Origin of the sequence: Streptomyces sp. NPDC020731, from assembly GCF_044334705.1 — a bacterium.
Taxonomy (GTDB): Bacteria; Actinomycetota; Actinomycetes; order Streptomycetales; family Streptomycetaceae; genus Streptomyces.
In genome coordinates, this window is record NZ_JBIRTN010000007.1 from 57,672 (window position 1) to 173,014 (window position 115,343).

A 115,343-nucleotide genomic window follows, 5' to 3' on the forward strand; every position below is an offset into this window, starting at 1 on the left:
TTCGCGACCCTGCCGGACGGGAAGTTCGTCCACCGCCTCTACACGGACTCGCGGGGGCGGCGCGGGACGTGGGTGGAGCACCGGCCGGAACCCACCGGCGCCCTGCTCGACGACCGCGCCCGCGCGGCGGGCCTGCACACCGACCCCGGGCAGCCGGTCACGGACGCCACCCGCGAACGGACCTTGCGGCTGGTCCGCGCGCTGCGGCTGACCTTCGGTGCGGCGATCGAGGACGACAGCCGGTACGGCGACCTCCTCGCCGGCATCGGGGCGCTGGAGACCATGCGCGCCGCCGATCCGTCGCTGCGCGACCTCGGACCGTTCTCCATGGACCTGTTCGAACGCGCGGCCCATGCCGGCCGGCAGGGTTCCCCCGGCCCCGACACCTACCGTGACCTGCTCACCCGGGCCACCGACGCCGTACGCCGGCAGCCGAGCACCGTACTGTCCGACTTCGTCGCCCTGCCCCACGTCACCGCGGCGGCGCGGCGGCTGGGCGGTCTCACCCCCTCGGACCTGGACACCGAGGCCGCCCGCGTCCTGCGCCTCGACGGCGGCCCGGCGGCCGTCGGGGACCCCGAGCGGGCCCGGTCGTTCTGGGCGACGGTGAAGGCCCTGGAGTGGGAGAGCCGGGTCCCCGACCCGGACGCCCTCACCGGCGGGATCCTGCACCTGGAACAGCCGGACCCGTCCCGGCGCCCCGACCTGCTGCACCTGGTCGCCCAGGCGGCGGCCGTCGGCGTCGACGTGGACAACCCGACCGAACTGGGCGCCTTCCACCTGGAGACGCTCGGCGCCCTCTCGACCGAGACCCGGCTCCGTGACGCCGACGGCGCGCCGGCCGGCCGGCATTGGGCGCAGGCCCCGCCGAACGTGACCATGGTGACCGACCGCGTCGTCGTCGCCGCCCCGAAGCCGGGTGGCGGCTTCTGGCCCGTGAGCCAGGAGCGACCGCCGTGGAGCGCGCCGGGCGGCCCCTCGGCCTACACGGTGTGGGCCGGAGGCGGCCGGGACCACCTGCTCATGAACCTGCCCGGCGGACTTCGTGTCCGGGTGCCGTACGAGGAGGTCGCCGAGCTGCTGGCGCGGGACCCGGTGCTGAACACCCGCCCGGCGGACGGCACGGACATCGTCCTGGCGGTCTCGAAGGCGGCGCCGACCGCCGGACCGTCCACCGCGCCGACCGCCGGACCGTCCACCGCGCCGACCGCCGGACCGTCCACCGCGCCGACCACCGACGCCACCCCGGACACTGACCCGCGAGCCGTCATCAGCGCCGGGACCGGCCGCGCCGTATGGGCATCGCAGGGCAGTGTCGGCCTGGCCGCCACCGGGGTGTCGCGGCCGTACGTCCCCACCCTGCTCCCCGGCGTGCCGGGCCGTCCGGCGGCCGCAGACTGGACGGCCGTCCGCCCCGGCGACCCCACCGCGCCGGGCACGCGTGTGCCGGCCGGCGGCGGCACCGGAGTGGACGACGTCACGTTCGCGGACCGGGACGGGGACGCAGCCACGAACCGACGTGATCCGGGAACGGCCGGGAGCGCCGACCTGCCCCTGCCGGACCACCTCGACGACGACGTGTTCGGGGACACCGTCGAGGCCGCCCCGGTGCCGACCCCCGAGAAGATCCGGCACCGGGAACTGCTGACGGACGTCTACGGCCCCGACATCCCGTCGAGCCCTCTGTACCCCGACCTCCGCGACGCGATCGAGCGCCTCGACCGGCTCCGCCGGGACGACCCCCTGCTGAACCACGGCCCGCTCGACCTGGACGCCGTGACCCGCGGCGTGCTGCTCCTGGACTTCACCGCCCCGGTGACCGACGCGCAGCGCGGCCGGGTGCTGGGGCTGGCCTCGGCGGAGGCGGCGCGGTCGGCGGGCAGCCTGGCCGCCCTCGCCGCGCTCCATCTCCGGCGCCAAGGCGTGCTGTCACCCACCCACGCCATGACCACCGGCCTCGACGGGCGCCCCCGCGGCCGGGACTGGACCACCGCTCACGTCCCCGGCCTGGATCTCACGGACACCGGGAGGACGGCACTCCGGTCCGACGGCAGCCTGTACCGCGCCGATGTGAACACCGCGCCCTGGCACCGTCCCGGTGAGCCGGAGCCGTACGTCGTGAGGGCGGACGGCGATCACGAACACATCGTCGTACGCGGCTACGACGGCGCCCCGCGCCAGGTGCCGATCGATGTGTTCGCCGAACTGCTGGCCCTCGACCCGGAGCTGGCCGGGCTCCCGGCCGACGTTCCCGTGGTGCTGCTCGTCCCCCATGCCGGTGCCCGCGGTCTTGAACTGCCGCGCCGGGCGGCGGACCGGGTCGGCAGGGACGTCTGGTCGGCGAACGGCGGCGTGGACGTGACCCCGCGGCAGGACCCGTCACAGCCGTACGCCGTCTCCCTGCGCGGCGGCCGGGGCGATCACCGGGCCGACTGGATCCGCAGCACCCCCGGTCAGGTTCTGGACCCCGCGGAGTCCGCGAACGCCCCCTACTGGGAGAGCGAGATGCTGTCCCACACCATCGTCACCGACCAGGGGCCGATCGGCCGGGGCGTCTTCGGCGGCACCGAACCCCCGCAGACGCTCGCGGACCTGCGGTACGCGACGACGGCGACGGATCTCTATCACTACAACAAGGTCACCGACGAGTGGACCAAGGACGACGACCCCGTTCCGTTCGCCGGCAAGCCGGTGTACGTCTTCGCCGCCCACGCCCGGCCGGGTGAGACCCGGGTGCCGACCCGGTCCAACCCGAACCACGGCACCCGGCAGGAGCGGACCGGCGGGATGCTCAAGCGGCGTCCGAGCCTGGCGCGGCTCCCCGAGGACCACGCCGTCCTGATGGAGGCGTGCTCCAGCGCGGCACCGCCGAGTGTGATCCGCAGACGCCGGGGCGTCGACGACACGTTCGTCCCCGACCCGCTGGGCGCCGTCAGCGAGAGCCAGCACGTCGCCAACGAGACCGGGCGCACCGTGTACGGCGGCACCCGCACGGTCGGCATCGCCTGGCGGGACGGCGGGCCCGTCCACTTCCTCCACACGGACTCGCGGGGGCGGCGCGGCCAGTGGGTGGAGCACCGGCCGGAACCCACCGGTGACCTGCTCGACGACCGCGCCCGCGCGGCCGGCCTGCACACCGACCCGGTGGGGCCGGCTTCGGAGGAGACCCGTGAGCGGACGTTGCGGCTGGTGCGCGCGCTGCGTCTGACGTTCGGGGTGACGATCGAGGACGACAGCCGCTACGGCGAACTCCTCGCGGACGCAGGCGCGTTGGAGGCCATGCGGCACGCCGACCCGGTGCTGCGCGACGCCGTTCCGTTCAGTCTGGACCTGTTCGAGCGCGCGGCCCGCGAGATCCGCGCGACGGAACACGGCGACCCGGCAGGTGAGTTGGGGCCCGACGCCTACCGGGACCTGCTGGCCAGGGCCGCCGACACGGTGCGCCTGAATCCCGGCGCGGTGCTCACCGACTTCGTGACCCTGCCGCACGTGACGACCGTGGCCGAAGGGATGGACGGTCTCACGGACCAGGAGGTCGACGACGAGGCCGCCCATGTCCTGGGGCTGGACCCGGACACGTCGGCCATCGGGCGGCCCGAGCGGTCCGAGCTGTTCTGGGCGATGGTGAAGACCCTGGAATGGGAGAGCAGGACCCCGGACCCGGACGCCCTCACGGGCCGACTGCTCCACCTGGACCGGCCGGACCCGGCCCGGCGGAGCGACCTGCTCGACCTGGTCGCCCGGGCGGCGGCGGCCGGCGTCGACGTGGACGACCCGACCGAACTGGGCGCCTTCCACCTGGAGTCGCTGGGCGCGCTCTCCCCGGACACCATGCTGTTCGACGACAAGGGCGCGCCGGCCGGCCGCCATTGGGCGCAGGGCTCGTCCGCCGTCAAGGTGGACGTCGACAGCGCCCTCGTCATGGCGGCGACACCGGACGGCGGCCATCGTCCCCTGCGTCGGGCGAAGATGCCGTGGACCACCGACGTCACCAGGCCCGCGCCGTACTTGGTGTGGGGCGAGAGCGGGCCGGACCATCTGACCATGAACCTGCCCGGCGGACTTCGTGTCCGGGTGCCGTATGAGGAGGTCGCCGAGCTGCTGGCGCGGGATCCGGGGCTGAACGCCCGCCCGGGGGCCGCCGATGTCGTCCTCGCCGCCTCGCACCCGACGCCCGGGGTGCGGCCGACACCGCAGGCCATGAGCGTCATCAGCGGTGGGACCGGTCGCGGCGTGTGGACGTCACCGGGTGCGGTGGGCCTGCTCGCACAGAGCGACCCGTCGAGCCCGTACGTCCTCTCCCTGCTCCCCATGGCGGACGGCCGGCGTCAGCGGGCCGACGACTGGTCGGCCGTCCGGCCGGGCTCCAAGCCCTCGACGGCCCCCGGCACCACGTTCGCGGTCGGCGCTTCGTCCGAGGAGCCGGACCTGACGGTGGCCCTTGTCACGAAGCCCCCCGAGCCGGATCCGCCCTCTTTGGACCGCCCGCGCCTCGACCTCGTCATGGCACCGCCCGCACGGACACGCCGTACCCCGGCCCGGTTCACGGACGGCAGGAGGATGCCCGGGTACGTCGACGACCTCCAGTCGTTGCTGCCGACCGGACTGACCGCCACCGAGCTCGAACAACTCCTCGCCAATCCGAGTACCTTCGGCCAGAGCACGGTCGTCCTGCGCGGCATTGAAGAGGTACTGGACGCCATCGACCGCGAACTGGGGAGGAGACCGGACGCCCGGCCCGCGGGCGGCACACAACTGCTGGACGACATCCGGCAGACGCTCCGGGACAAGCCGAAGACGCTGGCGGACGGCGAGGGGCGCCCGTTCCCGTACGTCAACGCGGACGGAAAGGTCCGCGTCCTGTGGGTCAGAGCGCGTCACCACGGCAACTGGGCCCCGTTCGACGACGGCATCGGTGACTCGACGAAGATCGACAGCATGCACCGGGCAGCCGCGACCTTCGGGCTGACCAAGAACATGCAGACCAACTCCCAGTACGGTCTCGGCGGCCCGATCGGCCCGGCGGGCGCGGCGGCGTTCGGCGGCTTCGGCCGTCTCGCCCTGCGGTTCGGCTTCATCGACAAGGTCGGCTACACGCTGACCGACCAGCGCATGAACCAGATGGAGACCCGGACGCTGGACAAGTCCCGGCCGTACCTGGACGACATCCACTACGAGATACGCGTCACCGACCCCGCCGGACGGGTCGTCACGGGCATCGACCCCGAACCCGGTACCGACCCCGACCCCGAGACCGACCCGGCCGTGCCCGCCCGCTTCGACTTCGGCGTCCGCAAGGGCCTCCTGGTCCGCCTCCCCGACAGCGTGACGAAGATTCCGAAGCCGGGCCGGATCCCCCGGTCGATCGACCTGGACCGCAACTCCCAGTACCGCTTCGTCCGCATCGAGGGGTTCGGACCGGTCGCGGGGATCCGCGACTGGGCGGCCGGACAGATCGGAGCCCTGCCCGGCAGCTCCGCCTACACCGAGCTGGACATCTTCTTCTCGGGCGACAGCTTCCAGCGGCACGGCGGCACGATGGCGCGCGGCCGCATCACCACCCCGCCGCTGTTCGCCGACGACAAGAAGAAGTCACCACTGGGCGTCTTCGTGGTGGAGGAGCTGATTCCGCAGACGGCGGTGCTCGTCGGCGAGACCGACCAGGCCGAGATGCGGGACATCAACACCTCGACGGTCCGCAGCGAACGGAGCCGGGCCCAGGGCAGAAGCCTGCTGCTGCAAGCCGTCGCCGGCCCCGCCTTCAACTTCTTCGACCCCGGCACGGCCCCCTTCGACCTGCGGCTCCAGTTCGGGCCGACCGCCCAGTACTCGTACGCGAAGACCTGGTCGGTCGGACTCGGCGCGGCCGGCACCCTCAAGTCGGCCGGACAGGTGAAGGGCCCCAGGACCGCGCTCTACCTGGTCGTGAAGTCGGTGCGGGTGCGGCGGGCCGGCGACGACGCGCCGCCGACGCGCTTCCTCACCTGGAGCCTGGACCGGATGACCAGCTCCGAGGCACGGCGGCTGGCCGGATGGGACGACGGGACCACACTCGCCCTGCGCAACGGCGTCGCTCCGCCGTTCGTCCCGGCCTATCTGACCGTGGACCGGCCGCGCACCCTGGGCATGCACCGGGTGAAGGAGTTCACCTTCGACGACGGCCTGCGCACCCGTGTCACCCCGGACGCGGCGGACGGCGTCGGCCGCACCCTGCTGGACGCGTTCGCCGACGGCGTGGTCGGGGCCATCGGAAATCTGAACCAGGGGCTCGTCGTTCCCCTCGACCAGCTGCTGCCGCCGAACCTGCCGAAGGGCTGGCGCACCCGCTTCAACGACCTGCTCGGACGCAAACCGGACCAGGTGCTCCGGGCGGCTCGGAGCCTGCCCGTGCCACCCCAGTGGAAAGACCCCGTCAAGTACCGGATCGCGCTCCAGAACACCCTGCAGGTCCTCGGCGTGCTGTCCCAGCAGAACGTCACCGCGAACCTGGAGGCGCTGACCACGATCGGCCTGCCGATCCGGCTCACGGACCCCGACTCCGTCGGACAGACCTACTACACCCTCCGGGTGCACGGGGCGCTGACCGGACGGCGGTACGAGGGCAAGGACGTCGACGAGGGAATGCGCTTCAGCGCCCAGGGCGTCGACCGGCTCGACGGCCAGACAAGCGCGAAACGAGGCCTGGACCTGGGCTTCGAGGGCACGTTCTCGGGCCGCGACAACAACGTCGACGACATCGCGGGTCTGCCCCGGAACACGCTCGGGCTGACCCTGGGCGCCCGCCGGGGATGGCAGTGGGAGGCGGAGACCGGCTTCGGCTCGACGGTCACCAACGAGCCGATGTCGGTGAGCAACCAACCCACCCACCTGTACCGCTACGACCTCTCCCTCACCGCGACCATGGGCGGCTACTGGCGGCCCCGCGGCCTGATCCGCGGCCTCGGCCTCGGACTGCCGGGACTGCTGGTCCTGGACGAGCCGGTCAACGTGCTCTTCGGCCGGACGCCGCTGGGCCACCTGCGGGGCGGCGGCCCGATGACCGGACAGGTGCTCCTCGGCGTCCCCGTCCAGCACACCCCCGACGCGGACCCGCACGCGGACGGGGCGCTCAACCCCTATCTGTCCGACGAGCCCGCACCCACGCCCATGCCCACCGAGCGGGCCCTCGCGCTGGCGAAGGGCGACCTCGTGCTGCCCGCCGGCACCGGCACGGGGCAGCCCGCCGGACGGCTCGCCGACCGCGGGACACCGCAGTTCAAGGAGTTCCGGCAGCACCCGTTCGTCATCGTGAACATGGTGCTGTCACCCACGCTGACCGCGGAGGTGAACCGGGTCCTGCGGACGGCGTCGGGCAGCGCCTGGCAACTGGTGAAGGAGGGCGCTCCCACCCGGGACGCGATCGTCCGCACCTTCACCCCCCAGCACCTGGCGTCGAGCTTCGACCAGAGCTCGGGGCCGCTGGGCCTGGTGGGCAGCGGCCTGCTGGGCAAGGGGCCGTACGGCGAGCTGTGGGGAACCTTCAGATACGCGACGACGGTCGGGAACCTGCGCGTCCTCACACCGCCGATGTCCATGGACACCGAGATGACGCTCGGCGGCACCCGCCAGGCGGCCGGCAAGATCAGCAGCAGCACCGGCTTCGTCTTCGGCGGCCAGCTGGTCTACTCCGTGGCCCGGAATCCGGGACACGGCCTCATGGGCGCGTACGGAATCGTCGCCAACCCACTCTCGACGTCCGGCGCGCACAGCCTCAGCGTCGTACGCACGGTCGTCGCGGACATGAACCGCAAGGGCTTCACCCACCAGGTGCTGGTGGCCGGCGACGTGCAGCACTGGTTCGCGCTGAACACCAGCCGACTGGGGACGGGCCGGATCGGGACGGCCGCGGCGGCCAGTGCCCTCGTGCCGCGCTCCCTCGCCGGAGCGGCGGGGACGGCACTGACCAGCCCGGGCGGTCTGCTGGGGCATCTGCCGGAGAAGAGCGCCCACCGGATGGGGCTGATCGACGACGGCATGGGCGACGTCCCCCGCTACACGAGTCAGGTCTGGACACCGCAGCCTTGGATGCGCGGCGTCGCCTTCGGCACGTACGCGGTGAACGCGCTGGACCCCACGGACGTGCTGCTCGCGTTCGACCGGCGGATCAAGCGGCTGGGGCTCGACGACGAGAGCCGGGAGCGGATCCGGCAGCTGGTGACGGGCCGCGCCACACGGGCGCTGAAGGGGGAGATGACGACCACCGGTCCGTCGACCCTGGTCAAGGCCGGCGGCTGGGGCTGGGACAGCGTCCGGATCGGCAGCCGGCGGGTGCGGGCACGCGTCGAACTGATCCCCGGGACACCCGTCTTCGACGGACTCGACCACAGCGCGGAACTGGAGGAGAACCGGCGGGCCATCGAGACCGCCCAGCGGAACTCGGAGTCCTCGGCCGGGGCGGACGTGGGCCTCCTGACCGGCCAGATGGTGTACACCGGCGACCCCCACGTCCCGGCCGCCGGACCCACGTACACCGAGAGCGGCTCGAACCGGAAGACGGTCGCGTCCAGTCACACGGTCACCACCGTCACCATCTACCGGGCGGCGTCCACCGAACCGCACGCGGAGATCGTCACCCCGTACCGGATGCGCATCACCCTGGAGGCCGACGACACCCCCAACACCGGCGCGCCGGCCGACACGGGACCGGAGGAGGCGACGTCCACGGCCCTCGACCGCTTCCGGGGCCGGCTGAGCATCGTCGAGGAGGAGGACGTCGGCGAGCTGCGCGAGCACGTGCCGCTCAGCCTGATGGAGCCGGCGCCGTCACCGACGGGGGCGGACGGGACCGGCACCTCCGGGGCCGCCCGGCTGCTGCCCGCGCCCGATCCGGCGGCCGACCCCGCCCTGGCCGGCGCGCCCCGCCCGGTACCTCTTCCCAAGGCGGGAGAGGCACTGACGGTCCGGGACGGGGACGGCGTCACGCGGCCGTTCACCTTCCCCGAGAACGGTATGCACCCCCGCGGGATCATCGGCATCGAGAACATCCGGATGGCCGGTGACCTCCTCCTCACGAAGGCGTACGACCTCGGCTTCTCCCTCCGGGCCCTGGAGGCCGAGGGCGGTCCCGACGACGACACCCTCACCGAACTCCTCCGCAGGACCAGGGACACCGGCCTGACCCGCCTCGGCACCGGCTCGGCGCAGGCGCTGGAGGACGGCACCAGCTCCACGGCGGTCACGGCGTTCTTCCCGCGCACCACCGAACCGGACGGCTACCAGGTGGCGGGGCTGACCGAGAAGTCCCTCGTGGGCACCGACACCGGACAACTGACGTTGCGCTCGGCGCCCGACTTCAGCCGCGCGCTGCTGCTGACGGTCGCCGACGGCAAGAAGCTGGAGGTGCTCAGACGGTACGGGGAGAACGCCGGCACGTCGTCGTCCGTCGAGCACAGCCAGTCCGCGAGCCTCGGCGGCGCCTTCCTGTACGACTCTCCCAACAACGCGGGCCTCAACCAGATCGGAGTCTTCGGTCCCGGCCCCAACGACCTGGACGGCGACGGCATGCCGGTCGGGGACGACCACCTGACCTCGCGCAACCTCAAGCCCAAGACGGGCCGGTCCTTCCTGTTCGCCGTCCCGGCCACCTGGACCGGCGTCGGCGACGTGCACCGGAGCATCGTGGATTCGAAGCTCGCGAACCGGATCCGCGGCGGGACCTTCGCCAAGGCCCGATCGGGTCCGCAGGCGATGGAGTCCGAGGCGTACGTCGTCACCTGGGTCCGGGAGGACGTCGCCCGCGAGCTGCGGATCATCACGGACGCGAACTTCCCCGAGAGCGTCTCGAAGGCGTGGGACGCGGTCGGCAGCGCGAGCAAGGCGTGGGTCGACGCGGACAAGGCCTACTGGAAGAAGCGGCGTGCCTCCGGCGGGCTGCGCGCGGACCTCGACGCCGCGCAGGCCGCCCTCGACGAGGCCGCCAGGATCGCCCGCGCGGTGGCACGCCCGGTCGACCTCGCCCGGACGGGCGTCGAGGACGCGGACCTCGCCCTGACACGGGCCGAGGCGGACGCGCGCCGCGACCACGGCCTCGCGGACGCGAACGTGGCCGCCGCGCAGGCCGAAGCCGACGCCTTCGCCGAGGACGAGTACGCCCAACCCGAGCACGACGGCTGGGCGGAGTTCCTGCGGGACGAGCAGGACGCCGCCCTGGCCCGCCTGGCCGCCGCGGAAGAGGCCGCCGGGAAACTGCGGAAGGCGGCCGATCTGCGGCTGGAGACCGCGCGCACTGAGAAGGCGTTGGCCGACGGGCGGCTCGACGCGGCCCTGCTGTCCGCGCGAGCGCCCGGCCGGGCCCTCGACGAGGCCACCGCCCGCCGGGACACGGCACGCGACGCCTTCGAGACCCGGCGCGCAGGGCTGGACGAACTCAGGGACACGGCGGACAGGGCCGCGGCGGAGTACCACCGGGTACGGTCCGGGGCGGACCAGCTCACCCGCTGGCACCGGCTCGCGGCCACCGCAAAGGGCCGGGCGGAACTGGACGGTCTCGCCGAGCCGCCCGCGGTGACGTATCAGGCCCCGCCCAAGGCGCCCGAGCCCAAGTCCCCGGCTCCGCCCCGCTACACCAGGACCGGTACGGCACCGGACACCGTGCTCACGTCCCCCATGAGCGAGACGTACACGCTCCAGGACGTGCCGAGGGACGGGGAGGCCTTCTTCCGCGCGTTCGCCCAGGGCCTCGAACGCGCCGCTCCGGGACTGCTGGCCGCGCAGGGCATCGACCTCGACGACCCACGGGCGATGTCCGACCTGCGCCGAAGGATGGCCTCCTGGCTCACCGACCACGCCGACGAGGACCTGCTGGCCGCCGTCGCCCCCGACCACACCGACGCCTTCAGCGCGGAGGAGATCGCCGCGGCGGGCCTGGACCTCGGCACGGACACCCCCGGCCGCCGTGAGTTCGACGCCCTCGGCGGTCTCCTCCCGCACGCCGCCGTCCTGACCCCCGAGGTACGGGCCGAACTGGCGATCACCCAACTCCTCCGACCGGGCGACGCGGCGTCCGAGGCCGGCTGGGACCACGCCGCCTCGGACCTGCTCCCGCTGCTCGCCGCACGCACCTTCGGTGTGCGCGTCACGGTGGTCGGGAGCGACGGCGCCTTCCAGGACTTCGCTCCCGAGGACCCGACGGGAACCCCGGCCCTCAGCGCGCTCGTCGGGCCGTCCCCGCACTCGGGCGCACATGTGGTCCTGAGCCTCGACGACCGCCACTACCAACTGGCACTGCCGACCGAACCGACACCACCGAAGGGCACGGACCCGCTGCCGAAGGGCATGGACCCGGCACCGAAGGGAACGGACCCGGCACCGAAGGGAACGGACCCGGCACCGAAGAGTGCTGGACCGGACCCTTCGCCGAAGGCCGCCGACCCCCTGCCGAAGGGGGCCGAGCCCCCGCCGAAGAGCACGGAACCGCCGGCGCCGGTCACGCACCCCCCGGCCCCGAAGGCGAAAGCAGCGGGACCGGAGGTTCCGGGGCCGAAGGACGGCAGGAAGGGCTCCGAGCCGGGGAGCGACAGCGGCCCGGCGAGGGGCCGCCGCGTACGGGTGCCCGGCACGGGCGAGTGTCTCCTCTACTCCTTCATGGCCGGCGACCCCGCGCACATCCGAACCCGGCTGCCCGGACTCGCCGCCACCGACCGCGCCGCGTACGACTGGCTCGGGAACCCCGACGCGGTGCGCGGCGAACTGCGCCGGCAGGCCGCGTTCGGCACCGGGCCCGGACCTTCGCGGGGCGCGCTGAGGGCCATGCGGTCCTATGTCGAGGACTATGTGGGCCGCAGCGGGGGGCGGCTGCATCCGCAGATCGTCGGTCAGTTCCGGCAGACGGTCGCCGACGCCTTCGCCGCACGCGTCCGGGGAATGGACCGGGCCGGGATGCTCGCCCTCCTCGACCACCACGGCGTCCGGCACATCCCCGTAGCGGAGGCCCTCGATCCCACCGACCTGCTGACGCGGTACGTCGACGCCCGCATGGCGTCGCGGCCCGCCGACCCGGAGCTCTCCCCGGAGGACGCCCGGGCCGTACTGCGGGCGGACGCCGAGAACCTGAGCCCGCGCCAGATGTTCGAACACCTCGCGCGGCACGACCTGCTGCCGGCGCCCGGCGATCTCGACGACCGCGCACTGGCCCGCCTGCTCGGCACCGCCTACACACAGAGCGCCGCACCGCTGGACGGCACGGAACTGCCCAGGCTCATGGACGCCGTCGTCCACTGGGAGCGCCGCTGGGGGACACCGGAGGGAGAGATCTTCCTGCCCCTTCTCGCGCACGCGTTCGAGCTGCGGGTCGACGTGGTGCAGTCCTTCCCGTCGGGTGCCCGACGGGTCAGCGGTGCCGGGCCCGACAACGCCACGCGGCAGACGGAGGTCTACTACAACGGCGTCAACCACTACGACGGCAGCGACGCCGCACCCCGCGACCGGTTCGGCGGCCCGGTCCTCCCGAAGCGGATCAAGGACGAGGAACGCGACCAGGACGGCGACGTACGGCTGAACCCGCTGTGGACCCCGCTGGACGAGGTGGACCCGGACCTGCTGATCACCGGGAACCGGGACGCGGTCTGGCTGTACACGGTCACCGATGACGGGCGGGTGATCCTGGGCACGGAGGACCTGAGCGGGATCATCACGCCGGAGCAGTTCGACGCGCTGCTGGCGGGGATGCGGGAGAAGGATCCCGATCTGACGGCCGAGTCGCTGCGCAAGGCGCTGGACGGGCTGGGCCACACCGGCATCGCCGCCGGTCACGTCGCCGCAGGCGAGGAGAACGCCGGCCGGACGCTGCCGGGCCGCAGCCGGGTGTCCGGGGAGTTCCGCTGGAGCGAGAAGCTGCGCTCCTGGGTGGTGAACGACAAGTCGGGCCGCTACATGAGCGAGACGGTCCGCCCGGATCTGGACGCCGCGGAAGCCGCCGACTGGCTGACCAACGTGGCGGCCCTGTTCAGCGACCGGCTGGGCGTCGTGGTCCGGACCGACCAGGTGAAGACCGCCGCGACCGTCCCCGCACCGCCTCCGGCCCCGCCGACGGCCCCCTCGCTGCTCACGCAGCCCGCCCCCCCGCCTCCGCCGTCGGCCCCCACCGCCACCCCGGCCGGCCGCGGCGTCCCGGATTCCCTGGAGGGGGCCGGGGCGGACAAGCAGGGCACGCCGTCCGGCGACGGCACCGGCAAGCTGGACGTCGCGCGCCGGGTCGGTGCCGTGCTGCACGGCCTCGGCCACCCGGTGGTGCTGTCCGGAGCCGCCCGCGCCCGGGTGCAGTTCGGCCGGTCCCGGCCGCTGGGCGCCGTGGAGTTCCAGCTGTCCGCGACCGCCCCGCCCACCGCCGCCGGGATACGCGCGGCGCTGGAACGGGAGCTGCCCGGGGCGTCGGTGCGGGTTTGGCCCGGCCCGGGCGGCGGCCGCGTCCTCGATTTGTCGGTGAACGGCGTCGACATCACGGTCACGACGGTGGACCGGCCGGCCTCCGGCACGGTCACGGTCGACGGTTTCACCGTGCCGGCACCCGCGGACTCCCTGGCCGACGCCGCCTTCGCCCTGGCCACCGGGACCGACCCGGAGCTGCGCGGACGCGACCTCCTCGACCTGCTGTGGGCGCTGCGCCACACCCCCGCCGAGGGCCCCCGTACGGTCACGCCGGCTCTCGCGCGCGAGGACGCCTACCGTTCCGCGCGGCCCGTCGGCGCCGCCCCCTCCCTCGCCGTACGGCTCAGCGAACTGCTCGACTCCGCCGCCCTGGACCCCGACGCCCTCGCCCGCCACGAAGAGACCTGGCGCACCCTCGGCGTCACCGACTCCGACCTGCCCGCGCTGCGCGCCGAACTGACCGCGCTGGCCGACGGGCTGCGGGTCCGTCCGGAGGTGACCGCGGACCCGGTCCGGGCGCTCGCCGCGCGGCTGCCCGGTCTGTCCACCGCCGACCGTGACGCGGCGCTGGCGTCGCTGCCGCCCGCGGACCGTGAGCGGCTGGCCGCCGATCCCGTGCTCGTGGACGCCCTGCGCGCCGGGCTCGCCCCGGCCGAGTTCGCCGCGGTCGCGGCGCGCCTCATGACGCAGGTGCCCGACGGCGTCGAACAGCCCGTCTCCGCCGGTGACCGGGCCCGTACCCAGATCGCCCGGCTGCTGCAGGACCCCGACGTCACGGCGCGGCTGCTCAAGGGCGGTTCGCGGGTCGTGGTGGTGCCCAAGGGCGAGGCAATGACGTCCCTGGACGCCTTCCGCTTCCTGCGGGGCGCCGTCACCGGCGACGGCCGCCCCTGGGACGACGTCCGCGGTGTCGGCACGCGCACCGCGGCCGTCACCGAGGAGAACCTGCTCGGCGAGCGCACCACCGTCAGCACCGGCCTGTCCGCCTATCCCGACGGCTACTCGACCACCCTGCACGAATTCGCCCACACCATCCACCTGCACGGCCTGGACGCCGTCGACCGGCAGCGCATCACCAACACCTTCCGCACCACCACACGGGCCGGCGAGGCGGGCAACTGGCCCGACGGCCCCCTCTACGGCCACGACGCCGACGGCCGCCGCAGCGCCCCCAACTACAGCAGCTGTGACGAGCTCGAGTTCTTCGCCCAGCTCACCAACGTCTACCTCACGGCCAACGGTGGCAACGACCCCTACACCGGGCTGCCCCGCAACAACGCAGGACCGGAGTGGGTGCGCACCCGCCAGCCCGCCCTGTACCCCCTGCTGCGCCGGCTGTACGGCGAGGGCCCCCGGCCCCGGCCCCGTCATCCGCGCGGCGTCGAACCGGCCCGTCCCCGCGGGGCACGTCCCGCGGACGTCAACCCCGTCGAGGCCACCGACGTCGAGAACGAGGCGCTGGCCCGTGCCCGTGCGCTGTGGGACGTCGCCGAGGGCGGCCGGGGCGAGGCCGGTGACTCGTACATGGCCGTCCGTGCCCTGTGGGACGGCACCACCGGCGCACACGCGCCGCAGCCGCACACCCCCGCGCCGTTGCCGCTGCCGCACCCCACTCCGGTGCCGGCAGTGGGGTCCGCCGCCGCACCGCCGCCCGCCGACGACGCGGTCCAGCGACGTCTTCAGGAACTGTGGGCGGTCGTCGACGCCGCCTTCGGCTCCCAGCCGCTCTCGCAGGAGCTGCGCAACGGGCTGTTCAACTCGCTGCGCGTGATCGAAGCGGCGCGCGCCGGGCACCCCCGCTTCGGCGCCGGCCCGGACCTTGACGGCATCACCCGGATGCTGTTGCACCTGGCGCCGGACGCGCAGGTGGACGCGGCCCGGCACTATGACGCCCTCACCCTCGTGAGCAGTGCCCACCGCCGGGGCAGGGGCGGCACCCTGGACGCCATCGCCGCCTACGGGCTGACCCGGCAGGGTTACGCGCAGCAGTCCGTGCTCAGCGGGGACGACGGCGCGCCGTACGGCAGGAACTGGACCGGACGTCCCGGTGTCCATCTGCACATGGACGTGGTCGCCGATCCCCGGGGCGTTCACCCCGCGCCCTGGGGGCCCGCCGCCTACGCGGTGGTGGCCGGCCGGAACGCCGGGGGAGCGGTGCTGGCGGACGGGAGACCGGTGTCGGACGAGGAGTTCGCCGAACTGGTGCTGCACGACCCGCAACGACAGCCGGACGTGCCCGTGGTGATCCTGATCGAGGAGGAGGGCGGCCGCAACGAGGCCCTCGCCCGGGTGATCGCCGACCGCACCGGCAGCCGCGTCTGGTTCACCTACGGCGACCTGCGGCTCGAAACGGCTCCGACCGGCCGCCGGGTGCCGGTCCTGGCCGCGCCGGCCGCCGGGAGCGATCCGGCGGGGACCTGGATCCCCGCCGACCCGGGACTGGTCCCGGACGACCCGGCGGCCACCGTCAGGGCCGCGAACAACACCGTCTTCCCCGACGCCGACATCCACTCGTATCCGCTGGTCACGGTCGACGGGCAGGCACTGACCGGGCGGGCGTTCCTCGACGCGCACGACATGGCGATGCGGGAGGAGGCCCTGCGGGTGGTGTCCGCCGTCCAGCACTACACCAATGAAGTGGAAGGGCTGCCAGGGGTGTACGCCGGGCGGCAGGGCGGCCTGCTGCCCCTGCCGCGGGGCCTGACCGACTCCTACGTCTTCGTCGGCCACGGCGACAGCGGACGCACCACCGTGCCCCGGCGCAGCACCCGCGCCAACCAGGCGGTCCACCCCCGGCAGCTGGGCCGGATGCTGGCGCGGCGCAGGAGCCTGCGGGCGCTGCCTCCCGAGGCGCCGGTGTGGTTGCTGATCTGCGAGATGTCCATGACGCGCGCCGACCAGGACCTGCTCACCCATCCCTCCTCCGCCCAGTACGTCGCCAACGAGACCCGCCGCACCGTCTTCACCGTGGACCGGCAGATCTCGCCGAGCGAGGCCGAGGGCGGCCTGCCGCCGCGCCTGGTCCTGGACGACGACCCCGACAACCCCGTGGGTCACATCGGGGAGTTCCCTCCCGAGCCCAGGACCGTCGCCCTCGACGCGCTCGCCGACCTGGGCGGACTGCCCGCCCAGGTGCCGGGGCGCACCGACCGGGCCCGGCACTGGGTGCGGGCCCTGCGGCAGACCCACGGCGTGCGCATCGACTCCGACCCGGCCCGTGAGGAGGAGTTCCACGAGCTGATCGAGGGCTTCGGCGCCCTCGAAGGACTGCGGTTCCAGGCGGCCGGCAACACCGACCCCGGCCTGCTCACCTGGGGCGGGCTCCGGCACATCGTCGGCCGGTACGCCGCCCGACAGGGCTGGGACCGGTCGCTGACCGCCGGCTCCCTGGCACACCTGCTGCGCGCCGCACGCGCCGGCCGGCTGCGGCCCTCCGACGCCGTGGAACCCACCGCCGCCGCCGCGCCGCCGGTTGCCACCGACACCGCCGCCGCGCCGCCGGTTGCCACCGACACCGCCGCCGCGCCGCCGGTTGCCACCGACACCGCCGCCGCGCCGCCGGCCGACACCGCCGCCGCGCCGCCGGCCGACACCGCCGCCGCGCCGCCGGCCGACACCGCCGCCGCGCCGCCGGCCGACACCGCCGCCGCGCCGTCGGCCGACACCGACACCGCCGCCGCGCCGCCGGTTGCCACCGACACCCCGGCCCCGACGGACACGGTGTCGCGGCCGGCCGGTCGGGGGGCCGTGTCGGCCATCGACGGGCGCGGGACCGTTCCCGGCGGCGCGGAGTCCGCCCCGGCGCTTGCCCCGTCCCGGTCCAGGGCCGCCTTCGAGCATCGCCACCGGGACATCACCGATCCGGACCAGCGCCGGCAACTCGCCGACCTGGCCGAGGCGGTCGCCGCCCGGACGGGGGCCGCCCGGACGGTGTGGCTGCCGACGGGGCCGTTCCGGCTCCTCGACCGGCGGCCGGCGGTGAACGAGAGCCTCCTCGTGCCGACCTCGACCCGGGACGACACGGCGGCGCACTGGTCGCAGACGTCTCCGCCCGAGTTGGCGGCCCAGCCCTCCGGACCCGCCCCCGACGTCATCACGGCCGGCGACGACATCCCGCTCCAGGCGCCGCCGCCCGAGGACGCCCGGCGCCAGTGGATCGCCGGCCGGGTGAGCGGGGAGGACCTGCCAGGCAACCCGCCGGGGTTCACCGGCGCCGAGATCGTCACCCTGGCCGAACTGAGGGACGCGGGCATCGGGATCACTCCCGGAATGGACGTCGAGGCACAACTCGGCGGCGGCGTGCGCGGCAGCGGACTGGCACCGCTCGACCAGGTGCGGCTGCTGCTGGCCCGCCCCGGCCCGTGGCCGGACGCCCTCGACGCCGTCGCGGCCACCGTTTCGCGCCGGATCTGGCGCTCGGCGTTCACGGACTTCGAGAGCGCGACCCCGGCCCCGAACGCCGTCCGGGCGTGGGACACGGCCCTCGGGCTGCTCCTGCCGGGCGAACCGGACTCCGTACTCGCGGACTGGCGGTACGCCGCGGAGGCGTACCGCGACGCGGTGCGCCGGCTCGCCGGACTCCTGGCGGCGGAAGGAACGGACCCCCGGACGGTTGCGCGCCACGCCGCCCGGTTCCGGGAGGTTCTCGGCTTGCCGCCCCTCGGGAAAGAGAACATGGGTGAATGAGATGAGTGAGCGGAGCGCGGCAGCGATGCCCACGCCCCCCGACGACATCGTCAAGGCTGCACGGCTCGCGCCGGAGCACTGGATCGGCATGACCGGCCCCGGCTGGCACGGCGAGGGCGTGCCGCCCGCCCGGGTCGTGGTCGGCCGCCGGCGCACGGGGGCGACCGGCGAGATCGAGGAGTGGGAGGACAACGAGGCGTACCGCCCCTCCCCGGAAGCGCTCGGCCGGCCCGAGCCCACCGACGACGTCGACGCGGCCCTCCAGCTCGCCGTCACCGGTTACGGACCGGCCGAGGACGTCCTGCGCGCCCTGGCCACCGCCGAGGTGGCGGTGCTGACCCTGCCGGACGGATCCCCGGTGACCGCCGCCGTGGAGGACGGCGGACTCGTGGTCCCGGTCTTCACCGCCCCGCCCCACCTCGACGCCGTGGGCGGCTTCGCCTTCGAACACGTCACCGTCCCGGCCCTCCTGGACCGCCTGCCCCCCGGCCACGCGCTCTACATCAACCCGGCCGGTCCCGCGGGCAGCGTGCTGGAGTCCGATCAGCTCGCGGAGACGATCGTGACCGGACCGAGCACCACCTGATTCCCGGCGCGCTCCGCCCCGCTCGACGCGCGCCCGGTCCATGGCGCAGACCCACCGCCGCGACCCGGCTGTCCCCTGCGCGCGGACCGGCCCCGTCGACTCCTGTTCGTCAGGCCCCGCGGCACCTGCGTGAAGTGGCAGAACCGCCGTGCGCCTCCTGACGCCGTCCCGCCGCACATAAGGTGGAGCCCATGACGTCAGCGCAGGAGAAGCCGCCGCGCGCGCTGCTCGCGGGGGCTTCGCGTCAGTGGGTACGGCTGCTGCCGTGGGGCGTGGCGTTCGTGCTGTGCGTCGCCCTGCTGCCCACCACCATCCAGGTGCTGACCGCCGACTACGGCCTGAACGGCGGCATCGCGAGCGCGCTGGCCGTCGCACAGTCGGCACCGCTGCTGCTCGCCGTCGTCCGCCCGCTGCGGGCCTGGTGCGTGATCTTCGTCGCGGACGTGGCCGGGGCGCTCGCCCTGCGCACCGTCGACTTCGAGGAGCGGCTCCTGTGGCCGTTCCCGCCCATGGAGATCGTCGGGTACGTCGGCCTCTGCCTCGCCCTCGGCCTGCGCGCGCGGCGCCGGACGCTGCTGCTGGTGTGGCTGGCGACGGCGGGCGCGGGCATCGGTCTGGGGTTTGTCGTCCCCGACGGTATGAGCAGCAACAGCACAGTGCTCATGATGCTCAGCGGCGTCACGCTCCTGCTTGCCGGTGCGCTCCGCGAGCGGCACGAGGCACAGCGCAGGCTGGCCGAGCAGGAGACCATCAGCGAGGCCGAGCGTGACCGGCGAACACTGCTGGAGGAGCGCGCCCGCATCGCCCGCGAGCTGCACGACGTGGTGGCGCACCACATGTCCATCATCACGGTGCAGGCGGACACCGCTGCGTACCGCCTCGACAGGCTGCCGCCGGACGCGCAGGAGGAGTTCACGTCCATCGCGGCGACCGCGCGCGAGTCACTCGGCGAGATGCGACGGCTCCTCGGCGTGCTGCGGAACGAGGAGGCGCACGGCGAGCTCGCGCCCCAGCCGGGCCTGACGCGGATCGGGCAGCTGGTGGAGGCGACGGTCAGGGCGGGCATGCCGGTGGAGTTCACCCCCTGCGACGCCGAGGTGCCCGAGACGGTGGGCCTGTCCGCGTACCGCATCGTCCAGGAGGCCCTGGCGAACGTCGTGCGGCACGCGCCGGGTGCTCCGACGCGGGTGTCGGTGTCGGTGCCCGTTTCGGAGTCCGTCACGGAGGACGGCGCGTGGCTCACCGTCCTCGTCGTCAACGGACCGCCGGCGGAGCCGCCCGCCGCGCCGCTCGAGGTGGGCGGCACCGGACACGGCCTCGTCGGCATGCGCGAGCGGGTACGGATCATCGGCGGCACCCTCGACGTGGGGCCGCTGCCGGACGGCGGCTTCCGAGTGGCCGCCCGACTCCCCCTGACCGAAGAGGACTTCACGTGACGACGCGCGTCATCATCGTCGACGACCAGGCCATGGTGCGGGCCGGCTTCGCCGCCCTGCTGGCCGCCCAGAGCGACATCGACGTGGTGGGCGAGGCCCCCGACGGCGCGCAGGGCGTCGAGCTGAGCCGACGCACCCGTCCCGACGTCGTGCTGATGGACGTCCGCATGCCCGAGATGGACGGCCTCGAGGCCGCGCGCCGCATCCTCGCGCCCCCACGGGGGGTGACGCACCGGCCGCGCGTCCTGATGCTCACCACGTTCGACGTCGACGACTACGTCTACGAGGCGCTGCGGGCGGGCGCGAGCGGCTTCCTGCTGAAGGACGCGCCGCCGGCCGACCTCATCGCGGCGGTACGCGTCGTGGCCTCGGGCGACGCGCTGCTCGCCCCCTCCGTGACGCGCCGCCTCATCGCGGACTTCGCCCGGCAACGTCCCGCCGCCCGGGGCAAGCCCGCGCTGCGGCTCAAGGCCCTGACGCAACGCGAGACCGAGGTCCTCACCCTGGTGGCCCGCGGCCGGTCCAACACGGAGATCGCGTCGACGCTGGTGCTGGCCGAGCAGACGGTGAAGACGCACGTGAGCCGCGTCCTCACCAAGCTCGACCTGCGCGACCGTGCCCAGGCGGTGGTCATCGCGTACGAGTCGGGGCTGGTGACCCCGGGCGAGTAGGACGGCGCGGGCGGCAGCCCGCCACTCCTCCACCCCCTACCGGGGTAGCACCTGCACATTGGCTCCCGGGTATGACGCCCGGCGCGCAACCGTCCCCGCACTCTTCACCCCGTCGGAAAGAAGAGATCGCGAGAGGGCGGAACATGAGGCTACGCAGCGGCAAGCGCCAGAAGGCGGACGACCGGCCGGAGGCCCCGGCGACCACACCGGGCACACCCGGTCTCGCCGTCGAACTGCGCGGTGTCCGGCGGCAGTACGGCCGTGGCGCGGGCTCCGTGCACGCCCTCGCGGGCGTCGACCTCGCCCTCCCGCGCGGCACGTTCACCGCGGTCATGGGCCCGTCCGGGTCCGGCAAGTCCACCTTCCTGCAGTGCGCCGCCGGACTCGACCGGCCGTCGGCGGGATCCGTGCGGCTCGGCGGTACGGAGATCACCGGCATGCGCGAGAACGAGCTCACCGAACTCCGCCGCAGCCGCCTCGGCTTCGTCTTCCAGGCGTTCAACCTGCTGCCGTCGCTGACCGTGGAGCAGAACGTCCTGCTGCCCCTGCGCCTGGCCGGACAGCGCCAGGACCGCCGACGGGCGCAGCAGGTGCTCGCGCAGGTCGGGCTCGCCGACAAGGCGCGCCGCCGGCCCGGCGAGCTGTCCGGCGGCCAGCAGCAGCGCGTGGCCGTCGCCCGCGCCCTGGTCACCGGCCCGGACGTGATCTTCGCGGACGAACCCACCGGCGCCCTCGACACCGGCACCGCCGCCGAGGTCCTCGGCCTGCTGCGGAACGCGGTGGACACCCTCGCCGCCACCGTCGTCATGGTCACCCACGACCCGGCCGCGGCCGCCTGGTCCGACCGGGTGCTGTTCCTCGCCGACGGCGCCTTCGCCGACGGTCTGGAGCGCGGTTCGGCGGAGCGGATCGCGGCACGGATGGCCGTACTCACCTCCCGTACGGGCGCGATGGCGGGTGCGGCGGCATGAGGCGCCCCAACGGGCTGGCCCGCGAGGCCGTCCGCTTCAAGCCCGCGTCCTTCGCGGGGACCTTCCTCGCGCTGCTGATGTCCGCACTGATCGTCTCGGCCTGCGGAATCCTGCTCGAGACCGGCGTGCGCGCGACGGTGCCGCCCGAACGGTACGCGAGGACGCCCGTCGTCGTGGCGGCGGACCAGTACGAGTACGTCGTCACGGGCAGCGGTGAGGACCGTGAGAAGGAGGCGGTCCCGCTGCCGGACACCGCACGGGTGGACGCCGGGCTGGCGGCGAGGGCCGCCGAGGCACCGGGTGCGGCCACCGCCGTCCCGGACGTCACCTTCCCGGTGCGCGCGGCGGACGAAGGCGCGGGCCCCGGTGTACGCGAACTGCCCGTTCCGGGCGGTGTGCTCACCGCACACGGGTGGGGTTCGCACACCTTCACCGGCACCGCGCTGACCGCCGGCTCCGCGCCCCGCGAGGGCGAAGTCGTGCTCGACGCGGGTACGGCCCGCGCCGCGAAGGCCGTCGTCGGTGACACCGTCGTGCTGGGGACCGCCGCCGGGCAGCGGGACTTCCGCGTCGCCGGCGTCGCCGACGCCGGATCCGAGGGCACCGCCCGCGACACCGGCGCCGCCGGTGCCCTGGTCTGGTTCACCGACGCCCAGGCCCCCACGCTCGCCGGCCACCCCGGCAAGGCCGACGCCATCGCCGTGGCGGCCGAGCCCGGCACCGATGCCGACGCCCTCGCCGACTCCGTGAAGAAGGCCCTGGCCGGCTCCGGAGCCCAGGTGCACACCGGCGACGACCGCGGTGCCGTCGAGGACCCGGGCCTCGCCTACGCCAAGGACACCCTCTTCGGAATCGGTGGCTCCTTCGGCGGCATCGCCACCCTCGTCGCGATCCTCACCGCGGCCGGGACCGTGACCCTGTCCGTGTCCCAGCGGGCCCGCGAATTCGCGCTGCTGCGCGCCATCGGCGCCACCCCGCGGCAGGTCCGGCGCGCGGTCGCCTCCGAAGCACTGCTCGTCGCGCCGCTCGCCGGGATCGTCGGCTGCCTGCCCGGCATCGGGCTCGCGCACTGGTGGTTCGGACAACTGCGGGACCGCGGCGCGATCCCGCGCGCCGTGGACCTGCACGTCTCCGGGTTCCCCCTCCTCGCCGCCGTCGGCGTGGGACTGCTCACCGCCCTCGCCGCCGGCTGGACGGCCGGGCGCCGGCCCGCAAAGATCAAGCCGGGACAGGCGCTCGCCGAGGCGTCGGTGGAGCGGCTGCGGCCCGGCCTGATCCGCACGATGCTGGGCGTTGCCGCCCTCGTCGGCGGCGGGTTCCTCACCGGCCTCTCCGCGAACTCCACGGGAGGTGACGCGGCCGGCGCCGCCCTCGGCGTCGTCATGCTCCTCATGTTCGCCGTCGCGCTGCTCGGCCCGCTGGTGGCGCGGCTGTGCGCGGGCCTGTTCGGACTCCCGCTGCGGGGCGCGGGCCCGGCCGCCCAGCTCGCGGTCGCCAACTCCCGTACCAACGCCCGCCGTCTCGCCTCCGCGATCACTCCGATCGTCCTCGCCATGGCCTTCGCCTCGACCCTCGTGTTCATGCACACCAGCGAGACCCACGCCGCCGACAAGCAACTGCGCGCGGGCATCACCGCGGACCACGTGGTCACGGACCCGGCCGGACTCCCGGTGGACGCGTCGGCACGGGCCGCCCGCGCACCGGGTGTGGAGGCGGCCGTCGGCCTGCTGAACACGCGGGTGCTGGTGCCCCTCGGCTCCGGCGAGTTCAAGTCACTGCAGGGCGCGGCGACCCAGGGCGTCACCGGCTCCGGTGCCGAGCTCGCGAAGGTGCAGGACCTGGACGTACGCGAAGGCAGTCTCCACCGGCTCGGCGAGGGCCGGATCGCCATCGACAGGACCCTCGCGGACTCGGCGGACGCCGGCGTCGGCGACCGGCTCCCGCTTTACCTCCCCGACGGCACCGAGGCAAACCTCGAGATCGTCGCCGTCTACGGCCGTGGTCTCGGCCTGGCCACGGTGACCATGGACCGGGCGTCCCTGGCCGGGCACGTCACCTCGGGCTTCGACAGCACACTGCTGGTACGGGGCGGCTCGGAGAAGTCGCTCACCGCCCTGGGCGAGGTCACCGACGCCTCCGGCTACGCCACCGAGCGGAACCTCGACGCCGAGCTGGGCGCCTGGACCAACAACACCATGGCCGCGGTCCTCGGCGGCTTCGCCGCCGTCGCCGCCGTCAACACCCTGGTGATGACGGTCCTCGACCGCCGCCGCGAACTGGGCACGCTGCGCCTCGTCGGCTCCACCCGGCGCCAGGTGCTGACGATGCTCGGCTGGGAGAGCCTGCTGGTCTCCACGGCAGGCGTGGTCCTCGGCTCCGCGATCGCCGCGGCCACGCTCATCCCGATGATGCGCGGCACGACCGGCGAGGGGCCGTACGTGCCCCCGCTGGTGTACGGATCCTTCGTGGCCGCCGGCGTCGGCCTGGCACTGCTCGCGGTCACCCTGCCGGCGCGAGCGGCACTGCGCCGCTGGTCGTAGCGCATCCCTCCGGAACGGGAGCCGGCCTCACGCCGGCTCCCGCCCCGTACGACCTCTCACACCGTGGGCCGCAGGACGGCAGCGCCACGCCTGCCGCCCGCCCCCTCACCCGCCCGGCGACGAAAGAAGGCACGTTCATGACCGCAACTCCGGCTCCTCCGGTCCGCATCGGGAAGGCCGCTGTCTGGGCTCTCGGCGTACTGGCACTCTCCACCGGTGCCCTGGAGTCGGTGGTGACGCCGACGCTCCCGCTCCTGCAACGCGAGCTGGACATGAGTCCGGCCGAAGGGGCGTTACTGAGCATCGTGCTCCTCATCACCGGCGCGCTCATCACACCGCTGGCAGGCAAGTTCGGCGACCGTTACGGCGGGAAACGGATCCTGATCCGGCTGATGGCGGTGGTCTGTGCCGGCGGTCTGGTGTCCGCCCTGGCGCCGAACCTGCCCGTGCTGCTGCTCGGCCAGGTACTGCAGGGGGCGATGGTGGGCGCGCTGCCCCTGTCGTTCATCGTGGTGCGCAAACACCTTCCCGCGGGAGAGTCGAAGGTGGCCATCGGGGTGGTCAGCGGACTGTTCGTCGGGGGCGGGATGGTGGGCATGCTGTCGGCCGGACCCGTGGCGGAAGCGCTCTCCCGGCACTGGATGTTCGCGCTGCCGACGATCGCGGTCGTCGGGGCCACCCTGCTGGTGAACCGGCTGATGCCGGACGATCCACCGGGCCGGTCGGACGACGCCGGGATCGACTGGCCCGGCCTGCTCCTGCTGAGCGGGACGCTGGTCACGCTCATGCTCGTCCTCGCGCTGGCGCCCGACCTCGCCTCGCAGCCGCTCGTGCTCTGCGCCCTCGTCGTGGCTCTGGCCGCCTTCGTCACCGGATGGGTGGCCGTCGAACGGCGTGCGGCCGCGCCGATGATCGACCTGCGCATGCTGACACGGCCCGCGATGTGGAAGTCGTGTGTGCTGACGTTCGTGATATGCCTCGGTACCTCGATGGGGGTCTATCTCGTTCCGCAGCTGCTCGACGAGACCGGCGACGGGCACGGATTCGGGGCCAGTGCCACCGAGATCGGCTTCTTCCTGCTGCCCGGCGCCATCGCCGCGACGCTGGCCGGGCCGCTCGGTGGGATCGGGGACCGGCGTTTCGGCTCGCGTGCCGTGGTCACCGCCGGAGTCGTCGTCATGGCCGCCTCCCTGGTCGCCCTGGCAGCCGTACACACCGAGGTCTGGCACCTCGTCGTCGGCAAGACGCTGATCGCGCTGGCCAACGGCCTGTGCGTCACGGCGATGATGACCAGCACCGCCACAGCCGTCGACCGGAGTGACACCGGCATCGCCACCGGCCTGATCCTGGTGAGCCGCGTGCTCGGCTACGCCGTGGGCGGGCAGCTCGGTGGTGCGCTCCTCACCGCCGGGACCTCTTCCGGGTCCGACGTCGCGGCCGAATCGGCCTACGTCACCGGCTTCGTCATAGCCGGCGCCGTCACGGCGCCGGCCCTGCTTGTCACCCGCACCATGAGCAAAGGAGTCAAGGCATGAAGCGCACCGATCAGCCGGCAGGTACCCGTACCGCGCCGAGGCGCAGGGTCCTGATATCGGGGGCCGGCATCGCGGGTCCCGCCCTCGCGTTCTGGCTGAACCGCTACGGATACGCGGTCACGGTGGTCGAGAAGGCGCCCACACTCCGTGGCGGTGGTTACCCCGTCGACGTGCGCGGCACCGCACTGGACGTCGTGGCGAGGATGGGGATCCTGCCGCGACTGCGGGACGCGCACATCGACCTGCGCCGGCTGACCTTCCTCGAGGGCGACGGCGGCGAAGTGGCCTCGCTCCACCCGCACAAGGTCACCGGCGGTGTCGCGGGACGGGACCTGGAGGTGCGGCGCGGGGATCTGACCGACGCTCTCTACATGGCGGTCCGTGACGACGTGGAGTTCCTGTTCAACGACTCCATCGCCACCCTCGACCAGTCCGGCCACGGGGTCGACGTCACCTTCCGCGGGGGCGGCAGGCGCACGTTCGACATGGTGTTCGCCGCGGACGGTATGCACTCACGTACCCGGGAGACGCTGTTCGGCCCCGAAGAGCGGTTCCACCACCACCTCGGCTACTGCTTCGCCGTGTTCACCATGCCCAACACCTTCGGCCTCTCCCACGAGACGGTGATGTGGAACGCGCCGGGCAGGGCCGCGGCGCTCTACGCCGTGGGGGACGACGACGAGGTCCACGCCTTCCTGAACTTCGCCCACCCGGAACCGCCGTCGGACACGTTCCGCGACCCGGAAGCCCAACGGGACCTGGTCGCCTCGGCCTTCGCCGACGCGGGATGGGAGGTCCCGGCCATGATCGCCGCCATGCGCGACGCGGACGACCTGTTCTTCGACGCGGTCGGCCAGATCCGCATGCCCCGCTGGTCCAGCGGCAGGGTCGCGCTGGTGGGCGACGCCGCGTGGGCGCCCTCGTTCCTCACCGGACAGGGCACCAGCCTCGCGCTCGTCGGCGCCTATATGCTCGCCGGCTCCCTGGCCCACCAGGACCACGCCGCGGGCTTCGCCGCCTACGAACACAGCACCCGCGAGTTCGTGACCATGAACCAGGGCCTGGTCGGCAAGGGCGGCGCCACACTCTTCCCGACCACCCCCCAGGCCCTGGAGCAGCGCAACAACAGGCTCCGCGAACTCGGCGCCATCCCCTCCGGGGAGGGACGCCCGGCCCACTCGGCCCTCACCCTGCCCGACCCCATCGGGGACAGCCTCGGGAACGGTTGACATCCCGACGCGGCGGTTGCGTGGCCGCTGCTGAGAGGATGCGGCCGGCCTCCGTCGGGGCCGGCTTCCCGCTCCGGTCGCCGTACGAGGCCGTCAGGACCGGCTGCCCGGTGACCGGCTCTTCCTCCCGTCGCGTGGGCGGGGAAGGAGCCGGCAGCGCCGAAAGACGCGAACGCGCCGCTCAGGGTCCATCCCCTCAGCACTCGATGATGTTCACCGCGAGCCCGCCGCGGGCCGTCTCCTTGTACTTGACCGACATGTCCGCGCCGGTTTCCTTCATCGTCTTGATGACCTTGTCCAGGGACACCTTGTGGGAGCCGTCGCCGCGCATCGCCATCCGGGCCGCCGTGACGGCCTTCACCGCGGCCATGCCGTTGCGCTCGATGCACGGGATCTGGACCAGGCCGCCGACGGGGTCGCAGGTCAGGCCGAGGTTGTGCTCCATGCCGATCTCGGCGGCGTTCTCCACCTGCTCGGGGGAGCAGCCCAGCACCTCCGCGAGGGCGCCCGCCGCCATCGAGCAGGCGGAGCCGACCTCGCCCTGGCAGCCGACCTCGGCACCGGAGATCGAGGCGTTCTCCTTGAAGAGCATGCCGATCGCGCCGGCCGCCAGCAGGAAGCGGACCACGCCCTCCTCGTCGGCGCCGGGCACGAAGTTCATGTAGTAGTGCAGGACGGCCGGGATGATCCCCGCCGCGCCGTTCGTCGGTGCCGTGACGACCCGCCCGCCGGCCGCGTTCTCCTCGTTCACGGCCATGGCGTACAGCGTGATCCACTCCATGGCGAGCGCCTGCGGGTCGCCTTCGGAGCGCAGCTTGCGCGCGGTGTTCGCGGCACGCCGCCGCACCTTCAGACCGCCCGGCAGGATGCCCTCGCGGGACATGCCCCGGTCGACGCACGCCCGCATCACGCGCCATATCTCCAGCAGCCCCTCGCGGATCTCCTCCTCGCTCCGCCAGGCGCGCTCGTTCTCCAGCATCAGCGCGGAGATGGACAGGCCGGTCTCCTTCGTCAGGCGCAGCAGCTCGTCGCCCGTGCGGAAGGGGTACTTCAGGACCGTGTCGTCCAGCACGATGCGGTCCGCGCCCACCGCGTCCTCGTCCACGACGAAACCGCCGCCGACCGAGTAGTACGTCTTGGTCAGCAGCTCCGTGCCGGAGGCGTCGTACGCCCACAGGGTCATGCCGTTGGCGTGGTACGGGAGCGCCTTGCGGCGGTGCAGCACCATGTCGTCGTCGAAGGAGAACGCGATCTCGTGCTCGCCGAGCAGCCGGATCCGGCCACCTTCCTTGATCTTCTCCACCCGCTCGTCGGCCGACTCCACGTCCACCGTGCGCGGCGAGTCGCCCTCCAGGCCCAGCAGCACCGCCTTGGGCGTGCCGTGGCCGTGACCGGTGGCGCCCAGGGAGCCGTACAGCTCCACCCGGACCGAGGCGACCGGGTCCAGCAGGTCCTCGTTGCGCAGCCGCCGGGCGAACATGCGGGCCGCCCGCATCGGGCCGACCGTGTGCGAGCTGGACGGGCCGATGCCGATCGAGAAGAGATCGAAGACCGAGATGGCCACGGGAGGACTCCTAAGGGTTCGGCGGACGACGCTGTCCACCGGGAAGGGGTGGTTCAGGGAATCTGAGGACCGGAAGAGGGATCGTTCATGCGGCGGGCATGGTGCGGGGCACCGCGCCCACTGACCCAGTGTGCGCGATGCCCCTGATGTCCGTACGTGTGAAAGCGTACGAAACTACTGCAGACCGGGGTACAGCGGATGCTTCGCGGCGAGTGCCGTCACCCGGGCCCGGAGCGCCTTCACGTCGAAGGACGGCTTCAGCGCCTCGGCGATCACGTCCGCGACCTCGGCGAAGTCCTCGGTCGTGAAGCCGCGGGTGGCCAGGGCGGGCGTGCCGATGCGCAGACCCGAGGTGACCATCGGCGGGCGCGGGTCGTTCGGGATCGCGTTGCGGTTGACGGTGATGCCGACCTCGTGGAGGCGGTCCTCGGCCTGCTGTCCGTCCAGCTCCGAGTTCCGCAGGTCCACCAGGACCAGGTGCACGTCCGTGCCGCCGGACAGCACGTCCACGCCCACGGCCTTGACGTCGTCCTCGACCAGCCGCTCGGCCAGGATGCGGGCGCCCTCCAGGGTACGGCGCTGGCGCTCCTTGAAGTCCTCGGTGGCGCACACCTTGAAGGCGACCGCCTTGGCGGCGATCACATGCTCCAGCGGACCGCCCTGCTGACCGGGGAACACCGCGGAGTTGATCTTCTTGGCCAGCTCGGCCGTGGAGAGGATCACACCGCCGCGCGGGCCGCCGAGGGTCTTGTGCGTGGTGGTGGTCACGACGTGGGCGTGCGGCACCGGGTTCGGGTGCAGACCCGCGGCCACCAGACCGGCGAAGTGCGCCATGTCGACCATGAGGTACGCGCCGACCTCGTCGGCGATCCGGCGGAACGCGGCGAAGTCCAGCCGGCGCGGGTACGCCGACCAGCCGGCCACGATCAGCTTCGGCTTGTTCTCCTTGGCGAGGCGCTCGACCTCGGCCATGTCGACCTGGCCGTCGTCGCCGACGTGGTACGCGACGACGTTGTACAGCTTGCCGGAGAAGTTGATCTTCATGCCGTGGGTCAGGTGCCCGCCGTGCGCGAGGTTCAGACCCATGATCGTGTCACCGGGCTTGAGCAGCGCGAACATCGCGGCGGCGTTGGCCTGCGCGCCCGAGTGCGGCTGCACGTTGGCGTGCTCGGCGCCGAAGAGCTCCTTGACCCGGTCGATCGCGATCTGCTCGATCACGTCGACGTGCTCGCAGCCGCCGTAGTAGCGGCGGCCGGGGTAGCCCTCGGCGTACTTGTTGGTGAGGACCGAGCCCTGGGCCTCCATGACCGCGACCGGGGCGAAGTTCTCCGAGGCGATCATCTCGAGGGTGGACTGCTGACGGTGCAGTTCGGCGTCGACCGCGGCGGCCACCGCCGGGTCGAGCTCGTGCAGGGGCGTGTTCAGAACGGACATGCGGTTACGGACTCCTCAGCCGGCGATCTCGGCGTCGTACTCGGCGGCGGAGAGCAGATCGGCCGGCTCCTCCGCGACGCGCACCTTGAACAGCCAGCCGCCCTCGAAGGGGGCGGAGTTCACCAGCGACGGGTCGTTCACCACGTCCTCGTTGACCTCGGTGATCTCGCCGGTGACGGGGCAGTACAGGTCGCTGACCGACTTGGTCGACTCCAGCTCGCCGCAGGTCTCGCCCGCGGTCACGCCGGCACCGACCTCGGGGAGCTGGACGAAGACCACGTCGCCGAGCGCGTTGGCCGCGTGCTCCGTGATGCCGACCGTCGACACGCCGTCCTCGGCGGCCGACAGCCACTCGTGCTCCTTGCTGTAACGCAGCTGCTGGGGGTTGCTCATGGCCTGAATTCTCCTGTACGCGGGGGACTGCTGATGACTGAGGGAACTGCGTGCGGCGCAGGTGGGCAGGCACGACGTGCCCACCTCACGCGCGGGAACCGCCTACGACGGTGTCACTTCCGCCGCTTGTAGAACGGCAGCGCCACGACCTCGTACGGCTCGTGGCTGCCGCGGACGTCCACGCCGACACCCTCGGTGCCCGGCGCCGCGTGCGCCGCGTCGACGTACGCCATCGCGATCGGCTTGCCCAGCGTGGGGGAGGGCGCGCCGGAGGTGACCTCGCCGACCACCTCGCCGCCGGCCACGACCGCGTACCCGGCACGCGGGACCCGGCGGCCCTCGGCGACCAGGCCGACCAGGACCCGCGGCGGCTCGGCGACGGCACGCTCGGCGGCCTCGGCGAGCGCCGCACGGCCCACGAAGTCGCCCTCCTTCTCGAACTTCACCACCCGGCCGAGACCGGCGTCGAAGGGCGTGAGGCCGGTGGTCAGCTCGTGCCCGTACAGCGGCATGCCGGCCTCCAGGCGGAGCGTGTCCCGGCAGGACAGGCCGCAGGGGACCAGGCCGGCGCCCTCGCCCGCCTTGGTCAGCGCCTGCCACAGCTCGACCGCGTGCTCCGGCTTCACGAACAGCTCGAAGCCGTCCTCGCCGGTGTAGCCGGTACGGGCGATGAGCGCGGGGAGACCGGCGACCGTGCCGGGCAGACCGGCGTAGTACTTCAGGCCGTCCAGGTCGGCGTCGGTGAGCGAGGCGAGGATGCCGGGGGACTCGGGTCCCTGCACGGCCAGCAGCGCGTAGGCGTCGCGGTCGTCGCGGACCTCGGCGTCGAAGCCGGCCGAGCGCTCCTGGAGGGCGTCCAGGACCACCTGGGCGTTGGAGGCGTTGGCGACCACCATGTACTCGGTGTCGTCCAGCCGGTAGACGATGAGGTCGTCCAGGATGCCGCCGTCCTCGCGGCAGATCATGGTGTAGCGGGCGCGGCCGGGCTTGACGCCGCCGATGTTGCCGACCAGGGCGTGGTCGAGGAGCGCGGCGGCCCCCGGGCCGGTGACGGTGATCTCGCCCATGTGCGAGAGGTCGAAGAGGCCGGCCCTCGTGCGGACGGCGTTGTGCTCGTCGCGCTCGGAGCCGTAGCGCAGGGGCATGTCCCAGCCGGCGAAGTCGGTCATCGTGGCGCCGAGCGAACGATGCAGGGCGTCGAGCGCGGTCCGGCGGGGTTCGGTACTGCTCATCGGTCGGTCTCCCAAGGCGATGGGGGAAGGCGAGGGCGTTTCCTCCCCATCTGTCATCGGAACCTGAGAGGTTCGCCATGACCGCCCACGCAGGGGGCGTCCTGGCTTGCACCGTGGGTGGAGCCGCCGGAGCGCTGCTGCACGCTCTTCGGTGGCCCGCTTTTCAGATGTGCCTCGCCCGCGCGGTAACGGGGCCTGAGAGATTCAAGGGAGGGACTTGCTCCTTCGGCGCCCCGGCGGCAAACGGTGCCAGGGACTCTCCCGCGCGGATTCAAACGGCCGGTATGCAGTTGGCGCGCCCATCATTGCACGCATCGCGGGGGCGTGGCAGGGGGACCCTTCCCAGGGGGTGCGCAGGGTGTGCGGGCGCCGTCACAGGGTGCTGTGACACGCCTGTTTCAGGAAACGGACGGAAACGACAGACACCCGGCATTACCTTCTCTTTACACTCGGCGGGGATCGGTACTCGTACCCGGCCCCAGGGGAGGACGATCACGGTGAACAGGACCACGGCGTGCGCCACCACCACGGGCGTCACGCTGCCCCAGCAGCCGGCCGCCCAGGCCCGTCGGGCCCGCGGCGCGCTGCCGGCGCCCGTAGTCCGCGATCTGCGCGCACGGGCCGGCCGCAGCCCGCGCGCCCTGATCTTCGGGCCCCGGGACGTCGTCGTGGTCACCGGGTTGCCGGGCAGCGGCAAGTCCACGCTGATGCGGCGCACGGTGCGCGGCACCCGCGTCGACTCCCAGGACACCCGGGACCGCTGGGACCGCCGCATGCCGCGCTTCCTGCCGTACGCGGTCTACCGCCCGCTGGTCCGCCTCGCCCACTACGCCGGACTGCGCCGCGTGCTGCGGACCGGCGGGCCGGTCGTCGTCCACGACTGCGGTACACAGGCCTGGGTGCGCCGCTGGCTGGCCCGCGAGGCCCGCCGCCGGGGCGCGAGCCTGCATCTGCTGCTGCTCGACGTCACCCCGCAGCAGGCCCTGGCCGGCCAGCGCGAACGCGGGCGCGGTGTCTCCCGGTACGCGTTCCTGCGCCACCGCACGGCGAGCGAGCGGCTGCTGCGCTCGGTGGAGCGGGGCGCGCTGACGGCGGGCGCGGGTTCGGCGGTCCTGCTCGACCGGGACGCGGCGGACGCGCTGCGCCGGATCGGCTTCACGGGCTGACCGGTAGCCTTTCCAGCCACAGCAGCGGTTCCAGGCAGCAGGCGGTAGGCAGATGGACTTCCCGGCGGACTTCCCGGCACAGACGCACCCCCATCCGCACGGAGGATGGCCCGGCAACGAACTGGAGGAGGTGCTCTCCGCCTCCCTCGGCGTCCCCTCGGCGGGCGGCAGGATCGTCGAGGTGCTGGGCCGCAGCTTCGTCTGGGTCCCGCTGCCGAACGGCGGCGGCCCGGACAGCGGCCCGCTGGACCTGCCCACCATGGAGATCGACGGCCAGGCCCACGTCCCCGTCTTCAGCTCCGAGGAGCAGTTCCGCCAGGTCGTCGGCTCCCACATGCCGTACACGATCGCGCCCGCCGTGGAGTTCGCCCGCGGCCTGCCGCCGCAGGCCGGGATCGCGGTGAACCCCGGCGGCGTGGTCGGCCTCCCGCTGCCGCCGCCGGCCGTCGCCGAACTGTGCCGGGCCGGACGCACCCCGCTGGACGGCCCGGCGGCCGGCGGCCGGGTCCGGCTGTTCGAGCCCGACTGGCAGGACGACCCGCTGGACTTCCTCGCCGCCGCCTCGGCGGAGTTCGACTCCCTCGGCGTGGTGACCACCGCCCGCCGCTGCCTCGCCGCGATCGAGACGGCCGACCCGGTCCTCTTCATCGGCGTGGAACTCTCCCAGTGGGAGGGCGACGCCCGCGCCCTCCCACTGAACGCCCTGGGCCGGGCCCTCGGCCGAACCCCGGCCCCCTGGCCGGTCAACCTCATCGTCCTGGACATCACCCAGGACCCGGTGGGCGACTGGCTCCGCACCAGGGTCAACCCCTTCTACCAACGCGCGCTGTAAACCCCCCAGGGGCGCGGGGCCGTACCGATGTGCGGCTCCGCCGCGTGGGCGCGAACAGCCACAACGCGTCCGCACCCGCCGGACGACGCACGGCCCCGGGCTCTTCCGCGCTCGCCGCACGGCAGCCCGCCGCACGGCGTCGGCTTAAGCTAGGTTCGTTGGCCGGCGAGGTACGGAGGGGCGATACAAGTGAGCGCTGGCACCGCGGCGGCCGGACAGGTCGAGCACATGCTGCGCCAGGTGACGCCCGGGCGTTACGACGCGTATGAGGCGTTGCTGCGTGCTCTCGCGGCCCCCGCCTCCGGCCAGGTCTGGATGCTGCTCTGGCACGGCCAGGCCGGCTCCCCGGACGCCCAGTACGGAAACATGGAGGTCGAGGGCTTCGGCTACGCGCCCTGCGTCACCTCCGCCCAGGAGCTGTCCGCCAGCGGCTGGAACCGGTCGTACGAGGTGGTCGACGGCCTCGAAGTGGCCCGCGCGCTCTACCCCGACCACTACGGGCTCTGGCTCAATCCGCACGCTCCCGGCGGCGGCGTCGGCATCCCCTGGCTGGACCTGCGCCGGATCGCCGGCGGCCTGGACCGCCAGCCCGCCGGACCGCTGCGGTTGTCCGAACCGGCCATCGAGATCCCTCAGTTCTACGCCCTCCTCGCGCAGAACGCCCACCGCACCCCGGCCGTCCGCGCCCTGCGCCGCGCCTGGGTGCAGCCCGCGCTGGGAGCCCCGTACCTCGCCGTCGGCCTGGACGTGTACGACACCTCCCCGCCCGCCGTGGACGCCGTACGCGCGATGATGCGGCAGTCCCTCGGCGCGGTCCCGGACGGACTGCCCGTGTCGACCGTCGCGATGTCCGACGAGCACGACCCGGTCGCGATGTGGCTGCGCGCCAACTCCCGCCCGTTCTACGACCGCGAGGCCCACGGCGCCGTGCCGTCCCCCGCCGCGGCCTACGGCTACCCGCCCGCGCACCGGGGCTGACCGGCCCGGACGCCAGCTGTGCTGACGAGCCGTCACGGTCCACGGAGTGGACCGGGGCACGAGCCGGAACCGACGCGTCCGCCCGGCCCGCCGCGCACCGCTGATTTCTCGCCACATTTTCGGCCATGCGCGCTCAGCGATCGTCCGTTGACCGCCCGTCACCTGCGGTTTCACCCGTTCTTCACGTCGTGCGGCGCCACCTGGGCGACCGTCGGAACGGCGCTTCTGTGTCCGGCGGGTTAAATCCTGACGGGGGGACGCCTGAACCGTCCCTTATGTCAACTGTTCAGATCTCAGGTAGGTATCACCGCTATCCGGACTGTTCCTGACACCCTTCGATCGTCTGTAGTGTTCGGCCGGTCAAGATGCATCCACATAGCGGACCCGGAGTGGCCCCAATATGCGCATATTCAAGTCCCGAGCCGCTCGGGCGATCACGGCCGCGGTGGCGGTCGGTCTGATCGCCACGGGCTGCTCCAGTGAACGGGACGCTGACAACGAAAGCGGCGGCGGCGACAAGGACACCTTCGTCTTCGCCGGTGCAGGTGACCCGGGTTCCCTGGACCCTGCCCTCGCGAGCGACGGTGAAACCTTCCGTGTGACGCGTCAGGCGTTCGAGGCCCTGCTCGAGCACGAGTCCGGCGGCACCAAGCTGGTGGGTGGCCTCGCCGAGACCTGGTCGAGCAACGACGAGGGCACCGTCTGGACCTTCAACCTCCGCAAGGGCGTGAAGTTCCACGACGGCGAGGCGTTCAACGCCGCGGCCGTCTGCGCCAACTACGACCACTGGTTCAACTGGACGGGCACCTACCAGTCCAGCGCGGTCTCCTACTACTGGCAGACCATCATGGGCGGCTTCGCGAAGAACGAGGACAAGGAAACGCCCGAGGCGAACTACAAGTCCTGCACCGCGAAGGACGACAACACCGCCGTCATCGAGGTCAAGGAGCCCTCCGCCAACCTCCCCGGCGGCTTCTCCCTCCAGGCCCTGGCGATCCACTCGCCGAAGGCCCTCAAGGAGTACGCGAAGGAGGAGGCGACCGCCAAGGGCGACGCCATCACGTACCCCAAGTACAGCCAGGAGGCCGGCACGGTCGCCGGTACCGGCCCGTACAAGATCACGAAGTGGAACAAGGGCAACAAGGAAGTCACCCTTGAGCGCTTCGACGACTACTGGGGTGACAAGGCCAAGATCAAGAACCTGGTCTTCCGCACCATCGACACCGAAGAGGGCCGCCGCCAGGCGCTCCAGGCCGGTGACATCGACGGCTACGACCTCGTCGCCCCGGCCGACGTGAAGACCCTCGAGGACGAGGGCTACGTCGTCCCGACCCGTGGCGTCTTCAACCTCTTCTACGTGGGCATGAGCCAGGAGGCCAACAAGGCCCTCAAGAAGAAGGAAGTCCGCCAGGCGATCGCGCAGGCGATCGACAAGGAGAACCTGGTCAAGACCCAGCTGCCCGAGGGCGGCAAGGTCGCCGACCAGTTCATGCCGGACACCATCGCGGGCTACTCCAAGAACGTCAAGAAGTACCCGTACGACACCGCCGCGGCCAAGGGACTCCTCAAGAAGGCCGGTGAGGAGAAGCTCAAGGTCGAGTTCTGCTACCCGACCGAGGTCACCCGCCCGTACATGCCTGCCCCGCAGGACCTGTTCGAGCTGATGAAGGCCGACCTGGAGAAGGCCGGCATCACCGTCACGCCGAAGGCCATGAAGTGGGCCCCGGACTACATCGACGCCACCGAGGCGGGCTCCTGCGACCTGCACATGCTCGGCTGGACCGGTGACTTCAACGACGGCTACAACTTCATCGGCACCTGGTTCGCCGGGTACGACAAGCAGTGGGGCTTCAAGGACAAGAAGGTCTTCGACGCCGTGAACGCCGGCTCGAAGCTGGGCAAGGCCGAGGAGCGCGTCGCCGCGTACGAGAAGGCCAACGAGGCCATCATGGAGTACCTCCCCGGTGTTCCGATCTCGTCCTCCCCGCCGGCCATCGCCTTCGCCAAGAACGTGAACCCGCCGAACGTCTCCCCGCTGACGCAGGAAGTCTTCTCGGAGACCTCCTTCAAGTAGGCGAGCAGCGGTAGGAAACCGAAACGGGGGGTCCGCCCGGTCGTCGCAACTCGGCGGCCGGGCGGGTCCATTCATGTAAGACATCACGTAAGAAAGGGGCATGCGGGGTGCTGCGTCTCGTCGTACGAAGACTGCTCCAGCTCATACCCACGCTGCTCGGCCTGTCGGTTCTGCTCTTCCTGTGGCTCGACCGTCTGCCCGGTGGACCCGCCTCAGCGATCCTGGGGGAGAAGGCCACCGAGGCCGAAGTGGCGCGCATCAACCGCGCGCTCGGGCTCGATCAGCCCGTTTACGTCCAGTACTGGCGTTTCCTGAAGCGGATCGCCGAACTCGACCTGGGCACCTCCACCCAGACCGGACAGCCGGTGTGGGACGAGTTCGTCCTGCGCTTCCCCGCGACCGTGGAGCTGTCCCTCCTCGCGATCCTCATCGCCGTGGTCGTCGGTGTCCCGCTCGGCTACTTCGCGGCCCGCAACCGCGGTGGCTGGCTCGACGTCAGCGCGGTCTCCGGCTCGCTCATCGGCATCTGCATCCCGGTCTTCTTCCTCGCGCAGATCCTCAAGGGCCTCTTCGCAGTCAATCTCCACATCTTCCCGGCCTACGGACGCCAGGAAACCGGTATCAACGCCACCGACGTGACCGGTTTCGCCACCCTGGACGGCATCCTCACCGGGGAGTTCGACGCCACCCTGGACGCGCTCCACCACCTGGTCCTGCCGTCCATCGCACTGGCGACCATTCCGCTCGCGGTGATCGTGCGCATGACCCGCGCCAGCATCCTGGAGGTGCAGGACGAGGACTACGTGCGCACCGCCGAGGCCAAGGGCCTCAAGCGGAGCGTCATCCGCAGCCGGCACGTGCTGCGCAACGCGCTGCTCCCCGTGGTGACCGCGGTCGGTCTGCTCACGGGCTCCCTGCTGTCCGGCGCCGTCCTGACCGAGTCCGTGTTCTCCTTCGGTGGCATCGGCTCCTTCATCCGGACCGCGATCGACGGCCGCGACTACCCCGTGCTCGTCGGTTTCATCATGTTCATCGCGCTGATATACGTCCTGATCAACCTGTTGGTGGACCTCGCGTACAGCCTCATCGACCCGAGAGTGCGGGTGCACTGACATGAGTGTCGCCACCAAGACCGACAAGATCCAGCGCCTCGCCGAACTGGCCGCGACCAAGGAGACCAGCACCGGCGCCAGCCTGTGGCGGGAGGCGTTCCGACGCCTCAAGCGCAGCAAGATGGCGATCGTCGGCGCGGTCGTCATCGCCCTGTTCGTCGTCCTCGCGATCGTCGGGCCCTACGTCGCCCCGTTCTCCCCGACCGCCCAGACCTGGCGCGGCGAGGTCTTCCCCAACCGCGGTGAGTTCGTCGGCATGCGCGGCGAGAACTGGTTCGGTCTCGACCACCTCGGCCGGGACATGTTCTCCCGCATGCTGGTCGGCGCCCGCCAGACGCTGCTCGTCGGCGTCGTCGCCACACTGATCGGCCTGATCACCGGCTTCCTGATCGGGGGCCTCGCCGGCGCCTTCGCCACCCTCGGCGGTGAGACCGGCAAGCGCGTCGACTCCCTCATCATGCGCTTCATCGACATCATGCTGGCGATGCCCTCGCTGCTGCTGGCCGTGTCCATCGCCGCGGTCATGGGTCAGTCACTGACCACCGTGATGATCGCCGTCGGTGTCGTCCAGATCCCGGTGTTCGCCCGGCTGCTGCGCGGCTCCATGCTCGCTCAGGGCAACGCGGAGTACGTGCTCGCGGCCCGGTCCCTCGGTGTGCGCAAGCGGCGCATCGTCCTCTCGCAGATCATTCCCAACTCGCTCAGCCCGGTGATCGTGCAGGCCACGCTCTCCCTGGCCACCGCGATCATCGAGGCCGCCGCCCTGTCCTACCTGGGCCTCGGCAACCCCGACCCGGCCATCCCCGAGTGGGGCGTCATGCTCACCCAGGCGCAGCGCTTCTTCGACAACGAACCGATGATGGCGGTCTATCCCGCGGTCGGCATTGTCATCACCGCCCTCGGCTTCACCCTCCTCGGCGAGGCCATGCGGGAAGCCCTCGACCCGAAGCTGAGGGGCTGAACCACCATGTCTCTGCTCAATGTCGACGAACTGACCATCACCTTCGGCGGCCGCGGCCGCAAGGAGTCCCGGGCGGTCGACGGCGTCTCCTTCGAGGTCGACCAGGGCCAGGTCGTGGGCCTGGTCGGCGAGTCCGGCTGCGGAAAGTCCGTCACCTCCCTGGCCCTGATGGGCCTGCTGCCCCACAAGGGCGTCACCATCGGCGGCCGCGCCGAGTTCGACGGCACGGACCTGTTCACCATGAACCCGTCCGCCCGCCGCGACCTGCGCGGCAGCGAAATGGCGATGATCTTCCAGGACCCGCTGTCCTCGCTCAACCCGGTCGTACCGATCGGCGTGCAGGTCACCGAGATCCTGGAGCGCCACCGCGGACTGAAGGGCGAGGCCGCCCGCAAGGAGGCCGCCCATCTGCTGGACCGGGTCGGCATCCCCGACCCGACCCGGCGGCTCAAGGAGTACCCGCACCAGCTCTCCGGCGGTATGCGCCAGCGTGCGCTGATCGCCATGGCGGTGGCCTGCGCCCCCCGTATGCTCATCGCCGACGAGCCCACCACGGCCCTCGACGTGACGATCCAGGCGCAGATCCTGGAGCTGCTCAAGGAACTGGTGGACCAGGAGGGCACCGCCCTGCTGATGATCACCCACGACCTCGGCGTGGTCGCCGGCCTCTGCGACCAGGTCAACGTGCTCTACGCGGGCAAGACCGTGGAGTCCGCGGGGCGCCGCGAGCTGTTCGGCCACCCGACCCACCCCTACGCGCACGGACTGCTGGGCTCCATCCCGCGTCTGGACGCTCCCCGGGGCGAACCCCTCACCCCCATCCGGGGCTCCATCAACGACCGCATCGCCTGGGCCGACGGCTGCGCCTTCGCGCCCCGCTGCGACCGGTACGAGATGGGCTGCCTGACCGGCACCCCGCAGCTCACCGAGCCCCGCGCGGCCGGCCACCAGGTGCGGTGCGTCAACCCCGTACTCGACGACGCGAAGGCCGAGGAGGTCACCGCATGAGCCTGCTCGAACTGGACGGCGTCAAGGTCCACTTCCCCATCAAGAAGGGCATCTTCGTCGACCGCACGGTCGGTCACGTCTACGCCGTGGACGGGGTGTCCCTGAAGGTGGAGGCCGGCGAGACCTACGGTCTGGTCGGCGAGTCCGGCTGCGGCAAGACCACCCTCGGGCGGTCCGTGCTGCGGCTGGTGGACATCACCGAGGGGTCCGTCGTCCTCGACGGCACCGACCTGGCGAAGCTGCCCGGCGAGGAGATGCGCCGCTTCCGGCGCCGGCTCCAGATGGTCTTCCAGGACCCGCTGGGCTCGCTCAACCCCCGGCAGAACATCGAGTCGATCCTGTCCGAGGGCATGGTCGCCCACGGCATCGGCAAGGACCAGGAGGAGCGCCGGGAGAAGATCAAGTCGATCCTGGACAAGGTCGGCCTGCCCTCCAACGCGCTCGCCCGCTACCCGCACGAGTTCTCCGGCGGTCAGCGCCAGCGCATCGGCATCGCCCGCGCCCTCGTCCTCGAACCCGACGTGATCATCTGCGACGAGCCGGTCTCCGCGCTCGACGTGTCGGTCCAGGCGCAGGTCATCAACCTGCTGGACGAGCTCCAGGAGGAACTCGGCCTGACCTATGTGGTGATCGCCCACGACCTCGCGGTGGTCCGGCACATCTCCGACACGATCGGCGTGATGTACCTGGGTTCGCTGGTCGAGGAGGCACCGAGCGACGCGCTGTACGCCGAGCCGAAGCACCCGTACACCAAGGCCCTGATGTCGGCCGTGCCGGTGCCGGACCCGGAGGTGGAGGACAGGCGCGAGCGCATCCTGCTCACCGGTGACCTGCCCTCCCCGGCGAACCCGCCCAGCGGCTGCCGCTTCCACACGCGTTGCCCCTGGGCCCAGGCCGAGCGGTGCGCGACCGAGCGGCCGCAGCTGCGGGACCTCGGCGGCGGCCACCGGGTGGCCTGTCACTTCGCCGAGGAGATCGAGTCGGGGAAGCTGGCGCTGACCCGGCCCACCGGCATCGAGGCCGTCACGGAAACCGAAGACGTGGTGGCCGAGCGGACCGAGGCCGAGGCGGAGGTTCCCGCCGCACTCCTGCCGGCCGACTCGACGACCAAGCCGGACGCCGCGGTGGTCAAGGAGAAGATGCCGACGGCGGCCGACGCCCCGAGCGACCGAACGGCCGACGCGCCCGCGAAGGACCTCGACGCCGCGGCGCCGGACGAGTCCGGCAAGGGTTCGGGCGGGACCGCCTGACCGGCCGCCGTACTTCTCGGGCCTTCGGGCAGCTCCGCTGATCGGTCCGAGGACAGCAAGTCCCCCTCACCCCTCGCCTTGCTTTGCAAGGCGAGGGGTTCTTGCTGGGTGAGAATGTAAAGGTGCTCCAGCAACTGTTCAGTCCGTCCGTCCTGCATACGCTCGACCTGGTCGGCATCTTCGTCTTCGCGATCTCCGGCGCCCTGCTGGCCGTCCGCAAGAACTTCGACGTCTTCGGCATCGCCGTACTCGCCGAGGTCACCGCGCTCGGCGGCGGACTCTTCCGCGACCTGGTCATCGGCGCCGTACCGCCCGCCGCCTTCACGGACCTGGGGTACTTCGTCACCCCGCTGCTCGCCACGGTCCTGGTGTTCTTCCTCCACCCGCACGTGGAGCGCATCCAGACCGGCGTCAACGTGTTCGACGCGGCCGGCCTGGGTCTGTTCTGCGTCGTCGGCACGACCAAGGCGTACGACCACGGCCTCGGCCTGACCGCCTCCGCCTGTCTGGGCCTGGCCACCGCGGTCGGCGGCGGTGTGCTGCGCGACGTGCTCGCCAACGAGGTGCCCTCGCTGCTGCGCTGGGACCGCGACCTGTACGCCGTCCCGGCCGTCGTCGGCGCCGCCCTGACCGCGCTGTGCATCCGCTACGACGTGCTGAACGCGGGGACCAGCAGCCTCGCCGTGCTCACGGCCTTCGTGCTGCGGCTGCTCGCGATGCGCCACCACTGGCGCGCTCCTCGCGCGTGGCACCGCCGTTCGACGGTCCGGGAGGAGTAGTTCCCCGGGCCGTGAGAACAAAGCTACCGCTTAGTATTATCGTCTTGTACTGTTCAGCCATGCCAGAAGCAGCCTCCGCCCAGCCCACCCGGGCCACCATCGGCGCCAGTGAGTTCGACCGCGACACCGCGGTCACCCCGCGCACGCCCGGCGTCTACGACATCGACCTCTCCGCCGGCTGGACGATCATCAACGCCGTCAACGGCGGCTATCTGCTGGCCGTCCTGGGCCGCGCGCTCGCGGACGCCCTGCCGCACTCCGACCCGTTCACCATCTCCGCGCACTATCTGACCGCCTCCCAGCCGGGCCCGGCGGTCGTGCGCACCGAGACCGTGCGCACCGGACGGACCCTGTCGACCGGTCAGGCCTCCCTCTTCCAGGTCGACGAGGAGGGCCGCGAGGTGGAGCGCATCCGCGTGCTCGCCTCCTACGGCGATCTGGACGCCCTACCCGACGACGTCCGTACGACCGCCGAGCCGCCCGGGATACCGCCGATGGAGCAGTGCTTCGGCCCCGAGGACGGTCCCGCCCCGGTCGACGGCAGCTCCGCCATCACCGAGCGCCTGATGCTCAAGCTCGACCCCTCGACCCTGGGATGGGCGCTCGGACAGCCCTCCGGCAAGGGGGAGATGCGAGCCTGGTTCGGTCTCGCCGACGGGCGGGACCCCGACCCGTTCGCACTGCTCCTCGCGGTGGACGCCCTGCCCCCGACCGCCTTCGAGCTGGGCCTGTCCGGCTGGGTCCCGACGGTGGAGCTGACCGTCCACATCCGCTCCCGCCCGGCTCCGGGCCCGCTGCGCGTCTCGATCACCACCCGCAACCTCGCCGGCGGCTTCCTGGAGGAGGACGCCGAGGTCTGGGACAGCGCCGACCGCCTGGTGGCCCAGTCCCGCCAACTGGCCCGAGCCCGTCTGACCTGACACCGGCCCGTCCGGCACCGGTCGGCCCGTCCGGCGTTGCTCAGCCCCTCCGGCGTTCGGGAGCGGGGGGCCGGGGGGGGCGCCCCCGGGGACGGGTGGGGGCGGCGGGGGTGAAGACCCTCACCCGCCCCCACCCGCCCCCTCCAGCCAGTGCGCGCGCCCGATGCCGATCAACCGCAGCCGACGCGTCGCCATCCGGAACACCCGCTCCCGCTCCCGCGCCCCCCTCGCCGGCGCCTCCAGGAACAGCGAAGCGGTGACAAGCATCTGGTCCACGTACAGCTGCGCCAGCATCATCAGATCCTCCTCGCCCCATCCCGCGGACACCGGATCCTGCGCCAACGCCTCCCCCACCTCCACGGCGAACAACGCCAGCTGATCCCGTATCGCCTCCCGCACCGGCTGCACCCCGCCGTGCCGCTCCCGGGCGATGAACCGCACGTGCGCGGGATGCGCGTCGACATGCCCGGCGATCAACCCGATGGCACGCGCGATGCGTTCCTCGCCGTCACCCGTCGTGGACACCGTCGTCCGGATCATCGGATGCAGACTGCCCAACGCCTCCTCGACCAGCGCCACCCCCAGGTCCTCGATGGAACGGAAGTGCCGGTAGAAGGCGGTCGGCGCCACCCCCACCGCACGGGTGACCTCACGCAGCCCCAGGCTGCTCAGGCTCTGCTCCTCCAGCAGCTCCAGCGCCGCGTCGAGCAGCGCCCGCCGTGTCTTCTGCTTCTGGGCCTGCCGGACGCCGAGGGTGTGACTCATGCCATGCAGTCAACAACTGTTCTCTGTCATTGGGAAGCCATGGCCCGCGCTAGGCTGGGAACTCAGTGAACAACTGTAACTACAATCGTTCACCGAACCTGGGGGATCCACTCATGCTGTTCCTCGTCGCGGCGCTTCTGCTGCTGGGCCTCGTCCTGGGCACCGTCGCCCACGCCCCGCTCTCCTTCTCCGTCGTCGCGGGTGCCGTCATCGCCGTATGGCTCGGCGTCTTCGCCCTGCGCGAGCGCCACGGCCGCGGACGCGGCAGCTCGGCACACTGACCCGCGCGAGGCCGTCCGAACCCCGTCCCTCCGACCGTGGGAGCCGATCACCATGCACCTGACCGCACCGGCCGCCCGACGCACCGGTTTCCGTGACGCCGACGGCATGGCCGTCGCGTCCTTCGTCCTCGGCCTGCTGGGCCTGCTCGTCCTCAACGTCTTCCTCGGCCCGACCGCCATCGCGCTGGCGGCCTCGGCGCTGTGGCGGGGCACGGCCCGACGCGGCCGCGCCTTCCTGGGGCTCGGCCTCGGCGTCGCCGACCTCCTCGTCCTCGCCGTGTTCGTCCAGGCGGACGACACGATCTCGTGGAGCTTCTGAGCGGGTGTCGCATCCCGGCCGACCGCGACCCGTGGCCGGTGCGCGGGGCCCGTAGAATCGGCCCCACCATGGCTTACCTCGACCACGCCGCGACCACCCCGATGCTTCCCGAGGCAGTCGAGGCGCTCACCGCGCACCTGGGCGTCACCGGCAACGCCTCCTCCCTCCACGCGGCCGGCCGCCGCGCCCGGCGCACCGTCGAGGAGGCCCGCGAAACCCTCGCCGAGGCCCTCGGCGCCCGCCCCAGCGAGATCGTGTTCACCTCCGGCGGGACCGAGGCCGACAACCTCGCCGTGAAGGGGCTCTACTGGTCCCGCCGCGACGCGGACCCGGCCCGCACCCGGGTCCTCGCCAGCCCCGTCGAGCACCACGCCGTCCTCGACGCCGTCCACTGGCTCGGCGAGCACGAGGGCGCCACCGTCGAGTACCTGCCGGTCGACTCCCACGGCCGGGTCCACCCGGACGCCCTGCGCGAGGCCATCGCCCGCAACCCCGACGACGTCGCCCTCGCCACGGTCATGTGGGCCAACAACGAGATCGGGACGATCCTGCCGGTCCGTGAACTCGCCGAGGCCGCCGCGGAATTCGGCGTTCCGCTGCACTCCGACGCGGTCCAGGCCTTCGGCCAGGTCCCGGTGGACTTCGCCGCGTCGGGGCTCGCCGCGATGACCGTGTCCGGTCACAAGATCGGCGGGCCGTACGGCATCGGCGCGCTGCTCCTGGGCCGCGAACACACCCCCGTGCCCGTACTGCACGGCGGCGGCCAGGAACGCCACGTGCGCTCCGGCACCCTCGACGTCCCCGCCGTCGCCTCCTTCGCGGTGGCCGGGCGGCTCGCCGCCGAGCAGCAGGAGTGGTTCACCCGCGAGATCGGGAAGCTGCGCGACGACCTGGCCGCCGCGGTCCGCGAGGCCGTCCCGGACGCCGTCCTCGGCGGCGACCCCGCCCCCGGGGGACGTCTTCCGGCCAACGCGCACTTCACCTTCCCCGGCTGCGAGGGCGACTCCCTGCTGCTCCTCCTGGACGCCCAGGGCATCGAGTGCTCCACCGGCTCCGCCTGCACCGCCGGCGTCGCCCAGCCCAGCCACGTCCTCCTGGCCACCGGCACCGACCCGGACCTGGCCCGCGGCACCCTTCGCTTCTCCCTGGGGCACACCTCCACGGAGGCCGACGTGGAAGCCGTGGCCAGGGCCATCGGACCGGCGGTGGAACGGGCCCGGGCGGCGGGGCTGACGTAACGGGGTTCCGCCCTCTCCGCTCCTTCCCGTTCCCGGGGGCGCCCCCGGCCCCCTTCGCGCCCACGCGTCGGAGCCGCATGCCGGTCCGGCCCCGCGCCCCGAGCGAGTGGCTAGGCCCCCCGGGCGCTCTTCGTGCCGGTCGGGGTGGCGTCCGGCGCGGCCGGTGCCGTGCGGGCCCGCCGCACCAGCTTCATGTAGCGGTCCCAGTCCCAGTGCGGGCCCGGGTCGGTGTGGTCCGTGCCCGGGACCTCGATGTGGCCGATGACGTGGTCGCGGTCGACCGGTATGTCGTAGCGGGCGCATATGCGGGCCGTGAGCCGGGCCGACGCCTCGTACATCTCGTCCGTGAGGTCCTCGGGGCGGTCCACGAAACCCTCGTGCTCGATGCCGACACTGCGCTCGTTGTAGTCGCGGTTGCCCGCGTGGTAGGCCACGTCCAGCTCGCGGATCATCTGGGTGATACGGCCGTCCTGGCCGACGATGTAGTGCGTGGACGCCTTGTGCCCCGGGTCCTGGAACGCCTGCACCGCGCTGTCGAAGCTGCCCTGGGTGACATGGACGATCACCATGTCGATGCCGAAGTCGTCCGGCCGGTCCGCGCGGCGCCAGTTGGCGTCCGAGGCCGCCACCCAACGGGCGCCCGCGTAGTCCACCACGCCCTGCTCGCGCGGCTTCTCGACGCCCGGCATGCGCCACCACAGCCGCGCCAGCTCGTCCCGCGCCAGCACCGCCGTGCCCGCCGCGGCCGCCACCCCGCCCACGATCAGGGCCCGCCGCCCGATGCGCCGGTCCCCGTCCGCGGATGCCTTCTCTGCCCCCATGTGATCGTGAACGGATACCCGGCGGCCGTGGTTCCCGTGCCCCCGTACCCTGGAGGGGTTATGACTGACACCTCGCAGCGCTCCCGCCCCCTCCGCGTCCTGGCCGCCATGTCCGGCGGAGTCGACTCCGCCGTCGCCGCCGCCCGCGCGGCCGAAGCGGGCCACGACGTGACCGGCGTCCACCTCGCGCTCTCCGCGAACCCGCAGTCGTTCCGTACCGGCGCGCGGGGCTGCTGCACCATCGAGGACTCGCGCGACGCCCGCCGCGCCGCCGACGTCATCGGCATCCCGTTCTACGTGTGGGACCTCGCCGACCGCTTCCGCGAGGACGTCGTCGAGGACTTCGTCGCCGAGTACGAGGCCGGCCGCACCCCCAACCCGTGCCTGCGCTGCAACGAGAAGATCAAGTTCGCCGCCCTGCTGGACAAGGCGCTGGCGCTCGGCTTCGACGCGGTCTGCACCGGCCACTACGCCCAGGTGATCCCGCGCGAGGACGGCACCCGCGAACTGCACCGCGCCTCCGACATGGCCAAGGACCAGAGCTACGTCCTCGGCGTACTCGACGACCGCCAGCTCGCCCACGCGATGTTCCCCCTCGGTGACACGGTCACCACCAAGGAGGAGATCCGCGCGGAGGCCGAGCGCAGGGGACTGGCCGTCGCCAAGAAGCCCGACTCGCACGACATCTGCTTCATCGCCGACGGCGACACCCGGGGATTCCTCGCGGACCGCCTCGGCAGGGCCGAGGGCGACATCGTCGACGAGTCCGGCACCAAGGTCGGCAGCCACGAGGGCGCGTACGGCTTCACCATCGGCCAGCGCAAGGGCCTGCGGATCGGCACCCCCGCCCCCGACGGCAAGCCCCGCTACGTCCTCGACATCTCCCCGGTGACCAACACGGTCACCGTCGGTCCCGCGGGGGCCCTCGACGTCACCGCCCTGTCCGCCGTCAAGCCCCGCTGGTGCGGCGCCGCCCCGTCCGGCCCCGGCACCTACACGGCCCAGCTGCGCGCCCACGGCGGCGAGACCGAGGTGACGGCGGAACTCGTCGACGGCGACCTGCGCGTCCACTTCGCCGAGCCCGTCCGCGGCGTCGCCCCCGGCCAGGCGATCGTCCTGTACGACGGCACCCGCGTGGTGGGCTCGGCGACCATCGCCTCGACGGTGCGGGCGACGGCGGACATGGCCTGAGAAGCGCCTTCAGGCCCCGGGCGGAGAGCTCACCGCGCGAAGAACTCCGCCAGGACCGGGGCCAGGACGTCCGGTTCGACCATGTGGGTCTGGCCCTCCAGGGTGCGGTACGTGCCCCGGGGGACGGACTCCGCGATCGCCCGCGCGGCCTCACGCATCCACGCCGGACTCGCGTCGCCCGCGATCGACAGCACCGGTACCCGGATCGACGACAGCAGCCCGCGCGGGACGCTCCCGTCGCCCATCACGGCGTCGTCGTGGGCGAGGCTCGGCGCGATCGACTCCATCCCGGCCCACATCGGTGACTGCCGCGCGCCCCGGATGACCTCCTCGCCCAGCCCGGTCAGCCGCAGGAAGAGCTCCACCGCATCCCCGCGCCGCCCCTCGGCGAGCGCCGCCGTCAGCCGCTCGGTGTACCGCGCCCGCTCCCCGAGATCCTCCTCGGACATCGCGTACGGCGTCTCGTACACGGCGACATGGCGCACCGGCAGTCCGCTCGCCGCCGCCCTGAGTGCCAGGGCGCCGCCCGAGGAGACGCCGTACAGCGCGGCCTCGCCGCCCACCGCCTCGATCAGCGCCGCCAGGTCCTCGACCTCGCGCTCCACCGCGTACGGCGCCGCGTCGCCGCTCCCGCCCCGGCCCCGGCGGTCGTACACGACCACCCGGAACCGCTCCGAGAGGCGTGCCGCCAGCGGCGCCACCGTGGCACCCGTCGACATCGCGCCACTGACGAGAACGATCGTGGCACCCCGCCCGGCGCTCTCGTACGCCAGGGAGGTGCCGTCACGCGAAGAGATGTTCTTGTCCATGTCACCCCAGACTGCCGCACGGGGAGGCATTCATCGGTGAGGCGGGCGGCGCGTCCGCCGATCACAACCCTTCTACGCGATCAGCCGACTTCTGCTTCGTAGAAGCAGAGGTGGTCCTTGATCTGCGCGACGTCCGGCTTCGGCTCCGGGTACGCCCAGACCAGATCCGCCGCGTCCGGCAGCGACCAGTAGGACGCCGTGCCCTTGAAGGGGCAGTGCGTGTGCGTCCCGGAGGGCGTCAGCAGGTCCAGCCGTACGTCCGCCGGCGGGATGTAGTACCGCGCGGGACAGCCCGTCTCGCGCAGCACCAGCGCCCGGTCGCTCTCCGCCAGCACCTGCCCGCCGTGCACCACGCGCACGTGCCGGTCACTGGCCTCGATGGTGATGCGGTGGCCTGTGGTCACGATCGTCCCTCCTCGGGTAGCCGACTCTGCGAGTACAGCGCACGCCGAAGCGGACTTCTTCCCGAGGAGGGCCCGCGGGAGGGCCCGCTCGAGAACGCGGCCGACCGCGATGTCCGGCCGGGCCCGTACTGTGGGCCCGTGAACATCTGTGTCTTTCTCTCCGCCGCCGACCTCGACGAACGCTACACACGCCCCGCGCGGGAGTTCGCGCGGCTGCTCGGCAAGGGCGGGCACACGCTGGTGTGGGGCGGTTCGGACGTCGGCCTGATGAAGGTCGTCGCCGACGGTGTGGAGGAGGCGGGCGGCCGGCTCCTCGGCGTCTCCGTGGAGTTCCTCGCGGCGAGGGCCCGCGACGGCGTCGACGAGATGGTGATCGCCAGGGACCTCGCCGAGCGCAAGCGGCTGCTGCTGGAGAAGGCCGACGCGGTGGTCGTCATGGTCGGCGGCACCGGCACCCTCGACGAGGCGACCGAGATCCTGGAGCTGAAGAAGCACGGGCACACCGAGAAGCCGGTGGTCCTGCTCAACACCGCGGGCTTCTACGACGGGCTCAAGGAGCAGTTCCGCCGCATGGAGGACGAGGGCTTCCTGCCCCGCCCGCTGACCGACCTGGTGTTCTTCGCCGAGGAGCCGGTGGGCGCGCTGGCCTACCTGGAAGAGAGCCTGGGCGAAAAGTGACCGCCCGGTGATGCGAGCATGGCGGGCATGGCTACACATCTGATCACCGGAGCGGGCTCCGGCATCGGCGCGGCCGTCGCCCGCCGCCTGCACGCGCGCGGGGACGAACTCGTCCTGCACGCGCGCGACGCGGGCCGGGCGAAGGAACTGGCGGCCGCCTTCCCCGGCGCCCGCACCCTCGTCGGCGACCTGGCGGATCCCGACAAGCTCTCCTGGGCCCTCTCCCACCAGTCGCTGCCGGACCGGGTGGACTCCCTGCTCCACATCGCCGGCGTGGTCGACCTCGGTCCGGTCGGTGAGCTGACCCCGAAGACCTGGCGGCACCAGCTCAACGTCAACCTGATCGCCCCCGCCGAACTGACCCGCCACTTCCTGCCCCAGCTCCGCGCGAGCCGCGGCCACGTGATCTTCGTCAACTCCGGCGCGGGCCTGAGCGCCCACGCCGACTGGTCCGCGTACGCCGCCTCCAAGCACGGGCTGAAGGCCCTCGCCGACTCCCTGCGCGAGGAGGAGCACGCGGACGGCGTCCGCGTCACCTCGGTCTACCCCGGCCGCACGGCCGGCCCCATGCAGGCCAAGGTCCACCGGCAGGAGGGCAAGGAGTACGACGCCGCCCGCTGGATCGACCCCGAGTCGGTCGCCACGACCATCGTGACGGCCCTGGACCTGCCGAGGGACGCGGAGATCAACGACCTGACGGTACGTCCGGGGCGGTGACACCCAGCCCCTCCGGCGTTTGAGGAGCGGAGGTCCGGGGGCGGAGCCCTCGGGCACGGGACGGGTGGGGGCGGCGGGGGCGAAAACCCCGGCCGTCCACTGCGTACGCTCTACGGGTGAGCGAAAACAGCCAGTTCAGTTTCGGCCCCGCCACCGGCATCGGCTCCATGCCGGGCGGGGACGCCCGCGAGGCCGCCAGAACGGTCACCGGCAGCTTCGAGACCTTCCCCCACCTCCCCGAACTCCCCGCCCGCGGCCCCGGCGCGGACATGATCGGCCGCACCGCGGGCATGCTCGTCGAGGTCTACGCCCGCGTCGAGCCCAGCGGTTGGCGCATCGGCGACCGTCCGGGCCGTGACACCAGGCGCGCCCGCTCCTGGCTCGGCGAGGACCTCGACGCGCTGGAGGAGTTCACCCAGGATTACCAGGGGCTCCTGAAGGTCCAGGCGGTCGGCCCGTGGACGCTCGCCGCCGCCCTGGAGTTGCGCAACGGCGAGTCCGCCCTCTCCGACCCCGGCGCCTGCCGCGACCTCGCCGCCTCCCTCGCCGAGGGACTGCGCCTCCACCTCGCCGAGGTGCGGCGGCGCGTCCCCGGCGCGCAGCCGGTCCTGCAGCTCGACGAACCCTCCCTCACCGCCGTACTGCGCGGACAGGTGAGGACCGCCAGCGGCTACCGCACCCACCGCGCGGTGGACCGGCAGATCGCCGAGGCCACGCTGCGGGACGTCGTCGGGGTGCACGACGGCGGGCCCGTCGTGGTCCACTCGTGCGCACCGGACGTCCCGTTCGCCCTGTTGCGCCGGGCGGGCGCGGCGGCGGTCTCCTTCGACTTCTCCCTCCTCACCGAGCGTGACGACGAAACGATCGGGGAAGCGGTGGAGAGCGGGACCCGGCTGTTCGCCGGTGTCGTCCCGGGCACGGACGGCCCGTTGTCGGACCCTGCGGGTAGCGTCATGGGTGTCAGGACGCTCTGGCGCAGGCTGGGGCTGCGGCCGGGACTCCTCCCGGAGGCGGTCACGCTCACCCCGGCGTGCGGACTCGCGGGGGCTTCCCCGGAGCACGCGCGGAGGGCCCTCGCCCATTGCGTCCGGGCGGCGAGATCCCTCGCGGACAACCCAGAGTGACGGGAGGACACACGGTGGCCGGCGACAAGCAAGCGGAGACGACGAGCGTGCCCGCCGAGGCACGGGAGAAGCACGCCAGGCTCGCTGAGCGGATCGAGGAGCACCGCTTCCGGTACTACGTGAACGACGCCCCCGTCATCAGCGACGCCGACTTCGACCGGCTGCTGCGCGAACTGGAAGGGCTGGAGGAGGACCATCCCGAGCTGCGCACCCCCGACTCGCCGACCCAGAAGGTCGCCGGGGCGTACGAGACGGAGTTCACCTCCGTCGAGCACCGCTCACGCATGCTCTCCCTCGACAACACGTTCAACGACGACGACCTCGCCGCGTGGGTGGAGCGCATCCACCGGGAACTGGGCACGCAGAAGTACCACTTCCTGTGCGAGCTGAAGGTCGACGGCCTCGCCGTCAACCTCACCTACGAGCGGGGCCGGCTCGTCCGCGCGGCGACCCGTGGCGACGGTCGCACCGGCGAGGACATCACGCCCAACGTGCGCACCATCGCCGAGATCCCGGACCGGCTGAAGGGCGACGAGGTCCCCGACCTGGTGGAGATCCGCGGCGAGGTCTACTTCCCGATGGAGAAGTTCCAGGAGCTCAACGCCCGGCTGGTCGCGGCCGGCGACAAGCCGTTCGCCAACCCGCGCAACGCGGCGGCCGGTTCGCTGCGCCAGAAGGACCCCCGGGTCACCGCCACCCGCCCGCTGCACATGGTGGTCCACGGCATCGGCGTCCTGGAGGGCTACCAGGGCATGACCCGCCTCTCCCAGGGCTACGGCCTGCTGAAGACCTGGGGCCTACCCACCTCCGAGCACAACAAGGTGGTCGACGACCTCGCCGGCGTACGGGAGTTCATCGCCCACTACGGCGAGAACCGCCACTCCGTGGCGCACGAGATCGACGGCGTCGTCGTCAAGCTCGACGAGATCCCGCTCCAGGGGCGTCTCGGCACCACCTCGCGCGCCCCGCGCTGGGCCATCGCGTACAAGTACGCGCCCGAGGAGGTCAACACCAAGCTGGTCGACATCCGTGTGGGGGTGGGCCGTACGGGCAGGGTCACGCCGTACGCCCAGGTCGAACCGGTCACGGTGGCCGGATCCGAGGTCGAGTTCGCCACGCTGCACAACCAGGACGTGGTCAAGGCCAAGGGCGTCCTCATCGGTGACACGGTGGTGCTGCGCAAGGCCGGTGACGTCATCCCCGAGATCCTCGGTCCGGTCGCCGACCTGCGGGACGGCAGCGAGCGCGAGTTCGTGATGCCGGCCGAGTGCCCCGAGTGCGGTACGCCGCTGAAGGCGATGAAGGAGGGCGATGTCGACCTCCGTTGCCCCAACGCCCGTACGTGCCCTGCCCAGTTGCGGGAGCGGTTGTTCTACCTCGCCGGGCGCAGGGCGCTGGACATCGAGCACTTCGGCTATGTCGCCGCGGCGGCGCTGACCCGGCCGCTGGAGCCCGCGGATCCGCCGCTGCGGGACGAGGGCGACCTGTTCGACCTGACCGTCGAACAGCTGCTGCCCATCAGGGCGTACGTCCTCGACCAGGACAGCGGGCTGCCCAAGCGGGACCCGAAGACCGGCGAGGAGAAGATCGCCACCGTCTTCGCCAACCAGGAGGGCGAGCCGAGGAAGAACGCGGTCGCGATGCTGGCGAACATCGAGGCGGCCAAGGAGCGTCCGCTGGCGCGCGTGCTGACCGGTCTGTCGATCCGTCACGTCGGCCCGGTCGCGGCGGAGGCGCTGGCCCGTGAGTTCCGCTCCGTCGACCGCATCGAGCAGGCCACCGAGGAGGAGCTGGCGGGCACCGAGGGGGTCGGCGGGATCATCGCCGCCTCGCTCAAGCAGTGGTTCGCCGAGGACTGGCACCGCGAGATCATCCGTAAGTGGAAAGCGGCCGGCGTCCGCATGGAGGACGAGGGGTCGGGGGAGGACGAAGGGCCTCGTCCGCTGGAAGGGCTCACTGTCGTGGTGACCGGAACGCTGGAGAACTTCACCCGGGACGGCGCGAAGGAGGCGCTGCAGAGCCAGGGGGCGAAGGTGACCGGATCCGTCTCCAAGAAGACGTCGTTCGTCGTCGTGGGTGACAATCCCGGGACGAAATATGACAAGGCGATGCAGCTCAAGGTGCCGGTTCTGAACGAGGACGGCTTCACCGTCCTCCTCGAACAAGGCCCGAAAGCAGCGGCGGACGTCGCTCTTTCGGCCGAGGAGTAGCGGTTGAAGGCCACCCGATCGGCGCATACCAGATGCATACGGGTGGCTGGGGCGCATTCGGGCAACCGTCGACGAGCGGTGCCCGTACAGGCCTTCTGCGGCCTACTGTTGAGATGTGCGCCTGCCGTGCCCAGCTGCGGCCGGGGTAACCCCGTACTCGTGAGGGGTCCGGGGTAAGGGCTTTCTGCCGCGGAGCCGCTGAGGGTCGTCGGGCATCGGGCCGCGTGGCGTGGGCACCGCCGGCTGGGAGAGGGACGGGAATGGAACCGACCGAGAGCGCCGCCCCGGGCTCACGGCCGCGCCTGCGCCGCTTGGCGGTCGCATGGCGGCGCGGACGTGAGGACGGGCGGCCCGCGGGGCGACCGGGCGCAATGGGGCGCACCGGGGCGCGTACCGCGGACGCGCGCGGGGTGGATGCGCGCGGTGCGGACGTGCGCGGTGCCGGGCAGTCGGCCGCCGGGCACGGTCCCGGGCTGGCCGAGCTGTCCGAGGCGGACACGGAACGGCACCCGTCCTGGCCCGCGTTGCCCACGGCGGTCGTCGCCGCCGCCGGTTTCGTGCTGGGCGCCGGCTTCCTGCGGGCGTTCACCGGAGGGCACGCGCTCTTCCCGTCCGGGGCCGTCGGCTGGTCCCTGGCCGTGCTGACCGGAATCATCGTCGGCCATCTGGTGATGCTGGGCCGCTCCCGCTGGTGGGGCGGCACGGGTTCCGGCGCCGCCCTCACCCTTGCCGTGCTGCTGCTCTACGGCTGGATCGCGGCCGGGATGATCAGTCTCACCGTCGTCGTGCTGGTCGGCATGGCCCGGCGGGGCCGCTGGCGGCAGGGTGTGCTGCACGGCGCGGTGGATCTGCTCGGCATCGGCGCCGGGGCGCTGGTGCTGGCCGCGTTCGGCTGGGTGCCGTCCGTCGAGTCGCCGTCGACTCCGGACACCTGGACGCTGTACACCGCGCCGGGGGTGGTGCTGGTCGCCGTCACGTACCTCGTGGTCACGCGCACGCTGCTCTGGTATCTGCACACCCCGCGCGCGGGGCTGCCCACCGTGGCCCGTACCGCTCTGGTACGGCAGGGGCTCGTCGCGGTCGCCCTGCTCGGCATAGCGCCCCTGGTGTGTGTGGTCGCGGTCGCCAAGCCGGTGCTGCTGCCGCTCTTCTCCATTCCGCTGATCGCCCTCGACTCCACCCTGTGGATAGCCCGCGCGCGGGCCGAGGAGCAGCTGCGCGATCCGCTGACCGGACTGCCCAACCGGCAGTGGCTGCTGGAACGCATCTGGACCGCGCTGGACGACGCCGAGCGGATCGGTGCCCGTGCCGCGCTCATGCTGATCGACCTGGACCGGTTCCGGTCGGTCAACGACACCCTCGGTCATCTCGCCGGTGACCGGCTGCTGTTGCAGATAGCCGACCGGCTCAGACTCGCCCTGCCGCGCGGGGCGGAGGCCGCGCGGCTCGGCGGTGACGAGTTCGCCGTCTTACTGCCCGTCGCCGACTCCACGACGTCCGCGACCCGCGTCGCCCGCGGCCTCGTCGCCGCCCTCAGCTCCCCGCTCGACCTCGACGGGCTCACCCTCGTCCTGGAGGCGAGTGCGGGGGTCGCCGTCTTTCCCGACCACGCGGACGACGCGGAGGGGCTGTTGCGGCGGGCGGACGTGGCGATGTATCAGGCCAAGCGGGACCGTACGGGGGTCGAGGCGTACGAGTCCAAGCGGGACTCCAACACTCCTGACCGGCTGGGGCTGCTGGGTGATCTGCGGCGGGCGCTGGACGCCCGGGAGGTTCAGCTGCACTACCAGCCCAAGGTCCGCTTCGACGGGCAGGTCGCGGGGCTCGAGGCACTGGTGCGGTGGGTGCATCCGGAGCGGGGGAAGGTGCCGCCGGACGAGTTCATAGCGATCGCCGAGTCGTCCGGACTGATGCCGCATCTCACCGAGTACGTGCTGGAGACCGCGCTGGGGCAGGTCGCCAAGTGGCGCGCCCAGGGGCTGTTCGTGCCGGTCGCCGTCAACGTGTCCCCCCGCGATGTCCACACGCCCGGCTTCGCGGGCTCCGTGGCGGCGCGGCTGGCTCGGCACGGGGTGCCGGCGGGGGCGCTGCAGTTGGAGATCACCGAGCATGTGCTGCTCGAGGATCCGCAGCGTGCGGCCGACACGTTGAACGCGTTGACCGGGCACGGGGTGAAGATGTCGCTGGACGACTTCGGTACGGGGTACTCGTCGCTGGTGCATCTGCGGCGGCTGCCGGTGAGTGAGCTGAAGATCGACCGGTCGTTCGTGGCCCGGCTGGCCGTGGACGCCGAGGACGCGGCGATCGTGCGCTGCACCGTCGATCTGGCGCATTCGCTGGGGCTGCTCGTCGTCGCGGAGGGGGTGGAGGACGACGAGACGTGGGAGCGGCTGCGCGATCTTCACTGCGACGCGGTCCAGGGGTGGCTGGTCGCCGCGGCGATGCCGCCCGAGGAGACGACGGCCTGGCTCCTCGCCCGCGGCTCCCGCGGCTGGGTGCGGGCCGCCGCGGCACTGCCCGCCGCGGCGGCCGACGAGTGACCTGACCACCCCGCGACGCGGCCCCGGGGAACCGTTTAACGGCCAGGGGGCCCGGACCCATAGGATTGGGCCAAATCGACTTGCCCAAACCGCACACTCACCCCAGAGGATCGCTGCATGCCTGGCATTACGCGCGAGGAGGTCGCCCACCTCGCCCGGCTGGCGCGTCTGGAGCTGAAGCCCGAAGAGCTCGACCACTTCGCGGGCCAGCTGGACGACATCATCGGCGCGGTCGCCCGCGTCAGCGAGGTCGCCGACCAAGACGTACCGCCGACCTCGCACCCGCTCCCGCTGACGAACGTCATGCGCGCGGACGAGGTCCGTCCCTCGCTCACCCCCGAGCAGGCGCTCTCCGGCGCCCCGGCCCAGGAGCAGCAGCGTTTCAAGGTGCCGCAGATCCTGGGGGAGGAGTAACCCGCCATGAGCGATCACATCATCAGGCTCACCGCCGCCGAGACCGCCGAGAAGATCGCCTCCGGTGAGCTCACGGCCGTAGAGGTCACCGAGGCGCACCTGGCCCGGATCGAGGCCGTCGACGAGAAGGTGCACGCCTTCCTGCACGTCGACCGCGAGGGCGCCCTGGCGCAGGCGCGTGCCGTCGACGAGAAGCGCGCCAAGGGCGAGAAGCTCGGCCCGCTGGCCGGCGTCCCGCTCGCGCTCAAGGACATCTTCACCACCGAGGGCATCCCGACCACCGTCGGTTCCAAGATCCTCGAGGGCTGGATCCCGCCGTACGACGCGACGCTCACCAAGCGGCTGAAGGCCGCCGACGTCGTCATCCTCGGCAAGACCAACATGGACGAGTTCGCCATGGGGTCCAGCACCGAGAACAGTGCCTACGGGCCGACCGGCAACCCCTGGGACCTGACCAGGATCCCCGGCGGATCCGGTGGCGGGTCGTCCGCCGCGCTCGCCTCGTTCCAGGCCCCGCTCGCCATCGGTACCGACACCGGCGGTTCCATCCGCCAGCCGGCCGCCGTCACCGGCACCGTCGGTGTGAAGCCGACGTACGGCGCCGTCTCCCGGTACGGCATGGTCGCCTTCTCCAGCTCCCTGGACCAGGGCGGCCCCTGTGCCCGTACGGTCCTGGACGCCGCCCTGCTGCACGAGGTGATCGCCGGGCACGACCCGATGGACTCCACCTCCATCGACGCCCCGGTCCCGCCGGTCGTCGAGGCCGCCCGCAACGGCAGCGTCGTCGGCATGCGCGTCGGCGTCGTCAAGCAGTTCCGCGGTGAGGGGTACCAGGCCGGTGTCGTGCAGCGGTTCGACGAGTCCGTCGAGCTGCTGAAGGGGCTGGGCGCCGAGGTCGTCGAGCTGGACTGTCCGTCCTTCGACCTGGCGCTCTCCGCGTACTACCTGATCGCGCCCTCCGAGTGCTCCTCCAACCTCGCCCGCTTCGACGGCCTGCGCTACGGCCTGCGGACCGGCGACGACGGCTCGCACTCCGCCGAGGAGGTCACCTCGCTGACCCGTGAGGCCGGCTTCGGTGACGAGGTCAAGCGCCGCATCATGCTCGGCACGTACGCGCTCAGCTCCGGCTACTACGACGCGTACTACGGCAGCGCCCAGAAGGTCCGCACCCTCATCAAGCAGGAGTTCGAGCGGGCGTTCGAGCAGGTCGACGTGATCGTCTCCCCGACGACCCCGACCACCGCCTTCCCGATCGGCGAGCGCGCCGACGACCCGATGGCGATGTACCTCGCCGACCTGTGCACCATCCCCACCAACCTGGCGGGCAACGCGGCCATGTCGCTGCCCTGCGGCCTCGCGCCCGAGGACAACCTGCCGGTGGGTCTGCAGATCATCGCCCCCGCCATGAAGGACGACCGGCTCTACAAGGTCGGCGCCGCCGTCGAGGCCGCCTTCGTGGAAAAGTGGGGCCACCCGCTGATCGAGGAGGCACCGTCGCTGTGAGCGCACTGTCCAAGGCCAAGGGCTTCAAGAAGTCCAAGTCCGGTCTGTACGTCTCCATGGCCACCTCGGCGTTCGGCGCCGTCGGTGTGTACAAGCAGATCAAGAAGGCGCGTGGCGAGAACGACACGCTGCGGCTGCTCGACGCCGTCGTCACCGGCGCCGCGGTCGTCACCAACCTCGCCATCCTCTACCGCGAGCTGAAGAGCCTCGGCGACGACGACGTCCTGCTGGGCTGAGAGGGAAGTTTCACCGTGACCACCACGACTGACCTGGTGTCGTACGAGGACGCGCTGGCGTCGTACGACCCCGTCATGGGCCTAGAGGTCCATGTCGAACTCGGCACCCGCACCAAGATGTTCTGCGGCTGCTCGACGACGCTCGGCGCCGACCCGAACACCCAGACCTGCCCCGTCTGCCTCGGCATGCCCGGCGCGCTCCCGGTCGTCAACGCGACCGGCGTCGAGTCGGCGATCAAGATCGGTCTCGCGCTGAACTGCGAGATCGCCGAGTGGTGCCGCTTCGCCCGGAAGAACTACTTCTATCCGGACATGCCGAAGAACTTCCAGACCTCCCAGTACGACGAGCCGATCGCCTTCAACGGCTACCTCGACGTGCAGCTGGAGGACGGCGAGACCTTCCGCGTCCAGATCGAGCGCGCCCACATGGAGGAGGACACCGGCAAGTCGACGCACGTCGGCGGTGCCACCGGCCGTATCCACGGCGCGTCCCACTCCCTGCTGGACTACAACCGCGCCGGCATCCCGCTGATCGAGATCGTCACCAAGCCGATCGAGGGAGCGGGCGAGCGTGCCCCCGAGGTCGCGCGGGCCTACGTCCGTGAGCTGCGCGAGCTCATCCGGGCGCTCGGCGTGTCCGAGGCCCGGATGGAGATGGGCCAGATGCGCTGCGACGTGAACCTGTCGCTGCGCCCGCACGGGCGGGAGAAGTTCGGCACCCGCAGCGAGACGAAGAACGTCAACTCGCTGCGGTCCGTCGAGCGCGCCGCCCGCTTCGAGATCCAGCGGCACGCGGCCGTCCTGAACGACGGCGGCACGATCATCCAGGAGACCCGCCACTTCCACGAGGACACGGGGTCCACGACCTCGGGTCGCGTGAAGGAGGAGGCCGAGGACTACCGGTACTTCCCGGAGCCCGACCTGGTGCCGGTCGCCCCGTCCCGCGAGTGGGTCGAGGAGATCCGTTCCGCCCTGCCCGAGCTGCCGCTGGTGCGCCGCAACCGGCTCCGCGAGGAGTGGGGCATCTCCGGCACCGACATGCAGTCGATCCTCAACGCCGGTGCGCTGGACCCGATCGTCGCCACGATCGACGCCGGTGCCGACGCGGCCTCCGCCCGCAAGTGGTGGATGGGCGAGCTGGCCCGCGCCGCCAACGAGTCCGGCAAGGGGCTCGACGAGCTGGCGATCACCCCGGAGCAGGTGGCCCGGGTCGCCGAGCTGGTCGTGAAGGGCGATCTGAACGACAAGCTGGCCCGTCAGGTCATCGAGGGTGTGCTCGCGGGTGAGGGCACTCCCGACGAGGTGGTCGACAAGCGCGGTCTGAAGGTCGTCTCCGACGAGGGTGCCCTGGGCACCGCCGTCGACGAGGCCATCGCCGGCAACCCGGGCATCGCGGACAAGATCCGCGGTGGCAAGGTGGCCGCGGCCGGTGCCCTGGTCGGCGCGGTCATGAAGGCCACGCGCGGGCAGGCGGACGCGGCCCGCGTGAAGGAGCTGATCCTTCAGAAGCTGGGCGTCGACGAGGGCTGACCGTCGAAGAGCGGAAGAGGGGGCGCATCGGGTTCGATGCGCCCCCTCCCTCATGCGGTCACGCGGTCACGCGGTCAGGCGCGGCGGCCCACCACGCGTGCGAAGCCCAGCGTGCGGCCCCGGTCCGCGCGCAGCATCTCCGCGCTCTCCCGGCTCATCCGCACGTGGAACTCCTCCGCGCTCTCCTCGGCGACGACGTCGCACCAGAGCAGCCACTCCCGCCAGCCGTCCTCCAGCCAGTCGGCCGTCTCGACCTCCACGGCCCCGCTGCGGGTCCAGTGGCGGCGCCACCAGGCGGGGCTGTGGAAGCACCAGAACGCGGGGTCCCAGTAGGGCTTCATGTGCTCCGGCGGTTCGGTGCCCTCGATCTCCTCGGGCATCGCCGGGACGACGACTCCGATCCGCCCGCCGGGCTTCAGCAGCCGGGTCAGCGTCGGCAGGTAGAGGTCGTCGGTGCCGAAGTACTGGTACGCGTCGATGGAGACGATCGCGTCGAAGCTCTCCTCCCCGAAGGGCAGGTCGTGGGCCTCGGCGTGGACCGGCAGTACCCGGTCGGCGACGCCCGCCCCGGCGATGCGGCGCGCGTTGTCGTCCGGCCTGATCCACAGGTCGGCCGCGGTGACCTGGACGTCGTACTCCCTGGCCAGGAAGACCGACGTCATGGCGCGTCCGCAGCCCAGGTCGAGCACGCGTGCGCCGGGGCGCAGGGTGTCGAGGCCGAGGGCCGGGGCGAGCCACTCCAGCAGCCACAGCGCGTGCGGGCCCATCCCGTTCTCGATGGTCCAGCGGGCGTCGTAGGCGCTGCTGCGGGGGTACCGGGGCAGGGTGAGGCGGCTAGTGAGGTCGTCGTGCGGGGTGTTCGAGGTGATGTCCGACATCGGTGAACGGGCTCCTTGGGGCCGTGAAGAGGGAAAGGGTCGCGTCGGAGATCGAGCGGACAAACATCAAAGCACCTGCTTCGGCCGGCGGCGGACTGCCGCGGAACGTCGGACCGACGGACGCTAGCAGCCGGACCCGCACCCCCGCATCCGGGTTTCCGGGGCCCGGCCGCTACGCTCGCGCGCCATGAGTGGACGTGCCGATTCCGAACCGCCTCCGGACACCCGGGCCGAAGACGCCTCGCGGGAGGCGCGCCGGGCCCGCCGGCTCGCGGTCGGGACCGGTGCCGTACTCGCGCTGTCCGGGACGGCCGCCGCCCTCCTTCGTCTCACCGGTCCCGTGCCGGCCCTCGTCCCCGCCGCGTACGCCTGCGGGGCCGCCGTCTGCGCCCTGGCCGCGGTGCTGGGCTCCCGGGGGCGGACCCGCAGGGCGCTGTGGCTGCTGGTCGCGGGGCTCATGGTCATGGCGCTGGGGGACCAGTTCGACTGAGCCGCACCGCTGGTCGCGGCGATGTGAATAAGCACACGAAAGCGACAAACGATCATTCGTGCCTGCAACAGTGTCAGTGCATTGCTCATGCGTTCTTTGCGGGATGTTCGGTTCACGCTCGACTGTTCCCGGTCAAAGATCCACACCTCAGTCACTCCGGGAGCACGTTTCGTGGCAGCCCTCGCACGCTGGTGTGTCCAACGCCGTCTGATCACCGTTCTGCTCTGGCTCCTCGCCCTCGGCGCCTTCGCCGCCGGCGCCTTCGCCGCCGGCTCCGCCTACTCGAACGACTACCAGGTGCCCGGCACCGAGTCCGGGCGGGCCACCCAGCTGCTGGAGGAGGGCTTCCCCGATCTCGGCGGCGACAGCGACAACGTGGTCTGGCACACCACGTCCGGCACCGTCCGGGACACCGGCGTCGAGCAGGCCATGACCCGCACCCTGGACCGGATCGGGGACCTGCCCGGCGTGGCCGCCGTGAGCGGTCCGTACGACGACCAGGGCGCCGGCCGGGTCAGCGCGGACGGCCGCACCGCCTACGCCACGGTCACCTTCGACGACCGGTCCAAGGACATCGACGCGGGCGAGGCCGCCGCCGTGGTGGAGACGGCCGAGGCCGCTCGGACCGACGGACTCCGGGTCGAGCTGAGCGGCAGCGCCGTCGAGCTCAGCGAGTCATCCGGCGGGCACACGGCCGAGATCGTCGGCGTGCTGGTCGCCGCCGTCGTCCTGTTCCTCGCCTTCGGCTCGCTCGCCGCCTCACTGCTGCCCATAGCCACCGCCCTGGTCGGCGTCGGCACCGCCTACGCCGGGATCGTGCTCCTCGGGCACGCCATGACCGTCGCCGACTTCGCCCCCATGCTCGGCATGCTGATCGGGCTCGGCGTCGGCATCGACTACGCGCTGTTCATCGTGACCCGGCACCGGCGCGGACTGAAGCGCGGCCTCACCGTCACCGAGGCCGCCACCAACGCCGTCGCCACCACCGGACGGGCGGTCGTCTTCGCGGGCGCCACCGTGTGCATCGCCCTGCTGGGCATGCTGATCCTCCGGCTGAACTTCCTCAACGGCGTCGCCATCGCCGCCTCGCTCACCGTCGTCCTGACCGTCGCCGCCTCCGTCACCCTGCTGCCCGCCCTGCTGTCGTTCATCGGCATGCGCGCGCTCAGCCGCCGGGAGCGGCGCCGGCTGGCGGAGCACGGGCCCGAGCCGGAGCTGCCGACCGGGTTCGCCGCCCGCTGGTCGGCGTTCGTCGAGCGCCACCCCAAGCTGCTCGGCGCCGTCGCCGTCGTCGTCATGGCCGTCCTCGCGCTGCCCACCCTCTCGCTGCACCTGGGCACCTCCGACCAGGGCAACGACCCCAAGGCGTCCACCACCCGCCAGGCCTACGACCTCCTCGCCGACGGCTTCGGCCCCGGCGTGAACGGCCCCCTCACCCTCGTCACCCACGTCGACGGCGCCGAGGACCGGCTCGCCCTGGACAACCTCGACGCCACCCTGCGCGCGACCGAGGGCGTCGCGTCGGCGTCGCCCGCGACCTACGGCGCGGGTGGCGACACCGCCTACCTCACCGTCGTACCGGAGTCGTCCCCGCAGTCGAAGCAGACCAGCGACCTGGTCGACCGGCTGCGTGACGACGTGCTGCCGCGGGCCGAGTCGGGCACCTCGCTCGATGTGCACGTCGGCGGCGTGACGGCCGGATACGACGACTTCGCCGACGTCATCGTCGACAAGCTGCCCCTCTTCGTCGGTGTCGTCATCGGCCTGGGCTGTCTGCTCCTCCTGCTCGCCTTCCGGTCCCTCGCCATCCCGCTCAAGGCCGCCGCGATGAACGTGGCCGCCGTCGCCGCCGCCTTCGGCGTCGTCGTCGCGATCTTCCAGTGGGGCTGGGGCAGCGAACTTCTCGGCCTCGGCCGGGCGGGCCCCATAGAGCCCTTCCTGCCGGTGATCATGGTGTCCGTCCTCTTCGGGCTCTCCATGGACTACCAGGTCTTCCTGGTCAGCCGGATGTACGAGGAGTGGCTGGAGACCGGCGACAACCGGCGTGCCGTCCGCGTCGGCCTCGCGGAGACCAGCCGGGTGATCAACTCCGCCGCCGTGATCATGATCTCGGTCTTCCTGGCCTTCGTCCTCACCGGCGACCGCGTGATCGCCATGTTCGGCATCGCGCTCGCCGCGGCCGTCGCCCTCGACGCCTTCGTCCTGCGCACCCTGCTCGTCCCCGCCCTCATGCATCTCCTCGGCGGCGCCAACTGGTGGCTGCCGCGCCCGCTGGACCGGATCCTGCCGCGCATCAGCATCGAGCCGCCCGAGGCCAGGGCCGCCCATGAGAGGCTGGCCGCCGCCACGGACGCCGAGGCGGCGGACGTGCTGGCCGAGGAGGAGCAGCAGCGGGATGTACGCGATACGACTGGGTGACGACGGAGCCGAACTGCGCCCCCTGGAGCCCTGGCACGCGGAGGAGTTCCTGGCCCATCTGGACCGGGGCCGGGAGTTCATCAACCAGTACGTCCCCTTCGGCTCCAAGGCCACGGACGTGGCCGGCGCCCGGGAGGCGCTCCAGCGGTACGCCGACTGGCGTGCCGCCGACACGGCCTCGCTGCACGGGCTGTGGCTGGACGGCACGCTCGTGGGCGGGGTGCTCACCCTGAACTTCGACGCCGCGAACGGCAGCTGCGAGGTGGGCTGCTGGCTGGAGCCCGCCGCCACCGGGCGCGGGCTCGTCACCCGCGCGATGCGGGTGCTCATCGACTGGGCGGTCGAGCGGCGCGGCATCCACCGGGTCGAATGGGTCGCGGCGGCCGGCAACGGGCCGAGCATCGACATCGCCCGCCGGCTCGGCATGACCCGGGACGGCGTCCGCCGCGAGGCCCACCTCCACCACGGGGTGCGCCACGACCTGGAGGTGTGGTCCGTGCTGGCCCCGGAGTGGCGGGCGGCGCACAACGGTCGTTAAGCGGACTCTCAGAGAGCGTCCGTACGGTGCGGGGCATGGGAACCAGGACAGCGGACGAAACCGGAGCCGACACCGAGCGCGACGAGACGGCGGTGGACACCACCGAGTCCGACGGGGCCGACGTCACGGAGACGGAACCGGAAGCGGCGCAGGACGCACCCGGGACCGAGGACCGGGCCCCGTCCGGTGTCGGACAGGGCGCCGCCGCGGTCGTCTCCGCGGCCCTCGGCCTCGTCTCGCTCACCGGCAGCTGGCTGGGCACGGTGGCCGCCGCGCGGGAGACCCTCGTGGGCCAGCTGGAGACGGCCGCGGACGCCGGCGTCGCCACCCAGGTCAAGGAGATCTACGGCGACGCCTGGCACACCAGCGCGCTGTGGGGCGGCCTGTTCGCGCTGACCGCGCTGATCGTGGGCGTGGTGGTGCTGGTGAGGCCCGCGTTCGGGACGCCCGGCCGGACGGACCGGGCGCCCTGGATCAAGTCGGTCGCCTGGGCGGGCGTGTCGCTCGGCGTCGTCGGGCTGCTGCTGGCGGTCCTCAAGTACACCGACGTGCTCCTGGGCCTGCCCGCGACCGGCTGAGTCGTGCCGTACGGGGTCTCCGGGTGCCCGGAGACCCCGTAAGCGCGTTCAGGAGGCGAGGACGGCGCGCGCCTCGGCGATGATGGCCGCCAGCTCCTCGGTCTCGGGTGCGGTGAGGGGTGTCAGCGGCGGCCGGACCGGTCCGGCTTCCAGGCCCTCCAGGGTGACTCCGGCCTTCACCAGCGCCACCGCGTACCCCGGGACCCGCTTGCGCAGCCGGACCAGGGGGTGGAAGAAGGTGCGCTGCAGCGCGTCGATCCGCTTCTGGTCGCCCTCCTCCACCGCGCGGTGGAAGGCGAGGGAGACATCGGGCGCGAAGGCGAAGGCGGCCGACGAGTACAGCTCCACGCCCAGCGCCCGGTACGCGAGCTGGCTCGCCTCGGCCGTGGGCATGCCGTTGAAGAACTGGAACCGCTTGCCGGTCCCGTCGAGCACCTCGCCCACGGCGGGGATGATCCGCGCGAGGAGATCGAGGTCGCCGGTTCCGTCCTTGAAGCCCGCCACGGTGGGCAGCTGGGCGATCGCCGCCGCCGAGCGCTCGTCGAAGCGCGCGTTCGCCCGGTTGTAGACGATCAGCGGCAGGGCGGTCTCGCCGGCCACTTCACGGGTGTAGGCGACCAGCCCGTCGGCGGGGCCCTCGACCAGGTAGGGCGGCATCAGCAGCAGACCGTCCGCACCGGCCTGAGCGGCCGCCCGCGCGAGCAGGCGGGCCTGGCCGACGGCGCCGCCGGCCCCCGCGTACACCGGGACGCGTCCGCCCACCGCCTCGACGGCGGTGCGCACGACCGCGCCGTACTCCTCGTGGTCCAGGGCGTGGAACTCACCGGTGCCGCAGGCGACGAAGACTCCGCCGGGGCCGGCGTCGACCCTGGCCGCGATGTGCCGGCGCAGGGCGTCGAGGTCGACGTCACCGGTCGCGGTGAACGGGGTGACGGGGAAGAAGAGAACGCCTTCGAGCATGGGTGTCTTCCTACTCTGGGTGAGGGGCGGGAGTGATGTGGTCAGCGGTCGGGGGAGGAGGAACCGGCACGGACCACGTGGGTGAGCGCGTCCCCCCGCTCCAGCCGGCCGATGTTCTCGGCGATCTCGGTCGCACGGGCGGCGAAGGTGTCGGCCGTGTGGCCCGAGTGGTGCGGGGTCATCAGCACGTTCGGCAGGTCGTGGAAGGGCAGCCGGCTCGGCGCGTCGGGCGGTCCTGACCACCACACGTCCAGCGCGGCGCCCGCGATGGTGCCGGAGACGAGCGCCTCGTGGAGCGCCTCCTCCTGGACCACCGGCCCCCGCGCCACGTTGACCAGCAGGGCCTGGGGGCCCATGGCCTCCAGTTCGGCGGGGCCGATCAGCCCGCGGGTCGCGGGGCTCAGCGGGACGGTGACCACCACGACGTCGGAGTCGGCGAGGAGCTCGGGCAGCCGGTCGTCGCCACCGATCCAGTCGGGCCGCAGGTCCGCGGGGAACGGAGCGCGGGGGTCACGTCGTACGGCGCGGACGCGCAGGCCGACCGCCTGGCACAGCCGGGCGACCTCGGTGCCGGTCTCGCCGAAGCCGATGACGCCGACCCGGCGGCCCCGCAGCGAGGTCCCGAAGGGCAGTGAGGGGTCGACCGCCACGTTGCGCCACTGCCCGGCGCGCAGCGCGCGGTCGGCGCCCAGGACGTCGCGGGAGAGCATCAGGACCGACATGAGCACGTGCTCGGCGATGGAACGGCCGTGGTGGTGGGTGGTGGCGACCGTCACCGAGGGGTGGAGCGCGTCCAGCGGGATGCCGTCGTAGCCGGCGCCGACGACGTGGACGAGCCGCAGCCGCCGCGCGCGCCGGGCGTCCTCGGGGCTCAGCTTCGAGCCGACGTAGACGTCGATGTCACCGATGGCCTCGGTGAGCCGTGCGGCGTCCAGGTCGAAGGCCTCCAGCCAGTCGTGATCGCCGTGCGTGGACGCCTTGAGCCGGTCGTGGAAGCGGCTCAGGATGCGGTGGTTGAGCATGATGCGCATCAGCCGCTCACCACCGGGGGGTCTCGGTGGAGAAGGACGGCTCGAAACGGCGCATGTAGCCGGTGTCGTCGCGGTCGCGCAGCCCGCAGTCGAGGTACTGCCGGTGCAGCCGGGCGAGGGCGTCCCGGTCCAGTTCCACGCCGAGCCCGGGAGCCGTCGGCACGGCGAGCCGGCCCTTGTCGAACCGCAGCGGCGTGGGGTCGACGACGTCCTCGTCGGGCCGCTTCCAGGGCCAGTGCGTGTCACAGGCGTAGGTCAGCCGCGGTGTCGCGGCGGCCAGGTGGGTCATCGCCGCGAGGCTGATGCCGAGATGCGAGTTGGAGTGCATCGACAGGCCGAGGCCGAAGGTGTCGCAGATCGCGGCGAGCTGCCCGCAGCGCCGCAGTCCGCCCCAGAAGTGGTGGTCGGACAGGACGATGTCCACGGCTCCCTCGGTCACGGCGGGGGCCAGGTCGTCGAAGGAGACCACGCACATGTTGGTGGCCAGCGGGGTGGAGGTCCCGCGGGCCACGGCGGCCATGCCCCCGATGCCCTCGGTCGGGTCCTCCAGGTACTGCAGGACACCGTCCAGCTCCCGGGCGACGTGCAGGGACGTTTCCGTACTCCATGCCGCGTTGGGGTCGAGGCGCAGCGGAAGGTCCGGGAACGCCTTCCGCAGCGCCTTGACCGCGGCGATCTCCTCGTCGGGCGGGAAGACACCGCCCTTGAGCTTGATGGAGGTGAAGCCGTACGTGCCGATCATGCGGCGGGCCTGTTCGACCAGCCCCGCCGGGTCGAGGGCGGGGCCCCAGTCGTCGTCCTCCTGGCCCGGGTGAGCGGCCCACTTGTAGAAGAGGTACGCGCTGTAGGGCACCGAGCCGCGGACCGCTCCGCCCAGCAGATCGCTGACCGGCCGGCCCACGAGCTTGCCCTGGATGTCCAGGCAGGCGACGTCGAACGGGGACATGACCCGGTCCACGGCGCTGCTGCCCGTGACCATGCCGGACATGCCGTCGCCGCCCGTGGTGTCGGCACCCAGTGCGCGTGTGGTGCGGGCGACCAGCTCGTTGAGGCTCCACACGTCCATGCCGGTCAGTTCGTCGGCGGCGCGCCGCAGCCGCTCCAGATGCACCGTGCCGCCGTAGGTCTCGCCGACGCCGCTGACACCCGACTCGGTGGTGATCTCCACGACGGTGCGCAGTGCGTAGGGCTCGTGCACGCCGACCGTGTTCAGCAAGGGGTGGTCCCGGAAGGCCACGGGGGTCACGGTGACGCCGGCGATCCGCTCTGAGGTCCGAACCATGAATGCCATCCTCATATGTAGTCGGCGTTCTCATTTGTAGACAGCCGGATGGGGTGGTGTCAATGGGCGGACCCCGGCACCGGGGTGAGCAGGACCCCCTCGGTCATGAACCGCTCCACATTGCGCAGCACCAGGTCGCCCATGGCCTCGCGGGTCTCCCGGGTGGCGCTGGCGATGTGGGGGAGCAGGACCACCCGGTCCGAGTCCAGGAGCGCCCGCGGCACGTTCGGCTCGTCGGCGAAGACATCGAGCGCCGCTCCCGCGATCCGACCCGTCTCCACCGCCGCGACCAGGGCGGATTCGTCGACGACGCTGCCCCGCGCGACGTTCACCAGGTGCCCCTCGGGGCCGAGCGCCTCCAGCACCTCCGCCGAGACCAGGCCCTCGGTGCCCGCGCCCCCCGCGACGGTGACGACGAGCGCGTCGCACGCCTTCGCCAGCGCCTCGGCAGTGGGCAGACGGCGGTACGCGACACCGGGCACCGGGACGCGTGAGCAGTACGACACCTCCACGCCGAACCCCTCGAGCCGTCGCGCCACGGCCCGGCCGATCCGGCCCAGCCCGAGGACGCCGACCCGCTTCCCGCTCACCCGCGAGGCCAGTGGGAAGGGTGCGGCGCCCCAGCCGCCGGCCCGCACGTACCGGTCGGCCGCCGACATCCGGCGCATGACGTCGATCAGCGCGCCGACGGCGAGGTCGGCCACGCAGTCGGTGAGCACGTCCGGGGTGTTGCTGACGTCGATGCCGCGCGCCCGGGCGCGGACCACGTCCGTGGTCTCGTGGCCGACGCCGAAGTGCACGATCGCGCCCAGCCTCGGCAGCGCGTCCATCAGGGCGTCGCCGACCCCGAACCGAGCGCTGGTGACGGCGGCGACCACGTCCCCGCCCCGCTCGTGAAGGAAGCGGTCGGGGTCGGGCAGTTCGTGCAGACGCACCGTGTGGTGGCGCTCGGCGAGGGCCTGCTCCAGGCCGGGGAGCAGGGGCGAGACCTGGAGCAGAGTGGCCGGGCCGACGGGAGCGGTGGGGGTGGTGCCGGGGCTGGACATGGTGTTCTCCTGTTTCTCCGGCGAGTTCCGGAATGTGAGGCTCCGCCCCGCGGGGCGGGATCCCGCGGCCGTCGCGCGGTCGCCCTCGCGCGGCGGCCGCGGGACCGGACGGTCCGGGGTGCGGGATGCGGGGCGGGACGGATCCGTTCCTGCGCATGTCTTGACGCTGCCACGGCGCCGGTTTAGCTTCGGCGTTCACAGATGCGGACCGAGTACGCAAGTGTAGACAGCCTCTCGCAGTCGACCGTACGTGGAACGCGACACACCAGCACTCACCGGAGACAGGCCGACGATGAAGTTCTCCGTTTCCTCCCTCCCGCCCACCGGACGAAGGCGCCTCCGCGCGCCGACGGCGACACTCCTGGCGGGCACGGTGCTGCTGTCCAGCGGCTGCGCCGTGGCGGGCAGCGCCGCCGGTGACGCCGGCCGCGCCGACGGCCGCACCCTGCGGGTGGTGCTCACCCAGGAACCACCGACCCTGGAACCCTGCGAGGCATCGCTGACCGGCACCGGCGTGGTCGTCCGGTCCAACATCACCGAGCCCCTCGTCGAACGCGACCCCGACTCCGGCGAGCTGCACCCGCTGCTCGCCACCGGCTGGAAACAGACCGGTGACCGCACCTGGACCTTCGACACGCGCGAGGGGGTGACCTTCCAGAACGGCGAGCCGTTCACCGCGCGGGACGCCGCCTTCTCCATCGACCGGGCGGTCAACTCCGACCTCGCCTGCAACGTCGAGGGCTATGTCTTCGGCGACGAGGACCTGAAGGTGAAGGCCGAGAGCGACACCCGGCTGACCGTCACCACCGAGCAGCCCGACCCGATCCTGCCGCTGCGCCTGAGCTTCGTGGAGATCGTGCCGCGCACGACGAACGCCGAGGCCAAGGTCCGTATCCCTGTGGGCACCGGCCCCTACGCCGTCAGCTCCTGGCAGCCCGGAGCGGCGATCGACCTCAGCCGCCACGACGACTACTGGGGCGACGCCCCGGACTTCCCCCGGGCCCGCTACGTATGGCGCAGCGACGCCAGCGTCCGCGCCGCCATGATCGACAAGGGCGAGGCGGAGATCGCCGTGGCCCTCGACCCCGTCGAGGCCGAGAAGGACACCACGGTCGCCTTCCCCAACAACGAGACGACCGCGCTGCGGCTGGACGGCCGCGAGGCACCGCTCGACGACATACGGGTACGCCGCGCCGTCGACCTGGCCGTGGACCGGGACGGCATCATCGACGCCCTGCTCGGCGGACTCGCCGAACCGGCCGGCCAGCTGGTCCCGCCCGGAGTGGTCGGACACGACGAGGAGATCGAGCCGGCCCGGCAGAACGTGGCCGAGGCCAAGGCCCTGATCGAGGAGGCCGAGGCCGACGGCGTACCCGTCGGCCGGCAGATCACCCTGGTCGCCCGCAACGGCATGTTCTCCGGGGTGTCGGAGACGGCGGAGGCGCTCCAGTACCAGATGCGGCGGATCGGACTGAACGTCAAGGTCCGTATGGCGGACACCGCCACCCAGCTCCAGTACCAGCTCCGCCCGCTGCCCGAGAACGTCGGCCCCATCGCCCTGCTGATCATGCACGGCAACCAGGCCGGTGACGCGGCCTTCACCACGAGCCAGTACCTGCTGAGCGACGGACCCCAGTCCACCTTCGGCACCGAGGAACTCGACCGGCGCATCGCCGACGCGGGCGCGCTCTCCGGCGACCAGCGCCAGGAGGCCTTCGCCGGCCTGCTCGCGGACCAGAACAGGTCGGTCGTCCAGTACGCCCACCTGGCCCACATGAGCGGACTGCTCGGCCTGTCACCGTCCATCCGGTACGAGCCGAACTCCGCCACCGGTGACGAGATGCGGCTGGCAGAGGTCGGCCCGGCGAAGGCGGGACAGCACTGACATGGTCACCTTTCTGCGCAAACGCGTCCTCTCCAGCGCCATCCCCCTGGTGTGCGTGGTGCTGGGCGTGTTCTTCCTGGCCCGGATGACCGGCAACCCGGTCGACCTCTACCTCCCGCTGAGCGCCACCGCCGAACAGCGCGCGGAGTTCTCCGCCGCGCAGGGCTTCGACCTCTCCGTCCCGGCCCAGCTGTGGAACTACCTCGTCGACGCCGCGCACCTGGACTTCGGCACCTCGCTGCGGACCGGGCAGTCCGCCACCGAGATGGTGCTGGACGCCTTCCCCGTCACCCTCCAGCTCGCCGGCGTCACCATGCTGCTTGCGATCACCGGCGCGGTGCTGATCGGCAGCCTGGCCGCCTACCGGCCCAACTCCCTGGTCGACCGGATCGCCAGCCTGCTGTCGATGACGGCCGCCAGCATCCCCGACTTCTGGTTCGCCGTCATGGGCGTCCTGGTCTTCGGCGTCAGCCTCGACCTGCTGCCCACCTCGGGCACCCTGGGCGGGCCCGAGGTCTGGGTGCTGCCCATCGCGACCCTGCTGATCCGCCCCTTCGGCGTGCTCGTCCAGGTGGTGCGCGGCAGCATGGTCTCCGCGCTCTCCGCGCCCTACGTCAAGATCGCCCGCGCCAAGGGCGCCACGCCCCAGCGGGTGATCTTCGGCCACGCCCTGCGCAACGCCGTGACGCCGGCGCTGACCGTGGCCGGCGACCTGACGGTGGGCCTGGTCAACGGCGCCGTCATCGTGGAGACGATCTTCGGCTGGCCCGGCATCGGCAAACTCATGATCGACTCCATCCTCCAGCGCGACTTCGCGGTCCTCCAGGCGGCCGTCCTGATGACCGCGGTGACGATCTTCGCGCTGAACATCCTCGTCGACGTCTGCCACGCGCTGACCGACCCCCGAGTACGTCAGGCGGTGCCGGCGTGAGCGAAGGAAGCATCATGACCGAAGAAGAGGTCCCCGCCGCGGACGGGCGCGAGGACGCCCCGGAGTCCGCCCCCGTGCGGAAGAACCCGCCGCGCTGGTGGCGGCTGCTCGGCCGGGACCGGGCCGCCGCCGTCGCAGCCGTCGTCCTCACCGGGGTCGTCCTGGTCGCCGTCTTCGGCCGGCTGTTCATCGGCGACCACGCACAACGCCAGGACCTGGACGCCTCCCTGCGGGCCCCCTCCCTGAGCGACGGCTTCCACGGACTGCTCGGCACCGACGTCCTCGGGCGCAGCGTGCTGGCCCGGCTGATCGACGCGGCGGCGACGACCCTGTCCGTGGCCGTCCCCGCGGTGCTCTGCTCCCTGCTGATCGGATCGGCGATCGGCCTGTGGGCCGGCTACCACGGGGGGCGCCGGGAGAGCGTGGCGATGCGCGTCGCCGACGTCATCCTCAGCTTCCCCTCCCTGCTCGTCGCGGTCGTCGTGCTGTACGTCTTCTCGCCCTCCGCGCTCAACATCGTGCTGATCCTCGCGGTGGCCCGCATCCCCGTATACCTGCGCACCTCCCGCGCGGAGGCCGCCGAACTGCGCAGCCGCCTGTTCGTCGACGCGGCCCGCACCTTCGGCACCCCCAGCCGGAACATCATCTACCGGCACATCCTGCCGATCGCCCTGCCGACGCTGCTGACGGTCGCCACCCTCGACTTCTGCTTCGTGATGCTCACCGAGTCCTCGCTGAGCTTCCTGGGCATCGGCATCCAGCCCCCGGACGTCAGCTGGGGCCTGATGGTCGCCCAGGGCCGGCAGTACCTCCAGACCGCCTGGTGGATCACCGTGCTGCCCGGGCTCGCCATCGTGCTCACCACCGTGTCCGCCACGGTGCTCGCCGCCTGGGCCCGCATCGCCACCGACCCCGCCCAGCGCTGGCGTCTGACGCTGCCCCGCAAGCGCCGCGGAGCCTCCGCCGCCGTTCCCCCGGAGATGATCCCGTGACGACCACATCCGCACCCGCCCCGTCCGCCACCGGCCCCGCCCTCGACGTCGAAGGGCTGTGCGTGGACCTGAGCACGGCCTCCGGGACGGTACGCGCCGTGGACGGCGTCAGCTTCAGCGTCCGCCGCGGCCGCACCCTGGCCCTCCTCGGCGAGTCCGGCTGCGGCAAGTCGATGACCGCGCTCTCGGTCGTGGGACTGCTCGACCCCGCGGCGGAGGTGACCGGGGGCGCCGTACGGGTCAGAGGCGAGGACACCCTGCGGATGAGCCCGGCCGAACGCCGCAAGCTGGCCGGACCCGTCCTGTCGATCGTCTTCCAGGACGCCCTGACCGCCCTCAACCCGGTGCAGCCGGTGGGCCGGCAGATCGGCGAGCCGTTCCGCATCCACCGCGGACTCTCCCGGCGCGAGGCGCAGGAGAAGGCGATCGAGCTGATGACCCGCGTCGGCATCCCCGAGCCGAGGCAGCGGGCCAAGTCCTACCCTCACCAGTTCTCCGGCGGCATGCGCCAGCGGCTGCTGATCGCGATGGCCGTCGCCCTCGACCCCGACGTGCTCATCGCCGACGAGCCGACCACGGCCCTCGACGTCACCGTGCAGGCCCAGATCATGCGGCTGCTGCGGGACCTCCAGGACGAGCGGGACATGGCCGTCGTACTGATCACCCACGACCTCGCCGTGGTCGCCCAGCGCGCCGACGACGTGGTCGTGATGTACGCCGGAACGGTCGTGGAGAAGGGCACGGTGCGAGAGGTCTTCTCCGCGCCCCGCCACCCCTACACCCGCGGACTGCTCGACTCCGTCCCCGAGGACGCGGAGCGCGGACAGCCGCTGCCCGCCGTCCCCGGCAGCCCGCCCGAGCTGAGCGCGGTGCCGTCCGGCTGTGTCTTCCAGGCCCGCTGCCCGCTGGTGCGGGAGCGCTGCGTACGGGAACGGCCGGCCCTGCGCGCCACCGGCGACGGACGTTCGGCCGCCTGTCACTTCTCCGAGGAGCTCGACCGTGACTGAGTCCCGCACCACCGAAATCCCCGGACCCCGGACCGACGGACGCCCGCCGCTGCTGGAGGTCCGCGGTGTCACCAAGAGCTTCGGCAGCGGCCGCCGCCGGCTGACCGCCCTGGACGGAGTGGACGTACGGCTCGGCCGGGGCGAGACCCTCGGGCTCGTCGGCGAGTCCGGCTGCGGCAAGTCCACCCTCGCCCGGGTGCTGCTCGGGCTGGAACGGCCCGACGCGGGCACGGTGCGCTACGACGGGGTCGACCCGTTCGCCCTGCGCGGCAAGGAGCTGCTGAACTGGCGGCGCCGCGTGCAGATGGTCTTCCAGGACCCCTTCGCCTCGCTCAACGCCCGTATGTCGGCCGCCGATCTGATCGGCGAGCCCTGGCGCACCCACAAGGACGTCGTACCGGACGCGAAGGCCCGCGAGAAGCGGATCCGCGAACTGCTGTCCCTGGTCGGGCTGCGGGACAGCGACGCCCACCGCTACCCCAACGAGTTCTCCGGCGGACAGCGCCAGCGCATCGGCATCGCCCGCGCGCTGGCCCTGGACCCCGACCTCATCGTCTGCGACGAGCCGGTCTCCGCCCTGGACCTGTCGGTGCAGGCCCAGGTCCTCAACGTGCTCTCGGAACTCCGGTCCCGGCTCGGCGTCGCCTACGTGTTCATCTCCCACGACCTGTCCGTGGTGCGGTACATCTCCGACCGGGTGACCGTGATGTACCTGGGCAAGGTCATCGAACACGGCGAGACCGAGGACGTCTTCGACCGCCCCCAGCACCCCTACACCGCCGCCCTGATGTCGGCCGCACCGGTCCTGGACGCCTCCCGCGCCGCCCACGACCAGGAGATCCAGCTCAAGGGCGAGATCCCCTCGCCCTTCGACATCCCCTCCGGCTGCCGCTTCCGCACCCGCTGCTGGCGCGCCGAGGACACGTGCGCCACCGGGACGCCCCCACTCGTCGTCCGGGAGTCCGCGGGCGCGGGCGACGACCACACCGCCCTGTGCCACTTCCCCCTGGAGGCGCGGTCCGCGTGGGCGTGACCGGCGCGGAGTTCGCCCTGCTCTCCCTCACCGTGGGCGTCGGCGCGGTGCTCCAGGTGTCCGTCGGCTTCGGCCTGGGCATGATCGCCGCGCCGGTGTTCTCCCTGGTCGACCCCACCTCGGCGCCACCGGTGGTGCTGCTGCTCGCCGCCGGGGTGACGGCCGCGGTACTGGTGCGGGAGCGGGGCGGGGCGGATCTGCGCGGCTGCGGCTGGGCCCTCGCCGGGCGGGTCCCGGGAGCGGCCGCGGGCGCGCTGCTCGTGGTGGTGCTGCCGGCCAAGTACCTCGCGCTGCTCATCGCCGGGGTGGTGTTCACCGGCGTCGCGGTGAGCGCGGCGGGGTACGTACCCCGGGCGCGACGCTCCTCGGTGCTCCTGGCCGGGATGGCGTCGGGGCTGATGGGCACGGCGACCTCCATCGGGGGCCCGCCGATGGCGATGGTGTGGCAGCGGCTGAGCGGGGCGCGGCTGCGGGCCACGATGAGCGCGTTCTTCCTGGCCGGCTCGCTGATGAGCATGGTCGCGCTGGGTGCGGCGGGGGCGGTGGGCACGCACACGTTCCAGCGCACGGTGCTGCTCGCGCCGGCGGCGGTCGCCGGCGTGCTGCTCGCCGGTCCGCTGACCCGGCGGCTGAACGCGCGGCACACCCGTACGGCGGCCATGGCGCTCGCGGTCGCCGGTGCGGCGGGGCTGGTGGTACAGCACCTGGGCCCAGGCGGCCTAAGTACCTTCTAAGGCCCCGCGCCGGCCGGAAGATACGGAACCCTCCCGATGTGGCGGACCCGCCTCGGAGACGAAGGTGGAGGCATCGCAGAAAGCGATGACCGACACCGGCTCCTCCGGGGGGAACACACCATGTTCGAGTACGCACTCCACCAGCTCCGTCACGACGACCTCGTCCGCCAGGGGGAGGAGCGCCGCCTGGCCCGGGAAGCCACCCGACTCCGACGCGCCGCCCGCCGCACCGCCGCCACCCGAAACCCCGAGGCGGAAAGCCATACCCGCCGCCACTGGTTCGCCCGGGCCGCGTAACCGCGGGGCGGCGACCGCACGGGGGTCGGCCGCCGCCCCGCCGTTCCCGCGGGCAGTCGTGCCGCCGCCCTCGCTCACCGCGGGCAAGTCGTGCCTCCCCCGGTGCCTCAAGGGTCTGGGAGGTACCCCCAGGGGCGGCACGGGCGGGCTGGGGGTGCTCCCGCCGGGGGAGGCACCCCGCGAGCGCCGGGCCGCGCAACCCACAAGCGCCGGTCCGCAGGACCACCCCCGCGCACCGGGAAAACCGGTGACCCGTTGCCGGAAGGGCATGACATGCTCAGGACCGTGGAGACCAAGTCCGTCAGTCCCGTGTTCGTGGGCCGCAGCACCGAGCTCGACACACTGAACACCGCCCTCACCCGCACCACCGCCGAGCCCCAGGCCCTGCTCGTCGCAGGCGAGGCCGGCGTGGGCAAGACCCGCCTCGTCGAGGAGTTCGCCGCCGCCGCCCGCCGTCGCGGCGCGACCGTCGCCCTCGGCGGCTGCGTCGAGATCGGTGCCGACGGACTCCCCTTCGCCCCCTTCTCCACCGCCCTGCGCCAACTCCGCCGCGAACTGCCCGAACAACTCGCCGCCGCCGCCTCCGGACAGGAGGAGGAACTCGCCCGCCTGCTCCCCGAGATCGGCACCGCCGCCCGCGAGGCCCGCCGCGACGAACAGGGCATGGCCCGCCTCTTCGAGCTCACCGCCCGCCTGCTGGAGCGCGTCGCCGCCGACCGCACCGTCGTCCTCGCCCTGGAGGACCTGCACTGGGCCGACGCCTCCACCCGCCACCTGCTCGCCTATCTGTTCCGCACCCTGCGCACCGGCCGCCTCGTCGTCCTCGCCACCTACCGCTCCGACGACATCCACCGCCGCCACCCCCTGCGCCCCCTCCTCGCCGAACTCGACCGCCTCCGTACGGTCCAGCGCGTCGAGCTCGGCCGCCTCAGCCGCGACGAGGTCGGCCGGCAGATCGCCGGCATCATCGCCCGCGAACCCGACCCCGACCGCGTCGACGACATCTTCGAACGCTCCGACGGCAACGCGTTCTTCGTCGAGGAGCTGGCCGTCGCCGCCGACGAGGGCTGCTGCACCGGCCTCACCGACTCCCTGCGCGACCTGCTCCTGGTCCGCGTCGAGGGACTGCCGGAGAGCGCCCAGCAGGTCGCCCGGATCGTCGCCGAGGGCGGCTCCACCGTCGAGGACCGGCTGCTGGCCGCCGTCGCCCGGCTCAGCGAGGACGACCTCATCGAGGCCCTGCGCGCCGGCGTCAACGCCAACATCCTCACTCCCGCACCCGACCGTGACGGCTACCGCTTCCGCCACTCCCTGGTCCGCGAGGCCGTCAGCGACGACCTGCTGCCCGGCGAACGCTCCCGCCTCAACCGCCGCTACGCCGAGGCCCTGGAGGCCGACCCCACCCTCGTCCCCGCCGACGAGCGGGCGACCCGCCTGGCCAGCTACTGGTACCACGCCCACGACGCGGCCAAGGCCCTCCCCGCCGTCCTCGACGCCTCCGTCGAGGCCCGCCGGCGCAACGCCTACTCCGAGCAACTGGACCTGTTGGAACGGGCGATGGAGCTGTGGGACGCCGTCCCCGACGCCGTACGGGCCACCCTGCGCCCCCTCGGCCACGCCGAGGTCTACCCTCCCTGTGGCTGCGCCCCCGAGACGACCCCGCCGCGCTACCTCGACCTGATGGCCGAGGCCGCCGTCGCCGGCCGCCTCTGCGGGGAACGCGAACGCTCGATGAAGATCACCAAGCGTGCGCTGCGCCTCCTCGACGAGGATCCGGACCCCCTGCGCGCCGCCTGGTTCTGGGTGCAGCGCTCCCGGCTCACCCAGGGCCTCGCCCGTGGCGACGGCTGGGCCGAACTCGGCACCGCACAGGACCTGGTGCGCGGACTGCCCCCGTCCGAGGTGCACGCCGAGGTCCTCGCCTCCGCGGCCGGCTGGTCGATGCTGCACGAACCCGGCCCGGAGGCCATGGCCGCCGCCGAACGCGCCGTCGAGTACGCCCGCATGGTCGGCTGCCACGACATCGAGCTCAACGCCCGGCTCACCCTCGGCGGACTCATGGTCGACGCCGGTGACATCGACACCGGACTCGCCGAGATGTACGAGGTCAAGGACCGGGCGACCGAACTGGGCGTGGACATGGTGGTGGGCCGCGCCCATGTGAACCTCCCGTCCGTCCTCGAAGGCGTAGGCCGCTCCGCGGAGGCCGCCGGACTCCTCCACGAAGGCGTCCACGTCACCCGCGGACTCGGACTGCTGGACTCCGAGGGCTGGGTGTGGGGCAACCTCGCCGAGTCCCTCCACTCCCTGGGCCGCTGGGACGAGGCGGCCCGCGCCGCGGCCAACGCCCAGCGTCTCGAACAGAGCGCCAAGCCCCGCGCCGGAGGCTCGATGCGCCTGGCGTATCTCGCGTACGACCGGGGGGACATGGCCGAGGCGGCACGCCGGCTCGCCGACGCCCGCACCTTCTTCGGCACCCACGACCCGATGCCGCAGTACGCCCTCCCCATGAAGTGGGTCGCGGTCGGCATCGCCGCCGCCGAGGGCCGCCTGGCCGACGCCCGTGCCGAACTGCTCACCGCCCTCGACACCGGACTCCCGCCCGGCACCCAGCGCTACGGCTGGCCCCTGCTGCTCGCCGCCACCACCGCGGAGGCCGACGCCTACGGCGACCCGGCGACCGAGCCCGGCCGCCCGGAGATCCTGGAACGGATCCGCAAGGCGGCCAAGACGCTGGCGACCGGCGTGCCCGTATGGCAGGCGTACGACCTGTGGCTGCGCGCCGAGCTGCTGCGCGCCGAGGGCAGGATCGCGCCGGACGCATGGTCCGCGGCCGTCGCCGCGGTCGAGCCGCTGGAGCGGCCCTTCGACCTCGCACGCGTCCGGTTCCGGCTCGCCGAGGCACTGCTCGCCACCGGAGCGGGCGTCGACGAGCGCGCCCGCGCCACGGAGCTGCTGCGGCTGGTGACCGCCGTCGCCGACCACCTCGGCGCCGCACCGCTGGCCCGGTCCGCCACGCTGCTGGCGCAGCGCGCCCGCCTCGCACTGCCTTCCGTCCCCCGTGAGCCTGCCCCCGCCGACCCGGCCGACGCACTCGGCCTCACCAGCCGGGAGCGCGACGTCCTGCGCCTGGTGGCCGCCGGCCACACCAACCGCCGTATCGCCGAGGAACTGTTCATCTCCCCCAAGACGGCCAGCGTCCACGTCTCCAACATCCTCGCCAAGCTGGGCGTCTCCGGACGGGGCGAGGCGGCGGCGGTGGCGCATCGGCTCGGTCTGTTCGCGACGGAGACGGATGAACGGCTGACGGCGGGACAATAGACGTACGATCCGGTCGCCCTTGGGAAGGGGAGCGATGTTCAACGCCTTCGAGGAACTGTTCGCCCCCGGCCGTAAACACACCCGCGACGAGCAGAACCGCCTGGAACTGACCCGGGAGGACGTCGGCGACGCCGACCCCGGACGCGGACCGATAGACCTCGCCTCCGGAAAGGTCACCGTACGCCCGCCGGAGGAGGAGCCCGAGGCGGACTGAGCGACTAGCTCACCTCCAGTTCCAGAATCCGGTCGTCCCCCTCCTTCGGGTTGCCGCGCCCGTCCGTGTTGCTGGTGACCAGCCACAGCTTGTCGCCGCCCGCCGGGGCCACCGTCCGCAGCCGGCCGTACTCGCCCTCCAGGAAGGCCTCCGGGTCCGCCGAGGCCTCCGTGCCCTCCAGGGGGATGCGCCACAACCGCTCGCCGCGCAGCCCCGCCATCCAGACCGAGCCCTCGGCGTGGGCGATACCGCTGGGGGAGGCCTCGTCCGTGCTCCACTGGTCGATCGGGTCGTGGAAGCCGCCGTCGTCCGACTCGCCCTCCGCCTCCGGCCAGCCGTAGTTGTCGCCCGGCTTGATCGCGTTCAGCTCGTCCCAGGTGTTCTGGCCGAACTCCGAGGCGAACAGCCGCTGCCTGCCGTCCCACGCCAGGCCCTGCACATTGCGGTGGCCGTACGAGTACACCGCGGAGTCGGGGAACGGATTGCCCGGGGCCGGCTCGCCCTCCGGGGTCAGCCGCAGGATCTTGCCGCCCAGGGACTCCTTGTCCTGGGACAGACCCGTGTCGCCGCTCTCGCCCGTGCCCACGTACAGCATCCTGTCCGGGCCGAAGGCGATCCGGCCCCCGTTGTGGATCTCGCCCTTGGGGATGCCCCGGAAGACCGTGTCCGGCGCGCCCAGCTGCCCACCGGCCGGTTTCCCCTCGTCGTAGATCATGCGGACGATGCGGTTGTCGGAGGCCGAGGTGAAGTACGCGTAGATCATGCGGTCCGAGGCGTACTCGGACGAGAGGGCGATACCGAGCAGGCCGCCCTCCCCGGACGGTGACACCCCGGGCACCTCGCCCAGCTCGGTCTTCTCGCCGGTCTTCCCGTCGACCCGGGTGATCGTCGCCTCGTCCCGGGAGGAGACCAGCAGATCGCCGTCGGACAGCGGGGCCAGGCCCCAGGGGGAGCTCAGGCCCGTGGTCACCGTACGGACCACCTTCACCGAGCCCTTCGCGGGCGGTGCCTCCTCCGCGCCCCTCTCCGGTGGCGATGACGACGACGTCGCCGCCGTATCGGTCGGGGAGGCGCTGCCGTCTCCGCCCGGCGATCCCCCGTCGTCGGAGGAGCAGCCGGCGGTCAGCAGGAGCGTGGCGGCGGCCAGCACGGCCGTCACGGCTCGTCGTTGCACGATCTCGTCCCTTCGACGCGGCGGGGTCCTACCTGTCATACACCGCTCGCGCTTCCGAAGTTCCCGATCGCGGAACCCCGGACCGCCGGATCACCGCCGCCGGTCCGCCGCTCAGTCCCACGACCCCTGTGCCGCGGGCAGTTCCGCGATCTCCACGAGGTCGCGTTCCGTCAGGCGCAGATCCGCCGCGGCCGCGTTCTCCACGACCCACCGCTCCCGCTTGGTGCCGGGGACCGGGATCACCTGGCGGCCCCGGCCCAGCACCCAGGCCAGCGCCACCTGCGCCGGTGTGACGTGCTCGCCGTGCCGGCGGGCGACGCGGCGCAGGCCGACCACGACCGGCTGGTTCGCGGCCATCATCTCGGCCGTGAAGCGGGGGTGCCGGGCGCGCAGGTCGTCCGCCTCGAAGCCCACGCCGGGCGTCAGCGTCCCGGTCAGGAAACCGTTGCCCAGCGGCATCGCCGCCAGGAAGCCGACCCCCCCGCGACGCGCACCACGGCAGCAGCGCCCGGAGCGCCTCCGGCGACCACACCGACAGCTCCGCCTCCACCGCGCTCACCGGGAAGACCTGCTGCACCCGCTCCAGCTGCCGGATCGTCGCGTCGTGCAGCCGCGCCCCCGGCCGCCGCGCCGAGCGCGCCCCCACCGCGCACAGCCCCAACGCCCGCACCTTTCCGGCCTGTACGAGCTCCGCCATCGCACCCCAGGTCTCCTCGACCGGGACCTCCGGGTCGGCGCGGTGCAGCTGGTAGAGGTCGATGACATCGGTCCCCAGCCGACGCAGCGACGCGTCGCAGGCCCTTCTCACGTACCCGGGGCGGCCGTTGGCCACGATGTGCTGATCACCCACCAGCAGACCGACCTTCGTGGACACGAAGGCGTCGGAGCGCCGCTCCTTCAACACCCGCCCCAGCAGCAGCTCGTTGGTGAACGGGCCGTACATGTCGGCGGTGTCGAGGAGCGTCGAGCCCACGTCCAGCGCCCGGTGCACCGCCCTGAGCGACTCCTCGCCGCGCTGCCGGGACGTGCTGTAGGCCCAGCTCATCGGCATGCACCCGAGTCCGACGGCCCCCACCGCGAGTGCCCCCGCGCCGATCGTCCTGCGCTCCACCTGGTCGTGACCCTCCCTCTCCGGCCCCCAACCTAACCTCTGCGCTCCCGCGCTCCTGAACGAGGGCCCGCCCGGCGGATCATGCCGAAGACGCGGGGCCCGGCACGCACTCCCTCACCGCCTGAAGGGCGTGGGCGGTACCCCCAGCGGCGTTGTCGCCGGTTGTCAGGGCTCCGCCCCGAGCCCTCCTCCGCTGTGCAGCCGCACGCACCGGACCCCGCTCCCCAGGGCTCGCAAGGCAACCCTGATCCCCCTCGACTCGATCCGCCGGACAGGCCCTACCCTCCGAACCATGAACGCTGCTGACGTATGGCTGCCCATTCCGCCGGACGAGATCGAGGGGCTTCCCGAGGGGCCGCACTACCGTTTCTGGGACGGCGGTGAGGAGTTCCCCGCCGACCCGGCCGACTGCGCCTTCTACGTCGTGCCCTACATGAGGCCCGCCGGGGTCGGTGTGCGCCCGCTGCCGCTGATGCGCTCCGTCCGTGTCGTACAGACCCTGTCGGCCGGCACCGACCACGTGGAGGCCGGCCTGAAGGACCTGCCCGCCGGCGTGCGGCTGTGCAACGCGCGCGGCGTGCACGAGGCCAGCACCGCCGAGCTCACGCTCGCGCTGATCCTGGCCTCGCTGCGCGGCATCCCCGATTTCGTGCGGGCACAGGACAAGGGGGAGTGGCGCGGCGGGTTCCGGCCCGCGCTCGCCGACAAGAACGTGCTCATCGTGGGGTACGGCTCGATCGGCGCGGCCATCGAGGACCGGCTCGTTCCGTTCGAGCTCGCGCGGGTGGCGCGCGTCGCGCGCTCCGCACGCACCACGGAGCGCGGTCCGGTGCACCCGCTCACCGAACTGCCCGCCCTGCTCCCGGAGGCGGACGTCGTCGTCCTCTCCACGCCGCTGACCGAGGCCACCCGGCACCTCGTGGACGCCGGATTCCTGGCCCGGATGAAGGACGGCGCCCTGCTGGTGAACGTGGCCCGCGGCGGCGTCGTCGACACCGAGGCGCTGCTCACCGAGCTGAAGAGCGGCCGCGTCACCGCGGCCCTCGACGTCACCGATCCCGAACCGCTGCCCTCGGAACATCCCCTGTGGCGGGCGCCGGGCGTCCTCGTCAGCCCGCACGTCGGCGGAGCCACCTCCGCCTTCCGGCCGCGCGCCGAGCGGTTGCTGGTCAATCAGTTGCGCCGCTACCTGAACCGGGAGGAGCTCGGCAACGTGATCCTGGTGACGGGAGCGGAAGACTTGTAGTCCGCTTCGAGTACCGTCCGCGTTTATCCGGGCGCGGTGGGTACTCGTATATTCGTTGATCGTTACGGAGCGTAGAGAACCTATGTCCCTGAGTGACGATACTGGTGTATCGTCCCGACAGGGGCTGCGCCGCTGACCAACGGCGCGGGGCAGGACACTGTGGACAGTGAGGGGGGCGACGGACGATGCACGGCCTATGGACGAGCGATCCGACGCGGCGGAGCCGTCGGCGACGACCGTGGCGCACGGCCGCGCGCAGCCGCGGTCACCACGGCGGCGGCCACCACACCCGGCACGACGGTCCCCACGACGGTCCCGGCCACCACCACAGGCACGGCAGCCGCCGCAGGCATGCCCACCCGGTGCACCGGGGGCCGAGGGACCCGGGAGCGGAGTGGACCGGGAGGTACCGGTGAGCGCGCCGACCCCCACCTCCACGATCGACGGGACACTGCGGAAGCAGCCCCCACCGACGGCGCCGCTGTCCGGTGCGCCGGCCGCCGACCGTCGGCCCGGCCCGGCCGCCCAACTCGTTCTGGCCCTGGTCTGCGCGGCCTACGCCGTCGGCGCCGCGTCCGGCTGGGGCTCGGAGCGCCTCGCGCTGATCATGGGCGACTTCGGACTGAGCGCCGCGGCCGGGGCCGCCGCCGTGTCCTGTTTCGTCTACGCCCGCAGCCCCCGCACCCGGTTCCGGCCCGCCTGGCTGATGTTCGGCCTCTCCTCGACCATGGCTTCCCTGGGCAACCTGGTCTGGGGGTGGTACGAGGTCGTCCTCGGGCTTCCCGTGCCCAGCCCCAGCTACGCCGACCTGTTCTTCCTGTGCTTCGCGCCGCCCGCCATCGTGGGGCTGCTGGTGCTCGCCAAACGGCCCGTGACCAAGGCCGGCTGGGTCTGTCTCGCCCTGGACGCCTGGCTGATCGGCGGTTCCCTGCTCACCCTCGCGTGGAGCCTCGCGCTCGCCCAGGCCGCGCAGGCCGAGGGGCCGGGCGTCGCGCACACCGCGCTGTCACTGGCGTACCCGCTGCTCGACATCGCCCTGGTCAGCATGGTGCTCGCGCTGCACTTCCGGCGCTCGGCGGTCAACCGGTCCGCGGTCAACACCGCGATCGGCGCGCTCGCGCTGACCGTGATGTGCGACGCCCTGTTCACCTCCCCGCTGCTGCACGCCGACTACCGCTCCGGACAACTGCTCGACGCGGGCTGGTTCGCCGGCTCGCTGCTCCTGGCGTACGCCCCCTGGACCGCGCCCCGCGGCGGACGGCCCGAGCGGGAGGGGCACACGCGCGTGGTCCGCGAACACCTGCCGGGGCGGCACGGCGTGCCGGACCACCATCACGGGCCGCCGCCCGGGGAGCACACCCGGCATCCGCTCTCCCGGCCCATCGCCGGCTCCCTCGCCGCGCTCACGCCGTACCTCGCCGCGGCCGTGTGCACCCTGGGGATCCTCTACAACGTCCTCAACGGCCGCAGTGTCGACCGCGTCGTGCTGCTCACCGGAGGCACGGTGGTGCTCGCGCTCGTCGTGCGCCAGGGCATCATGCTGCTCGACAACATCACCCTCACCCAGGAACTGGCGCAGAAGGAGAACCACTTCCGCTCCCTGGTGCAGGGCTCCAGCGACGTCATCATGATCGCCGCCCCCAGCGGCATCCTCCGCTACGTCTCCCCGGCCGCCGCCGGGGTGTACGGCAGGCCCGCGGAGGAGCTGGAGGGAACCGAACTGGCCGGTCTCATCCACCCGGAGGACCTGGGCTGTGTCGTGCACGAGGTGCGCCGCTTCCTCGCCGCGGACCCGGTCGAGGAACCCACGACCCGCATCGAGTGCCGTTTCCGCTTCGGCGGTGGGGGCGCCTCCCGTTCATGGGGGTCCCTCCGCTCGAGCGAGGCCGAGAGCGGGGGAGAAGCCGAGAGCGGGGGAGGCTGGCTGAACGTCGAGTCGACCGTCAACCGGCACCACGGCGGCCTGATCTTCAACAGCCGTGACGTGACCGAGAGGGTGCGGCTCCAGGCGCAGCTCCAGCACAACGCGGAGCACGACCCGCTCACCGACCTGCCCAACCGCGCCCTGTTCACCCGGCGCGTCCAGCAGGCCCTGTCCGGCCGCCGCGCCTCGGACCGGGGAGCCGCCCTGAGGGGCACGGCGGTGCTCTTCATCGACCTCGACGGCTTCAAGGGCGTCAACGACACCATCGGGCACCAGGCCGGGGACGAGCTGCTCGTCCAGGCCGCCCGCAGACTCCAGGACGCGGTCCGCAAGGGCGACACCGCGTCCCGGCTGGGCGGCGACGAGTTCGCGGCCCTGATCGTCGGGGACGGCGTCCGTGACCGGGATGCCCGTGAACGGCACATCCTGGAGCTCGCCGACCGCCTGAGAGCGACCCTCTCCCAGCCCTACGTCATCGACGGCAACGATGTCCGGGTCGACGCCTCCATCGGCGTGGCCTTCGCCGAACCCGGCCTCGGCGCGGGCGAACTGCTGCGCAACGCCGACCTCGCCATGTACCGGGCCAAGGCCGCCGGCAAGGGCCGTGTGGAGCTGTACAAGCCGCAGATGCAGCAGGACGTGGTGCGCAGGGCGGAGCTGGCCACCCGGCTGCGCGCGGCGCTGCACCACGGCGAGTTCGCCCTGCTGCACCAGCCGGTGGTGTCCCTGGAGGACGGCCGGATCACCTCGGTCTGCGCCCAGGCGCGCTGGCGTTCCTCCCAGGGGGCGCTGTTCACCCCCGCGGAGTTCCTGCGCGTGGCCGAGGACAGCGAGAGGACCGCCGTGCTGGGCCGCTGGGTGCTGGAGGAGGCCGTCGAACAGGCCGCCGAACGGCACGCGACAGGTCTGCCCGTCCCGGTGGCCGTCCGGCTGAGCGCGCACCGGCTGCTGGACCGGTCACTGCCCCTGGGCTCGATCGAGGCCCTGCTGACCCGGCACGGGCTGCCGTCCGGCTCCCTGGTCGTCGAGCTGGCCGACACCGACCCCAGGGCGTCGCTCGACGAGCTGGAGCGCCGGCTGGCCGTGCTCAAGCGGCTCGGCGTCCGGATCGCGCTCGACGGCTTCGGCAGCGGCCCTGCGGCGATCACGGCCCTGAGGCGGCTCCCCGTCGACGTACTGAAGCTCGACCGGGGCATGGTCGACGGCGTGGTGGAGTCCGCGCGACTGCACAAGATCACCAGCGGTCTGCTGCGGATCGCCTCCGACCTCGGGATGCAGTCCGTGGCCGACGGTGTGGATCTGCCCGAGCAGGTCGCGGCCCTGCGCGCGATGGGCTGCACGCACGGGCAGGGCAAGGCCTTCTCCGAGCCGCTGGACGAGTACCGGCTGCGCAGGGCGCTGGCCGCCGGGCACTACCCGGTGCCGCCCGGACCGGCCGAACCCGTGTTCGTCGGCGGTGGCTCCGGGGTGTACTCCACCGGAGGGACCGCCGTACTCCAGGGCGGTACGGCACTGCGCTCACATAATGAGACTCCCGTCCCACCCACTTGACAGTGAGTGTGCGCCGGGGGGAGGGTCAGTGCCATGCGCACCCGAATTCTCGTACTTGGAAAGCGCGTCGGCTGACGCTGAGCCTCGACCGCTCAGCGACCACCACCCGGCGCGCTCCCCTCGCTTGCCTTATGGCACGAGGGGTTTTTTGTTGCACAAGCACCAGCCGAGCAGCACGCGTAACCCGCACGAACTTCGCAAAAACCCTCAGCATCGAGAAGAGAATGCCGATGACCGAGCAGGCCACCGGGGCCCATCACCCGCAGCCCCGGCCCCGATCCGGAGGACAGTCCGCCCCCGTCGAGCACGTCACGGGCGCACAGTCCCTCATCCGCTCTCTCGAGGAGGTCGGCGCCGACACGGTATTCGGCATTCCCGGCGGTACGATCCTTCCGGCCTATGACCCACTGATGGACTCCACCCGGGTGCGCCACGTGCTGGTCCGGCACGAGCAGGGCGCCGGTCACGCGGCCACCGGCTACGCGCAGGCCACCGGCAAGGTGGGCGTCTGCATGGCGACCTCGGGCCCCGGCGCGACCAACCTGGTCACGCCCATCGGCGACGCGCACATGGACTCCGTGCCGCTGGTCGCGATCACCGGCCAGGTCGTCTCCAAGGCGATCGGCACGGACGCCTTCCAGGAGGCGGACATCGTCGGCATCACCATGCCGATCACCAAGCACAGCTTCCTGGTCACCAAGGCCGAGGACATCCCGCGGGTGATCGCCCAGGCGTTCCACATCGCCTCCACCGGCCGCCCCGGCCCGGTGCTGGTCGACATCCCCAAGGACATCCTCCAGGCGAAGACCACCTTCTCCTGGCCGCCCACCATGGACCTGCCCGGCTACCGGCCCGTCACCAAGCCGCACGCCAAGCAGATCCGCGAGGCCGCGAAGCTGATCACCGCCGCGAAGCGGCCGGTCCTCTACGTCGGCGGCGGGGTCCTCAAGGCCCGGGCCACCGCCGAGCTGAAGGCCCTCGCGGAACTCACCGGGGCTCCCGTCACCACCACCCTGATGGGACTCGGCGCATTCCCCGACAGCCACGAACTGCACGTGGGGATGCCGGGCATGCACGGTGCGGTCACCGCCGTCACCGCGCTGCAGAAGGCCGACCTGATCGTCGCCCTCGGAGCCCGCTTCGACGACCGCGTCACCGGCAAGCTGGACAGCTTCGCCCCGTACGCGAAGATCGTCCACGCCGACATCGACCCGGCCGAGATCGGCAAGAACCGGGCCGCCGACGTGCCGATCGTCGGTGACGCCCGCGAGGTCCTCGCCGACATCGTCCAGGCCGTCCAGAAGGAGCACGCCGAGGGCCACAGGGGCGACTACACCGCCTGGTGGAACGACCTGAACCGCTGGCGCGAGACCTACCCGCTCGGCTACGACCAGCCCGAGGACGGCTCGCTCTCCCCGCAGCAGGTCATCGAGCGCATCGGACAGCTGGCGCCCGAGGGCACGATCTTCGCGGCGGGTGTCGGCCAGCACCAGATGTGGGCCGCGCACTTCGTCCAGTACGAGCAGCCCGCCACCTGGCTGAACTCCGGCGGCGCCGGAACCATGGGGTACGCGGTCCCGGCGGCCATGGGAGCCAAGGCCGGCGCCCCCGACCGCACCGTCTGGGCGATCGACGGCGACGGCTGCTTCCAGATGACCAACCAGGAGCTCACCACCTGCGCCCTGAACAACATCCCGATCAAGGTCGCCATCATCAACAACGGCGCCCTCGGGATGGTCCGCCAGTGGCAGACCCTCTTCTACAACCAGCGGTACTCCAACACGGTGCTGCACTCCGGCCCCGGAGCCGACAGCACCGAGAAGAGCGCCGGCACCCGCATCCCCGACTTCGTGAAGCTGTCGGAGGCCATGGGCTGCCACGCGATCCGCTGCGAGGACCCGGCCGATCTCGACAAGGTCATCGAGGAGGCGAACTCCATCAACGACCGCCCGGTCGTCGTGGACTTCATCGTCCACGAGGACGCGATGGTGTGGCCGATGGTCGCCGCCGGCACCTCCAACGACGAGATCATGGCCGCCCGGGACGTCCGCCCCGACTTCGGCGACAACGAAGACGACTGAGAGCCGTAAAGGAAGCAGATCATGTCCAAGCACACGCTCTCCGTCCTGGTGGAGAACACCCCGGGCATCCTGGCCCGGATCGCCGCCCTGTTCTCCCGCCGCGGCTTCAACATCGACTCGCTCGCCGTCGGCGTCACCGAACACCCCGACATCTCCCGCATCACCATCGTGGTGAGCGTCGAGGAGTTCCCGCTGGAGCAGGTCACCAAGCAGCTCAACAAGCTCGTCAACGTGCTGAAGATCGTCGAGCTCGAACCCGGGCAGGCCGTTCAGCGCGAACTCGTTCTGGTGAAGGTGCGCGCCGACAACGAGACGCGCTCCCAGATCGTCGAGATCGTCCAGCTGTTCCGCGCCAAGACCGTGGACGTCTCCCCGGAGGCCGTGACCATCGAGGCCACCGGGAGCAGCGACAAGCTGTCCGCCATGCTCAAGATGCTGGAGCCGTTCGGCATCAAGGAGCTCGTCCAGTCCGGCACGATCGCGATCGGACGCGGTGCTCGTTCCATCACGGACCGGTCGCTGCGCGCCCTGGACCGGTCGGCGTAGGACATGGAACGGGCGGCCGGGACACGACCGGCCGCCCGTATCGCGAGACCCCCAACCTTCCCCCTCCCTCACCGTCATACGGTGGGACGCAACACCTGCACACAAGGAGAGAACCCAGTGGCCGAGCTGTTCTACGACGCCGACGCCGACCTGTCCATCATCCAGGGCCGCAAGGTCGCGGTCATCGGTTACGGCAGCCAGGGCCACGCCCACGCCCTGTCGCTGCGTGACTCGGGTGTCGACGTCCGCGTCGGTCTGCACGAGGGCTCCAAGTCCAAGGCCAGGGCCGAGGAGCAGGGCCTGCGCGTGGTGAGCCCGTCCGAGGCCGCCGCCGAGGCCGACGTCATCATGATCCTGGTCCCGGACCCGCTCCAGGCCCAGGTCTACGAGGAGCACATCAAGGAGAACCTGAACGACGGCGACGCCCTGTTCTTCGGCCACGGCCTGAACATCCGCTACGGCTTCATCAAGCCCCCGGCCGGCGTGGACGTCTGCATGGTCGCCCCGAAGGGTCCGGGTCACCTGGTGCGCCGTCAGTACGAGGAGGGCCGCGGCGTTCCCTGTATCGCCGCCGTCGAGCAGGACGCCACGGGCAACGCCTTCGCGCTGGCCCTGTCGTACGCGAAGGGCATCGGCGGCACCCGCGCCGGCGTCATCAAGACGACCTTCACCGAGGAGACCGAGACCGACCTGTTCGGTGAGCAGGCCGTCCTCTGCGGTGGCACCGCGGCCCTGGTCAAGGCGGGCTTCGAGACGCTGACCGAGGCCGGTTACCAGCCGGAGATCGCCTACTTCGAGTGCCTGCACGAGCTGAAGCTGATCGTGGACCTCATGTACGAGGGCGGCCTGGAGAAGATGCGCTGGTCGATCTCCGAGACCGCCGAGTGGGGCGACTACGTCACCGGCCCGCGGATCATCACCGACGCCACCAAGGCCGAGATGAAGAAGGTCCTCGCCGAGATCCAGGACGGCACGTTCGCCAAGAACTGGATGGACGAGTACCACGGCGGTCTGAAGAAGTACAACGAGTACAAGCAGCAGGACTCCGAGCACCTGCTGGAGACCACCGGCAAGGAGCTGCGCAAGCTCATGAGCTGGGTCGACGAAGAGGCGTAAGCGGATTCGCCCCGCGACGGTGCCGCCGGTTCCGGACGCCGTCGCGGGGATCCGCCCCGGACGCCGCGCTTCCCCCACCGCCCCTTCCGGGTGATCGATCCGCAGAGGCGCAAGACGACCCGCCACGCGCCACTAGACTGCTGTACAACAAACGCGTCAGGCCCACAGCGTCGTGCGTCTTCCACGCGGCTAGCACTTCTTCACCGCCTGCGGCCGTCGGGACGGCCGTCCGCATTGGACTTGTGAGGACTCACGTGAGCTCGAAACCCGTCGTACTCATCGCTGAAGAGCTGTCGCCCGCCACCGTCGACGCACTCGGCCCGGACTTCGAGATCCGCCACTGCAACGGCGGGGACCGCGCCGAGCTGCTTCCGGCCATCGCCGAGGTGGACGCGATCCTGATCCGTTCGGCCACCAAGGTCGACGCCGAGGCGATCGCCGCCGCGAACAGGCTCAAGGTCGTCGCCCGCGCCGGCGTCGGCCTGGACAACGTCGACGTCTCCGCCGCCACCAAGGCCGGCGTGATGGTCGTCAACGCCCCCACCTCGAACATCGTGACCGCCGCCGAACTCGCCTGCGGTCTGATCGTCGCCACCGCCCGCCACATCCCGCAGGCCAACGCCGCGCTGAAGAACGGCGAGTGGAAGCGGAGCAAGTACACGGGCGTCGAGCTCGCCGAGAAGACCCTCGGTGTCGTGGGTCTGGGCCGCATCGGTGCGCTGGTCGCCCAGCGCATGTCCGGCTTCGGCATGAAGGTCGTCGCCTACGACCCCTACATCCAGCCCGCGCGGGCCGCGCAGATGGGTGTCAAGGTCCTGTCGTTGGACGAGCTGCTCGAGGTCTCGGACTTCATCACCGTCCACCTGCCCAAGACCCCCGAGACCGTCGGCCTCATCGGCGACGAGGCGCTGCGCAAGGTCAAGCCGAGCGTGCGCATCGTCAACGCCGCGCGCGGCGGGATCGTCGACGAGGAGGCGCTGTACTCCGCCCTCAAGGAGGGCCGGGTCGCCGGTGCCGGTCTCGACGTGTACGCGAAGGAGCCCTGCACGGACTCCCCGCTGTTCGAGTTCGACCAGGTCGTCTGCACCCCGCACCTCGGTGCCTCCACCGACGAGGCGCAGGAGAAGGCCGGTATCGCCGTCGCCCGCTCGGTGCGCCTCGCCCTCGCCGGTGAGCTGGTCCCGGACGCGGTGAACGTGCAGGGCGGGGTCATCGCCGAGGACGTCAAGCCGGGTCTGCCGCTCGCCGAGCGCCTCGGCCGGATCTTCACCGCGCTCGCCGGTGAGGTCGCGGCCCGCCTCGACGTCGAGGTGTACGGCGAGATCACCCAGCACGACGTGAAGGTGCTCGAGCTGTCCGCGCTCAAGGGCGTCTTCGAGGACGTCGTCGACGAGACGGTGTCCTACGTCAACGCCCCGCTGTTCGCCCAGGAGCGCGGTGTCGAGGTACGGCTGACCACCAGCTCGGAGTCGGCCGACCACCGCAATGTCGTCACCGTGCGCGGCACCCTCTCCGACGGTGAGGAGATCTCGGTCTCCGGCACGCTGGCCGGCCCCAAGCACGTCCAGAAGATCGTCGCGGTCGGCGACTACGACGTGGACCTCGCGCTCGCCGACCACATGGTCGTGCTGCGCTACGAGGACCGTCCGGGTGTCGTCGGCACCGTGGGCCGCATCCTCGGCGAGGCGGGCATCAACATCGCCGGCATGCAGGTCGCCCGCGCGACGGTCGGCGGTGAGGCGCTCGCCGTGCTGACGGTCGACGACACGGTGGCCACCGGGGTGCTCGGTGAGCTCGCCGCGGAGATCGGGGCGACGTCCGCGCGCTCGGTCAACCTGGTCTGAGAGTGCCGGGGGTTCTGCCCCCGGCCCCCCGTTCGCCCTGAACGGACTCGTCCTCAAGCGCCGGACGGGCTGAGTCGGTCAGCCCGTCCGGCGTTTTCCGTGGGTGTCTGCGGCCGGATCCTGATGTGGCGCAGCCCTGCCGCCGCCAGTACCGCCGCACCCAGGAGCAGTACCGCCCCCGCGATCGCCGCTCCCTGCATCCCGCTGGTGAACGCCTCCCGTGCCGCCGTCGCCAGGGCGTCCCCCGCGCGCCCCGGCAGTTCGGCGGCGACGCCCAGCGCGCCGCCCAGGGTCTCCTGCGCCATGGCGGGAGCCGTGTCCGGCATCTCGTGGCGGTAGACGGCGGTGCCGATGGAGCCGAGGGCGGCCATGCCCAGGGCGCCGCCGAACTCCGTGCCGGTCTCCAGCAGCGAGGACGCCGCCCCGGCCTTCTCGACCGGGGCCGAGCTCAGGGCCAGGTCGGTGAGGAGTGACATCACGATGACGATGCCCGAGGCCATCACCCCGCACGCCGCGAGCACCAGCCACAGCGAGTCCGTACCGGCCAGGGCCAGCAGCCCGTAGCCGCCCGCCGCGATGGCGAAGCCGGCCGTCACGACGTACGCGCGCTCCACGCCCCGCTGGACCAGCCGGGCGGCGACCGGTGCGGCGGCGCCGATGAGCACCGACGGCAGCAGGCTCCACAGCGCGGCCTCCAGCGCGCTCTTGCCCAGGACCGACTGCAGGTACTGGGTGGTGAAGTACGCCGAGCCCATCATCCCGAAGGCCGACAGGGTGTTGAGGAGGAGCGCAGGGGTGAAGCCGTGCCCGCGGAAGAGGGCCGGTGAGATCATCGGCGAGGCCGACGTCCGCTGGCGCTGCACGAACAGCGCCGCGAAGAGCAGGCCCACGGTGATCGCGACGACGTACCGGACGTTCCAGCCCTCGGAGGGCAGCTCCTTCAGACCGTAGACCACGGGCAGGACCGCCGCCATCGACAGCGGGACGCTCAGCAGGTCGAAGCGGCCGGGGGAGGGGTTCTTGGACTCTGGGAGCAGCACCGGGCCGATGACCAGCAGCAGGGCCATCGCCGGCAGGTTGACCAGGAAGACCGAGCCCCACCAGAAGTGCTCGACGAGGACGCCGCTCATCACCGAGCCGAGCGCGATCCCGGCCGTCATCACCCCGGACCACAGCCCGATCGCCTTGGCCCGCTGGGCGGAGTCGGTGAACATCGTGCGGACCAGCGCCATCGTCGACGGCATCAAGGTCGCGCCGCCGATGCCGAGGACCGCGCGGGCCGCGATCAGCGTCTCGGCGGTGTGTGCGTAGGCCGCGAGCAGTGAGGCGGCGCCGAAGGCGGCGGCGCCGACGAGCAGCAGTCTGCGGCGGCCGATGCGGTCGCCCAGCGCGCCCATCGTCATCAGCAGGCCGGCCAGGACGAAGCCGTAGATGTCGAAGATCCACAGCTGCTGGGTGCCGCTCGGTTCCAGGTCCGCGCTGATCTCGGGGATCGCGAAGTAGAGGACGGAGACGTCCATCGAGACCAGCAGCAGCGGGAGCATCAGCACGGTGAGCGCGGTCCACTCGCGGCGGCCCGCACGGGTCGGGTTCGGTGTCATGCCGACGACTGTACGCACGTCTTATACGGTTGTCTAGAACGAGCGTATAAGACGCATGTATGGACAGACGGGTAAGGTGGCATCATGGGACACCGTGAGGATCTGCTCGAGGGCGCCAGGCGCTGCCTGCTCGCCAAGGGCTTCGTGCGCACGACGGCGCGTGACATCGTCAAGGAGTCGGGGACCAACCTGGCCTCCATCGGCTACCACTACGGGTCGAAGGACGCCCTGCTCGCCCAGGCCTACGTGTCGCTGGTCGAGGGGATGGGCAGTGCCTTCGAGGGCGACGGGAGTGTGGACGAGGCCGGTCCCGGCTCCCTGGAGCGGTTCGAACGGGTGTGGTCGAACATCATCGCCACCATGAAGGGGCCCGGCTCGGTGTGGCGGCTCAGCATGGAGGTCCTCGCCCTCGGCGACCGGCTCCCCGAGGTGCGCGACCACCTGGCGGCGGCACAGCGCGAGGCCGGACGCGGTCTGGTCCCGCTGCTGATGGGCGGCCGGGAGGAGGACGTGTCCGACGAGACCGCGGACACCCTCGGCATGTTCTACGTGACCCTGATGACGGGCCTCATCGCCCAGTGGACCTTCGACCCGAAGTCGGCGCCCGACGGTGAACAGCTGACCGTCGGCCTGCGCCGGGTGATCGAGGGAGCCACCGCTACAGGCGATGCCCCTTGAGCGCCATGTGCAGCAACAGCCGGTCCTCGCCGTCGTCCAGGTCCAGGCCGGTGAGCTGCTCGATCCGTGACAGGCGGTAGTAGAGGGTCTGGCGGTGGATGCCCAGCTCGGCCGCCGTGCGGCCGGCCTGGCCGGCGCGGTCGAGGTAGACCTCGGCGGTGCGGGCGAGTTCGGCGTGCGCGGGGGAGAGCAGGGGGCCGACGACGGGATCACGGGCCGCGCCCGGGGGCAGCGCGGTCAGCAGGCGGAAGGGGCCGATCGACGCCCACCGGGCGACCGGCCCGAGCCGGGGTTCGGCCCGCGCCGCACGTGCCGACGCCGACGCCTCCGCCCAGGCCGCGCCCAGGTCGGCGAGGCCCGCGCGGGGCGCGGCGATCCCGGCGGCCGGCGGGGGGCCGCCCCGGCTTGCCGCCCGCTCCAGCAGCCGTGAGGCCGCCGTCACCGCCGGGGCCAGTACGTCCGTCGAGCGCAGCCTCAGCAGCAGGGCCAGGGACAGGCCGGTGGCACCCCGCGGCAGGGTGCACAGCGCCGTCGCCCCCGGCACCGTGCGGACCGACGGGGCGTCGTCGGGGTCGGCGGAGGGCCAGGGGGCGACACAGACCACCGTGTGCGGACCGTCCGCGCGGCTGCCGAGCGCGGTGCGCAGCTCGGCGACCGCCATCTCCCGCTGCCAGTCCCGCTCCGCGGTCAGCACCGCCCGCAGTTCCCGCGTGAGGTCGGCGCCGTGCTGGGCCTCGTCCGCGAGCAGCGCCCCGATCCGGGCCGTCACCCGCATGGCCGCGTCCAGCTGTTCCTCCGAGGGGCCCGGGTCGTAGTCGAGCAGCCAGACGTACCCGAGGACGACACCCCGATGGCGTACCGGCAGACAGACGCGTCCCCGGTGGACCCCCGCCTCCGGAGTGCGCGGGATGCGGACCGGGCCGGTCGCGCGGGTGATGCCGAAGCCCTCGAACCAGGCGCGGACGGCGGCCGTGGAACGACGGGTCAGGATCGAGCGGGTGCGCACCGGGTCCAGCACGGACGGATCGAGGTCGCCCTCGCTGTCGTACGCCCCGAAGGCGATCAGTTCGAAATCCCGGTTCTCCAGGGTCGCCGGAGCGCCCAGCAGCTCCGAGATCTCGTCCACCAGCTCCTGGTAGTCATCCCTGTGTTCCGACGTCACCCGGGCATTCTGCCGCAAAGCCCCGGAGCCTTCATACATCTGTCTGAGATCTGCGGCACGGATGCGTGACAGCTGTCGATGGCCCACGATCGGGGGCATCCGTAGGTTTCACGGTGGTTCTCCGTGCCGTATCCGAATCGTCGGGTGCCGGCCTCGTGCAGCTTGTGGAGGTGCCCCGTGCTGGGTCCCGTGATTCTCGCCGCGTCGCGCAGCGACCGGATGCGACGCCTGATCTCGGCGGCCCCGGTGACCAAGCAGGTCGTCGACCGCTTCATCCCCGGTGAGACCGTCGACGAGGTCCTGCCGATCATCCAGGAGCTCACCGGCAACGGCCTGGAACTCACCATGGACGTCGTCGGCGAGGACATCACCACCCCCGAGCAGGCCGCCGCCGCCCGCGACGCGTACCTGGAGCTGATCGACCGGCTGGGGCCGCTGGAGCTCGGCACCCGCGCCGAGATGTCGGTGAAGCTGTCGATGTTCGGCCAGGCCCTCCCCGGCGGCCACGAGCTGGCCCTCGCCAACGTCCGTCCGGTCGTCGAGGCCGCCGCCGGGATCGGCACCACGGTCACGCTGGACGCGGAGGACCACACCACCCTCGACTCGATGTTCGCCATCCACGAGGAGCTGCGGAAGGACGTCCCGCAGACGGGCTGCGTCATCCAGGCCTACCTCTTCCGCACCGAGGAGGACGCGCGCCGCCTCGCCGCGGCCGGCAGTCGCGTACGGTTGGTGAAGGGCGCCTACAAGGAGCCCGCGGAGGTCGCCCACCAGCAGAAGCACGAGATCGACAAGGCGTACGTGCGCATCCTGCGGACGCTGATGGAGGGCGAGGGCTACCCGATGATCGGGTCCCACGACCCGCGCCTGATCTCCATCACCCAGGAGCTGGCCCGCACCGCCGGGCGAAAGCTCGACGAGTACGAGTTCCAGATGCTCTACGGCATCCGCGGCGACGAGCACCTGCGACTGGCCGCCGAGGGCCACCGGATGCGCGTCTACACGGCCTACGGCACCGACTGGTACGGCTACTTCATGCGCCGTCTGGCGGAGAGGCCCGCGAACCTGGGCTTCTTCCTGCGGAGCATGATCAGTCGTGGCTGAGGCGGCTCGGTTGTGCCGGCGCTCCGGTTCCGGCCGGGGGTCCGGGGGCCGTCCCCCGGGAGGCACGGCATGAGGCGGCTCGCGGAGAAGCCCGCCGACCCGCGGTTCTCCGCACGAAACATGATCACCAAGGGCTGACACCACACCGCTCACGACAAGGAGTTACGCCACCCATGGACGCTGTGACCCAGGTCCCCACCCCCGTCAACGAGCCGGTGCACGGCTACGCCCCCGGGACGCCCGAGCGTGCCCGGCTGGAGGCCAGGCTCAAGGAGCTGGCCGACAACCCGATCGACCTCCCCTGCACCATCGGCGGCGAGAAGCGGATGGGCGGCGGCGAGCGCTTCGACGTCGTGCAGCCGCACAACCACAAGGCCCGCCTGGGCACCTACGCCAACGCCACCCGGCAGGACGCCCAGGACGCCATCGACGCGGCCCTCGCCGCCGCGCCCGCCTGGCGCGCGATGTCGTTCGACGACCGCGCGGCGATCATCCTGCGCGCCGCCGAACTGCTGGCCGGCCCCTGGCGCGAGACCATCGCCGCCTCCACCATGCTGGGCCAGTCCAAGACCGCCCAGCAGGCCGAGATCGACAGTCCCTGCGAGCTGGTCGACTTCTGGCGGTTCAACGTCCACTACGCGCGCGGCATCCTCGCCGAGCAGCCCCCGGCCAACTCGCCGGGCGTGTGGAACCGCATGGACCACCGCCCGCTGGAGGGCTTCGTCTACGCGATCACGCCGTTCAACTTCAGCGCCATCGCGGCCAACCTGCCGACCGCGCCCGCGCTGATGGGCAACGTCGTCCTCTGGAAGCCGTCCCCGACCCAGACCCACGCCGCCGTGCTGCTGATGAAGCTGCTGGAGGAGGCGGGCCTGCCCAAGGGCGTCATCAACCTCGTCACCGGTGACGGCATCGAGGTCTCCGAGGTCGCCCTCGAGCACCGGGACCTGGCCGGCATCCACTTCACCGGCTCGACCAAGACCTTCCAGCACCTGTGGAAGACGGTCGGCCGGAACATCGAGAAGTACCGCACCTACCCGCGTCTGGTCGGCGAGACCGGAGGCAAGGACTTCGTCGTCGCCCACCCGAGCGCCGACCCCGCGATCCTCAAGACCGCCCTGACCCGCGGTGCCTTCGAGTACCAGGGACAGAAGTGCAGCGCCACCTCGCGCGCGTACATCCCGGCGTCGATCTGGAACTCCGGTTTCAAGGAGGACTTCGCCGCCGAGGTCGACTACATCACCATGGGTGACGTCACCGACCTGTCGAACTTCATCGGCGCCGTCATCGACGAGCGGTCCTTCGCCAAGAACAAGGCCGCCATCGACCGCGCCAAGGAGGACCCGGCCTGCACGATCGTCGCGGGCGGCTCCTACGACGACTCGGTCGGCTACTTCGTGCGTCCGACGGTCATCGAGTGCTCCGACCCGGAGAACGAGGTGTTCCGCACCGAGTACTTCGGACCGATCCTCGCCGTGCACGTCTACGACGACGAGAAGTACGACGAGATGCTGACCCAGATGGAGTCGGTGTCCGACTACGCCCTCACCGGCTCGGTCATCGCGGGCGACCGCGCGGCGGCGGCGTACACGATGGAGAAGCTGCGCTACGCGGCCGGCAACTTCTACATCAACGACAAGTCGACCGGCGCCGTCGTCGGCCAGCAGCCCTTCGGCGGCGGCCGTGCCTCCGGCACCAACGACAAGGCCGGTGCCCCGCAGAACCTGATGCGCTGGACCCTGACCCGCGCCATCAAGGAGACGCTGGTCCCGCCGACCGACTACGGATACCCGCACATGGGCTGACGCCCACCCCGACCCCGAACGGGCCAGGTCACCCCCCGACCTGGTCCGTTCGGTGTTTTCGCAGGTGGGAGCGGTGTGACCCGGTCCGCCGTCTCAGATAGTAGGAAGTCCGAGTAATTGTGCAGACAGGCGCGGTCCGCTCCTCTAGCTTTGTAGGAGCCGAACGACTCGCTCGATCAAGCGAACGGCGGTCGTGAGCCGGACCCGCGCAGGCAACCCCTGCGGTCCGTCGCTCCCCGCCCATCCGGCGTCTCGTAAACCCCTTTCCGCACTCCACGTATGCCGAAGGAGTCGATGACCCATGGCCGAGACGACCGTCCGCCGCCGCGTCCGCCACACCTCCCGCACCAGCGAATCCGACCGCAAGAACGCCGCCGCGGCGCTCCAGCGCGCCCTCGACCGCAGGGACAACGGCGGCTCGACCGGCCACTGACACGCCGACGGCGTCCGTATGCCGGACTCCGTATGTCATCTCGTGGGACGAGGAGTAGGGTGCCCGCATGTCTCGCAGCATCAATCTCGCAGTGATCCCCGGTGACGGCATCGGCCAGGAGGTCGTGGCCGAAGGTCTCAAGGTCCTCTTCGCCGTCCTTCCGCAGGATGTGAAGCTGGAGACCAAGGAGTACGACTTCGGCGCCAAGCGCTACCACGCCACCGGTGAGACCCTCACCGACGCCGACCTCGACGGGCTGAAGCGGCACGACGCCATCCTGCTCGGCGCCATCGGCGACCCGAGCGTCCCGTCCGGCGTCCTCGAGCGCGGCTTCCTGCTCAAGCTCCGCTTCGCCTTCGACCACCACGTCAACCTGCGGCCGAGCAAGCTCCTGCCCGGTGTGGCCACCCCGCTCGCCGGCCAGCCGGAGATCGACTTCGTCGTGGTCCGCGAGGGCACCGAGGGCCCGTACACGGGCAACGGCGGCACCATCCGCAAGGGCACGCCGCACGAGGTCGCCACCGAGGTGTCCGTCAACACGGCCTTCGGTGTCGAGCGCGTGGTCCGCGACGCCTTCGCCCGCGCCCAGGCCCGCCCGCGCAAGAAGCTCACGCTGGTCCACAAGAACAACGTGCTGACCTTCGCCGGCCACCTGTGGACGAACGTCTTCAACAAGGTGGCCGAGGAGTACCCCGAGGTCACCACCGACTACATCCACGTCGACGCCGCGACGATCTACCTCGTCACCGACCCGGCCCGCTTCGACGTCATCGTCACCGACAACCTCTTCGGCGACATCATCACCGACCTCGCCGCGGCCGTCTCCGGCGGCATCGGCGTCGCGGCCTCCGGCAACATCAACCCGGACCGCGCGTATCCGTCCATGTTCGAGCCCGTGCACGGCTCGGCCCCGGACATCGCCGGGCAGGGCAAGGCCGACCCCAGCGCCACGGTCCTGTCCGTCGCCCTCCTGCTGCGCCACCTCGGGTACGAGGCCGAGGCGGCCCGCATCGAGGACGCCGTCTCCGCCGACCTCGCGGAGCGCGGCAGTCTGCCCGCCCGCAGCACCTCGGAGATCGGCGACGCGCTCGCCGCACGAGTAGCCGGCTGATCCGGCGCGCTCTGTCGAAAACATTCGAAGCCGCCGGGTCGCATCCGCACCCGGCGGCTTCCCCCTGTCCCCGCCGGGTGTCACCATCGACCACCGGGCCGCATCCACCCTGTTTCTTCCGCCGTCACCTCCGGGCGATAATCGAACGCGGAGCCGCGGAATGAGGGAATGCTCGGACGCCCTGGTACTGGCCACCGGCCGTACGGGCGTGTGCGCGGCCCGTCACTACAACCGGTGAAGGACAACCACTCATGACCACGCCCACGATCGAGCTCAAGCCCTCGGCGCACCCGCTCATCGACGCAGAGCGCGAGGCGATCCTGGCCAACCCCGGGTTCGGCCGCCACTTCACCGATCACATGGTGACGATCAGGTGGACCGAGGGCCGCGGCTGGCACGACGGCCAGCTCGTCCCGTACGCGCCGATCTCCCTCGACCCCGCGACCACCGTCCTGCACTACGCGCAGGAGATCTTCGAGGGCCTGAAGGCATACCGCCGGCCCGACGGTTCCGTCGCCACCTTCCGCCCGGAGAAGAACGCCGAGCGCTTCCAGCGCTCCGCCAAGCGCCTCGCGATGCCCGAACTGCCGGTCGAGACCTTCATCGAGGCGTGCGACGCCCTCGTCACCCAGGACAAGGCATGGGTGCCGGCGCACGGCGGCGAGGAGTCCCTCTACCTGCGCCCCTTCATGATCGCCACCGAGGTCGGGCTGGGTGTGAAGCCCGCCAACGAGTACCTGTTCCTCGTCATCGCCTCCCCGGCCGGCGCCTACTTCCCGGGCGGCGTGAAGCCCGTCTCCATCTGGGTCTCCGAGGACCGCGTCCGCGCCGTCCCCGGCGGCATGGGTGACGCCAAGACCGGCGGCAACTACGCGGCCTCCCTGCTCGCCCAGGCCGAGGCCGCCACCAAGGGCTGTGACCAGGTCTGCTACCTCGACGCGGTCGAGCACCAGTGGGTCGAGGAACTGGGCGGCATGAACCTGTACTTCGTCTACGGCGACAAAATCGTCACCCCCACCCTCAGCGGCTCCATCCTGGAGGGCGTCACCCGCGACTCCCTGCTGAGCGTCGCCCGCGACCTCGGCTACGAGGCCGTCGAGGAGCGCGTCTCCGTCGAGCAGTGGCAGCGCGACTCGGAGAACGGCACCCTCACCGAGGTCTTCGCCTGCGGTACGGCGGCCGTCATCACCCCGGTCGGCACGGTGAAGCGGGCCGGCGCCGAATGGCGGCAGGGCGGCGGCGAGCCCGGCGAGGTCACCCTCCGTCTGCGCCGGGCCCTCCTCGACATCCAGCGCGGCACCGCCGAGGACAAGCACGGCTGGATGCACCCGCTGGGCTAGGGGGTGTCGTCTGGATCAGGCCGGCTTCAGGTGACGGCGCCTCAGAGGTGCGTGCCGGACCCCGCCCGGCTCGGCAAGATCCAAACGGCATCTCCTAGACCCCGGCTCCTGTGGGTGAACACCCACCGCCCGCATCCTGAGACGGATCGTGAGCATGGGGGCGGATTGTGCCAGACTGCCCCCGTGCTCTCGTTCGCCACGATTATTGGCAGCAGGCGCGCCGGTCCGCAGTGACCGCACGTACGACACCGTACGGGCGGACACCGTCGTCCTCGACCCGCGCGCAGACCTCTCGCACCCGCGAGAGGTTTTTCTGTTTCCTGGCCCCACCCGCGGCCGGGAACGGGGCGCGAGGGACCATGGGGGAACGGTGGAACCGGTCATTCCGGTAGACCGAGATCAACTCAGGAGCCTTCAGACCATGACCGCAACCAGCGAGCCCGACGACTCGTTCCACGTCTTCGACACCACCCTGCGCGACGGCGCCCAGCGCGAGGGCATCAACCTCACGGTCGCCGACAAGCTCGCCATCGCCCGGCACCTGGACGAGTTCGGCGTGGGCTTCATCGAGGGCGGCTGGCCCGGCGCGAACCCGCGGGACACCGAGTTCTTCGCCCGCGCCCAACAGGAGATCGAGTTCCGGCACGCCCAGCTGGTCGCCTTCGGCGCCACCCGCCGCGCCGGCGCCACCGCCGCGAAGGACCCCCAGGTCAAGGCGCTCCTCGACTCCGGCGCACAGGTGATCACGCTGGTCGCGAAGTCCCACGACCGCCATGTCGAGCTCGCCCTGCGCACCACCCTCGACGAGAACCTGGAGATGGTCCGCGACACGGTCTCCTTCCTCAAGGGGGAGGGCCGCCGGGTCTTCGTCGACTGCGAGCACTTCTTCGACGGCTACCGCGCCAACCCCGAGTACGCGAAGGCGGTGGTCCGCGCCGCCTCCGAGGCCGGTGCGGACGTCGTCGTCCTGTGCGACACCAACGGCGGCATGCTCCCGGCGCAGATCCAGGCCGTGGTCTCCACCGTGCTCGCCGACACCGGTGCCCGGCTCGGCATCCACGCCCAGGACGACACCGGCTGCGCGGTCGCCAACACCCTCGCCGCCGTCGACGCGGGCGCCACCCACGTCCAGTGCACGGCCAACGGCTACGGCGAACGGGTCGGCAACGCCAACCTGTTCCCGGTCGTGGCCGCCCTGGAACTGAAGTACGGCAAGCAGGTCCTGCCCGAGGGCCGGCTGCGGGAGATGACCCGCATCTCGCACGCCATCGCCGAGGTCGTCAACCTCACCCCGTCCACGCACCAGCCGTACGTCGGTGTCTCCGCCTTCGCGCACAAGGCCGGACTGCACGCCTCCGCGATCAAGGTCGACCCGGACCTCTACCAGCACATCGACCCCGAGCAGGTCGGCAACACCATGCGGATGCTGGTCTCCGACATGGCCGGACGCGCCTCCATCGAGCTCAAGGGCAAGGAACTCGGCATCGACCTCGGCGGCGACCGCGAACTGGTCGGCCGGGTCGTCGAGCGGGTCAAGGAGCGCGAGCTCAAGGGCTACACGTACGAGGCGGCCGACGCCTCCTTCGAGCTGCTGCTGCGCGCGGAGGCCGAGGGCAGGCCGCTGAAGTACTTCGACGTCGAGTCCTGGCGCGCGATCGTCGAGGACCGCCCCGACGGCACCCACGCCAACGAGGCCACGGTGAAGCTGTGGGCCAAGAGCGAACGCATCGTCGCCACCGCGGAGGGCAACGGCCCGGTCAACGCCCTGGACCGCGCCCTGCGCGTCGCCCTGGAGAAGATCTACCCGCAGCTCGCCAAGCTGGAGCTGGTCGACTACAAGGTCCGCATCCTCGAGGGCAAGCACGGCACCCAGTCCACCACCCGCGTCCTGATCTCCACGTCCGACGGGGCGGGGGAGTGGGCGACGGTGGGCGTCGCCGACAACGTCATCGCCGCGTCCTGGCAGGCGCTGGAGGACGCCTACGCGTACGGGCTGCTGCGGGCCGGAGTGGAGCCGGCGTCGTAGGAGATCCCGGACCGGCAGGGGCGGTCTCGGTAACCCCTGCCGGTCCGGATGCCCGTTTCCGGCTGGATTCGGGTAGCTTCGAAGATATGAAGGACGCGTCGATGCGTACCCTCGTACGCCTGCTGATCGTGCCGGTGGCCGCCGTACTGGCGGTCCTGACGGCCGGTGCGCCCGGGGCGCAGGCGGCCACCGACGTCTCGGAGATCGCCCGCGCGTTGCGCGAGAGTCCCGTCTACGTCGATCCCGAGGCCCAGGACATCCTGGCGAAGTCCGACGCCGAGGCCCTCGCCGACAAGATCGAGGAAGCGGACGAACCGGTCTTCGTCGCGGTCCTCCCGGCGGACCAACCGACGCAGAACCTCTTCCAGAACCTGCGCACCGAGACCGGCGTCACCGGTCTGTACGGCATCCGTCTCGGCGACGAGTTCGACGCGCGTGCCGACAGCAGCGTGCTCAGCCGCCAGGGCGTGCGGAACCTGGTCATGTCCGTGCAGGGCGCCGGTGACGCCAAGGCCCAGCTGAACGACTTCGTCGACAACGCGCTGCGCAACACCGGCGGCTCCGCGCCGAACTCCTGGAGCGACGGATCCGGCGGCGACGTCCCCGTCGGCGGGCTGATCACCGTCGGCGCGGTGCTGGCGGCCGGCGGCGCGGGCACGTACGCCCTGGTCCGCCGCAACCGGCGCCGCCGCGAGGAGGAGCAGCGGGCCGCGCTGGAGAAGCTGCGGGTGGTGGTGGACGAGGACATCACCGCGTTCGGCGAGGAACTCGACCGCCTCGATTTCCACCCGGGCGAGCCCGGCGCGGACGACGCGATGCGCGCGGACTACGAGCATGCGCTGGACGCCTACGAGCGGTCGAAGTCGTTCATGGCCGCGGCCCGCAAACCGGAGGACGTCCGGGCCGTCACCCAGGCCGTGGAGGACGGCCGCTTCGCCCTCGCCTCCCTCGCCGCGCGCCGGGAGGGACGCCCGCTGCCGGAGCGCCGCCCGCCCTGCTTCTTCGACCCGCGCCACGGCCCCTCGGTCACCGACGCCGTCTGGACGCCGCCGGGCGGCGCCGAGCGCGAGGTCCCGGTGTGCGCGGCCGACCGGACCCGGCTGGCCGACGGCCTCGACCCCGCCGTCCGCGAGGTCGACACCGAGTACGGGCGCCGTCCCTACTGGGACGCCGGTCCCGCGTACGGCCCCTGGGCCGGCGGCTACTTCGGCGGCGGCCTGCTGCCCGGACTGCTCGTCGGCACCATGCTCGGCGGCATGATGGCAGGCCCCGCCTACGCGTCCGACTACGGCGCCGGTTACGGGGACTTCGGCGGCGGTGACGTCTCGGGTGCGGACTTCGACGGCGGCGACTTCGGTGGTGACTTCGGCGGGGGCGGCGGTTTCGGCGGAGGCGACTTCGGCGGCGGCGGGGACTTCGGCGGCGGCTTCTGAGCCGTCGCGGGGTCTTCCCCGGACACGCCGAGCGCCCGCCCTCCCGTACGGGGGAGCCGGGGGGCGGGCGCGCTCGGAGGCGCCGGGCGGGGCGCCGTCGGCGGGATCAGGCGTTGCGGATCGCCGAGATGTCGAAGTTCAGCTTGATCTTGTCGGAGACCAGGACGCCGCCCGTCTCCAGCGCCGCGTTCCAGGTCAGGCCCCACTCGGAGCGCAGGATCTCCGCCTTGCCCTCGAAGCCGACGCGCTGGTTGCCGAACGGGTCGGTCGCGGCGCCGTTGAACTCGAGGTCGATGGTGAGCGGCTTGGTGGTGCCCAGGATGGTCAGGTCACCGGTGATGCGGTAGTCGTCGCCGCCGAGGGCCTCCGCCCCGGTGGTGCGGAAGGTCATCGCCGGGAACTCGTCCGTCTTGAAGAAGTCGGCGCTCTTCAGGTGGCCGTCACGGTCGGCGTTGCCCGTCTCGATGCTGTCCATCACCACGTCGACGGTGGCCGTGGACTTGGCCGGGTCGGTGCCGTCGAGGTGCAGCGCGCCGGTGAAGTCCTGGAAGCTGCCCTTGACGTTGGTGACCATGGCGTGCCGGGCGACGAAGCCGAACGTGCTGTGCGCGGGGTCGATCGTGTAGTCGCCGGTCAGCGCGGCCAGGTCCGGGTTCACCGCGGTGGTGGTCGCGGTGGCGGTCTCGTTGTCCTTGCGGCCGAAGATGCCCATGGTGCTCCTCCTGAAGGGGTCCCGTTGAATGTTCAACTAATTCAACGGGACCCACCGTAGGCCTATTCCCTTTAACTTTCAACATGTCTGCCGAAGGTGTCGCGATCGAGCCGCCGGAACGGGTGGTACTCGCCGGTCGCGTCCTCGGTCGCGGTCCTGGTGGAGCTGTTGCGGCGCGATACCCGGAGGTCGACGACCCGGACCTCGTGACCGGCCGCGCGGGCGGCGCCCGCCACCCGCTCCAGGCCCAGCGGTTCGAGCCGGGGGAAGATCTCGGAGTACATCAGGGCGCCGGGGTGGACGAGCGGCAGACGCACGGTGACCTCGCCACGGGAACCGGACGGACCGGGTACGGAAGGGTCTCCCCTTCGTATCCCGGCGCACGTGGCCGCGTGCCCGCCGTACGCCCGCCTGGCCGAATCCCCGCCCGCAGGAGTGGTCCTGCGGCGCGCCGCACCGGCCCCCGGGAGCCCGGCACCACCCGCCGGCGGGGGCCGGAGCGGACCGGGCGGACGGGCTCCAGCGCTGGCGAGGTGCACCGGAGTGGGGGTGTCCTGGATGACGAGGACCCGCAGCGACAGCGCATGGGAGACCGACTCGTGACCACCACCGGCTCCGGTTCCACCTACGACCCCCCGGCGGACCCCGCACACGGTGCCGCCCGTGCCGCCGCCTCCGCCCCGGCGGCGGCGCGCGGCCACGGGCCGCCGCGCACGGACCGGCGTGTCGCCCTCGTCACCGGCGCCTCCTCGGGCATCGGCGCGGCCACCGCGCGGCGCTTCGCCGCCGGGGGCTGGCAGCTGCTGCTCAGCGGCCGGGACCGGCGACGGCTGGAGGAGACGGCGTCCGGCACCTCGGCGGTCCTGCTGCCCGCCGACCTCGCCGCGCCGGACGGGGCCAGGATGCTGGCGGAGGCCGCGCTGCGGGAGACCGGACGCATCGACGTGCTGGTCGCCGGGGCGGGCATCGGCTGGGCGGGGCCGTTCCTGACGATGCCGCACACCGACATCGACCGGGTGCTGTTCCTGGACCTCAACGCGACGCTGCACCTCGTACGGGAGGTGCTGCCCGCGATGGTGACGGCCGGCGACGGCCGGGTGGTGCTCGTCGGCTCGGTGGCCGGCTCCGTGGGCGTACGGGAGGAGGCGGTGTACTCCGCCGCCAAGGCCGGGCTGGCCGCCTTCGCCGAGGCGCTCCGGCAGGAACTGCGCGGTACGGGCGTGGGGGTGACGCTCGTCGTGCCCGGCCCCGTCGAGACGGGCTTCTTCGCCCGCCGCGGCACGCCGTACCGCCGCTCCCACCCGCGGCCCACCTCGCCCGGCCGGGTCGCGGCCGCCGTCTGGAACGCCGTCTCCCAGGGGCGCGACGAGGCCTACGTCCCCACCTGGCTCACCCTCCCCTCCCGGGTACGTGCCCTCACCCCCGGCCTCTACCACAAGCTTCTGGACCGCTTCGGCTGAGACCCCGGCGCGAGCGGACCACCGCCACCGCTGGGCTCCGGGCACGCGAACAGACCCGAACGGGTGCATGCGCCACCCATGAATGTGAGGTGACTCTCAGATGACGTCTTTGTGCGACCTCTACAAGCCGGACGCCCTCTGAGCAGTCGGAACGGCTGCATGCCGCCAAGGTTCTGTTCAGGGGTACCAGGAAAACGCCCCGGAGACTGTGAGGAGTCGACGGCTCGCATTTCCAGGTGGGCTTCGTAAGGTCACTACATGACCGTTTTGGATGAGGCGCCGGGTGAGCCGACCGACGCGCGCGGACGCGTGGCCGAACTGCACGAGATCCGTGCCCAGGCACTGGCCGGCCCGAGCGAGAAGGCGACCCAGGCGCAGCACGCCAAGGGCAAGCTGACCGCGCGGGAGCGCATCGAACTGCTGCTGGACCCGGGGTCCTTCCGCGAGGTCGAGCAGCTGCGCCGGCACCGGGCCACCGGCTTCGGTCTGGAGGAGAAGAAGCCGTACACGGACGGTGTGATCACCGGCTGGGGCACCGTCGAGGGCCGCACGGTCTTCGTCTACGCCCATGACTTCCGGATCTTCGGCGGCGCGCTGGGCGAGGCCCACGCCACCAAGATCCACAAGATCATGGACATGGCCATCGCGGCCGGCGCGCCGCTGGTGTCGTTGAACGACGGCGCCGGCGCCCGCATCCAGGAGGGCGTCTCCGCCCTCGCCGGATACGGCGGCATCTTCCAGCGCAACACCAAGGCGTCCGGCGTCATCCCGCAGATCAGCGTGATGCTCGGCCCCTGTGCGGGCGGTGCGGCCTACAGCCCCGCCCTGACGGACTTCGTGTTCATGGTCCGTGACACCTCACAGATGTTCATCACCGGCCCGGACGTCGTCAAGGCGGTCACCGGCGAGGAGATCACCCAGAACGGCCTGGGCGGCGCGGACGTGCACGCCGAGACCTCCGGTGTCTGCCACTTCGCCTACGACGACGAGGAGACGTGCATCCACGAGGTGCGCTACCTCCTCTCCCTGCTCCCGCAGAACAACCGGGAGAACCCGCCCCGCGTGGAGTGCTCCGACACCGCGGAGCGCCGTGGCGACGTCCTGCTGGACCTGGTCCCCGCCGACGGCAACCGGCCGTACGACATGGCCAAGGTGATCGAGGAGATCGTCGACGACGGCGAGTACCTGGAGGTCCACGAGCGCTGGGCGCGCAACATCATCTGCGCCCTGGCCCGGATGGACGGCCAGGTCGTCGGCATCGTCGCCAACCAGCCGCAGTCGCTGGCGGGCGTGCTGGACATCGAGGCGTCCGAGAAGGCCGCCCGCTTCGTCCAGATGTGCGACGCCTTCAACATCCCGATCCTCACCTTCCTGGACGTCCCCGGCTTCCTCCCGGGCGTCGACCAGGAGCACGGCGGCATCATCCGCCACGGCGCCAAGCTGCTCTACGCCTACTGCAACGCCACCGTGCCGCGGATCTCGCTGATCCTGCGCAAGGCGTACGGCGGCGCCTACATCGTCATGGACAGCCAGTCCATCGGCGCCGACCTGACGTACGCCTGGCCGACGAACGAGATCGCCGTGATGGGCGCGGAGGGTGCGGCCAACGTCATCTTCCGCCGTCAGATCGCCGACGCCGAGGACCCCGACGCCATGCGGGCGCGCATGGTCAAGGAGTACAAGTCCGAGCTGATGCACCCGTACTACGCGGCCGAGCGCGGTCTGGTCGACGACGTGATCGACCCCGCGGAGACGCGTGAGGTGCTGATCCGTTCGCTGGCGATGCTGCAGACCAAGCACGCCGACCTGCCGTCCCGCAAGCACGGCAACCCGCCGCAGTAACCCGGCGGACATCTCTCCCAGGGAGACCGATAGCCATGAGCACACCTGACATCCGTGTCGAGAAGGGGCACGCCGGGCCGGAGGAGGTCGCCGCGATCACGGCGATCCTGCTGGCCAGGGCTGCCGCGCAGCCGTCCGCCGAGGCTTCGGCCCACCGCGGCCGCGCCCGCGCCGGCTGGCGCCGCCTGGAACGCGAACCGGGCTTCCGCGCCCCCCACAGCTGGCGCTGACCTCACCGCTGACAAGCAGGGCCCCTCCACAAGGGAGGGGCCCTGCTTGTTGGCGTGGTGGCGCTCTTGTCATGCCGGTCCGGGCAACCCCCTCAGGGGCGCGGGGCTGTGACGACATGCGGCTCCGCCACATGGGCGCGACAGGCCACGGACTGCCCGCACCCGGCATGCGACAGCCCCCGGCAGCCAGTGGCCGCGGAGGCTGTCGCGCCGCTCGGCGCCTACGGGATGCCTCGCCCGGAGGGGGTACTCCCAAGCCGCAGGCGGCGGCAGCCGCTAGCGGAGGCGGGCCATCAGGGCGTGCTCCACGAGAGTGATCAGCGCCGACTTCGCGTCGGCACGATGCCGCGCGTCCGTCGTGATGATCGGGGTGTCGGGGCCGATCTGAAGAGCTTCCCGGACCTCGTCCGGCTGGTACGGCTGCTGGCCGTCGAAGCCGTTGAGGGCGATCACGAAGGGGAGACCCGAGTTCTCGAAGTAGTCGACCGCCGGGAAGCAGTCGGCGAGACGCCGGGTGTCCACCAGCACGATCGCGCCGATGGCGCCGCGCACCAGGTCGTCCCACATGAACCAGAAGCGGTCCTGGCCGGGCGTGCCGAACAGGTACAGGATCAGGTCCTGGTCCAGGGTGATACGGCCGAAGTCCATGGCGACCGTCGTGGTCGTCTTGTCCCCGGTGTGGGTGAGGTCGTCGATGCCTGCCGAGGCAGACGTCATGACGGCCTCCGTGCGCAGCGGGTTGATCTCCGAAACGGCCCCGACGAACGTGGTCTTGCCCACGCCGAAGCCACCCGCCACCACGATCTTCGCCGAGGTGGTGGAGCGGGAAGGACCGCCGCTAGAGCTTGCGAAGTCCACTGAGCACCCTTTCGAGCAGTGTCACGTCTGGCTGGCCGCCGGCGCTCTCGTCGCCGCCGGGCTGATGGATGGCGACCAGTCCCGCCTCCGCCAAGTCGGCGACGAGGATCCTGGCCACGCCGAGAGGGATGGTCAGCAGGGCCGAGATCTCGGCCACCGACTTGATTTCCCGGCAGAGGTTGCAGATCCGCTGATGCTCGGGCAACTGGCCCTGCATCTGGTGCGGCTGCGCGGTGGTGTGCACCAGCGCCTCGATGGCGAGCTGGTACCGCGGCCTGGTGCGGCCGCCCGTCATCGCGTACGGGCGCACCAGGGGATTGCTCGACGCCCCGGCGGGCGCCGGCTCGGGTGCTCGGCGTTGCGGCTGCACCGGCTGGATGCGCGGGGCATGAGGCTGGTCGTACGGCGAAGGGCCGGGGCCCTGCGGCGCGTACGGCTGCCGGTGGCGTGGCTCGGAGGAGTAGCCGTGCCGGTTCTGGGAACCGTCGTTCTGGCCCTGGGCAGGACCGTACGACCAGTTGCCCGCGGATGAACCGTCTGGGGGTGTTGCCACTTTCTCCTCCTCCGACTGTGCCTGGCACCCATCCTGTGGAGCCGCGTCCCGAAACCTTACGGCCCGGGGACGCCGAAACGCACCGTCCGTCCTTTAGTTGAGAAGGCTCCCTTGGAGCTCCGCTCGAAGATCCGGCGTCAGGACCGTACCGGCTCGGTCGACCAGAAGGGCCATCTCGTACCCAATGAGGCCGATGTCCGCCTCGGGATGTGCGAGAACCGCGAGCGACGAACCATCGGAAATGGACATGAGGAACAGGAATCCCCGCTCCATCTCCACAACCGTCTGGTTCACGCTGCCGCCCTCGAAGATCCGGGAGGCGCCTGCCGTCAGAGACGTCAGACCGGAGGCGACGGCCGCGAGCTGGTCGGCGCGGTCGCGGGGAAAGCCTTCGGACATCGCCAGAAGGAGTCCGTCGGCGGAGACCACCACCGTGTGGGACACCCCCGGGGTGTTGTCCACGAAGTTGGTGATCAACCAGTTCAGGTTCTGTGCCGCCTGGCTCATCGGGCTCACACTAACGCTCCTGGTTGTAGGTGCTGTCAGAACCGAAGCCCTGACCGTTCGTTTCACTGCCCGCGCTGCGGCCCTTTTGGACACCGCGTCGCAGGTTGCTCAGCCTGCCCCGGACGTCCTCCGGGGCGCGGGAGACCTGGGGGCCTCCCTGAGGGGTGGTTTCGGCGGCTCCCTGGACCAGGTTGGCCTTGGGGACTCGCCGCGGCAGACCGGAGGAAGTCACTCCGCCGGCCTTGGGCTTCCGGAGCGACGATGCCTGCTGCCAGCGCTCGTCGTTCGCCGAACGCCAGCCGTTGTCGCCGTCACCTTCCGGAGTGGAAGCCTGCGGCTCCTGGTCCGCACGGTGTGCGCCGCCCGAGCCGTTCGCGCCGCCCGCGGTGGATCCGCGGCGGGGAAGCCCGGCGTCGGTCAGCGCGTGTGCGTCGGAGGCAGCCGGTCCCGAACGGTCGAAGCCTACGCTGTCCTGCTCACGTGCGTCAGCGGCCTGCGTATTTTCCGATTCCGGGGTCTGAGCAGGGTACTGGTCCGGGTAGCCGTTCCGGTAACCGTCCTGCTGCGGCCAGTCGTCCTCCTGGCGCCGTCCGGTGAAGGACGAGAAGGGGTCGGCGGCCCCCGCCGCCGCGTGACCGTCCTGGACCGGCTCCGGGTAGGAGGGGTCCGGGTAGCCGCCGTTGGACGAGAAGGCGTCGTTCTGCGGCGGCCGGCCGTCCGGCGCGTAGAACCCCTCGCCGTACGCCTGCTGCTGCGGATCCTCGTACGCCGTCCGCTGCCCGTTGTCGTACGCCTGCTGGTCGTACCCGGCGGTCTGCTGCTCCGGGTAGCCGCCGTCGAAGCCCTGGCCGTTGCCCTGGTAACCCTGGCCGTTGTCATAGCCCTGCGGGGCGGTGAACTCGTCCGGGTAGGCGGGCGTCTCCTGGGCGTTCGCGGCGGTCGGCTCGGGCTGCGCCTGGGACTCCAGGGCCGCCCGGCGCTCCTCGCGCATCAGGGAACGGCCGACCGGGTCCAGATCGCGGATGTCGTCCGGGACCTCCGTGTAACGGCTGTCGTCGAAGCCCAGCTCCGCGGCGGTGCGCAGCGGCTGCCGGTTGAAGTCCTCGCCCTGGAAGTTCTGCTCGGGGACGATCTGCTCGGGGATGATCTGCGAGACCGTGAACTCGTCGCGCTCCATCGGCTGTTCGCCGCCACCGCCGTGGGTGATCGCGTCCGGCAGCATGACCAGCGACGTGGTGCCGGCCTGCTCGCCCGAGGGGCGCAGCTGGACCCGGATGCCGTGCCGGTCGGACAGCCGGCCGACCACGAACAGGCCCATGCGCTGCGAGATCGCGACGTCCACGGTCGGCGGGTTGGCCAGCTTGTGGTTGATGTCCGCGAAGTCCTCGGCGGTGAGGCCGATGCCCTTGTCGTGGATCTCGACCATCACGCGGCCGTCGGGGAGACGGGTCGCGGTGACGCGGACCTTGGTCTGCGGGGAGGAGAACGTGGTGGCGTTCTCCAGGAGCTCGGCGAGCAGGTGCACGAGGTCGGTCACCGCGCGGCCGTGGATCTCGGCCTCGGGGACACCGGACAGCTCGATGCGCTCGTACTGCTCCACCTCGGAGGAGGCGGCGCGCAACACGTCGACCAGCGGCACCGGCTGGTCCCAGCGGCGGCCGGGCTCCTCACCGGCGAGGACGAGGAGGTTCTCGCCGTTGCGGCGCATACGGGTCGCGAGGTGGTCCAGGCGGAAGAGGTTCTCCAGCTGGTCCGGGTCGGCCTCGTTGTTCTCCAGGCCGGTGATCAGGGTCAGCTGGCCCTCGATCAGCGACTGGTTGCGGCGCGACAGGTTGGTGAAGATCGCGTTGATGTTGCCCCGCAGCAGCGCCTGCTCGGCGGCGAGCCGGACGGCCTCGCGGTGGACCTGGTCGAAGGCGCGGGCGACCTCGCCGATCTCGTCGGTGGAGGAGATCGGGATCGGCGCGACCTTGGTGTCGACCCGGCCGGGGTCGGTACGGGAGAGCTGGTCGACCAGCATCGGGAGGCGCTGCTCGGCGATGCCGAAGGCGGCGTTGCGCAGCTGGCGCATGGAGCGGCTCATCTGGCGGGCCACCATGCCGGCCAGGATGAACGCGGCGAGCAGGGCGATCACGACGGCGGCGCCGGTGATGAAGGCGTCGCGCTGGGCGTCGTCGGCGACCTGCGCGGCCTCGCTCACCGCGGAGTCGGTGAGGTCGGACTCGATCTCGCTGTAACCGTCGAACTTGAGGGTGTTCACGGCCCACCAGTTGGCGGGGGTGATGCCCTGGGCGGCCAGTTCGCCGCGCGCGGCCGCGTCCGTGGAGGGGAGCCGGCCCAGCTCGGAGATCATCGTCTCCGGCTTCGCGGGCGGCGCCACGTAGTCGGGGTCCTTCTGCTTGGCATCCCGGGCCATGGTCGTGCCCTCGGCCTGGATCCGCTGTGCCGTCTGCTCCAGCTTCTCCACGTCGGCCTCGGTGCCACCGCCCCTGTACTCCTCGATGGCGATGCGCTCGAGGTAGGCGTAGGAGGTGAGGGCGACGCGCTGGCTGGCGAGCTGGCTGTCGGTCGGGCCGGGCTTCACCAGCAGGTGCATGCCGATGGAGCGCTCCAGCGACAGCGCCGACTTGGTCAGCGAGATCGCGTAGACCGTACGTCCGTAGCTGGTGATGTTGCCGGTGCCGAGACCGAGGTCGTTGGCGAACTCCATCAGGGGGTGGGCGACGGTGACGTAACCCTCCTCGGTCGCGACACCCTTGAGCTTGGAGGTGTACGCCGCGGCGCGCAGCGCGGTCAGCTGGGGCTCGGCCGCGCGGAACAGCTCCATCCGGCGCTTCAGGCCGGGCTTGTCCGGCATGCTCCGCGCGGCCTCGTCGAAGGCGTCGGCGGCCTTGTCGGTCGCGGCGCGGGCCTTGGTGACGTCCGGGTCGTCCTTGCCCTTGCCCTGCAGCAGCGGGACCGCGGTGACGTCCCGCTCGTTGTAGAGGGCGTTGGCGTAGGTGAGGGAGGCACGCACCAGACGCGCGGTGTTCTCCGCGTCCTCGGCCTCGTTCCAGGTGTCGATCGAGCCCTTCACCTGGAAGCCGCCCATGACCAGACCGACCAGCACGGGTATGAGCAGGATCGCGTTCAGCTTGGTGGTCACCCGCCAGTTGCGCGGGGACAGGCTGCCTCCGCTCCTGGCGGGCGCGGCCGTCGGTTCGGGACCGGGCACGGGGGCGGGCGCCGCTGTGCGCGGCGGCGGCGTGAAGTTGCCCCGGGCCGACGGCTCGGGACTGTTCTTGCTTCGCCTCACTCGACCAACAACCTCTCGGCGGTCGGCACCATCGTTGTGCCGCTGTGTCTCAGAACCCGGTGTGCCATCGACTGTGGAGTACGTCTTTGACTAATGGGCAGTTCAGGCATTCCAGCATGCCGACCAGCGCTCTTCCAAACAGTGGAAGGCGGGGAATCCGAGTGATGTAAGCCCCAGATAAAACGGTCATAAAGAGCGAGCACCGGCAAAAGGCAGGCCGTCCGTGCGCGCAGCGGTACCGCGCGAACGCGTCGCGTGTCGACCTCCCTCGATTCCTCTGCCGAAACGTTATGAACACCGGGACCGGCCGTGTCAAAGGACACAGCCGACCCCGGTGTATCTACGACAACTGCTGTATGTCGCCTTTTGTTTCTCTCTACCTGAGACGCGCCATAAGGGCGTGCTCGACCAGTGTGATCAGCGCACTCTTCGCGTCCGCGCGGTGGCGGGCGTCCGTGGTGATGATCGGGGTGTCGGGGCCGATCTGCAGTGCCTCGCGCACCTCTTCCGGCTGGTAGGGCTGCTGGCCGTCGAAGCCGTTGAGGGCGACCACGAAGGGCAGCCCGCTGTTCTCGAAGTAGTCCACCGCCGGGAAGCAGTCCGCCAGCCGGCGGGTGTCCACCAGAACCACCGCGCCGATGGCGCCGCGCACCAGGTCGTCCCACATGAACCAGAAGCGGTCCTGGCCGGGCGTGCCGAACAGGTACAGGATCAGGTCCTGGTCCAGGGTGATACGGCCGAAGTCCATGGCCACCGTGGTGGTGGTCTTGCCCCCGGTGTGGGTGAGGTCGTCGATGCCTGCCGAGGCAGACGTCATGACGGCCTCCGTACGCAGCGGGTTGATCTCCGAGACGGCGCCGACGAACGTGGTCTTGCCCACGCCGAAGCCGCCCGCCACCACGATCTTCGCGGACGTGGTGGAACGGCTGTCGGAGACCGTCCCGCCGCTAGAGCTTGCGAAGTCCACTGAGCACCCTTTCGAGCAGTGTCACATCGGGGGCGCCGGTCGTCTCGTCGCCGCCCGGCTGGTGCACGGCGACGAGTCCCGCCTCCGCCAAATCGGCCACCAGGATCCGGGCAACACCCAGTGGCATGTTGAGCAGCGCCGAGACCTCGGCGACCGACTTCACCTCACGGCACAGATGGCAGATGCGCTGGTGCTCCGGAAGGAGCCCCATGAGCGCTGCCGGGTCGGCCGTCGTACTGATCAGTGCCTCGATGGCCAGCTGGTAACGCGGCCTGGTCCGGCCACCGGTCATCGCATAGGGACGCACAAGTGGCTGGTCGCCCTCGTCCTCGTACGGTTCCGCATACGGATCATGAGAGGCGGTGGGCGGGGTCATGGGTCCTCCGGGCGGGACAGCAAGTCGGTCAGTCAAGCCGTCTGACGGGGCCGGTGGGGGGAATGTGGCGGCCGGACGGTG

85 protein-coding genes, 1 pseudogene and 1 riboswitch (1 of these 87 only partly in view) are annotated in these 115,343 nt (G+C 72.0%); of the genes and pseudogenes, 61 read left to right on the forward strand and 25 right to left on the reverse strand.

The annotated features are described in order from the left end of the window. From ACH4VX_RS12560 to ACH4VX_RS12595, 8 genes are all read left to right on the forward strand, one after another. Positions 1–18,090 carry the 3' portion of a lonely Cys domain-containing protein gene (locus ACH4VX_RS12560; protein ID WP_398367376.1) on the forward strand. Its footprint begins 3,825 nt before the window's first position, so the window shows 18,090 of its 21,915 coding nt (coding positions 3,826–21,915); the start codon falls outside the window, past its left edge; its stop codon occupies positions 18,088–18,090. Positions 18,091–18,115: 25 nt separating this feature from the next. Beyond that, positions 18,116–18,676, forward strand: coding sequence for a type VII secretion system-associated protein (locus ACH4VX_RS12565; protein WP_398367377.1), 561 nt, complete (start codon positions 18,116–18,118; stop codon positions 18,674–18,676). A gap of 191 nt (positions 18,677–18,867) precedes the next feature. Beyond that, positions 18,868–20,112 carry a sensor histidine kinase gene (locus ACH4VX_RS12570; RefSeq protein WP_398367378.1) on the forward strand — a complete coding sequence of 415 codons (1,245 nt, stop codon included), beginning with the start codon at positions 18,868–18,870 and terminating at the stop codon, positions 20,110–20,112. After that, positions 20,109–20,783 (forward strand): response regulator, encoded by a 675-nt coding sequence (locus ACH4VX_RS12575; protein WP_398367379.1) that lies wholly within the window; start codon positions 20,109–20,111, stop codon positions 20,781–20,783. Before ACH4VX_RS12570 ends, ACH4VX_RS12575 begins: the two co-directional genes overlap by 4 nt. A 143-nt stretch (positions 20,784–20,926) precedes the next feature. Further along, positions 20,927–21,754 (forward strand): ABC transporter ATP-binding protein, encoded by an 828-nt coding sequence (locus tag ACH4VX_RS12580; protein WP_398367380.1) that lies wholly within the window; start codon positions 20,927–20,929, stop codon positions 21,752–21,754. Next, complete coding sequence (locus ACH4VX_RS12585) at positions 21,751–24,294, forward strand: FtsX-like permease family protein (RefSeq protein ID WP_398367382.1); 2,544 nt, start codon at positions 21,751–21,753, stop codon at positions 24,292–24,294. Before ACH4VX_RS12580 ends, ACH4VX_RS12585 begins: the two co-directional genes overlap by 4 nt. Before the next feature lie 137 nt (positions 24,295–24,431). Next, positions 24,432–25,829: an MFS transporter gene (locus ACH4VX_RS12590; protein WP_398367383.1), complete on the forward strand. Its 1,398-nt coding sequence runs from the start codon at positions 24,432–24,434 to the stop codon at positions 25,827–25,829. Continuing rightward, positions 25,826–27,058 carry an FAD-dependent monooxygenase gene (locus ACH4VX_RS12595; protein ID WP_398367385.1) on the forward strand — a complete coding sequence of 411 codons (1,233 nt, stop codon included), beginning with the start codon at positions 25,826–25,828 and terminating at the stop codon, positions 27,056–27,058. The genes ACH4VX_RS12590 and ACH4VX_RS12595 overlap by 4 nt, the downstream gene beginning before the upstream one ends. 196 nt (positions 27,059–27,254) lie before the next feature. On the opposite strand, the gene ACH4VX_RS12600 is transcribed toward ACH4VX_RS12595, so the two are convergent. The 4 genes from ACH4VX_RS12600 to gcvT form a co-directional block, all read right to left on the reverse strand. Further along, positions 27,255–28,622 carry an L-serine ammonia-lyase gene (locus ACH4VX_RS12600; protein ID WP_398367386.1) on the reverse strand — a complete coding sequence of 456 codons (1,368 nt, stop codon included), beginning with the start codon at positions 28,620–28,622 and terminating at the stop codon, positions 27,255–27,257. A 174-nt stretch (positions 28,623–28,796) separates the two neighbouring features. Further along, complete coding sequence (glyA, locus tag ACH4VX_RS12605; RefSeq protein ID WP_398367388.1) at positions 28,797–30,056, reverse strand: serine hydroxymethyltransferase; 1,260 nt, start codon at positions 30,054–30,056, stop codon at positions 28,797–28,799. Between the two features lie 15 nt (positions 30,057–30,071). After that, the gene (gene gcvH / locus ACH4VX_RS12610; protein ID WP_398367389.1) at positions 30,072–30,449 is read right to left on the reverse strand and encodes a glycine cleavage system protein GcvH; all 378 of its coding nucleotides are present in this window, start codon (positions 30,447–30,449) and stop codon (positions 30,072–30,074) included. 113 nt (positions 30,450–30,562) lie between these two features. Continuing rightward, positions 30,563–31,681 carry a glycine cleavage system aminomethyltransferase GcvT gene (gene gcvT, locus ACH4VX_RS12615; RefSeq protein ID WP_398367390.1) on the reverse strand — a complete coding sequence of 373 codons (1,119 nt, stop codon included), beginning with the start codon at positions 31,679–31,681 and terminating at the stop codon, positions 30,563–30,565. A 173-nt stretch (positions 31,682–31,854) separates the two neighbouring features. Further along, positions 31,855–31,955: riboswitch (glycine riboswitch) on the reverse strand. A 223-nt stretch (positions 31,956–32,178) separates the two neighbouring features. On the opposite strand from gcvT, the gene ACH4VX_RS12620 reads away from it, so the two are divergent. The 10 genes from ACH4VX_RS12620 (at position 32,179) to ACH4VX_RS12665 (ending at position 42,761) form a co-directional block, all read left to right on the forward strand. Next, the gene (locus tag ACH4VX_RS12620; RefSeq protein WP_398367391.1) at positions 32,179–32,847 is read left to right on the forward strand and encodes an AAA family ATPase; all 669 of its coding nucleotides are present in this window, start codon (positions 32,179–32,181) and stop codon (positions 32,845–32,847) included. 52 nt (positions 32,848–32,899) lie between these two features. Then, entirely contained in the window at positions 32,900–33,679 is a 780-nt protein-coding gene (locus ACH4VX_RS12625; protein WP_398367392.1) for an enhanced serine sensitivity protein SseB, read from the forward strand. 228 nt (positions 33,680–33,907) lie between these two features. Next, the gene (locus ACH4VX_RS12630) at positions 33,908–34,657 is read left to right on the forward strand and encodes an enhanced serine sensitivity protein SseB C-terminal domain-containing protein (RefSeq protein ID WP_398367598.1); all 750 of its coding nucleotides are present in this window, start codon (positions 33,908–33,910) and stop codon (positions 34,655–34,657) included. A 400-nt stretch (positions 34,658–35,057) separates the two neighbouring features. Further along, complete coding sequence (locus tag ACH4VX_RS12635) at positions 35,058–36,731, forward strand: ABC transporter substrate-binding protein (RefSeq protein ID WP_398367393.1); 1,674 nt, start codon at positions 35,058–35,060, stop codon at positions 36,729–36,731. Positions 36,732–36,838: 107 nt separating this feature from the next. Next, positions 36,839–37,843 carry an ABC transporter permease gene (locus tag ACH4VX_RS12640; RefSeq protein WP_398367395.1) on the forward strand — a complete coding sequence of 335 codons (1,005 nt, stop codon included), beginning with the start codon at positions 36,839–36,841 and terminating at the stop codon, positions 37,841–37,843. Position 37,844: 1 nt separating this feature from the next. Continuing rightward, complete coding sequence (locus ACH4VX_RS12645) at positions 37,845–38,804, forward strand: ABC transporter permease (protein ID WP_398367396.1); 960 nt, start codon at positions 37,845–37,847, stop codon at positions 38,802–38,804. Positions 38,805–38,810: 6 nt separating this feature from the next. Further along, on the forward strand, positions 38,811–39,812 hold the full coding sequence (locus ACH4VX_RS12650) for an ABC transporter ATP-binding protein (RefSeq protein ID WP_398367397.1): 1,002 nt from the start codon (positions 38,811–38,813) through the stop codon (positions 39,810–39,812). Further along, positions 39,809–41,062 carry an ABC transporter ATP-binding protein gene (locus tag ACH4VX_RS12655; protein WP_398367398.1) on the forward strand — a complete coding sequence of 418 codons (1,254 nt, stop codon included), beginning with the start codon at positions 39,809–39,811 and terminating at the stop codon, positions 41,060–41,062. The genes ACH4VX_RS12650 and ACH4VX_RS12655 overlap by 4 nt, the downstream gene beginning before the upstream one ends. Before the next feature lie 122 nt (positions 41,063–41,184). After that, positions 41,185–41,841: a trimeric intracellular cation channel family protein gene (locus ACH4VX_RS12660; RefSeq protein ID WP_398367399.1), complete on the forward strand. Its 657-nt coding sequence runs from the start codon at positions 41,185–41,187 to the stop codon at positions 41,839–41,841. Positions 41,842–41,900: 59 nt separating this feature from the next. Beyond that, complete coding sequence (locus tag ACH4VX_RS12665) at positions 41,901–42,761, forward strand: thioesterase family protein (RefSeq protein ID WP_398367400.1); 861 nt, start codon at positions 41,901–41,903, stop codon at positions 42,759–42,761. A 120-nt stretch (positions 42,762–42,881) separates the two neighbouring features. On the opposite strand, the gene ACH4VX_RS12670 is transcribed toward ACH4VX_RS12665, so the two are convergent. Next, on the reverse strand, positions 42,882–43,526 hold the full coding sequence (locus ACH4VX_RS12670; protein ID WP_398367401.1) for a TetR family transcriptional regulator: 645 nt from the start codon (positions 43,524–43,526) through the stop codon (positions 42,882–42,884). Between the two features lie 113 nt (positions 43,527–43,639). On the opposite strand from ACH4VX_RS12670, the gene ACH4VX_RS12675 reads away from it, so the two are divergent. The 3 genes from ACH4VX_RS12675 (at position 43,640) to ACH4VX_RS12685 (ending at position 45,364) form a co-directional block, all read left to right on the forward strand. Beyond that, entirely contained in the window at positions 43,640–43,807 is a 168-nt protein-coding gene (locus tag ACH4VX_RS12675; protein ID WP_398367402.1) for a hypothetical protein, read from the forward strand. Between the two features lie 52 nt (positions 43,808–43,859). Beyond that, positions 43,860–44,126, forward strand: coding sequence for a DUF4190 domain-containing protein (locus ACH4VX_RS12680; RefSeq protein WP_398367403.1), 267 nt, complete (start codon positions 43,860–43,862; stop codon positions 44,124–44,126). A gap of 68 nt (positions 44,127–44,194) precedes the next feature. Further along, entirely contained in the window at positions 44,195–45,364 is a 1,170-nt protein-coding gene (locus ACH4VX_RS12685; protein WP_398367404.1) for a cysteine desulfurase family protein, read from the forward strand. A gap of 110 nt (positions 45,365–45,474) precedes the next feature. Here the strand turns inward: ACH4VX_RS12685 and ACH4VX_RS12690 are convergent, their stop codons facing one another. Then, the gene (locus ACH4VX_RS12690; RefSeq protein ID WP_398367405.1) at positions 45,475–46,185 is read right to left on the reverse strand and encodes an N-acetylmuramoyl-L-alanine amidase; all 711 of its coding nucleotides are present in this window, start codon (positions 46,183–46,185) and stop codon (positions 45,475–45,477) included. Positions 46,186–46,245: 60 nt separating this feature from the next. Here ACH4VX_RS12690 and mnmA point away from each other — a divergent pair, with 60 nt between their 5' ends. Next, positions 46,246–47,376, forward strand: coding sequence for a tRNA 2-thiouridine(34) synthase MnmA (gene mnmA / locus ACH4VX_RS12695; RefSeq protein ID WP_398367406.1), 1,131 nt, complete (start codon positions 46,246–46,248; stop codon positions 47,374–47,376). Positions 47,377–47,405: 29 nt separating this feature from the next. On the opposite strand, the gene ACH4VX_RS12700 is transcribed toward mnmA, so the two are convergent. Together ACH4VX_RS12700 and ACH4VX_RS12705 are read right to left on the reverse strand one after the other, a co-directional pair. Continuing rightward, positions 47,406–48,185 carry an alpha/beta fold hydrolase gene (locus ACH4VX_RS12700; protein ID WP_398367407.1) on the reverse strand — a complete coding sequence of 260 codons (780 nt, stop codon included), beginning with the start codon at positions 48,183–48,185 and terminating at the stop codon, positions 47,406–47,408. Between the two features lie 80 nt (positions 48,186–48,265). Then, on the reverse strand, positions 48,266–48,589 hold the full coding sequence (locus tag ACH4VX_RS12705; RefSeq protein ID WP_398367408.1) for a DUF427 domain-containing protein: 324 nt from the start codon (positions 48,587–48,589) through the stop codon (positions 48,266–48,268). A gap of 138 nt (positions 48,590–48,727) precedes the next feature. Here ACH4VX_RS12705 and ACH4VX_RS12710 point away from each other — a divergent pair, with 138 nt between their 5' ends. The 9 genes from ACH4VX_RS12710 (at position 48,728) to gatB (ending at position 59,541) form a co-directional block, all read left to right on the forward strand. Next, a complete protein-coding gene (locus tag ACH4VX_RS12710) occupies positions 48,728–49,267 on the forward strand; it encodes a TIGR00730 family Rossman fold protein (protein ID WP_398367410.1) in 540 nt (179 codons plus the stop codon). 18 nt (positions 49,268–49,285) lie between these two features. After that, positions 49,286–49,984, forward strand: a complete 699-nt coding sequence (locus ACH4VX_RS12715) for an SDR family oxidoreductase (RefSeq protein ID WP_398367412.1) — start codon at positions 49,286–49,288, stop codon at positions 49,982–49,984. A gap of 116 nt (positions 49,985–50,100) precedes the next feature. Beyond that, positions 50,101–51,108: a methionine synthase gene (locus ACH4VX_RS12720; RefSeq protein ID WP_398367413.1), complete on the forward strand. Its 1,008-nt coding sequence runs from the start codon at positions 50,101–50,103 to the stop codon at positions 51,106–51,108. A gap of 14 nt (positions 51,109–51,122) precedes the next feature. Beyond that, positions 51,123–53,318 carry an NAD-dependent DNA ligase LigA gene (gene ligA / locus ACH4VX_RS12725; protein WP_398367414.1) on the forward strand — a complete coding sequence of 732 codons (2,196 nt, stop codon included), beginning with the start codon at positions 51,123–51,125 and terminating at the stop codon, positions 53,316–53,318. A gap of 260 nt (positions 53,319–53,578) precedes the next feature. Then, positions 53,579–55,858, forward strand: a complete 2,280-nt coding sequence (locus ACH4VX_RS12730) for a putative bifunctional diguanylate cyclase/phosphodiesterase (RefSeq protein WP_398367415.1) — start codon at positions 53,579–53,581, stop codon at positions 55,856–55,858. Positions 55,859–55,975: 117 nt separating this feature from the next. Then, positions 55,976–56,272 (forward strand): Asp-tRNA(Asn)/Glu-tRNA(Gln) amidotransferase subunit GatC, encoded by a 297-nt coding sequence (gene gatC / locus ACH4VX_RS12735; protein WP_006130840.1) that lies wholly within the window; start codon positions 55,976–55,978, stop codon positions 56,270–56,272. Between the two features lie 6 nt (positions 56,273–56,278). Beyond that, the gene (gatA, locus tag ACH4VX_RS12740) at positions 56,279–57,775 is read left to right on the forward strand and encodes an Asp-tRNA(Asn)/Glu-tRNA(Gln) amidotransferase subunit GatA (protein WP_398367416.1); all 1,497 of its coding nucleotides are present in this window, start codon (positions 56,279–56,281) and stop codon (positions 57,773–57,775) included. Continuing rightward, complete coding sequence (locus ACH4VX_RS12745) at positions 57,772–58,011, forward strand: hypothetical protein (RefSeq protein WP_398367417.1); 240 nt, start codon at positions 57,772–57,774, stop codon at positions 58,009–58,011. The genes gatA and ACH4VX_RS12745 overlap by 4 nt, the downstream gene beginning before the upstream one ends. 15 nt (positions 58,012–58,026) lie before the next feature. Continuing rightward, positions 58,027–59,541, forward strand: a complete 1,515-nt coding sequence (gene gatB, locus ACH4VX_RS12750) for an Asp-tRNA(Asn)/Glu-tRNA(Gln) amidotransferase subunit GatB (RefSeq protein ID WP_398367418.1) — start codon at positions 58,027–58,029, stop codon at positions 59,539–59,541. Between the two features lie 74 nt (positions 59,542–59,615). Here gatB and ACH4VX_RS12755 read toward each other — a convergent pair whose 3' ends face one another. Next, the gene (locus tag ACH4VX_RS12755; protein ID WP_398367419.1) at positions 59,616–60,419 is read right to left on the reverse strand and encodes an SAM-dependent methyltransferase; all 804 of its coding nucleotides are present in this window, start codon (positions 60,417–60,419) and stop codon (positions 59,616–59,618) included. 187 nt (positions 60,420–60,606) lie between these two features. Here ACH4VX_RS12755 and ACH4VX_RS12760 point away from each other — a divergent pair, with 187 nt between their 5' ends. From ACH4VX_RS12760 to ACH4VX_RS12775, 4 genes are all read left to right on the forward strand, one after another. Beyond that, positions 60,607–60,909: a hypothetical protein gene (locus ACH4VX_RS12760; RefSeq protein ID WP_398367420.1), complete on the forward strand. Its 303-nt coding sequence runs from the start codon at positions 60,607–60,609 to the stop codon at positions 60,907–60,909. Positions 60,910–61,080: 171 nt separating this feature from the next. Next, positions 61,081–63,327, forward strand: a complete 2,247-nt coding sequence (locus tag ACH4VX_RS12765) for an MMPL family transporter (RefSeq protein ID WP_398367421.1) — start codon at positions 61,081–61,083, stop codon at positions 63,325–63,327. After that, entirely contained in the window at positions 63,305–63,865 is a 561-nt protein-coding gene (locus ACH4VX_RS12770; RefSeq protein ID WP_398367422.1) for a GNAT family N-acetyltransferase, read from the forward strand. Before ACH4VX_RS12765 ends, ACH4VX_RS12770 begins: the two co-directional genes overlap by 23 nt. Before the next feature lie 35 nt (positions 63,866–63,900). Further along, complete coding sequence (locus tag ACH4VX_RS12775) at positions 63,901–64,443, forward strand: hypothetical protein (RefSeq protein WP_398367423.1); 543 nt, start codon at positions 63,901–63,903, stop codon at positions 64,441–64,443. A gap of 48 nt (positions 64,444–64,491) precedes the next feature. On the opposite strand, the gene ACH4VX_RS12780 is transcribed toward ACH4VX_RS12775, so the two are convergent. The 4 genes from ACH4VX_RS12780 to ACH4VX_RS12795 are packed head-to-tail and all read right to left on the reverse strand — an operon-like array spanning position 64,492 to position 68,762. Continuing rightward, the gene (locus ACH4VX_RS12780; protein WP_398367599.1) at positions 64,492–65,448 is read right to left on the reverse strand and encodes a 5-dehydro-4-deoxyglucarate dehydratase; all 957 of its coding nucleotides are present in this window, start codon (positions 65,446–65,448) and stop codon (positions 64,492–64,494) included. Continuing rightward, complete coding sequence (locus ACH4VX_RS12785) at positions 65,445–66,434, reverse strand: 2-hydroxyacid dehydrogenase (protein ID WP_398367424.1); 990 nt, start codon at positions 66,432–66,434, stop codon at positions 65,445–65,447. The genes ACH4VX_RS12780 and ACH4VX_RS12785 overlap by 4 nt, the downstream gene beginning before the upstream one ends. Before the next feature lie 7 nt (positions 66,435–66,441). After that, entirely contained in the window at positions 66,442–67,716 is a 1,275-nt protein-coding gene (locus ACH4VX_RS12790) for a glucarate dehydratase family protein (protein WP_398367425.1), read from the reverse strand. Between the two features lie 59 nt (positions 67,717–67,775). After that, positions 67,776–68,762, reverse strand: coding sequence for a 2-hydroxyacid dehydrogenase (locus ACH4VX_RS12795; RefSeq protein ID WP_398367426.1), 987 nt, complete (start codon positions 68,760–68,762; stop codon positions 67,776–67,778). Positions 68,763–69,054: 292 nt separating this feature from the next. Between ACH4VX_RS12795 and ACH4VX_RS12800 the strand changes: the two genes are divergently transcribed. The 9 genes from ACH4VX_RS12800 (at position 69,055) to ACH4VX_RS12840 (ending at position 79,176) form a co-directional block, all read left to right on the forward strand. Further along, entirely contained in the window at positions 69,055–70,647 is a 1,593-nt protein-coding gene (locus tag ACH4VX_RS12800) for an ABC transporter substrate-binding protein (RefSeq protein ID WP_398367427.1), read from the forward strand. A 1-nt stretch (position 70,648) separates the two neighbouring features. Beyond that, entirely contained in the window at positions 70,649–71,578 is a 930-nt protein-coding gene (locus ACH4VX_RS12805; RefSeq protein WP_398367428.1) for an ABC transporter permease, read from the forward strand. 14 nt (positions 71,579–71,592) lie between these two features. Further along, the gene (locus tag ACH4VX_RS12810; RefSeq protein ID WP_398367429.1) at positions 71,593–72,570 is read left to right on the forward strand and encodes an ABC transporter permease; all 978 of its coding nucleotides are present in this window, start codon (positions 71,593–71,595) and stop codon (positions 72,568–72,570) included. Further along, on the forward strand, positions 72,567–73,577 hold the full coding sequence (locus ACH4VX_RS12815) for an ABC transporter ATP-binding protein (RefSeq protein WP_398367430.1): 1,011 nt from the start codon (positions 72,567–72,569) through the stop codon (positions 73,575–73,577). Before ACH4VX_RS12810 ends, ACH4VX_RS12815 begins: the two co-directional genes overlap by 4 nt. After that, entirely contained in the window at positions 73,570–74,610 is a 1,041-nt protein-coding gene (locus ACH4VX_RS12820) for an ABC transporter ATP-binding protein (protein WP_398367431.1), read from the forward strand. Before ACH4VX_RS12815 ends, ACH4VX_RS12820 begins: the two co-directional genes overlap by 8 nt. Further along, the gene (locus ACH4VX_RS12825; protein ID WP_398367432.1) at positions 74,601–75,344 is read left to right on the forward strand and encodes a sulfite exporter TauE/SafE family protein; all 744 of its coding nucleotides are present in this window, start codon (positions 74,601–74,603) and stop codon (positions 75,342–75,344) included. Before ACH4VX_RS12820 ends, ACH4VX_RS12825 begins: the two co-directional genes overlap by 10 nt. A 120-nt stretch (positions 75,345–75,464) precedes the next feature. Beyond that, positions 75,465–75,641: a hypothetical protein gene (locus ACH4VX_RS12830; RefSeq protein WP_398367433.1), complete on the forward strand. Its 177-nt coding sequence runs from the start codon at positions 75,465–75,467 to the stop codon at positions 75,639–75,641. Positions 75,642–75,914: 273 nt separating this feature from the next. Beyond that, positions 75,915–78,962, forward strand: a complete 3,048-nt coding sequence (locus tag ACH4VX_RS12835) for an AAA family ATPase (RefSeq protein WP_398367434.1) — start codon at positions 75,915–75,917, stop codon at positions 78,960–78,962. Between the two features lie 34 nt (positions 78,963–78,996). Next, positions 78,997–79,176, forward strand: a complete 180-nt coding sequence (locus ACH4VX_RS12840; RefSeq protein ID WP_398367600.1) for a DUF6191 domain-containing protein — start codon at positions 78,997–78,999, stop codon at positions 79,174–79,176. A 4-nt stretch (positions 79,177–79,180) separates the two neighbouring features. Here the strand turns inward: ACH4VX_RS12840 and ACH4VX_RS12845 are convergent, their stop codons facing one another. Both ACH4VX_RS12845 and ACH4VX_RS12850 read right to left on the reverse strand, forming a co-directional pair. Then, entirely contained in the window at positions 79,181–80,389 is a 1,209-nt protein-coding gene (locus tag ACH4VX_RS12845) for a PQQ-dependent sugar dehydrogenase (RefSeq protein WP_398367435.1), read from the reverse strand. Between the two features lie 72 nt (positions 80,390–80,461). Next, a pseudogene (locus ACH4VX_RS12850) lies at positions 80,462–81,461 on the reverse strand (aldo/keto reductase). 292 nt (positions 81,462–81,753) lie between these two features. Here ACH4VX_RS12850 and ACH4VX_RS12855 point away from each other — a divergent pair. The 6 genes from ACH4VX_RS12855 (at position 81,754) to serA (ending at position 91,769) form a co-directional block, all read left to right on the forward strand. Next, positions 81,754–82,707 (forward strand): 2-hydroxyacid dehydrogenase, encoded by a 954-nt coding sequence (locus ACH4VX_RS12855; RefSeq protein ID WP_398367436.1) that lies wholly within the window; start codon positions 81,754–81,756, stop codon positions 82,705–82,707. A 412-nt stretch (positions 82,708–83,119) separates the two neighbouring features. Beyond that, positions 83,120–86,182 (forward strand): putative bifunctional diguanylate cyclase/phosphodiesterase, encoded by a 3,063-nt coding sequence (locus tag ACH4VX_RS12860; RefSeq protein WP_398367437.1) that lies wholly within the window; start codon positions 83,120–83,122, stop codon positions 86,180–86,182. Positions 86,183–86,412: 230 nt separating this feature from the next. Then, the gene (locus ACH4VX_RS12865; protein WP_398367438.1) at positions 86,413–88,263 is read left to right on the forward strand and encodes an acetolactate synthase large subunit; all 1,851 of its coding nucleotides are present in this window, start codon (positions 86,413–86,415) and stop codon (positions 88,261–88,263) included. A gap of 21 nt (positions 88,264–88,284) precedes the next feature. Beyond that, positions 88,285–88,809: an acetolactate synthase small subunit gene (ilvN, locus tag ACH4VX_RS12870; RefSeq protein ID WP_030216544.1), complete on the forward strand. Its 525-nt coding sequence runs from the start codon at positions 88,285–88,287 to the stop codon at positions 88,807–88,809. A gap of 117 nt (positions 88,810–88,926) precedes the next feature. Further along, positions 88,927–89,925 carry a ketol-acid reductoisomerase gene (gene ilvC / locus ACH4VX_RS12875; protein ID WP_398367439.1) on the forward strand — a complete coding sequence of 333 codons (999 nt, stop codon included), beginning with the start codon at positions 88,927–88,929 and terminating at the stop codon, positions 89,923–89,925. Between the two features lie 254 nt (positions 89,926–90,179). Further along, entirely contained in the window at positions 90,180–91,769 is a 1,590-nt protein-coding gene (gene serA, locus ACH4VX_RS12880) for a phosphoglycerate dehydrogenase (RefSeq protein WP_398367440.1), read from the forward strand. Between the two features lie 53 nt (positions 91,770–91,822). Here the strand turns inward: serA and ACH4VX_RS12885 are convergent, their stop codons facing one another. Then, on the reverse strand, positions 91,823–93,370 hold the full coding sequence (locus ACH4VX_RS12885) for an MFS transporter (protein ID WP_398367441.1): 1,548 nt from the start codon (positions 93,368–93,370) through the stop codon (positions 91,823–91,825). An 84-nt stretch (positions 93,371–93,454) separates the two neighbouring features. Between ACH4VX_RS12885 and ACH4VX_RS12890 the strand changes: the two genes are divergently transcribed. Further along, positions 93,455–94,048, forward strand: a complete 594-nt coding sequence (locus ACH4VX_RS12890; protein ID WP_398367442.1) for a TetR/AcrR family transcriptional regulator — start codon at positions 93,455–93,457, stop codon at positions 94,046–94,048. Here the strand turns inward: ACH4VX_RS12890 and ACH4VX_RS12895 are convergent. Then, the gene (locus tag ACH4VX_RS12895; RefSeq protein WP_398367443.1) at positions 94,029–95,249 is read right to left on the reverse strand and encodes a PucR family transcriptional regulator; all 1,221 of its coding nucleotides are present in this window, start codon (positions 95,247–95,249) and stop codon (positions 94,029–94,031) included. The genes ACH4VX_RS12890 and ACH4VX_RS12895 overlap by 20 nt on opposite strands. Positions 95,250–95,387: 138 nt before the next feature. Between ACH4VX_RS12895 and ACH4VX_RS12900 the strand changes: the two genes are divergently transcribed. The 7 genes from ACH4VX_RS12900 to ACH4VX_RS12930 all read left to right on the forward strand — a co-directional run bounded on the left by ACH4VX_RS12900 (position 95,388) and on the right by ACH4VX_RS12930 (position 104,462). Beyond that, the gene (locus ACH4VX_RS12900; protein WP_398367444.1) at positions 95,388–96,314 is read left to right on the forward strand and encodes a proline dehydrogenase family protein; all 927 of its coding nucleotides are present in this window, start codon (positions 95,388–95,390) and stop codon (positions 96,312–96,314) included. A gap of 173 nt (positions 96,315–96,487) precedes the next feature. Continuing rightward, complete coding sequence (gene pruA, locus ACH4VX_RS12905) at positions 96,488–98,119, forward strand: L-glutamate gamma-semialdehyde dehydrogenase (protein ID WP_398367445.1); 1,632 nt, start codon at positions 96,488–96,490, stop codon at positions 98,117–98,119. 301 nt (positions 98,120–98,420) lie between these two features. Beyond that, positions 98,421–98,552, forward strand: coding sequence for a hypothetical protein (locus tag ACH4VX_RS12910; protein WP_106982032.1), 132 nt, complete (start codon positions 98,421–98,423; stop codon positions 98,550–98,552). Between the two features lie 67 nt (positions 98,553–98,619). After that, positions 98,620–99,663: a 3-isopropylmalate dehydrogenase gene (locus tag ACH4VX_RS12915; RefSeq protein WP_398367446.1), complete on the forward strand. Its 1,044-nt coding sequence runs from the start codon at positions 98,620–98,622 to the stop codon at positions 99,661–99,663. A 251-nt stretch (positions 99,664–99,914) separates the two neighbouring features. Next, on the forward strand, positions 99,915–101,003 hold the full coding sequence (locus ACH4VX_RS12920) for a branched-chain amino acid aminotransferase (RefSeq protein ID WP_398367447.1): 1,089 nt from the start codon (positions 99,915–99,917) through the stop codon (positions 101,001–101,003). 421 nt (positions 101,004–101,424) lie between these two features. Beyond that, the gene (gene cimA, locus ACH4VX_RS12925) at positions 101,425–103,029 is read left to right on the forward strand and encodes a citramalate synthase (RefSeq protein ID WP_398367448.1); all 1,605 of its coding nucleotides are present in this window, start codon (positions 101,425–101,427) and stop codon (positions 103,027–103,029) included. 86 nt (positions 103,030–103,115) lie between these two features. Continuing rightward, entirely contained in the window at positions 103,116–104,462 is a 1,347-nt protein-coding gene (locus ACH4VX_RS12930) for a hypothetical protein (protein ID WP_398367449.1), read from the forward strand. A 106-nt stretch (positions 104,463–104,568) separates the two neighbouring features. On the opposite strand, the gene ACH4VX_RS12935 is transcribed toward ACH4VX_RS12930, so the two are convergent. Together ACH4VX_RS12935 and ACH4VX_RS12940 are read right to left on the reverse strand one after the other, a co-directional pair. Next, entirely contained in the window at positions 104,569–105,174 is a 606-nt protein-coding gene (locus tag ACH4VX_RS12935) for a YceI family protein (RefSeq protein WP_398367450.1), read from the reverse strand. Positions 105,175–105,245: 71 nt separating this feature from the next. Then, entirely contained in the window at positions 105,246–105,491 is a 246-nt protein-coding gene (locus tag ACH4VX_RS12940; protein ID WP_398367610.1) for a hypothetical protein, read from the reverse strand. Positions 105,492–105,773: 282 nt separating this feature from the next. Here ACH4VX_RS12940 and ACH4VX_RS12945 point away from each other — a divergent pair, with 282 nt between their 5' ends. The 3 genes from ACH4VX_RS12945 (at position 105,774) to ACH4VX_RS12955 (ending at position 108,706) form a co-directional block, all read left to right on the forward strand. Further along, positions 105,774–106,634, forward strand: a complete 861-nt coding sequence (locus tag ACH4VX_RS12945; RefSeq protein WP_398367601.1) for an SDR family NAD(P)-dependent oxidoreductase — start codon at positions 105,774–105,776, stop codon at positions 106,632–106,634. A 258-nt stretch (positions 106,635–106,892) separates the two neighbouring features. Next, complete coding sequence (locus tag ACH4VX_RS12950) at positions 106,893–108,476, forward strand: acyl-CoA carboxylase subunit beta (protein WP_398367451.1); 1,584 nt, start codon at positions 106,893–106,895, stop codon at positions 108,474–108,476. A gap of 35 nt (positions 108,477–108,511) precedes the next feature. Then, complete coding sequence (locus tag ACH4VX_RS12955) at positions 108,512–108,706, forward strand: acyl-CoA carboxylase subunit epsilon (RefSeq protein ID WP_398367452.1); 195 nt, start codon at positions 108,512–108,514, stop codon at positions 108,704–108,706. Between the two features lie 276 nt (positions 108,707–108,982). Here ACH4VX_RS12955 and ACH4VX_RS12960 read toward each other — a convergent pair whose 3' ends face one another. From ACH4VX_RS12960 to ACH4VX_RS12985, 6 genes are all read right to left on the reverse strand, one after another. Further along, entirely contained in the window at positions 108,983–109,564 is a 582-nt protein-coding gene (locus tag ACH4VX_RS12960) for an ATP/GTP-binding protein (RefSeq protein WP_030216560.1), read from the reverse strand. Next, the gene (locus ACH4VX_RS12965; protein WP_398367453.1) at positions 109,545–110,117 is read right to left on the reverse strand and encodes a DUF742 domain-containing protein; all 573 of its coding nucleotides are present in this window, start codon (positions 110,115–110,117) and stop codon (positions 109,545–109,547) included. The genes ACH4VX_RS12960 and ACH4VX_RS12965 overlap by 20 nt, the downstream gene beginning before the upstream one ends. Positions 110,118–110,210: 93 nt before the next feature. Then, positions 110,211–110,624, reverse strand: a complete 414-nt coding sequence (locus tag ACH4VX_RS12970) for a roadblock/LC7 domain-containing protein (protein ID WP_030948713.1) — start codon at positions 110,622–110,624, stop codon at positions 110,211–110,213. A gap of 10 nt (positions 110,625–110,634) precedes the next feature. Beyond that, positions 110,635–113,919, reverse strand: a complete 3,285-nt coding sequence (locus tag ACH4VX_RS12975) for a nitrate- and nitrite sensing domain-containing protein (RefSeq protein ID WP_398367454.1) — start codon at positions 113,917–113,919, stop codon at positions 110,635–110,637. Between the two features lie 376 nt (positions 113,920–114,295). Beyond that, a complete protein-coding gene (locus tag ACH4VX_RS12980) occupies positions 114,296–114,886 on the reverse strand; it encodes a GTP-binding protein (RefSeq protein WP_398367455.1) in 591 nt (196 codons plus the stop codon). Continuing rightward, positions 114,867–115,262 (reverse strand): DUF742 domain-containing protein, encoded by a 396-nt coding sequence (locus ACH4VX_RS12985; protein WP_004924977.1) that lies wholly within the window; start codon positions 115,260–115,262, stop codon positions 114,867–114,869. Before ACH4VX_RS12985 ends, ACH4VX_RS12980 begins: the two co-directional genes overlap by 20 nt. Positions 115,263–115,343 lie beyond the last annotated feature (81 nt).

What these genes read in the sequence shown, in the direction of transcription:
- ACH4VX_RS12800 (WP_398367427.1), top strand. Translation starts at nt 69,055, where the DNA reads ATGAAGTTCTCCGTTTCCTCCCTCCCGCCCACCGGACGAAGGCGCCTC.
- ACH4VX_RS12625 (WP_398367392.1), top strand. Translation starts at nt 32,900, where the DNA reads ATGGACTTCCCGGCGGACTTCCCGGCACAGACGCACCCCCATCCGCAC.
- ACH4VX_RS12865 (WP_398367438.1), top strand. Translation starts at nt 86,413, where the DNA reads ATGACCGAGCAGGCCACCGGGGCCCATCACCCGCAGCCCCGGCCCCGA.
- ACH4VX_RS12700 (WP_398367407.1), bottom strand. Translation starts at nt 48,185, where the DNA reads ATGGACAAGAACATCTCTTCGCGTGACGGCACCTCCCTGGCGTACGAG.
- gatC (WP_006130840.1), top strand. Translation starts at nt 55,976, where the DNA reads ATGCCTGGCATTACGCGCGAGGAGGTCGCCCACCTCGCCCGGCTGGCG.
- gatA (WP_398367416.1), top strand. Translation starts at nt 56,279, where the DNA reads ATGAGCGATCACATCATCAGGCTCACCGCCGCCGAGACCGCCGAGAAG.
- ACH4VX_RS12845 (WP_398367435.1), bottom strand. Translation starts at nt 80,389, where the DNA reads ATGACAGGTAGGACCCCGCCGCGTCGAAGGGACGAGATCGTGCAACGA.
- ACH4VX_RS12565 (WP_398367377.1), top strand. Translation starts at nt 18,116, where the DNA reads ATGCCCACGCCCCCCGACGACATCGTCAAGGCTGCACGGCTCGCGCCG.
- ACH4VX_RS12770 (WP_398367422.1), top strand. Translation starts at nt 63,305, where the DNA reads ATGTACGCGATACGACTGGGTGACGACGGAGCCGAACTGCGCCCCCTG.
- glyA (WP_398367388.1), bottom strand. Translation starts at nt 30,056, where the DNA reads ATGTCCGTTCTGAACACGCCCCTGCACGAGCTCGACCCGGCGGTGGCC.
- ACH4VX_RS12950 (WP_398367451.1), top strand. Translation starts at nt 106,893, where the DNA reads ATGACCGTTTTGGATGAGGCGCCGGGTGAGCCGACCGACGCGCGCGGA.
- ACH4VX_RS12970 (WP_030948713.1), bottom strand. Translation starts at nt 110,624, where the DNA reads ATGAGCCAGGCGGCACAGAACCTGAACTGGTTGATCACCAACTTCGTG.
- ACH4VX_RS12730 (WP_398367415.1), top strand. Translation starts at nt 53,579, where the DNA reads ATGGAACCGACCGAGAGCGCCGCCCCGGGCTCACGGCCGCGCCTGCGC.
- pruA (WP_398367445.1), top strand. Translation starts at nt 96,488, where the DNA reads ATGGACGCTGTGACCCAGGTCCCCACCCCCGTCAACGAGCCGGTGCAC.
- ACH4VX_RS12795 (WP_398367426.1), bottom strand. Translation starts at nt 68,762, where the DNA reads ATGTCCAGCCCCGGCACCACCCCCACCGCTCCCGTCGGCCCGGCCACT.
- ACH4VX_RS12650 (WP_398367397.1), top strand. Translation starts at nt 38,811, where the DNA reads ATGTCTCTGCTCAATGTCGACGAACTGACCATCACCTTCGGCGGCCGC.
- ACH4VX_RS12885 (WP_398367441.1), bottom strand. Translation starts at nt 93,370, where the DNA reads ATGACACCGAACCCGACCCGTGCGGGCCGCCGCGAGTGGACCGCGCTC.
- ACH4VX_RS12595 (WP_398367385.1), top strand. Translation starts at nt 25,826, where the DNA reads ATGAAGCGCACCGATCAGCCGGCAGGTACCCGTACCGCGCCGAGGCGC.
- ACH4VX_RS12675 (WP_398367402.1), top strand. Translation starts at nt 43,640, where the DNA reads ATGCTGTTCCTCGTCGCGGCGCTTCTGCTGCTGGGCCTCGTCCTGGGC.
- ACH4VX_RS12665 (WP_398367400.1), top strand. Translation starts at nt 41,901, where the DNA reads ATGCCAGAAGCAGCCTCCGCCCAGCCCACCCGGGCCACCATCGGCGCC.
- ACH4VX_RS12915 (WP_398367446.1), top strand. Translation starts at nt 98,620, where the DNA reads ATGTCTCGCAGCATCAATCTCGCAGTGATCCCCGGTGACGGCATCGGC.
- gcvT (WP_398367390.1), bottom strand. Translation starts at nt 31,681, where the DNA reads ATGAGCAGTACCGAACCCCGCCGGACCGCGCTCGACGCCCTGCATCGT.
- gcvH (WP_398367389.1), bottom strand. Translation starts at nt 30,449, where the DNA reads ATGAGCAACCCCCAGCAGCTGCGTTACAGCAAGGAGCACGAGTGGCTG.
- ACH4VX_RS12775 (WP_398367423.1), top strand. Translation starts at nt 63,901, where the DNA reads ATGGGAACCAGGACAGCGGACGAAACCGGAGCCGACACCGAGCGCGAC.
- ACH4VX_RS12920 (WP_398367447.1), top strand. Translation starts at nt 99,915, where the DNA reads ATGACCACGCCCACGATCGAGCTCAAGCCCTCGGCGCACCCGCTCATC.
- ACH4VX_RS12685 (WP_398367404.1), top strand. Translation starts at nt 44,195, where the DNA reads ATGGCTTACCTCGACCACGCCGCGACCACCCCGATGCTTCCCGAGGCA.
- ACH4VX_RS12955 (WP_398367452.1), top strand. Translation starts at nt 108,512, where the DNA reads ATGAGCACACCTGACATCCGTGTCGAGAAGGGGCACGCCGGGCCGGAG.
- ACH4VX_RS12570 (WP_398367378.1), top strand. Translation starts at nt 18,868, where the DNA reads ATGACGTCAGCGCAGGAGAAGCCGCCGCGCGCGCTGCTCGCGGGGGCT.
- ACH4VX_RS12890 (WP_398367442.1), top strand. Translation starts at nt 93,455, where the DNA reads ATGGGACACCGTGAGGATCTGCTCGAGGGCGCCAGGCGCTGCCTGCTC.
- ACH4VX_RS12630 (WP_398367598.1), top strand. Translation starts at nt 33,908, where the DNA reads ATGCTGCGCCAGGTGACGCCCGGGCGTTACGACGCGTATGAGGCGTTG.
- ACH4VX_RS12585 (WP_398367382.1), top strand. Translation starts at nt 21,751, where the DNA reads ATGAGGCGCCCCAACGGGCTGGCCCGCGAGGCCGTCCGCTTCAAGCCC.
- ACH4VX_RS12635 (WP_398367393.1), top strand. Translation starts at nt 35,058, where the DNA reads ATGCGCATATTCAAGTCCCGAGCCGCTCGGGCGATCACGGCCGCGGTG.
- cimA (WP_398367448.1), top strand. Translation starts at nt 101,425, where the DNA reads ATGACCGCAACCAGCGAGCCCGACGACTCGTTCCACGTCTTCGACACC.
- ACH4VX_RS12580 (WP_398367380.1), top strand. Translation starts at nt 20,927, where the DNA reads ATGAGGCTACGCAGCGGCAAGCGCCAGAAGGCGGACGACCGGCCGGAG.
- ACH4VX_RS12830 (WP_398367433.1), top strand. Translation starts at nt 75,465, where the DNA reads ATGTTCGAGTACGCACTCCACCAGCTCCGTCACGACGACCTCGTCCGC.
- ACH4VX_RS12835 (WP_398367434.1), top strand. Translation starts at nt 75,915, where the DNA reads ATGCTCAGGACCGTGGAGACCAAGTCCGTCAGTCCCGTGTTCGTGGGC.
- ACH4VX_RS12655 (WP_398367398.1), top strand. Translation starts at nt 39,809, where the DNA reads ATGAGCCTGCTCGAACTGGACGGCGTCAAGGTCCACTTCCCCATCAAG.
- ACH4VX_RS12840 (WP_398367600.1), top strand. Translation starts at nt 78,997, where the DNA reads ATGTTCAACGCCTTCGAGGAACTGTTCGCCCCCGGCCGTAAACACACC.
- ACH4VX_RS12760 (WP_398367420.1), top strand. Translation starts at nt 60,607, where the DNA reads ATGAGTGGACGTGCCGATTCCGAACCGCCTCCGGACACCCGGGCCGAA.
- ACH4VX_RS12690 (WP_398367405.1), bottom strand. Translation starts at nt 46,185, where the DNA reads ATGGGGGCAGAGAAGGCATCCGCGGACGGGGACCGGCGCATCGGGCGG.
- mnmA (WP_398367406.1), top strand. Translation starts at nt 46,246, where the DNA reads ATGACTGACACCTCGCAGCGCTCCCGCCCCCTCCGCGTCCTGGCCGCC.
- ACH4VX_RS12985 (WP_004924977.1), bottom strand. Translation starts at nt 115,262, where the DNA reads ATGACCCCGCCCACCGCCTCTCATGATCCGTATGCGGAACCGTACGAG.
- ACH4VX_RS12755 (WP_398367419.1), bottom strand. Translation starts at nt 60,419, where the DNA reads ATGTCGGACATCACCTCGAACACCCCGCACGACGACCTCACTAGCCGC.
- ACH4VX_RS12785 (WP_398367424.1), bottom strand. Translation starts at nt 66,434, where the DNA reads ATGCGCATCATGCTCAACCACCGCATCCTGAGCCGCTTCCACGACCGG.
- ACH4VX_RS12855 (WP_398367436.1), top strand. Translation starts at nt 81,754, where the DNA reads ATGAACGCTGCTGACGTATGGCTGCCCATTCCGCCGGACGAGATCGAG.
- ACH4VX_RS12590 (WP_398367383.1), top strand. Translation starts at nt 24,432, where the DNA reads ATGACCGCAACTCCGGCTCCTCCGGTCCGCATCGGGAAGGCCGCTGTC.
- ilvN (WP_030216544.1), top strand. Translation starts at nt 88,285, where the DNA reads ATGTCCAAGCACACGCTCTCCGTCCTGGTGGAGAACACCCCGGGCATC.
- ACH4VX_RS12715 (WP_398367412.1), top strand. Translation starts at nt 49,286, where the DNA reads ATGGCGGGCATGGCTACACATCTGATCACCGGAGCGGGCTCCGGCATC.
- ACH4VX_RS12935 (WP_398367450.1), bottom strand. Translation starts at nt 105,174, where the DNA reads ATGGGCATCTTCGGCCGCAAGGACAACGAGACCGCCACCGCGACCACC.
- ACH4VX_RS12895 (WP_398367443.1), bottom strand. Translation starts at nt 95,249, where the DNA reads ATGTATGAAGGCTCCGGGGCTTTGCGGCAGAATGCCCGGGTGACGTCG.
- ACH4VX_RS12680 (WP_398367403.1), top strand. Translation starts at nt 43,860, where the DNA reads ATGCACCTGACCGCACCGGCCGCCCGACGCACCGGTTTCCGTGACGCC.
- ACH4VX_RS12930 (WP_398367449.1), top strand. Translation starts at nt 103,116, where the DNA reads ATGAAGGACGCGTCGATGCGTACCCTCGTACGCCTGCTGATCGTGCCG.
- ACH4VX_RS12670 (WP_398367401.1), bottom strand. Translation starts at nt 43,526, where the DNA reads ATGAGTCACACCCTCGGCGTCCGGCAGGCCCAGAAGCAGAAGACACGG.
- ACH4VX_RS12910 (WP_106982032.1), top strand. Translation starts at nt 98,421, where the DNA reads ATGGCCGAGACGACCGTCCGCCGCCGCGTCCGCCACACCTCCCGCACC.
- ACH4VX_RS12790 (WP_398367425.1), bottom strand. Translation starts at nt 67,716, where the DNA reads ATGGTTCGGACCTCAGAGCGGATCGCCGGCGTCACCGTGACCCCCGTG.
- ACH4VX_RS12645 (WP_398367396.1), top strand. Translation starts at nt 37,845, where the DNA reads ATGAGTGTCGCCACCAAGACCGACAAGATCCAGCGCCTCGCCGAACTG.
- ACH4VX_RS12810 (WP_398367429.1), top strand. Translation starts at nt 71,593, where the DNA reads ATGACCGAAGAAGAGGTCCCCGCCGCGGACGGGCGCGAGGACGCCCCG.
- ACH4VX_RS12805 (WP_398367428.1), top strand. Translation starts at nt 70,649, where the DNA reads ATGGTCACCTTTCTGCGCAAACGCGTCCTCTCCAGCGCCATCCCCCTG.